We start from the raw sequence: 115,343 nt of genomic DNA on the forward strand, positions 1-115,343 counted from the left end.
TGAAGTTCAAAATTTAATACCAGAAGCATATCAAAATATTTCGGTCGAATCATTTTTAGGTCAGTTAAATGTTCTCGATGAATCATTTCAAAAGATAAAAGATAATCAAGAAGAAGGGCACGTATTAAGATATGTTGGTGATTTGTCAGGAGATTTATCGAAAGATAAAGGGAATTTAGAAGTAAGGCTAGTGTCTATTCCAGAAGATAGTACGTTGGGTCATGTAAAAGGATCAGACGCTATTTTTGAAATATTTACAGAATCATATGGAGAGCAACCTATTGTAATTCAGGGAGCAGGAGCAGGGGCAGAAGTAACAGCTAGAGGCGTTTTTGGAGATATTTTGAGATTGTCAAAACATATCAATTAGTAGCGTTGTCCCCTCGAGCGCAGTCGAGAGGTTATTTATTTTAAAAAACTAAGAGGCCTCGACTGCGCTCGACCAAACAAATTTTAGAATTAAAGCTTTTAACAAGCTTAGAGAATATGACAATGAATAAAAAACAATTTGAGACAGAAGCTATTCGTACACAAATAAATCGTACAGAATTTTTAGAACATACCAGTCCGTTATACTTAACATCAAGTTTTGTTTTTGAAGACGCTGAGGATATGCGAGCATCTTTTAGCGAAGAAAAGGAACGTAATATTTATAGTAGGTTCTCAAACCCGAATACTTCAGAGTTTGTAGATAAAATTTGTAAAATGGAAGGCGCAGAAAGTGGTTACGCTTTTGCTACAGGAATGGCAGCTGTGTTTTCAACCTTTGCTGCGTTGCTAAATAGTGGTGATCATATTGTGTCAGCCCGCTCTGTTTTTGGTTCAACGCATTCATTGTTTACAAAGTATTTACCAAAATGGAATATTGAAACCAGTTATTTCAATATTAACGAGCCAGAAACTATTGAAGGTTTTATTACGCCAAAAACTAAAATTTTATTTGCAGAATCGCCAACAAATCCAGCTGTAGATATTATCGATTTAGAGCTCTTAGGTAGCATAGCGAAAAAACATAATTTAATTTTAGTCATAGATAATTGTTTTGCAACACCATATTTGCAGCAACCCATAAAATATGGAGCGCATTTGGTAATCCATAGTGCCACCAAATTAATTGATGGACAAGGGCGAGTTTTAGGAGGTGTTACTGTTGGAAATGAAGATTTAATTCGAGAAATTTATTTGTTTGCAAGAAATACAGGTCCAGCCTTATCACCATTTAATGCGTGGACGTTATCTAAAAGTTTAGAAACTCTTTCAGTAAGAGTTGATAAACATTGTGAAAACGCTTTAAAAGTAGCTGAATTTTTAGAAGCACATCCGCAAGTAAACTGGGTAAAGTATCCGTTTTTAAAATCTCACCCGCAATACAAAGTGGCCAAAAAGCAAATGAAACTAGGAGGTAATATTGTTGCTTTTGAAATAAAAGGTGGTATCGAAGCTGGCCGCAACTTTTTAAACGCAATCAAAATGTGTTCGTTATCTGCTAACTTAGGAGATACCAGAACTATTGTAACACACCCAGCCTCAACCACACACAGTGGTTTGGCTGAAGCCGATAGACTTGTAGTTAATATAACTGACGGTTTAGTACGTGTATCAGTTGGCTTAGAACATGTGTATGATGTTATTGGAGATTTAAAGCAGGCATTACATACTTAAGCATACTTTGATATTGCTTATAAATATCTTTTATATTACAATTTACTTTTTCCATTTGAAATTTAGTGAAGCGAAGTTTTGAATAGTTATATTTAACTCATTCTAAATGGGAAATATACTTTTCAATAAAAAAGGGGAAAAGGTTTTAGCTTTAATACCTATTTCAAAACAAACCATTGCTTCGTTATTTGAAGTACCTAACTTTTATGCTGTTTTTTTCTTTGAAAAAGCAGCAGGTAATATTATAATGGATGGACAGGAGATAATAATTAAAGAGCACTTTATTTTATTTTATTATCCTTATCAAAAACTGAGCTTAAAAGGCGACTTTGAAGGTGTTTGTATTCAGTTTCATCCCGACTTTTTTTGCATAGATATTCATGCTAAAGATATTGGTTGTCAGGGTGTTTTGTTTAATAATTTTTTTGGTGACGGTTTGTTGAGGTGCTCGGCAAAGGAATATAAAAAATTATCAGAATTCTATTCAAATCTAAATAAGGAACTGTTAGTTAAAGAAATGGGACAATTGGATATGGTGTCTAGTCAACTTAAAATATTTTTAATAAATGCAGTTCGAGTTAAAGCAAAAAGGAATCAAGATGCTTTACCAGATAAAGATAATTTACACTATCAAATAAAGTTACTTATTGATACAAATTTCTTTGTAGAATCTTCTCCTAAGTTTTACGCCAATGCCTTAGAAGTTTCGCTAACAACTTTTAATAGATTGTGTCATAAATATTTTCAGAATAGCTTTATTAATATTCTGAATTTAAAACGGATTGCAACAGCCAAAAACAAATTATTCTTGACTAATTTTCCTATTAAAAATATAGCATATGAAGTTGGTTATAATGATCCTCTATACTTTACAAGGGTTTTTAAAAAGTATACAGGAATATCTCCAAAGGACTTCAGGAAGCAATTGAAAAATAATAGATTGGTTTAATTATCCATGTGATAATTAAATGCTCCTTGTACATTGCTTACCTAGTAGTATAATTTTGTCTTAGTAATTTAAAACAATATAATTATGGAACAAAAAGAATTATGGCTAACAAGCTTAATAGTAGACAATCCACAAGAAGGATTTGAATTAGCAATAAAGCTTTCAAGAATGGGAGTAAAATCGACACAACCAGATATTGAGGTGTTGAAAAAATTACGAAAAGATTATTCTAATAGTGCATCAGGGCTCACAGCAGCGTCTCATGTTATTGCAGTTAATTTTCAAACTATTTCTGCTGCCAATGAGTATTGGAAAAAGTAGTTTTTCTGTTTTTTGTTTACTCTTATTGTCATAGTCACAGACGAGTGCTAGTTGGAGCTAAAATTTTTCTTAAATTTAAAAGTAGTTATAAAAAGTATTAAAATCGACTGAATAAAAGTATTTAGCAGCACCAATGCAATAGAAAATTTGTTTTTCTCAAATAGCCCAATTGGAAAATTCAAAACATTATTAATAGTTTTATTTAAAGAAATGTTAATCTCATGTGCATCATCTGTCATAGAAAAAAAATTCATGATTAAAGTTATAACAAACCTAAATAGTAGGATTATAAAAAAAAATCATTAAAAATTTTAATATTGTTAATTTCATTGGTAGCTCATTTAAAGTTAATCTTTATTGTTTCGAGTTGTTGTTGTACATTTCATTTTGCAAGACCCAAAATACAAAAGCTACCCTAATTTCATAGAATAGCTTTTGTATTTTACTTACTCTTACCTCCACTAGTTTTTAAAACTAGCGGTAGCGGGGGAAGCCCAAGGATAAAGAACACGTTTTTGCGATGCTCGATGCTTTTATAAAGCAGACTAAACTGCAAAACGTATTGCAATAAAAAACCACCTCGTTAGAAGTGGTTTTGACTTATATTTTTTATTTCATAGTTTTTCATGCCCCTTGATTAACTGCACTACTTTTATTGTGTAGAAGTAATCTCAATAGGAAAAGTAATGAAAATAAGGAAGTGATTTCAATTAATTTCATGTTATATATTATACTTCCTTTATAACCTATTCCATCAACCAAATAATATAAAAATAATAACAAGAAGATTGAGTTAATAAAAATGGCTATATAAAAAGCCTTTCGTTTTAGTTTAAGAATAAATAAATATGCAATAATGATAATGAATATCATCAACCATTTAATTGCAATAAGATATTTGGGTTCATACGGAAACTGAAATACACCATCATAATTTTTTCTATCATTAAAGAAGAAAAAAACATCTATTACAAAAGAAATTAAATAGATAATTCCTAATGAGTAAATAATTCTTATTGCTGTTTTAGTTATTCTCATCTTCCTCTTTTTGTTTTTTCTGGTATTCATTTATTCTTTTTACAGCAGCATTATACTCCTTTTGATCGGTAAATTTTCTATAAGTAAAAGTGCCATCTTCTGTTTTTACAGATATTATGTATTCTGTAGAAGTTTCACCTCCTTCAGTTTTCTCATAACTAAATCCTGCAAAGGTGTTTTCTCCTGCTTCAACACTTAAAGTCTCTGTAAAATCTGTTATACCTTCACCTTTACGGTTATATGAATTTTCATTATCACTAAATTTCAACCCTAAACCAAAGTACGATGTTCGTAAATCATCACCGTCTCCATAAACAGACCTTAAATAATTTGCGAACCTTACAGATGTTCTTTCTTCTGTTTTTCTATCATAATTAGTTCCATTGTAATCATGATTATATGCATGGTTGATTTCATGACCAGTATAATATAAGCTATTGTTATCTCCGTTTGTATGTGGCCACCATACGGAAGAAGGATAATAGATTGTTCTTGCTGTACCAATTGTTCCTCTTTCATCATATGCAGCATTAGAAGTCCAAAAAACTTTATTCATTCTATATTTATATCTCGAATTAATTAGCCTATCTAATCTTTTTTGACCTTTAGTTGTTGCTGCAATTTGTGCCAACTTCGTTAACGCATCTTTAGTATTACCGCTAATTATTATTTCTTTACCATCAGGGTCAAGGTATAGAATAGGGTTGTTTGCAGTGTAATTATAAGGTGATAGAGGATGATATTTTTCAGCAAGTGGGTCAAGGTTCATCCAACGTCCTAACGCAGGATCATAATTACGAGCAGTAATATCATACCAATCTAAACCTAACTCATCCTGATATTCCTTCCCACCGAACTTATACTTCAACGCAGGATTATAGAATGCTGTACCACCATCATTATACCCTTTATGTTTAAGTCCAAAGGGATAGTAGTTGTTTTCTTCTAGAATCTCTGCGGAGGCAGAGATCTGTCCGTTACCATCAGAATCCTTATAACTTAACCTTACATTCCCTAAATGGTCTTTGTATTGGTATACGTAGCTATAGCTGCTACCATTAACATCTACATAGCCTTCAGGGTGGTTAAAGAATTTCAAAGAACCGCCTTCATACACATAATTGCCTGCATACTCGGTTGTTGTTCCACTATTGCTTACCGTTTTTTTAAGTTTTACTCCAGTGGCATCGTAAATGTAAGAAATATTTCCATTATGTAGGCTATTATTTATAGTTACTAGTGTTGGTAAATTTAAGTGGTTATAGCTAATGGCTGTAATGCCTTTATTATCGTCTTTATTCATATTTCCATTAGAATCGTAACTATATTCCTTAGCTGTTTCGGCACCGTCAATAAAACCTGTTACTGCACTACCCAACACATCATCGTTTACAGATTCCAATTGGTTTCCGTTATAGGCATAGGTTAAATTATCCATAATACCAAAAGTACTAGCATTGGTATCTCTATGGCCATAACGCTTTAAATGCATAATATTTCCGTTTTTATCGTAGTCAATATCACTTAAATCGTAATTTGTATTAAGGTTATATTTACCATCAGTAATTCTATTAAGGGCATCATAACTATACCCATAAGCTCTTTTAGTATTATCGTTGGCTGTTTTCCAAACGGTTTCACTTATATTACCATTAAATAAAGCGGCAGCGCCCAAACTTTCGGTAGTTGTATTATAATTAATTTTAAACCCAAATAAATCTATGCTTCCCAAATTATTAACATCGTTAATACCTTTAAGCCATCCTCTAATATTATAATTGTAATCTACCACTTGCAACTCTGAAGCTGTTGCAAGACCTCCTACTTTTTTTCTGGTAAGTTGTCCTAATTCGTCATATACGTTTACTGCTATAGATTGTTCTGCACCACTATTAATTTTATTAGTTTGTGTTAGCAGTTTCCCAGCATGATCGTAAGTAAACTTATCTATTGTTGTTACAGTATTTCCAGATTTACTATGTCTGGTTTTAGTTTCTGTTACCCAGCCAATAATATCATCTAAGTTGCTTTCGACATAATCTGTTGTGCTTAAAAAATCATTTTGAGACCCCATCCAAATAGGGCGTTTATGCTCATCATATCCCGTAATACTAATAATCCAGTTATTAGTAGTTAACACAAGTACTTTGCTACCTGTAGGCAGCCCTTTTGTTAATATTTTATTGGTGTTATTATAATTAATAATAGGTTTGCTATAAATGTTAGAACTGGGTAAACTTAAGCCATCTTTATCAAAACTATAATCATCATAATAATTGATGGTATGTAGGGCAATGTTTGTATTAGGAAAGTTAGCATTGGTGTAATAAGAGTTATTGTAACCTGTGCCCGATGTTACTTTGGTTTCGTATTGTTCTGTAGCCAAATTATTTTCTGCTAAAAATTGTGATTGTATGGCTAACCTTGTTGTTTGTATGGTATTGGTATAAAGCCCTGTATAAGTTACTCTACCAAAAACATCATACTTTGTAAAAAGCCATTGGTTTTGAAGCCTTAGGTTGGCATCTTGGGTTAGTACAGGACGATCCAAAATATCGTATACAATATACTCCCAGCCTTTCCCCGGGATTTTCTTTTCTATTAGTCTGTTTTTATCATCATATATATACTGATAGCATAACGCATCAAGTTCGGTTTGGTAACTATGTATGGACGCTGTAAATGTGCTTCCTGATACTGCATTAAATCCATCTGATAATATTATAGAATTAGTAGCATCAAGCGATAAGCTGTTGCCTGTTGTAACAACATCAGAAGAAATAATATTACCCTGAAAGCTACTAGGATTGACTAAGTTTATTGATTTGGGAGGTAAAACGTAGCTTAAATTACCATAGTTATCATAAACATAATAAGTGTCATGCGCTTCTATAACACCAGGCGAACCAACTTTTGCGTAAGTACGTTTTAATACAACCCGCCCTTGCTTGTCTTTAAACTCCTCGGTGGTGTGTGCTTTTGTTGTACTACCATCATGGTTTTCATCTTTGGTTACCATTTTATAAAGTTCGTTAGCCTCATAGTAACCGCCATTTAAAGCACTTAATATTAAAGCATTATTAGCAGCGTCAACTTCATAGTTTTTTACTTCGCTACCTGTATTGCTTTGGTAATCAAAACGGATTTCATGGCCATTGCCTAATTTCCAGGCTTCTCCAGGGGCAGCTTGTTTTAAAACTCTATTAAGCGGAGAAGCTTCAAGGCTTTTTTCTGAAAAAGGATTGCTGTTGGTGGCATTTAAAGTAGGGAAGTCCACATTAAAATTAGTATGATAATAATTTTGAATATCTGTAATGGGATCATCATAATACTTACCATCATTTGCATTAGTAGATAAAGGTAAATAATCTTTTACTTGTCTGCCATAGGCATCATATACAGAGGGAGTAATAATATCGGTATCATCTCCATTACCATTTTTACCACCTTGACGCACCAATACACTTTGTAAAGGTCTACCTAAGCCATCAAAATAATTAATAGTTTCTATTTTGTCGTTATCGGCAACCGAACCTAATGCCGATTCTTGAACGCCTGTTTTATACGTAATGGTATGAATATAGTTTTTTGTTGCAGTTCCGCTTACTTGAGCAAAGCTTCCTAGTGTAATTAACAAACCAGCTATAAGAAATATTGTATTTTTCATTGTTGTAGTTTTAAATTCTTTTTAATTGAAACATCCAGATCCGGCAAACATCAATCTTGTTTTAGTAATAATTTCGTTTGTGGTAAGGTCTGTTACTTTGCATCTTATAGTAAACTCGTCGCAGTCAGAAGAGACAATACTTTTTGTTAGTGAACTTGTATTATTTGTATAGTTGTAAGTATTTTGATCATTGGTTTTACTCCATTCATACTTGTAATTTCCAGAACCGCCTGTAACTACTATAGAATATGCAATGGATTTACCAACATAGTTTGCCCCACCAGGCGAAAATGTAATATTGTTAACAACTAAAGCTGGATAACTAACACTTACATTTACTTGAGTGGTAGTAGTCATGGTTTCGTTAGTTTGGGTGTCCTTTACTTCGCAGGTAATTGTAAAGCTGGGGGCATGATTAGCTGTTGTTGTAATATTTAATGTTCCAGAGGATGTATTAAACACTTGATTTAGATTGCTGTTAGATACAGTCCATTTATATGTAAAATTGCCTGTGCCCCCGCTAGCGACTGTTGTTAAAGTAATGCTTTGCCCGCTATTAACGGAATATGATGTGCTCGTTGTAGAAGCCAAAATATCTTCAACTTTATAATGGTATTTATTTTCTGATAAAACTTCCCCATCTTTATTTTTTACATAACGTAATCTATTAAACTGGTTATAAACATAGTATGAGGTATAACCCCCAGGGTCTGTTGTGCTTGTTACACCTATTAAAGGGTCGTAGGTGTAGCTAGTTACCATAGCATTGGTAAGTAAAGTATTATTTCTTATTACATCAAGGGCAGTTCGCAAAGTGCCTTCTGTTCCTGAAGCACCAATGGTTCTATCAACATCTGCATTTGAAGCATTAATTGCCGAAGTTATTTGCGTTTGAATTGAGGCTGCTTGTGCAGATGTGAAATTATCTATCTTGGCTATAGGGTATTGTTCATTATAGCCCCAGATATAATAACTATGAGTTCCATCAGATTTTGAAACCCCTTCCAAGTTTCCGTTATTATAATAATCTTGAAATTGTATTCTATCATTAAATGATACATCATTCTTTGAAGTTTGAACATATTCTGGTAAAATAATATCTGTGAACCATTCTTTATAAATTGTTCGTTGTCTATTTATTAATTCAGCAGATTCAGTATTACCATCATTATTCAAGTCTTTATATGTCTCAACTTGAATGGGCATAGCAATATGATGTAAACTTCCTTTTTTAAGTTTATCAATAGCTAATTTTTCTTGTGTACTTAATACATCATTACCAAGGGATGAAGTAGACCCTACATCATCTGGGTAAAATGTTTTTGTTATAATAGGCTTAGCATCACTAACTACAGAGTGTGTTCGTGTAACTTGTAAATGGTCAGGATTATCATAAAAATAATTGGTTATTGTTTCAACAGGGTTCTGTCCATTTAAATCATATTGTTTTTCTATAGATGAAGATAAGTAATGCCATTCGGTATCAATATTAGATTGATTGATGTAAAAAGATGTTGCGTAGTACTGATCTGTTACATTTCCACAAGGGAGGCCAGAAGAAGCAGTACATTTCTTTCTAACATCATAAACTTTCATGGTATTATCTAAAGCTGAGTTATGTGAATAAAAATTCTCTTTACTGCTTAGGGTTACGTATGCTGAACCATTTTTCCGAAATGCTGTTTTCTGTTTTTCTCTCCCAATTCCAAAAATATTGGTATAAGGTGTACCTGGAACTTCGCTTATTTCATCTATCGAAATAATTATAATAGGAGGAGGAGGTAATACGGCATGAAATTTTGTTTCAATACCGCCACCTTCAAAGTTTTCGCCTATACTTTCTACTACGGACTCATAACCTATATGGTAGCCTTGCATAGCATAAAGTGGATGCAATGTGTTTGACGATAATGAGTAGTTATCTCTTCTAGTAGCTGATGGTTGATCTATAAGATCATAACTATGAAAATACTGAGGTCGTGGTTTTTCTCCTATACCTGAAGATTTAGTCAAATCTGTTAGTGAAGCATAATGATATTTTTTTATTTCAGTATTTCCTAAATCATCCTTAATTTGTGTTTTTGCAACTCTTACTCCTCCAACTTCAATATTCGTGTTTATGGTTTGTGAACTTAAAGTGCGATTAAACGAAAACCCTGCTGATAAACATGGTTTAGTTACTGTAATTTTAAACTCATAATCGCGACCAGCTGCTAATTTGACATAAGGTACTGGAGGAGGATTAGAAGCATTAAAAACTGGAACCGACCAAGAAGTTGTAGTTGGGGTAACATTAGGATCAGTCCAAAAAAGTAATGCTGAAGGGCTAGATGGATTAGTAATATCTATAACTTGCATTGTTGCTACTATCCAATGACTAGGATAGTTAGCTTGATCAAATTCATTACAATACTCATATCTTACCGATGAATAAATATCAACATCTTCTGTAACATTGTTATTAAGTGTAAAACTTTCTGTCTGTGAGCCGTATTGATCCCCAGATTCAACCGTAACAGATTCAGATACAGTTGTACCGTTAACTACATCAATACCATAGCGAGAGTGCGGCTCATAAAAAATCTCATTTGTTCCTCTTGTTGGATATGTTATTTTTTTAAGCATTCCTTTCTCACCATAAGTACCATTCGGGTCTCTATTAGATATGAAATTATGATTGTCAAAAGCATGAGTGTCATCTATATCGTTAATAAGATGTGTATTTGTTGATGCACCGTTAAAATATCCCCAATAATCTTGTGCAAAAGATAATCGTGGAGGGAGCTGTTCTGGGTTTATATAGTCAAATATATAAGGAGGGTTGGCTTCACCATTACTACCTTTTTCAATAACCTTATTTAAAAAAAGACGCTTTTTATCTGAAGCTTCAGTCACTACATTTGGATTTGGATTTAAATATGTCAAATTTGAATTCACAACAGTGTATTCAAAATCATAAGATTTTATTAACTTATTATTGGCATCATAAACTGTAACAGTATCTACTTTTTTATTTTCACTACCAGTAATACCAACAGTGTGTGAAAAGACTACCTTTCCTGAAGTGGCTGAGTTTATTTCTTTAAGTATTGGGGTGCTTGTATAAACTTTTGAAATGCATGTGCTTTCGGAGGCAGAAACGGCAGGGTTAATTCCTACTGTAGCATTTACAATAGTTTGTGAAATACCAGAGTCGTATATATTGTTATAGTTTTCATATACTAAATTTATTTCATCACCTAAAGGGTGTACAATTTTTGTTAAATACCATGCTGTGTCCGTTCTTTCACTAGGTACTCCATGGTTACCGCAATTATATGATTGATTATGAGATTCTTCAGTAGCATTTCCTCCTCCAAATAAATAAACAATACCACTTGGATCAGTTATTTTCACATCAGGATTTGCATCTAAGACATCGTTTAAGAACTCTATTTTTACAGGAGAAGGGCTTAATAATACTGGTGTTAGTGTTTGATCTAAATAAAATTTTCCTGAGTATCCATTAAAACTAAACGAAAACAAATCTGGTTGAGTATCTAAAGCTCCAGAACCATCAGTAGTAGCTGCATTTAAAAACGTACCCATAGTTTGAGAATATAAAGCTGCTGATGGGACAAATAACCGAGTTGCATCTTCGTCTGCATCGTCCCTACGCGTCCTTGATACAGCTCCACCAGAGTTCAAACTCCAACCTAAGCCTACATGAGAAGCTAATTCATCAACTCTAATTCCATTTGAGCTATAATTTAATGATATAGGTATTGACAAGTTTTTAGTTTTGTAAGTGCTTAAAGGGATATTTATATTTGGGGTTCCTGTAAATAAACCAACAGGTATTTGTCCATACTTAGCTAATGATGCTGTATTAGGTGATGGGGGAATAATTTCAGGTAAATCTTGGGATAGAACATTCTTTGAGATTAATAAAAGAAATGCTAGGACTAAAAATCGTATATTCATAAGTACATTATTTACGGTTTGTAATGAGCTTATAAAATTATAAAGGACTTTTGGATTCGGAGTAAGCTAAAACCTTACTTTTAGTAAGCTTTTGGTATTTTTTTTAAGTTTTTTTAAAAAATGTATGGTGAATCTCTATATTAAAATAAGTATTTTAGCATCATGCTATCTAAAAAAACAAAATACGGATTAAAAGCACTAACTTATATTGCAAGAAAAGAAGGGGAATCTCCTGTTCGAGTTAGTGAAATAGCCGAAAGTGAAAACATACCACAGAAATTTTTAGAAAGTATTTTACTTACTCTCAGAAAGTCAGGCGTTTTAGGCTCAAAGAAAGGGAAACATGGTGGTTATTATTTAAGGCATGAACCATCGGAAATTAAAATGACCGATGTAATGCGCGTTCTTGAAGGACCTATTGCCATGGTGCCTTGTGTAAGCTTAAATTTTTATGAAAAGTGCGACGATTGCCCTGATGAAGAAAAATGTAGTGTTAATAAACTCATGATACAGGTACGAGATAATACACTTCAAGTATTCAGAAATACTACTTTAGCAGATCTCTCTAGTATATAGTGTTGAGAATTTCATAAAATATTCAAATTTTCTTGCTTTTTTCTCCCACTTACTCTTAAAATAGTTCATTATTCTAAAAAGTTGTTAAATATATTTTATATGTAAAAATATGTTTTACATTTGTATTCCCTATTAAATCGATAGGATTAATATAAAAATGAATTTAAAATGATTATTGACGCTGTTTTAAATAGAAATAATAAGGATGTAAAAGTGATTGATATTAATAATCCTTCGGGAGATAAAATATCAAAAACCGAAGAACAACCCGCTGAAAAAGTAAAACGAAGTTTGGCAAAAACCATTAGTTGGAGAATTATAGGAACTCTAGATACTTTGATTTTATCTTGGATTATAATAGGAGAAGTTTCAACGGCAGCAGCTATTGCTTCGGTGGAATTTGTCTCAAAAATGATATTATATTTCTTTCATGAACGCGCTTGGAATAAAATAAAATGGGGAAAATGATTACGATAGATCAAATAGAAACTCTAAACGAGTCATATAAAAACGCAACGCCTTCTGAAATTATAAAAAAAGCTTTTGAGCTTAATGCTGAGGCTGTAGTAACTACTAATTTTAGACCATATGAAGCTGCAATTTTACATGCAGTAAATAAAGTAGTGCCTAAAACTACCGTGGTTTGGTGCGATACAGGATATAATACACCACAAACATACAGGCATGCGGAAAAGGTTATTTCTGATTTAGATTTAAACATACATTTATATGTGCCTAAGCAAACATCAGCTCACAGGGATGTAGTTTTGGGAATACCAAGTGTTGATGCTCCAGAGCATGCTCTATTTACAGAGCAAGTAAAGTTAGAGCCTTTTAAACGCGCCATGGAAGAGCACAAGCCGAAAGTGTGGTTTACAAACTTGCGCCACGGACAAACAGCATTTAGAAATAGTATTGGGATTTTTAGTTTGAGTAAAGATGGTATTTTAAAAGTAAGTCCATTTTACTATTGGTCTGATGAGAAATTAGACGCCTATCTAAGTGACAATAACTTGCCTAACGAATTTAAATATTTCGACCCAACAAAAGCATTAGAAAATAGAGAGTGTGGTTTACACGCTTAATATAAAAGATAAAATGAATACGATGAACAAAGATACATCACATATAAATTCGCTTGAAAACGAAGCTATATATATTATGAGAGAAGTGGCAGCACAATTTGAAAAACCAGTGTTGTTATTTTCTGGAGGAAAAGATTCTATCACTTTGGTAAGACTTGCTGTAAAAGCATTCTATCCTGCCAAAATTCCATTTCCTTTAATGCATATAGATACGGGACATAATTTTCCTGAAACTATCGAATTTAGAGATAGACTGGTAAAAGAACTAGGCTTAGACTTAATAATTAGAAATGTTCAAGATTCTATCGACCAAGGTAAGGTAAAAGAAGAATCAGGCAAATATGCCAGTAGAAATCAATTGCAAACTACAACGCTTTTAGATGCTATCGAAGAGTTTAAATTTGATGCTTGCATTGGTGGCGCCCGTCGTGACGAAGAAAAAGCAAGAGCTAAAGAACGCATTTTTTCAGTGCGTGATGATTTTGGACAATGGGATGAGAAAAATCAACGCCCAGAATTATTTGATATGTTAAATGGCGATATTGAGCATGGACAAAATGTACGTGTATTTCCAATATCAAACTGGACAGAATTAGATGTTTGGTCTTATATAGAAAAAGAGAATATTGAAATCCCTTCAATATATTTTGCACATAAACGTAAAGTATTCTTAAGAGATGGAATGATCTGGTCTGCAGATGATGGCATTGTTTACAGAGATGAGAATGAAGAAGTTATTGAAGAATTAGTACGTTTTAGAACCGTTGGTGATATGAGTTGTACCGCAGCTGTATTATCCGATGCGGTATCTATTTCTAAGGTCGTACAAGAAATTAGAGAGTCAACAATTTCTGAACGTGGTGCACGTATAGATGATAAACGCTCAGAAGCTGCCATGGAAAAACGTAAACAACAAGGGTATTTTTAAAATGCCAATTTTTGTCATTTCCGCGAAGACGGAAATCTTTTAAAAACGAATATTAAATAGGCCAGCAGCAAAAGCTAAAAGCCAACAGCAAATAAAAATGGAAGTATTAAAAATAGCAACAGCAGGAAGTGTAGATGATGGAAAAAGTACCTTAATAGGGCGAATTCTTTATGATACAAAATCATTAACTACAGATAAATTAGAAGCTATTGAAAAAACAAGTAAGCAACGTGGTTATGATTACCTAGATTTTTCGTTAGCGACTGATGGTTTGGTTGCCGAAAGAGAGCAAGGTATTACAATTGATGTTGCCCATATTTATTTTTCAACTAAAAAGAAAAGTTACATTATTGCAGATACTCCTGGCCATGTGGAATACACACGTAATATGGTTACAGGAGCTTCAACATCACAAGCTTCGATCATTTTAATTGATGCGAGGAAAGGTGTTATAGAACAAACCAATCGTCACTTCTTTATTAATAATTTATTAAGAATTAAAGACGTAGTTGTTGCCATTAATAAAATGGATTTAGTTGATTATTCTGAAGAGATTTACAATAAAATCAAAGCTGATTTTGAAGAATTAATGAGTAAACGTGATTACCAAGATCAAAAAATAACATTCATTCCAGTAAGTGCTTTAAAAGGAGATAATGTTGTTAATAAATCTGAAAAAATGCCTTGGTATAAAGGCGAAGCTTTATTAGAACATTTAGAAGAAATAGATAAAGCAGATATTTTTAATATTGGTACACCACGCTTCCCTGTGCAATACGTAATTCGCCCTAAGACTGAAGATTTTCATGATTATAGAGGTTATGCAGGTAAAGTTTATGGCGGTAATTTAAGTGTTGGAGATGATATTGTAGTATTACCATCGCAAACTAAATCAAAGATTAAGGACATTTACTTTTATGATGAAAAGTATGAAACTGCATCTAGACGTTCTTCAGTAACAATTACTTTAGAAAACGACATTAATGTTAGTCGTGGTGATATGATTGTTAAAGCTGGTGATTTACCAACTATTGAAAAACAATTCACTGCGAACGTGTGCTGGATGGATTCAACTCAATTAATTCCTGGAGGAAAATATGTGGTACAGCACGGTATAAATAAAGTGTTAGCAAAAGTTGATAAAATTAATCACAAAATAAATCCGGATTATTCTGGGATAGACTCAGATGTTTCTGGATTAGGAGTAAATGATATTGCTTCAGTTAGTTTCAAGTTAAATAAGCCCATTTTTTACGATCAATTTAAAAATCATAGAACCAATGGTTCATTCATTTTAATTGACCCACAATCAAATAATACGGTTGGAGCGGGCTTCATTCAATAAAAAAAGAAGATGCAAAGTTTTAGAACAGAAATAGAGAATCCAGTTGTAGAAAACGACATTATAGAATTAGCTAATAAGATTGAGTTATTTCATAATGGAAAGATTGATGAAGAAAAATTTAGAAGCCTTCGTTTAGCACGTGGTGTTTATGGTCAGCGTCAAGAAGGGGTACAAATGATTCGTATAAAATTACCTTATGGTAAAGTTAAGAGTAATCAATTACATAGAATTTCTGATGTGTCAGATGAATATTCTAGAGGAAGATTACACATTACAACACGTCAAGATATTCAAATTCATTACGTAGATTTAAATAGAACTCCAGAACTTTGGGCAGAATTAGAACGTGATGATGTTACTTTGCGTGAAGCCTGCGGTAATACTGTAAGAAACGTAACAGCTTCTGAAACTGCAGGAATTGATCCAAACGAACCGTTTGATGTATCGCCATATGCAGATGCACTTTTTAAATTCTTTTTAAGAAACCCTATTTGTCAAGAAATGGGACGTAAATTTAAAGTCTCATTTTCATCTTCAGATGAAGATACAGGCTTGTCTTACATGCACGATTTAGGATTTATTGCTAAGATTAAAAACGGAGAGCGTGGATTTAAAGTGATGATAGGTGGTGGATTAGGTTCTCAGCCGAGGCACGCAGATGTGTTATACGATTTCTTGTCTACTGATAAAATTATTCCAGTAATGGAAGGTGTTTTAAGAATTTTTGATCGTCATGGTGAACGTAAAAGTAGAGCCAAAGCACGTATGAAGTTTCTTTTAAAGGATATTGGGTTGGATGCATTTAAGGAATTGATTGAAGCTGAACAAAATGCTGTTGAATTTAAAACAGTAGCCATTGATGCAGATACATATGAAGCTTCAGTTCCAGTTGAGGTAAATAAAACCCCTAAAGTAATTATTAAAGATCAAAAAGCTTTTGAAACATGGAAGTCTACTAACTTAATTCCTCAAAAGCAGCAAGGTTATGTTGCCATTGGAATAAAAGTGCTTTTAGGAGATTTTTATACAGATAAAGCAAGGTTATTAGCTGATTTAGTAGAAAACTATGCTGCTAGCGAAATTCGTCTGTCTCTACGCCAAAATATTGTAATTCCTTTTGTTAAAGAAGAATTAGTGCCATTTTTCTATACAGAATTAGAAAAATTAGGATTTGTTGAAGCGGGGTATAATAAAGCAGTTGATATTACAGCTTGCCCAGGAACCGATACTTGTAATTTAGGAATAGCAAGTAGTACTGGAATTGCTGATGAGTTAGAGCGTGTTATTAAAGCTGAGTATCCACAATATTTAAATAATGAAGATTTAGTTATTAAAATTAGTGGATGTATGAATGCTTGTGGGCAACATAATATGGCTAATATAGGTTTCCAAGGGATGTCAGTTCGTACACCAGATAAATTAGTAGCCCCAGCATTACAGGTATTACTTGGTGGAGGAAACTTAGGTGATGGAAATGCATATTTTGCAGATAAAGTAGTAAAAGTACCAAGCAAAAGAGGACCAGAAGCATTACGTAGAATTTTAAATGATTTTGAGGCAAATGCCAATGGTGCACCCTTTGTAGAATATTATAAAGAAAAAGGCGAAAAGTATTTTTACGATTTTTTAAATGATTTACAAGATGTTACGAATTTAACTCAAGATGATTTTATCGATTGGGGAGAAGAAGAAAAATATGTTAAAGAAATAGGTATAGGCGAGTGTGCTGGTGTAGTAATCGATTTAATAGCGACTTTATTTTTAGAAAGCGAAGAAAAAATTGATAATGCTAAAAAAGCATTAAGCGATAAAGTATACTCTAGTGCTATATATTATGCTTATAGTTCTTTAGTTAATTCAGCGAAAGCGTTACTATTAGCTGAAAACAAAAAAACAAATACTCATGCTGGTATTATTAGTCAGTTTGATGAATTGTTTGTTGCTAATGATAGAATAGACTTAGGGGTTGATTTTTCAGAATTGATTTATCAAATTAAAAAGTATGCGCCAACAAAAGAGTTTGCTACTAAATATATTGAAAATGCAAATCAGTTTTTAGATAAAGTAAGAGCTTTCAGAGAAACTGAAACCGAAATAAATAAGCTTCAAAGGAAAGCAGTTTAAAAACAAATGAATATAAAAACTCCAAAGCTAACAGTTGTAGGTGCTGGACCAGGAGATATAGATTTAATAACGCTTAAGGCAATTAAAGCTATTGAATCTGCTGATGTTATTTTGTATGATGCACTTATAAATGAAGCACTTCTTAAGTATGCTTCTAAAAAAGCAGAGCTTATTTTTGTTGGTAAACGAAAAGGGTGTTATAGTTTTCAGCAAGACCAAATTAATGAACTTATTGTTAGTAGAGCAAATTCTCACGGACACGTTGTACGTTTAAAAGGAGGTGATCCTTTTATTTTTGGACGTGGAGCAGAAGAGATAGATTATGCCAAACAATTTGGTTTAGAAACATATGTTGTACCAGGAATTACATCGGCTATAGCCGTTCCTGCATATCAAGGAATTCCACTAACTAAGCGAGGAGCTTCAGAAAGTTTTTGGGTGATTACTGGAACTACAAAAGCACATAAATTATCTAACGATGTGGTACTGGCTGCAAAATCTACAGCAACTGTTGTAATTTTAATGGGAATGAGTAAGCTTAATGAAATAGTTAAGGTGTTCTCAACAGAAAATAAGAAAGATACTGCTGTAGCAATCATTCAAAATGGAACCACTCAAAACGAAAAATTTGGAGTAGGTACTATTAGTACAATTAGCAAAGTGGTTGAAGAAAAGCAACTGTCATCACCAGCTATTATAGTTATAGGAGACGTAGTTAAAGAGCGTGTAGTTTTAAATTCTATTTATAAAGATTTTGCAATAGCATAGTTATGGAAAGAAATAATTTGTACCCTATTTTTTTAAAGGCACAAAATTTAAATGTGCTTATTGTAGGTGGTGGTTATGTTGCGGAAGAAAAATTGAGATTTTTATTAAAATCGAGTCCAGATGCTTGTGTAACATTAGTGTCTCCCATGTTTAGAGAAGATACTATATCTTTGACTAAGAAAGGAAATGTTACGCTAATAAAAGATAAATATGATAAACGTTATTTAAAAGGAAAGCATATTGTTGTTGCAACGACTGATGTTCCTAAAGTAAACATAAAAGTTTATAAACATTGTAGAAAAAGAAGTATTTTAGTAAATGTTGCCGATAACCCACCATATTGTGATTTCTATATGGGTGGAATTGTAACTAAAGGTAATGTAAAAGTGGCGATTTCAACTAATGGAAAATCACCAACAACAGCTAAACGATTACGACAATTTTTTGAGGATGTTATCCCAGAAGATGTTGACGATTTAGTTAAAAATTTAAATGAATATAGAAAAACAATAAAAGGAGATTTCGAGCAGAAAGTAGAAACGCTTAATGAATTCACCAAAGGATTAATTGCAAAATAGAATCGTAGAAATGATTAAAACAGATATACTCATAATAGGAGCAGGACCAACTGGATTATTTACAGTTTTTGAAGCAGGTTTATTAAAGCTTAAATGCCATTTAATTGATGCATTACCACAACCAGGTGGTCAATGTTCTGAAATTTATCCAAAGAAGCCAATTTATGATATTCCTGGATTTCCAGAGATATTGGCAGGAGATTTAACTAAAAATTTGTTAGAGCAAGGAAAGCAATTTGAGCCTGGTTTTACTTTAGGTGAACGAGCAGAAACTATAGAAAAACAAGACGATGGGTCTTTTATTGTAACAACGAATAAAGGTACAAAACATCATGCTCCAGTAGTAGCAATTGCCGGTGGTTTAGGATCATTTGAACCTAGAAAACCAGCCATAGAAGGTATTGCTGGTTATGAAGATAAAGGTGTTGAATATATTATTAAAGATCCAGAGTTTTATCGTGATAAGAAAGTCGTTATTTCTGGTGGTGGTGATTCAGCTTTAGACTGGAGTATCTTTTTAACTGATGTAGCTTCAGAAGTGACTCTAATTCATAGAAGAAATGAGTTTAGAGGGGCATTAGATTCTGTAGAAAAAGTAAGAGAGTTAACACTTTTAAATAAAATTAATTTAATTACGCCAGCAGAAGTAAAAGGACTTCATGGTGATGGAAAAATTGAAGCTATTACTTATGTTAAAGACGGCGAAGAAACTAAGATAGAAACAGACCATTTTATTCCTTTATTTGGTTTATCACCAAAATTAGGCCCTATAGGAAATTGGGGATTAGATATTGAAAAGAATGCCATTAAAGTAGATAACTCTTTAAACTATCAAACTAATATACCAGGAGTTTTTGCCATTGGAGATGTAAATACATATCCTGAGAAATTAAAATTAATTCTTTGTGGATTCCATGAAGCCACATTAATGTGCCAAGCGGCTTACAGAATTATTAATCCAGGTAAAAAGTATGTTTTAAAATATACAACTGTTAGTGGTATAGATGGTTTTGATGGAACACGCAAGGAAGCACCAAAGGCGGTAGTTCAGGCTATTAATTAAACATCTCAATCACATAAATAAAGTTTCTGTGAAAAAAAGTTATAATGTTTGCCTTAAAGATTCGGTTAAAACCTTCACTAAACGCTTGTTTTATGCCTTATTTGATGAGCAACAGGAAAAAGCCCATGCAGAATATTTAGAAACAACATTCTTGAAGATTCTTTTAAAACTTTCTGTTGAAAACGGACAAGAAAAGTGGGAAAAGTTTAAAGAGCAATTACCAGAGATTAGAAAGGCGTTAGATAAAGATGCCATTGCTTTTGAGTGTAATGACCCCGCATCATCTTGTTTAGAAGAAGTCTATTTAGCATACCCAGGTTTTCATGCTATTTCAATTTATAGATTAAGTCATACACTTTATAAGTTGAATGTTCGTATTCTGCCAAGAATGATGAGTGAATACATTCATGGTATCACAGGAATTGATATTCACCCAGGAGCAACTATAGGAAAATCCTTTTATATAGATCATGGTACAGGTATCGTAATAGGAGAGACATCTATCATAAAAGATTATGTTAAGATATATCAAGGTGTTACGTTAGGAGGTATTCAAGTAAGCAAAGATTTAGCTAAAACAAAGCGCCATCCTACCATTGAGGATAATGTAACAATTTATGCCAATGCAACTATTTTAGGCGGTGATATTGTTATTGGAGCAAACACAACAATAGGTGCGAATGTTTGGATTACACAATCGGTTCCAGAAGATTCATTAGTTACTTATCAAACTGAAATTAAAATCAGACCTAAAAAAAATGGCATACGGTAGTACTATTTTAGACCAAATTGGAAATACACCATTAGTTGAAGCGACACATCTTATTTCTAAAGAGGGTGTACGACTATTTCTTAAATTAGAAGGAAATAACCCTGGTGGAAGTGTAAAAGATAGGCCAGCGTTTAATATGATTAATGAAGCTTTAAAGCGTGGAGATATAAAAAAAGGAGAGACCTTAGTTGAGGCAACTAGTGGCAATACAGGAATTGCTTTGGCTTTTATTTCGAAGCTTTTAGGGCTGAATATGATTTTAATCATGCCTGAAAACTCAACAGAAGAACGCGTAAAAACGATGCGCGCCTATGGTGCAGAGGTTATTTTGACACCATCAGATATTGGTATTGAAGGGTCAAGAGATTTGGCTTTTAAGCTTAGAGATGAAAAGGGGTATGTGCTATTAAATCAATTTGAAAATGATGATAACTGGAAAGCTCATTATAAAGCCACTGGGCCAGAAATATGGAGAGATACAGAACATGAAATTACTCATTTTGTGTCGGCCATGGGAACAACAGGAACTATAACAGGTGTTTCTACATTTTTAAAAGAGAAAAATAAGAATGTTACTATAGTTGGCGCGCAACCAGCTGACGGATCAAGAATCCCAGGTATTAGAAAATGGTCACCAGATTATGTGCCCAAGTTTTTTGATAGAAATAAAGTAGATCAAGTTGTTGAAGTAACTGAAAATGAAGCTAAAGCAATGACGAAACGTTTAGCAAATGAAGAAGGTGTTTTTGCTGGGATGAGCAGTGGCGGCTCTGTATTTTGTGCTTTAAAAGTTGCCGAGTCAATTGATAAAGGTGTTTTGGTAGCTATTATTTGCGATAGAGGAGATAGATATTTGTCTTCCAGTTTATTTGAGTAAATTTACAATGGAGCCAGTCTAGCCCTTAAGTAAATTTATATCCTTTAATGAAAAAAATATTCTTCTTTGCTATTATCTTAATAGCTTGTAAACCGAATAAAGAAACTAATAAATCAACAGATTTTGAAATAGGAATTATTGCAGACTGTCAATACTGTAATTGTGAAACACAAGGCAAGCGATTTTATAAACAATCACCAGATAAATTTAAGTCTGCAATAAAAGAGTTAAATACTAAGAACTTAGATTACACAATTCATTTAGGCGATTTTATTGATCGTAATTTTGAAAGTTTTGATACAGTATTACCAATTTGGAACCGTTTAAAATCTAAAAAATATCATGTTCTTGGTAATCATGATTTTAGTGTTCAAGATTCTTTAAAGCCTTTGGTGGCTTCTAAAATGGGATTAAAGAATCGTTACTATAGTTTTATCAAAAACAATTGGCGTTTTATTGTTTTAGATGGTAATGATCTTAGTTACCATGGAGCACTAACTTATGAAAAGGAAAAAGAAACAGATTCTCTTTTTAATCTTTTAAAAATAAATAATGAACCTAATTTACAAACTTGGAACGGAGGCTTAAGTTCAAGCCAATTACAATGGATTGAAAAAGAACTAAAGGATGCAAAAAAAAACGATGAGTATGTTGGATTTTATTGTCATTTTCCTGCTGGGAGAGTTGGTGAAGCTCATAATTTATGGAATTACAAACAATTTCTTCAGCTAATAAATAGTTACAATAACGTAAAATTTTATTTCAATGGACATAATCATAATGGTGATTATCTAGAAAAAAATAAGGTCCACCACATAACATTTAAAGGGATGCTAGATACTAAAAAAGCATCAGCATTTGCTATTGCAAAATTCACTAAAGATTCAATTTTTATACAAGGTTATGGTAGAGAAACATCAAGAAGATTAAAAATTAACTAGGATAGTCTAAATTTTTAAATAAAAAAGGAACAAATAAAGTTAATTGTATTACTTTTGCTAATCAGTTCATTAATGTACTAATATTGTTATCAAGAAAGGTAGAGGGAATAGACCCTTTGAAGCCTTGGCAACCCTTTAACTTTTAAAGAAGGTGCTACATTCTACTAATATTTTAAAATGTTAGAAAGATAACGAAAAGTGTTTCTTTTACTTTTCTTGATGACAATAGATATAAATAATATCAAATGTCAAACATACAACAAGCTTTAAAACAACGTATTCTTGTACTAGATGGTGCCATGGGAACTATGTTGCAAGCCTATAAATTTACCGAGGAAGATTTTAGAGGTGAGCGTTTTAAAAACTATCCAACGCCATTACAAGGGAACAATGACTTATTGTCTATTACACAGCCAAAGGCTATAAAAACTATTCATGCAAAATATTTTGAAGCTGGTGCAGATATTGTTGAAACCAACACGTTTTCTGGAACAACAATAGCTATGGCAGATTATCAAATGGAAGATTTGGTATACGAGCTCAATTATCAGTCAGCTAAAATAGCTAAAGAAGTGGCTGAAGAATTTACAGCTAAAGAGTCACATAAACCACGTTTTGTAGCTGGTTCTATTGGACCTACAAATAGAACTGCAAGTATGTCGCCAGATGTTAATGATCCTGGTTATAGAGCTGTTACTTTTGATGAATTGCGTATAGCGTATAAACAGCAAGTGGAAGCTTTAGTTGATGGAGGTGTGGATTTATTATTAGTAGAAACGGTTTTCGATACGCTTAACGCTAAAGCAGCATTATTTGCAATTGAAGAGGTTAAAGATGAAAGAAGTATAGATATTCCAATTATGTTAAGTGGGACTATAACAGATGCTTCTGGTAGAACATTATCGGGACAAACAGCTGAAGCTTTTTTAATTTCAGTGTCACATATACCACTATTATCCATTGGTTTTAATTGTGCCTTGGGCGCTAATTTATTACAACCCCATTTGGAAGCTATTGCCAATAAAACTGATTTTGCTATTTCAGCACATCCTAACGCAGGATTACCAAATGCTTTTGGTGAATATGATGAAACTCCAGAAGAAATGGGCGAGCAAATTGAAGAATATTTAAAAAAGAATTTGATTAATATTATAGGTGGTTGTTGTGGAACATCACCAGAACATATAAGGGTTATTACAAATATAGCAGCAAAGTATAAACCACGTCATCATGCTGAATTAGTTTCAAAAGTAAACTAAATCAAGAATATGATTCTAGAAGTTGCCATATTGAATATAAAAGAAGGGTTTTCTGAGCTTTTTGAAACTAATTTTCAAAAAGCTGAAAGCGTCATTTCATCAATGAAAGGCTATATATCACATGAATTGAAGAAATGTATAGAGGAAGACGGTAAATATATATTATTAGTGAACTGGGAAACGATTGAAGATCATGAAATAGGGTTTAGAAAATCAGAACAATATCAAGAATGGAAAGCTCTGCTGCACCATTTTTATGAACCTTTTCCAGTAGTAGAACATTATAAATAATGAAGGTGAAACAAACAAAATATATGAAACTTTCAGGATTAGAACCATTAATCCTTAATGAAAACAGCAACTTTATAAATGTTGGTGAACGAACGAATGTTGCTGGATCACGAAAGTTTTTGCGCTTAATAAAAGAAGAGAAATTTGATGAAGCATTAGATATTGCACGTCACCAAGTTGATGGTGGTGCACAAATTATCGACATCAATATGGATGATGGTTTAATTGACGGAAAGGAGTCCATGGTTCGTTTTCTAAACCTTATAGCTGCCGAACCAGATATTTGTCGTGTGCCAATAATGATAGATAGCTCTAAATGGGAAATTATTGAAGCTGGACTTCAAGTAGTACAAGGTAAATGCGTAGTAAATTCTATTTCTTTAAAAGAGGGCGAAGACAAATTTATATGGGAAGCTAAACAAATTAAGCGCTATGGGGCAGCAGTTATTATAATGGCATTTGATGAGATTGGGCAAGCCGATAACTATGAAAGGCGTATAGAAATAGCTAAACGGTCGTATGATGTTTTGGTAAACAAAGTTGGGTTTCCTTCTGAAGATATTATTTTTGATTTAAATATATTTCCTGTAGCAACGGGGATGGAAGAGCATCGGAAAAATGCAATTGATTTTATTGAAGCTACAAGATGGGTTCGGAAAAACCTTGAAAATGTTAGTGTTAGTGGAGGGGTAAGTAATGTTTCATTTTCGTTTAGAGGAAATGATGGCGTTCGCGAAGCGATGCACTCGGTATTTTTGTACCATGCTATTCAAGCAGGTATGAATATGGGAATTGTAAACCCTGCTATGTTGGAAGTATATGACGATATTCCAAAAGATTTATTAGAGCATGTTGAAGATGTTATTTTAGATAGAAGAGATGATGCAACAGAGCGATTATTAGATTTTGCTGAAACCGTAAAAGGGACTAAAGCGGAAAAAACTGTAGACTTATCTTGGAGAGAAAACCCATTACAAGAGCGTATTACACATGCTTTAGTAAAAGGAATTGATGCATTTATTATTGAAGATGTAGAAGTTGCAAGGCAAGAAGCAGAAAAACCCATTGAAGTTATTGAAGGTCATTTAATGATTGGGATGAATGTTGTTGGTGATTTGTTTGGAGCAGGAAAAATGTTCTTGCCTCAAGTAGTAAAGTCAGCGCGAGTTATGAAAAAAGCAGTAGCCTATTTAAATCCATTTATAGAAGCTGAAAAGGGAGAAGAACAAAAAGCTTTAGGGAAAGTATTAATGGCAACGGTAAAAGGCGATGTGCACGATATTGGAAAGAATATTGTAAGTGTTGTTTTGGGATGTAACAACTATGAAATAGTGGATTTAGGAGTTATGGTTCCTCCTGAAAAAATTATTGAAGCGGCTATAAAAGAAGATGTGGATGTTATAGGACTGTCTGGTTTAATTACGCCATCCCTTGATGAAATGGTGTATTTAGCTAAAGAAATGGAACGCCAGAATTTTAAAGTGCCATTATTAATTGGTGGAGCTACAACCTCAAAGGCACATACTGCAGTTAAGATTGATACGCAATATAAAAATGCAGTGGTTCATGTAAATGACGCTTCAAGAGCAGTAACTGTAGTGGGAGATTTATTGAATAAAAAAACTGCACACGAATACACAACAAAGCTAAAAGAGGATTATGATGAGTTTAGAACTAAGTTTTTAAAACGAGGAAAGGAAAAGTCATATATATCAATAGAAGAAGCACGAAAAAGAAAGTTTAAAATAAATTGGAAAAATCTTGAAATTTTCAAGCCTAAAGAGTTAGGTGTTCAAGTTCTAAAACAATTGAGTTTAAAAGAATTATTACCATTTATAGATTGGAGTCCGTTTTTTAGAAGCTGGGATTTACACGGTAAATTTCCAGATATTTTAACTGATGAGGTTGTTGGCGAACAAGCCACTCAGTTGTATGATGATGCACAAGAAATGATTGAGCAAATAGTCGCTAAACAATTACTAAAACCTAAAGCGGTGTTTGGCCTATTTGAAGCTAACACAGTAAATGAAGATGATATTTCTATAAAGAAAAAAGGAAAAGAAATTGCAGTTTTTAGAACATTGCGTCAGCAATTAAAAAAACGAGAAGGTATACCCAATCACGCATTAGCAGATTTTGTTGCACCTAAAGAGACTGGTAAGATAGATTATATGGGTGCATTTTGTGTGGGCATTTTTGGTGCACAAGAATTAGCTAATTTTTATAAAGAAAAAGAAGACGATTATAATGCTATTATGGCACAAGCTATAGCTGATCGTTTTGCTGAGGCCTTTGCAGAATATTTGCATAAACAAGTAAGAATAAAGCATTGGGGTTACGCTGAAGATGAAGATTTAACAAATCAAGATTTAATTAAAGAAAGTTATAAAGGTATTCGTCCAGCTCCAGGTTATCCGGCATGCCCAGATCATTTAGAAAAAGAAACTATTTGGGAATTGTTAGATGTTGAACAGTTAATTGATGTAAAACTAACAGAAAGTTTAGCCATGTGGCCAGCGGCGGCGGTTTCGGGGTATTATTTTGGAAATCCAGAAGCCAAATATTTTGGTTTAGGAAAAATTACAGATGACCAAGTTACTGATTATGCCACAAGAAAAGGTATTACGAAAGATAAAGCAAGAAAATGGTTGCATCCTAATATAGCAAGTCGTTAGAAATGAATTTAAAATTAACAATTTCTTTCACTTCAACTAATAAATAGAGGTGATCAAAGTTAGACATTTGTAGTCTAAATAAAGTAAAAATGAAAAAGTACAGAATTGAAATTAGGTTTTTTATACAATTCTTGATGTTAGCTTTATTAGCTTTAAGTATTGCTTATTTTTTAAAATAAAACCTAGAGAAAAGAATAAATGAAATCAAAATATATTGAATTAACATTAGGAAGTCATATTATTAGTCATGGATACGATAGCAATAATAAAGAAATAACAGAGGAAGTAACTGTTAGTGGTTTCTCAAAAAAGATTGTGGCAATTTCCAGAATTAAATCAGTTAGTGAAAAATATATACTAACAGATTATGTCGATGGAAGATGGATATATTGGGAATATGAAGAAGCTTTTGACGAGCTTAAAAAGCAGCTAGTTTAGTTTGCGTTAACGATTGAAACGGCATCCTTTTTTATGAAACGAAAAAGATATAGCGAAAAGCGCGACCCTAGTGGTAACGCCAAAAAACAAAAAATAGATACTGAAATAAATTCAGCTTAAATGAAAGTAACAGATCACATTAAAAAAGCAAAAGGGAACACCTTGTTTTCGTTTGAAATTATACCACCAAAAAAAGGAAAGAACATCCAAGAGTTATACAACAATATAGACCCGCTGATGGAATTTAATCCACCATTTATTGACGTGACAACATCTAGAGAGGAGTTTGTTTACATAGAGAAAGAAGGGTTGTTTGACAGAAAGATTACCAGAATGCGCCCAGGTACTTTAGGTATTTGTGCCGCTATAAAACACAAGTATAATGTAGATACGGTGCCACATGTGTTGTGTGGAGGATTTACAAAAGAAGAAACAGAATATTTGTTAGTCGATTGTCATTATTTAGGTATTGATAATGTGATGGCGTTACGTGGTGATGCTATGAAAGGCGAACAATACTTTAAAGCAACAAAAGGAGGGCATTCATATGCCACGCAGTTAGTAGACCAAATTCAGAATTTAAATTCAGGTAAATATCTACACGGAACTTTAGACGTTGATGATAAAGCAGATTTTTGCATTGGAGTTGCTGGATATCCAGAAAAACATTTAGAATCTCCATCAATGCAAAGTGATTTAAAGCGTTTAAAAGAAAAGGTTGATGCTGGAGCCGATTATGTAGTTACTCAAATGTTTTTTGATAATAAGAAATATTTTGAATTTGTTGATGCTGCTAAAAAAGAAGGGATTAATGTACCAATTATTCCAGGTATTAAACCAATAGCTGTAAAGCGACATTTGCAATTGTTACCTCAAGTATTCAAAATAGATTTACCAGAAACATTAATTAGCGAAGTTGAAAAATGTTCAGATAACAAACAAGTGCGTCAAGTTGGTGTAGAGTGGTGTATACAGCAATCAAAAGAGCTTTTAGATGCAGGTGTTCCTGTACTCCATTACTATTCAATGGGTAAAAGTGATAATATAAAATCTATTGCATCACAGTTATTTTAAATAATCTATTACTTTTGCTACATCCTTTTTATTCAAAAATCGCCCATTTTATAATTAAAAAGGTATTATATAAGCAAATCTATTAATGAGGTTATTTTTAATCTTTCTTTTTTGTGTTGTAAGTTGTATGTTGTTTTCTCAAGAAAAAGAACATACTTCTTATTTAGATCTTAGTTATTTTAAAGGCAATATTGCATTGCATAATAATGATATTCTTCATTTAATAAAAGGACATCCCGAAGGTTATATTTTAAGTTGGAATAAAAAAACGTTTGGATATAACGATTGGGAACAGCGCTATAATTATCCAGATTATGGTATTTCGTTTGCGTATCAAAATTTAAAAAACGAGGTTTTAGGTGAAGTATCCTCATTGTATGCGCATTATAATTTTTACTTTTTAAAAAGAAACTTGATGTTTCGTATCGGGCAAGGGCTTGCTTTTACTACTAATCCATACGATAAAGATAACAACTTTAGGAACATTGCTTTTGGTTCTAAATTAATGAGTAGTACTTATGTAATGTTTAATTATAAAAAGGAACGAGTTCTAGATAACTTTGGTTTCCAAGCAGGGTTATCACTCATTCACTACTCTAATGCAAATGTTAAGGCTCCCAATACAAGTATTAATTCGTTAACATTTAATTTAGGGGTTACTTATAGTTTAGATGATGAAGATCTAGAGTTTGTTACCACATTACCTGAAACTAATGATGAAAAGTTCACACAGCCTGTAAAGTATAATTTGGCTTTTAGGAGTGGTGTAAATGAGAGTGATGTAGTTGGTAGCGGACAGTTTCCTTTTTATATTCTATCTGCTTATGCAGATAAAAGAATTAACCCTAAAAGCGCTTTGCAGTTTGGAACAGATGTGTTTTTTTCAAATTTTTTAAAAGAGCTTATTTATTATAAAAGTGTAGCTTTTCCTGAAGAAAATGTTTCTGGAAATGAGGATTATAAACGAGTAGGAGTTTTTGTAGGACATGAGTTATTTATAAATAAAACATCATTAATAACTCAATTAGGATATTATGTATATTATCCATTTGACTTTGAAGGGAAAACCTATTTTAGAGTGGGTTTAAAACGCTATATAAATGATAAATGGTTTGGCGCCTTAACATTAAAATCACATGGAGCTAAAGCTGAAGCTGTTGAATTTGGAATAGGAGTTAGGTTATGAAAAAAGCAATTTACATATTAATCTTATTAATAGTTTTTGCCTGCGATAGCGAAAATGCTGGAGATTGTTTTCAAAAAACAGGATCTATTATTCAACAAGAAACTAGTATTGATACTTTTGATAAAATATTAGTTAATCGTGATATTGAATTAATAATTAAAGAAGGAGCCACACAAAAAGTAATTATAGAAACTGGTAAAAATTTATTAAATGATATTGAAGTAAGTGTTGTAGATGGAAAACTAATTCTTACCGATAATAATAATTGCAATTATGTACGCGGTTATGGTATAACCAAAGTGTATATAACTTCACCCAATATTACTGAGATTAGAAGCTCTACACAGTATGATGTAAGATCGGATGGTGTTTTAAGTTACCCAAATTTAACCGTTCTGTCTGAAAATTTTAGTGCACCAGATACATTTACCAACGGGAGTTTTAGACTTCAAATTGATAATAATTCTCTTAGATTATTTTTTAATAATTTATCAAATTGTTTTATTTCAGGTAAAACTAATAGTTTAAATATAACATTTGCTGCAGGAACCTCGCGTTTTGAAGGTCGAGATTTAATTGCTCAAAACGTACAATTTTGGAATAGAAGTTCTAACGATATGATTGTAAATCCGCAACAAGAAATAAAAGGAAAAATTTCTGGTACAGGTAATGTAATTGCGGTAAATAAACCTCCAGTTATTGAAGTAGAGGAAGTTTATAAAGGTAGACTTATTTTTGAGTGATTAGCCAGCAGTTAACTCTCTAAACAAACTTTCTAAACTTGCGTTTTTTTGATTAAGCTGAAGAATCTTCAATTGGTTATCATGCGCAAAATCAAAAACATAAGAGCGCATATCTTCGGTAGTTTTAAAAGTGATTTCGTATACAAAACCATAAGTGTTTACAACACTTTCAACTTTTGGAAGTTTTAATAGAAAAGCATCTTCAACCCGGTAATCAAATTCAACAATAACAGTTTGTTTTTTACCTTCACGTAATTTCTTCAACTTTTTGTTGGCAACTATTTCACCTTTATTAATAATAATAACGCGGTCGCACATAGCTTCTACTTCTTGCATAATATGGGTAGAAAGGAATACTGTTTTAGTTTTGCCTATCGTTTTGATAAGGTTTCTAATATCGATTAATTGATTTGGGTCTAAGCCAGTTGTAGGTTCATCTAAAATTAAAACATCAGGATCATGCAATAAAGCATTTGCTAAACCTACACGTTGGCGATACCCTTTTGAGAGTTGACCTATTTTTTTATTTACTTCAGGTGTTAAACCAGTAAGCTCAATTACTTCGTCTACCCGCGCTTTTGCAACCTTGTATATATTCGCATTAAAAGCCAAATATTCTTTAATATACATGTCTAAATATAACGGATTGTGCTCGGGTAAATATCCAACACTTTGCTGTACGTCTTGTGTGTTTTCGTTAATGCTAAATCCATTTACTTTGGCATTGCCTTTTGTAGCATCAATATATGTAGTTAAAATTTTCATCATGGTAGATTTTCCAGCACCATTAGGTCCTAAAAAACCAACAATTTCAGGTTTATTAACCTTAAAAGATATATTGTTTAATGCTTTTTGACTTCCATAAAGCTTTAAAATTCCTTCAACTTCAATAGACATAATTTAAATAGTTTGTTCAAAAATAATAATTATATAATGTAAAGGTTGGTTTACTATAAAATCTTTAAAATTTTTAATAAAACCGAAAAAAAAATTATATAGTATTTTGATTTCTTAAAATATTATTTACTTTAGCCACGTAATTATGACAACAACAATGCATTATACATATTTTAACAACTGGTTTTATTTCTTTTTTAGCAAAAGGAACGAGGCGTTGTATGTATAATTTATAACTATAAATTTAATATGAGTCTCGATGAAAATCGAGACTTTTTTTTTGAATATGATAAAGACAGTAGCTATACAGGGTGTAAAAGGATCATTTCATCATATAGTTTCTCAACAGTTTTTTAATAAAGATGTTGAAGCTATTGAGTGTTTAACTTTTGATCGTGTAGTAGAAAGCTTAATAGGTGAAGAATGTGATGCAGCAATAATGGCTTTAGAGAATTCCATTGCAGGTTCAATTATTCCTAATTATGCATTAATAGATAGTTGTAATTTGCATGTAGTTGGTGAGCATTATGTTGATGTTCAACATAATTTAATGGCATTGCCAAAGCAAAATATTTCAGATATAAAAGAAGTGTATTCGCACCCTATGGCATTGTTGCAGTGTAAAGAATTTTTTAAAGAATACCCGCATATAAAACTTGTAGAAGATAAAGATACAGCCGAAGTAGCACAGCGTATAAATGAAAAAAAATTAATAGGTATTGGAGCCATTGCAAGTGTAAAAGCTGCTGAAATTTTTAAACTTGATATATTAAAACCTAGTATACAAACTATTAAACACAACGAAACACGTTTTGCGATTGTAAAGCGAACAAATTCTGAAGTGCCAGAAAACGAAATAAATAAAGCTTCGATAAAGTTTGAAACCGACCATAAGCGTGGAAGTTTAGCAGCAATTTTGAATGTAATGAGTGACTGTAAAATGAATTTAACAAAAATTCAATCATTACCAATTGTTGAAACGCCTTGGAAGTATGCTTTTTTTGTTGATGTAACTTTTAGTGATTATGCAGATTTTAAAAAAGCAAAAAATATAATTGATATTATGGGACAAGGATTTAAAGTTCTTGGAGAATATAAAAATGCAAAGTTATGATTGAAGTCGCTAACAGATTGCATACCGTTGAAGAATATTACTTCTCAAAAAAATTAAGAGAAGTTAATTTACTTATTGCAAGTGGTAAGCCTATTATTAATTTAGGTATTGGTAGTCCAGATTTACAACCGCCACAAAAAGTAGTTGAAGCTTTAACTGAAGGATTGTCAAACCCATTTGCGCATAAATATCAAAGTTATCAAGGGCTACCAGAGCTGCGGGATGCTATAGCAAAGTTTTATAAAGAACATTTCTTGGTTGATTTAAGTGCTAATACTGAGGTTTTACCTTTAATGGGAAGTAAAGAAGGTATTATGCACATTTCTATGGCATATTTAAATGAAGGCGATGAGGTGTTAATTCCTAACCCGGGATACCCTACTTATCAGTCGGTAACAAAATTAGTAGGAGGAAAACCTGTTTTTTATGAGTTGGATGCTGCTAATAATTGGATGCCAGATTTGAAAAGTTTAGAAAAGTCTGATTTAAGTAAGGTAAAATTAATGTGGGTTAATTATCCGCATATGCCAACAGGAGCAAAAGCTAATAAGTACTTGTTTGAAGATTTAGTTGCCTTTGCAAAGCGAAACAATATTTTAATTGTAAACGATAATCCTTATAGTTTTATTTTAAATGATAACCCAAAAAGCATATTAGAAGTAGAGGGAGCAAAAGAGGTGTGTTTAGAACTTAATTCTTTAAGTAAAACGTTTAATATGGCAGGTTGGCGTGTTGGTATGTTAGTTGGAAATGATGAGCACATAAATAATGTTTTAAAGATAAAAAGTAATATGGATTCAGGAATGTTTTATGGAATTCAAAAAGGAGCTATTGAAGCTTTAAAGTGCTCTAAAATGTGGTTTGTTACATTAAATAGTGTTTATAAACAACGACGAGATTTAGTTTGGAAATTAGCCGACGCATTAAACTGCACTTATGATAAAACAGCAAAAGGACTTTTTGTTTGGGCTAAATTACCAGCATTTGTTAAAGCAGAAGAGTTTATAGACTTAATTCTTAAAAAGAACCATGTTTTTATTACCCCTGGAACAATTTTTGGAAGCCAGGGAGAAGGTTACATAAGGTTTTCTTTATGTGCCTCAACCGAAGTTTTAGAGAAAGCATTAGCAAGATTAAAATAAGTATGAAAAATATATACATAATAGGAGTTGGTTTAATAGGCGGGAGTCTTGCTATAGATATTAAAAAAAATAATTCAAGTACGGTTATACATGGTATTAGTAGAAAAGATTCTACTTTAAATGAAGCATTATCTCTTAATTTAATTGATAAAAAAGCCACATTAGATGATATTGAAAATGCAGACTTGGTTATTGTGTCTATTCCAGTAGATGCAACCGTTAAATTATTACCAATCATTTTAGATAAAATTTCGGATAATGGATTGGTTGTAGATGCAGGATCGACAAAAGTAGACATATGTAAAGTAGTTGAGAATCATCCTAAACGAAGAAATTTTTTAGCAATGCATCCTATTGCAGGGACAGAGCATTCTGGACCAAGCGCAGCGATTCCAGATTTGTTTATAGGTAAAACAAATATTATTTGTGAGGTAGAAAAGACAACATTTAAACTTCAAGAAAAGGCATTAAAACTATTTACCGATATAGGGATGCGTATTCGATATATGAACCCAGAGGCTCACGATAAGCATATTGCTTATATGTCGCACTTATCTCATATTAGTTCATTTATGTTAGGTAAAACAGTTATTGAAAAAGAAAAAAATGAGCGCGATATTTTTGATATGGCAGGTAGTGGGTTTGAATCAACGGTTAGGTTGGCTAAAAGTTCACCAGAAATGTGGACGCCTATTTTTAAACAAAATAAAACCAATGTTATTGAAACATTAGAAGAGTATATTACGAATCTTACGCATTTTAAAGAGTTAATGAAACAAGATGATTTTGATGCCATTTTTAGCGAAATGAAAGATACCAATCATATAAAAGATATTTTAAACGGAATTAGTTAAGTAGTAAAATTATGGAAAACAAAAAAGAAATGAGAACATGGTTAGATGATTTAAAACTAGATCATCCATTAGTAATTGCTGGACCATGTAGTGCAGAAACCGAAGAGCAAGTTTTAAAAATAGCACACGAGCTTAAAGATACCGATGTTAATTATTTTAGAGCAGGAATATGGAAACCAAGAACACGTCCGGGAATGTTTGAAGGTGTTGGTGCTTTAGGATTAAAATGGTTACAGAAAGTAAAAGAAGAAACAGGAATGAAAACCTGTACAGAAGTTGCTAATGCTGCCCATGTAAAATTGGCTTTAGAACATGATATTGATTTATTATGGATTGGAGCGCGCTCAACGGTTAGCCCCTTTATTATGCAAGAAATTGCAGATGCCTTGCAAGGAACTGACAAAACAGTACTAGTAAAAAACCCAGTAAATCCAGATTTAGCTTTATGGTTAGGTGGTATTGAAAGATTACATAGTGCAGGTATTAAAAATTTAGGCGCTATTCATAGAGGGTTTTCAACATACGAAAAGTCGAAATATCGTAATATTCCAGAATGGCAATTAGCCATAGAATTTCAAAATAAATTTCCTGATTTACCATTAATAAATGACCCTTCTCATATTACAGGTAAAAGAGATATGGTTTTTGAAGTGTCTCAAGAAGCATTAGATTTAAATTTTGATGGTTTAATGATTGAAACTCATCATGATCCAGATAATGCTTGGAGTGATGCAGCACAGCAAGTGACACCAAAAGCTTTGATACAGATGATGATAGATCTTAAAATTAGAAAAACTACTGATAAAGAAGCAGATTATACTAATGCACTAAATAATTTAAGAGCACAGATAGATGTAGTAGATAATCAAATTATTGAATTACTTGGTAAACGTATGAAAGCTGCTGATGGTATTGGAGCTCTAAAAAAGAGTAAAAACGTAGCGGTATTACAATCTAAACGTTGGAATGAGATTTTAGGTAAAATGGTTTTAGAAGGAGAATCTAAAGGATTAAGTGAGGAGTTTATTTTAAAAATGTTTAAAGCTATTCACCAAGAGTCTATTAATCATCAAGAAAAGATAATTAACGGATAAAAGAAAATAATACATGTTTATAGAAAAACCTGACAATTAATTGTTAGGTTTTTCTATTTTTAACCCAATGAAAATAAGTTGTAAGAAACTCTCAGTTTTTATTTTTCTTTGCTCTATTAATTTTATTAATGGGCAAGAGGTTTTAACCCAATATATTCCTAATAATCTTGATTCTTTAAAAACTTATTTAAAGCAAATTAACTCAAAACACATTAAAAAAATAAACGGAGAATTTTCATCGAAAATCAAAAAAGTTTATAAAAATAGAGACGAAAAAGTTTTAGAGTCCATTGAAGATAGCACTTATGTTTTTAATCCTGAAATAAATAAAAATTTAGGTTTAATACTTCAACACATATATAAATCTAATCCTGATATTGATTCAAAAGATTTTTATTTTTTTATAAAAAACTCAATTGTTCCAAATGCGGCTTGTTATGGAGATGGTATGTTTGAGATCAATTTAGGCTTATTCACTAAGTTAGAATCAGAAGATGAATTAACATTTGTTATTTGTCATGAAATTGCACATAAATTATTAAATCATTCATTAAAGAATGTTTCAAAAAGTATTGCCTTAATAAATTCAAAGCAAACAAAGAAGAAGGTAAGAGACATTAAAAAAAATAAGTATGGTCAAACAAGAGCTGCTCTTTCTGTAATTGATGAATTAAACATAGATATGCTTGATTATTCTAAAGAAGTTGAAGCAGAAGCAGATTCTTTAGGTTTTATTTTGTTTTCTAAAACTAAATATGAAAAATTTAGAGCCCTTTCTTCTTTAGAAAAATTGAAAAAAGTTGACGAAATGATTTTACATCATGATGTTAAGTTAGATAGTGTTTTTAATTTTAAAAATTACCCGTTCCAGCCTTATTGGTTAAAAGAAACTACATCACTTTTTGACACAAATAAAGAAATAAATGAATTTAGTTTGCTTTCCGATACCTTAAAAACACATCCAGAAATAGAATTTAGAGTTGAAAAATTAATTAAGAGTTTTAATATAGAAAGAAAAGAGGTTGATTTTAAAAAATCTAAAGATTTGTTTTTCGATATAAAACAGATATCTCATTTGCAAAGTATACAGTTTACATTAGATTTAAAATTATTTGATGTGACCATTTACCAATTAATTGAAAAGTATAATAATAAAAAAATAGATGAAGACTATTATTATACAAAAATGATCGAGGCTTTACAATGTATATACCAAGCTAAAAAAAATCACGAATTAGGGAAACATGTGCCATTAAAAAATAGTTTTTCCGATGAAAAACAATTAAATAAAATTAGACTCTTTTTACATAATTTAGAGCTTAATGAAGTAAAAAAAATGGGATTAGCATTCTGTGATTTAATTGAATCTAAAAAAATAAATTACCCTAATCTTAACGAAATAATAGAATTTTTCAAATCAATTAATAATTAATCTTCAACAACAAAAAAATGAAAAAATTTTTAACTTTAATTTACTTGTGCTTACTTAGTTTATCCGTTAATGCTCAACAAAAATCGCTTAATGAAATTACTTCTTTTAAAATTAAAAATTTAGGAGCAATGATGGATAAAAATAATGACGTTGATGGTTATTATTTATATTATCAAGTAGATAAGCTTAAAAAAGGAAAGCGAGAGTACGCCATTAAAATACTAGACAATAATTTAAATGATATCGCAACAAAGTCATATATAGACAATAAAAATACATTTTTGCTACAAGGTAAGTTTAATAATCAAGCTTTAATGTTTGCGATGGCTAATTCTAGAGAAGAATATTATAAACTTGTAATGTTTGATAGAGAAGGTAATCAAGGAGAAAGTGTTTCAATCGATGTAGATAAAAAAGAAATAGAATGGTTGCTTCATATGCGTAAAACAGGGAATTTCAATACACTACTTCCTGTTGATAATAAAGGGTTTTTGTTTAACTATATAAAAGATAATAAAAAATTAGGTTATGGTTTAAAGTACGTATCTACAGATGGAGGGGCTTCTTGGGATTATAATTCTCCAGAAGATATTAAGAAGATAATGACCATCAACCCTATTGAAGTTAATGAAAAAGTAGTTGTAGCTATTGAAGGATCTAAAAAATCAATGCTTAGTAAGACTATTACATTTAAAGTTTTAGTAATTGACATTAAAACAGGTAAATTATTGTTTGAAAGAGAGTTTGAAAGAGAAAATAACCCTAGATTAATAAGTAATGCATTTTTAACAGATAATAAAGAAGTTGTTTTGTTAGGAGAATATTTTAAAAATGGAGATAACATCTATAAAGATGAAAGTTTGGGCCTTTTTGCACAAATAAATAGTTTAGATGGAAAAATAATATCTGATAGTAAAATAGGCTGGAAAAACGAAATTGATAACTTGATGCCTAAAAAAGATGAAGATAAAAGGGGTTATATATATTTTCATAATATAGTTCGTACTCAGAATGGCTCATATTATTTTATAGGGGAGAAATATAAAAAAACCATAAGTGTAGGAAGTGTTGCCTTAGGAGTATTGAGTAGAGGAGCTAACGGTGGAGCAAATTTCACTATCGGCAACACTGTTATTTTTGAATTTGATAAAAGTTTTAATATTAAAGGTATTAAAGAGTTTGAAAAAGGAAAATCTGTATTTTCAGGATTAGGTTTTGGAGGCCCGCAAATGCAAGCTTTAATTGCAAAAGCCTCTGGGTCTTTCGATTATGTATTTACACAAATTGATACAGATAGAGATCGTTTTTATGCAAATTTCATTGATTATGAAAGATTAAAAGGAGAAAAAAACAAATTGGCTTTTAAAACAATAATATACAATAAGGGCAAATTTTCTGAAGATAAGATTTATCTTCAAAAGGATAGTGGTAAAATCAAATTTAGAGTTTTGCAAGGAAAGCTTGGGCATGTTATGCTTATGGAATATAATAAAAAAGAAAAAACCTTAGATTTACACTTAGAAAAGCTAAATATTCAATAAGATAAAAAAAGGCCTCACAATTGTGAGGCCTTTTTTTATAAGTAAACATTCCGTTATTTATTTCTTTTGAAAAGGTAACGTGTTATAAAAATACCTTTACCATCTCCTTTTCCTCCTTCACTTTCTACAGCACTAGTAACAAAAGCTAGCTCCCATCCCTCTTCTATCATTGTGTTAATTTTAGAAGTAATTATCGCATCATTTGCAGCTATATTTTGAAAACGAATACCTCCAAGGTTATAAAAGTTTAATAATTTAGTTTCGTCAAAACCTTTAACTCTTATGTCCCCACGTTTAGATTTGTTACGTGTTTTATCCTCTTCAGTTTGCGTTGTTGTGTATTCTTTGTAGTCTTTTTGTTCGTTAGCACTAATAAGTCTAGAACGCCCTAAACCATTAGGAACAATAGATTCTACACTAGTAATAACTTTGTACTCTACTTGAGCCGTTGCATCCATAAATGCGAAAAGGCTAATAGCCAAAACAATAAATAATTTTTTCATGTTGTTGATTTTTGATTAAAATTAATAATGACAAGATTAACCAATATCTATGCCAAAAAAAATATTTTTTAGTTTTACTTTTGAAAAAGTTATGACAGGACGCGTTTATAAATCTACAGGTAGTTGGTACTCAGTTAAAACCGAATTGGGTGAAATGTACAAATGCCGTATAAAAGGGAAGTTTCGTATAAAAGGAATTAAAAGCACCAACCCCATTGCTGTGGGTGATATTGTAGATTTTGAATTAGAGACAGATAATGATCAGGAATCAGGGATTATTCATAATATTAAAGATAGATTTAATTATATTGTTAGAAAATCGGTAAACCTCTCTAAGCAAACACATATTATTTCGGCAAATATTGATCTAGTCTTTTTAATGATTACTATTAATAACCCACCAACACTAACCAGTTTTATTGATAGATTTTTAGTAACAGCTGAAGCATATTCCATAAAAACCATATTGTTGTTTAATAAGATTGATACTTATGACGAGGATACATTAAATGAGGTTAAATATTTAGCGCATGTGTATAGAAAAATTGGCTATGAATGTATAGGGGTTTCAGCTGTAACAGGAAAGAATGTAGATAAAGTAAAATCTTTAATGCGTGGTAAAGTAAGTATGTTTTCTGGACATTCTGGAGTTGGTAAATCTACACTTGTAAATGCTATCGAGCCTTCGTTAAATATTAAAACCAAAGAAATTTCAACCCAACATATGCAAGGGCAGCATACTACTACATTTGCAGAAATGTTCGATCTAAGTTTTGATGCTAAAATTATCGATACTCCAGGAATAAAAGGCTTCGGAGTTGTGGATATGGATAAAGAAGAAGTAGGCGATTATTTTCCCGAAATATTTAAATTAAAACAAGATTGCAAATTCAATAATTGTTTGCATACCAAAGAACCAAAGTGTGCAATAAAAAAAGCCTTAGATAGTGATGAGATAGCGTTTTCGCGTTACAGAAGCTATTTGCAAATTATTGAAGGTGAAGATGAGCATTATAGAACTGATAATTGGGAAAAGTAATAGTTAATTGTTTACCAAACAATTAAAATAATTTATAATATATGAAATATTTTTTTGTATCTCTTATTGCTTCATTATTGACTGTAAGCTGTTTGAATAGAAAGACTGATAATCCAGAAAATAAAGTTCTTGAAAAAACTAAAGATATTTTCAAACTAAATACCTTATTTAAGCAAGGGGAAGATGGCTATGCTTGTTATAGAATACCAGCGATTGTTACTGCTAATAACGGAGCTATTTTAGCTTTTAGTGAAGCTCGAAAATCTAGCTGCTCTGATACAGGAGATATAGATTTGGTTATGAAAAAATCTATGGATAATGGTATTACATGGAGCAATGTTAAAATAATTTGGAACGATAAAGCTAATGTTTGTGGAAACCCATCACCGGTAGTAGATGTTGAAACAGGTACTGTTCATTTGCTAGTTACTTGGAATAACGGAGAAGATCATGAATCAGAAATTATTAACGGGACAAGTATTGATGGCAGATTAGTATATCATTTAGTATCAACTGATCATGGAGAAACATGGTCAGAGCCAAAAAATATTACTGCTAGTACTAAAAAGCCCAATTGGTCATGGTATGCAACTGGACCTGTACACGGAATTCAATTAAAAAAAGGAAATTATAAAGGAAGGTTGATAATTCCGTGCGACCATATTGAAAAAGAGACCAAGAAATACTATTCACACGTTTTTTATTCAGATGATCATGGTGTTTCATGGAAGCTAGGGGGAAGTACTCCTGTTAATCAAGTAAATGAATGCACAATAGCAGAGTTAACAAATGGAGACTTACTGCTTAATATGCGCAATTATAATAGAGATGCTGTTAAATCTAGACAAATAGCGATTAGTGAAAATGGAGGTGATACATGGATTAATCAAAAATTTGATACCCAATTACCAGAGCCTAGGTGTCAAGGCGCGTTATTATCTGTTCAAAATAGTAAAAAGAACGCTTTACTATTTACAAATCCAGCAGATTCAATGGCAAGAGTAAATATGACGCTTTCAATAAGCAATGATGATGGTTTAAGTTGGGGCAAAAAAATTCCTATATATAAATCGCATTCTGCTTATTCAGACCTTACAGAATTAAAGAATGGAAATATTTTAGTTTTATATGAAGGGGGTATTGAAAATGCCTATGAAGGTATTCATTACAAAATTATTCCTAAAAACCTTATTTTTAATTAAGGCTTATTTATAATGAAAGTAGTTATACAAAGAGTTACAAAAGCTAGTGTTTCTATACAAAATAGAAAAGTGGCATCCATCAAAAATGGACTATTAGTGTTTTTAGGAATTGTAAGCGAAGATTCTAATGATGATATTAAATGGTTAATTAATAAAGTAACAAACCTTCGTGTTTTTGGAGACGAAAATGGAGTAATGAATAAATCGGTTATTGATGTAAACGGCGATGTTATTGTTGTTAGCCAATTTACTTTACATGCCTTAACAAAAAAAGGCAACAGACCAAGTTATATTAAAGCTGCAAAACCAGATACTGCAATTCCGTTATATAAAACTTTTGTAAACCAGTTAGAATTAAATTTAGGTAGGCCAATTCAAACAGGCGAGTTTGGTGCTGATATGAAAGTAGAACTAATTAATGATGGGCCAGTAACTATTATAATCGATTCTAAAAATAAAGAATAATTGGCATCAATTTTTGGGCATAGTGCAGTTGGCCTTACAATTTCAAAGCTTATAGATCAAAAGAATAGTAGATTGCTATTATTGATTGCTATTTTATCAACCATATTACCAGATTTTGATGTTATAGGTTTTAAATTTGGGATTCCATATACACACCCTTTAGGGCATAGAGGTTTTACACATTCTATAATTTTTGCAGTATTATGGGCACTTATTTTAATGTTTACAATAGGTAAAAAAAATAAGCTCATGTGGTTTCTGGTTATTTTTTTATCCACATTGTCTCATGGTATATTAGATGCTATGACATCTGGTGGTAGGGGTGTTGGGTTTTTAATTCCATTTAATAATAATCGATTTTTCTTTCCTTTTAGAAAAATAATAGTGTCGCCACTTGGAATAAAAAACTTTTTCTCAGAATGGGGTTTGCAAGTCGTTTTTAGTGAAATAAAATATGTGATTCTCCCATGTTTTTTTATATTAGCTGTAAGAATTTTAATTAAAAGGGTAAAGAAAAATTTTTAGAGAATATGATTTTTCTCATATTAGTATAGATTATATTCCTATAAATTCACCTTTTAATCTTGTTTAAAAAATAAACCATGATATTAAAGCCAATTACGAGTATTTTAATGCTATTCGTAACACTAACCATTTTTTCACAAGATAACCTATATTCCAGTTTAACGATTCCTGAAGATTTAAGGAAAAACGCCAATGCAGTAGTAAGGCTAAATAGTTTACAAGTGAGCATTAAGTCTCAAAGAGAGATTGTTGTGAATCTTAATAGAATTGTAACTGTATTTAATGAAAAAGGAAACCGTCATCTTCAGGCAGGCGTAGGCTACGATAAACATAGAAGAGTAAAAGCAATAGAAGCATTGATTTTTGATGAAAACGGAAATGAAATTAAAAAAATAAAGAAGCGGGATTTCATTGACCATAGTGCTGTTGATGGAGGAACTTTATACTCAGATTCTAGAGTGTTGTTTATGGGATATACACCAATAAAATACCCATATACAGTTAAATTTTCATATAAAGTAGAATCTGTTAACACAGCATCAATACCTTCATGGAACCCAATTGATAGCTATTATCTAAGTGTTGAAAATGATAATTATTCGTTAATAGATGATGCAAACCTAGGTTTAAGAGTCAATGAAAAAAACTTTGATGAGTTTGAAATTGAAAAATCTAGCACTGCTAGTGTCATAAATTATTCAATAACCAATGTTTCAGCTTTGAAACCAGAAAATTTAAGCCCTATTATCTCAAACTTTACTCCAAATGCATCTATTGCAGCAGAACGATTTCATTTCAACGGTGTTGATGGATATGCTCGTAACTGGTTAGAGTTCGGAAATTGGATAAAAAACTCATTGCTAGATGGTAGAAATCAAGTAACAACAGAAACTAAAGAGCATATAATAGATTTGGTTAAGGATATAGAAAGCCCTATTGAAAAGGCCAAAAAGGTGTATGAATTTGTACAGAATAATACTAGATATATAAGTGTACAAGTAGGTATTGGGGGTATTCAACCCATTCCTGCTATAGAAGTTGATCGATTAAAATATGGGGATTGTAAAGGATTAACAAATTATACTCAATCATTGTTAGAAATTGCAAGTGTACCATCGTATTATACTATTGTACAGGCGGGTAAGGAAATTGTCGATCTTGATGATGACTTCGCGTCATTACAACAAGGAAACCATATAATATTAGGAATACCAAATGAAGATAAAATGATATGGATAGATTGTACTAGTCAGCTACATCCATTTGGTTTTATAGGTGATTTTACAGATAATAGGAATGTACTTATTATAAAACAAGATTCTAGCAAAATTTTAAAAACAACATTATATCCAGATAAAGAAAATTATCAATTTACCGAAGCAAATATTAGCCTAGATATAGAAGGAAGTATTAGTTCAAAAATCAGGATAAAAACTAAAGGTATTCAATATGATAATAGATTTTATATTGAAAGAGAATCAAATAAAGACATCATAGAATATTATAAAGAGTATTGGAGTAATGTAAATAATTTAGAAGTATTAAATTATAAATTTGAAAATAATAAAACAAATGTTGAGTTTATTGAGGAAATTAATATTAAGGCAAAAAATTATGCCTCTTTAAATGGAGAAAGGCTAATTTTTACACCTAATATGTTTAACAAAAACTCATTTATACCTGACAGATATAGGAATAGAAAACTACCTGTAGAAATACAAAGAGGATATTTTGATGAAGATAGATTTAGTATTACAATACCAAAGGAATATGTAATTGAAGGACTTCCAACAAATACTTTTATAGAAAATAAATTTGGAGAATATCATATTGAATATGTAAAAGATGGAAATAAAATTTTATATAAAAGAAAATTGATGATTTTTAAAGGGAAACACTCAAATACTGAATATGAATCCTACAGAAATTTTAGAAAGAAAATTTCAAAAACAGATAACTCAAAAATAGTACTCAAAAAAATCTAAAAATCATGATAAAAAAAACCTGCCTTTTATTGTTTGTTACGTCTTTCCAAATTCTTTTATCTCAAGAAATTGAATTTGGGAAGATATCAAAAGAAGAATTGCTAGAAGAGTCTTATCCACAAGATAAGTCTGCAAATGCTGTAGTGCTTTATAAGCACCAAAACACTTATTTGTCGTCATCAGTTTCGAGCATAGAACTGATAACAGAAATTCACGAACGGATTAAAATTTATAATAAAGAAGGGTTTAATTATGCAACTCACGAAGTAAACTTATTCAAAAGTGGAAGTTCTAATGAGTCAGTAAGAAAGATAAAAGCATTTACTTATAATATTGAAGATGGTAAAGTTGTCAAAGCAGCATTAGACAAAGATCAAGTTTTTGAAAACGAAGTAAGTTATAATTATAATCAAACAAAATTTACAATGCCTAATGTGAAAGAAGGTTCTGTAATTGAATATAAATATACGATACGTTCTCCTTTTTATTTTTCTATCGACGAATTTAGATTTCAGTATGATATACCAATTAAAAAACTGGACGCAGAATTAAGAACTCCAAAAGGCTATCGGTTTAATAGAACAAACAAAGGATATCTAAGTTTTTTTCCTAAAGTAACAACAAAGAAAGATAACCGCCTAGGAATGGATGTGGTTTTAACGAAGTATTTTCTAAATAATATACCAGCACTAAAAGAAGAGAGCTATGTTGATAATATTGAAAACTATAGGGCAGGGGTAATGTTCGAGTTAGTCTCGATTGAACTACCAGGTACTTACCCTAGAAGTTATGCGAGGAGTTGGAGTGATGTTGCAAAAACAATTGGAAACTCAGACGATTATAAACATAAATTAGATAAAACAAATTCTTTTAAAAAGGAATTAGAAAACCTAATATCAGAAACTTTAGGTGATGTTGAAAAAATGAAACTAATTTTTAAATATGTAAAGGAAAATATAAAGTGGAATGGGATAGATGGCAAGTCTTTTTATTATGGTATTAAAAAAGCATTAAAAGAAAAAAAAGGAAATGTAGCAGATATAAATCTAACTCTGGTAGCAATGTTAAGGGATGCAGGTATAAAAGCAAACCCAGTAATTATAAGTACAAAAGAAAACGTGACACCTATTTTTCCAACTGTAGATAGACTAAACTATGTTTTGGCTTATGCTGAAATCTCTGGAAAAAAATATTTCATGGATGCAAGCGACGAATTTAGTGATATAAACTTACTGCCTATAAAAGATTACAATTGGAAAGGAATTTATATAGATAATAACAATTTAATATGGAAACGAATAGATATTAAAGAACCAGCACAAGCAGTTTCTCAGTATTCTATAATTGCAACTTTAAATGAAGAAGGTGAAATTAACGGTACCATGAAGTCTAGACACTCAAACCATAGTGCATTTGAATTTAGAGAAGCCTTTAAAAATGTAGATGAAGAAGGTTTTGTAGTTAACCTTGAAGAAAAATATGATAATATTGAAATATCTAATTATGAGGTAAAAAATACTGACAAATATGATGGTTTCGTTTCAGAATCTTTTGACTATTATCAAGAAACAGGTGCAGATATAATTAATGATAAAATTTATATTCAACCATTTTCATTTTTTAGAATAAAAGAAAACCCTTTTAAATTAGATGAAAGAAACTTTCCTGTAGATTTTGGTTATCCATTTAAAAAGAAGTACATGTTTAATATTTCATTACCTGAAGGATATATTTTAGAATCTAAACCTGAAGCCATAGTTCTTAAAGTACCTAATGATTTAGGAGAGTTTAAATATATTCCAAGAGTAAATGCAAATGCTATTCAATTAGTTGTTACTTTTGAAATTAAGAGCGCTAAAATAATGACAGACAATTATTTGTTTTTAAAGCAATTTTTTAATCAAATGATTATAAAAGGGAAAGAACAAATAGTTTTAACCAAAATATAATGGGTATTAAAAACGCACAAAAAATAGTAGACGATTGGATTAACCAGCACGGTGTACGTTATTTTAACGAACTTACTAATATGGCGCAACTTACTGAAGAAGTTGGTGAGGTGGCACGTATTATAGCACGCCGTTATGGAGAGCAAAGCGAAAAAGAAAGCGATAAAAACAAAGACTTAGGAGAAGAATTAGCAGATGTATTATTTGTAGTTTTATGCTTAGCTAATCAAACTGGAGTAGATTTACAAAAAGCATTTGATAAAAGAATGGATAAGAAAGCAAAACGTGATCACGATAGACACCATAATAACGAAAAATTAAAGTAAATTTGCATCTTCTTTAAATAAGAATTTATTCGAATATGCACATTACTCTTCAAAAATCTAAAACAGCTAAACAATCATCAATTCAAATTACAGGTTCTAAAAGCGAATCTAATAGGTTGTTGTTGCTAAAAGCATTATATCCTGAGATAAGTTTAGATAATGTTTCAAATTCTGATGACAGTCAACTTATGGCAAAAGCTTTGGCTTCTTCTTCCAATATTGTTGACATTAATCATGCAGGAACAGCAATGCGATTCTTAACCGCTTTTTTTGCAGTACTAGAGGGTAGAGAAGTTGTATTAACAGGCTCTAAAAGAATGAAAGAGCGACCAATTAAAATTTTGGTTAACGCCTTACAAGATTTAGGAGCAGATATTAGCTATGTTGAAAATGAAGGTTTTCCTCCAATAAAAATAAAAGGCAAAAAACTAATTAAAAATAAAGTATCACTAAAAGCAAATGTTAGCAGTCAGTATATATCTGCATTATTACTTATAGCTTCAAAGCTTGAAAATGGATTAGAATTAACGCTTGAAGGAGAAGTTACTTCTATTCCATATATAAAAATGACTTTGAGTTTACTAGATGAAATAGGCGTAGAGTCATCTTTTATAAACAACACTATTACAGTAAAACCCAATACAAAAACCCAAAAACCTAAGACGTTAACCGTAGAATCAGATTGGTCTTCAGCATCCTATTATTTTAGTATTGTGGCATTAAGCGATGTAGGTACAGAAATCACATTATCATCTTATAAAGAGAATTCGCTTCAAGGAGATTCAGCATTAATTGATATTTATAAAGCGTTTGGGGTTGAAACAGTTTCTTATAAAAATACAATCACTTTAAAAAAAGTTTCAGAAAATAAAGAACCAAAAAGTTTCAATTTAGTTAATGCACCAGATATTGCTCAAACCATTGCAGTAACTTGTTTTGCTTTAGGAATCGCTTGCGATTTAACAGGGTTGCATACTTTGAAAATAAAAGAAACAGATAGACTAGTAGCATTAAAAGTAGAGATTGAAAAATTAGGCGGTAAAGTAGATATAACAAACGATTCGTTGTATTTGCATCCATCAAATTCTATTAAAGAAATGGTTTCAATTGCAACATATCACGACCATAGAATGGCTATGGCTTTTGCGCCCTTAGCTTTAAAAACACCAATTATTATAGAAGATGCTATGGTAGTTTCTAAATCTTATCCTACGTTTTGGGATGATTTAAAATCTGTAGGATTTAAAATAACTCAATAATAATTAGCTATTTACTTGACAACCCCTATTTGCAGATTGTATATTTGCAACTTTCCAAAAAATAATAATAAAAATAATTTAGATGAAATTATCACATTTTGGCTTCGAGTTACCAGAAGAGTTATTAGCAGAATATCCAGCAGAAAATAGAGATGAGTCTCGTTTAATGGTTTTAAACAGAAAAGAACAAACCATTGAACATAAAATGTTTAAAGATATAATTGACTATTTTGATGAAGAAGATGTATTAGTACTTAACAATACTAAAGTTTTTCCTGCGAGATTATACGGGAATAAAGAAAAAACTGGAGCTAGAATAGAAGTATTTTTATTAAGAGAATTAAACGAAGAGCAACGCCTTTGGGATGTTTTAGTAGACCCTGCAAGAAAAATTAGAATTGGTAACAAACTATATTTTGGTGACGATGATACTTTGGTTGCAGAAGTTATAGATAATACCACTTCAAGAGGGCGTACGCTGCGCTTTTTGTATGATGGATCGTATAATGAGTTCCGCAGAAAATTAACAGAACTTGGAGAAACACCATTACCTAAGTATATTAAAAGAGATGTTGAGCCAGAAGATGAAAATCGTTATCAAACTATTTTTGCAAAAAATGAAGGCGCTGTAGCAGCACCAACAGCAGGGCTACACTTTTCAAGACACTTATTAAAACGTTTAGAAATTAAAGGTGTCGATTTTGCAGAGGTAACACTTCATGTAGGTTTAGGAACCTTTAATCCAGTTGAGGTAGAAGATCTTTCTAAGCACAAAATGGATAGTGAAGAATTAAGTATTAATGAAAAAGCTGTAAACATTGTTAATACAGCAAAAAATAACAAAAAACGTGTTTGTGCTGTAGGTACAACTGCAATGAGAGCTATTGAAAGTGCAGTATCATCAAACGGAGAACTAAATGAATTCGAGGGTTGGACTAATAAATTTATATTTCCACCATACGATTTTAGCATTGCTAATTGCATGATTACTAATTTTCACACGCCAAAATCTACACTGTTAATGATGGTTTCTGCATTTGCAGGCCACGATTTTATAAAACGAGCTTACGAAGAAGCTGTAAAAGAAAAATACAAGTTTTATAGTTATGGTGATGCCATGTTAATCATTTAATTTAAAAAGTATAAAAAGCCTCTTTTTTAAGAGGCTTTTTTATTGGGCATTCCCAAAAGGGTCGGGCTTTCACTACTCGCTTCCCGATAGAAAAACCGGGAGAGCTTAAACAGACCGCTCAATCCCTAATGCAAAATTTTAACACCAATTAAAAATCGTTAATAGTAATTCGTCAATCGAAATTCCTTTCACTATTTTTGCAATCAAATGGAAATCAAGAAAAAAGACATACGCGCTTTAACCAAAGAGCAATTAAGAGAATTCTTTGTCAATCAAGGGGATAAGGCTTTTAGAGGTAATCAGGTTTACGAATGGTTATGGCAAAAATCGGCACACAATTTTGAGGATATGACTAATGTTTCAAAAGAAACACGTCAAATGCTCGAAGCTAATTTTGTAATAAACCACATAAAGGTTGATACCATGCAACGCAGTAACGATGGCACAGTAAAAAATGCTGTGCGATTACATGATGGTTTAATAGTAGAGTCGGTGTTAATTCCAACCGCAACTCGAACAACAGCTTGTGTGTCAAGTCAAGTTGGCTGTAGTTTAGATTGTAAGTTTTGTGCAACAGCACGTTTAAAACGCATGCGTAATTTAAATCCAGATGAAATTTACGATCAAGTAGTTGCTATCGATAAAGAAAGCAGATTATATCATAACCGCCCGTTAAGTAATATTGTTTTTATGGGAATGGGAGAACCACTCATGAATTATAATAATGTTATTAAAGCCATCGATAAAATAACATCGCCAGAAGGTTTAGGGATGTCTCCAAAACGTATAACGGTTTCAACATCTGGTGTACCAAAAATGATTAAAAAAATGGCAGATGATGAAGTTAAATTTAATTTAGCAGTATCGTTACATTCGGCCATTGATGAAGTTCGAACTACCATTATGCCTTTTAATGAAACCTTTCCTTTAAAAGATTTAAAAGAATCTCTTGAATATTGGTATTTAAAAACCAATAGAAAGATAAGTTACGAATATGTAGTTTGGAAAGGAATAAATGATGCCCAAAAAGATATTGATGCTTTTGTTAAGTTTTGTAAATATGTACCTTGTAAAGTTAATATTATAGAATATAACCCCATTGATGATGGTGATTTTCAGCAAGCTAGTAATCTGGCTTTAGAAAATTATATCAATACCTTAGAGAAAAATAGAATAGTGGTTAATGTACGTCGAAGCAGAGGGAAAGATATTGATGCTGCTTGCGGACAATTAGCAAATAAATCTTAGAATATAATTTACTAAAACTTATATTTGATACTTCTTAATTTATAGTTTGAAAATAGTAGAACAAATAAAGCAACCAATAGCCTATGAGATGGATCTTTTCGAGCAAAAGTTCCAGCTGTCAATGTCTAGTAAAGTAGCTTTGTTAAACAGAATTACGCACTATATAGTAAACCGAAAAGGGAAACAAATGCGACCAATGTTTGTGTTTTTGGTAGCTAAAATGGTGTCAAATGGAGAAGTAAGCGAACGTACATACAGAGGAGCCTCTGTTATTGAGCTAATTCATACAGCTACTTTGGTGCATGATGATGTAGTTGACGATAGTAATCGTCGTCGAGGTTTCTTTTCAATAAATGCACTTTGGAAAAATAAAATAGCCGTTTTAATAGGTGATTATTTATTGTCGAAAGGATTATTACTTTCTATTGATAATAACGATTTTGATTTACTTAAAATCATATCGATTGCTGTACGCGAAATGAGCGAAGGCGAACTTTTGCAGATTGAAAAAGCTAGAAAATTAGATATTACAGAAGCCATTTATTACGAGATAATCCGTCAAAAAACAGCAACACTTATTGCTGCCTGTTGTAGTTTAGGTGCAGCATCCGTTAAGCCAGAATCTCAAGATGTAGAAAAGATGCGAAAGTTTGGAGAACTTATTGGCATGGCATTTCAAATTAAAGACGATTTGTTTGATTATGGCGACACGCAAATTGGTAAGCCCACAGGTATTGATATTAAGGAGCAAAAAATGACATTGCCTTTAATTTATGTGCTAAATAAAGCCAGTAAAAAAGATAAACGTTGGTTGATAAACTCTATTAAAAACCATAATAAGGATTCCAAACGTGTAAAGGAAGTTATTGCTTTTGTAAAAGTAAATGGCGGTTTAGAATATGCTATTAGTAAGATGAAAGTATTTCAAACAGAAGCTTTACAACTATTGGAAACTTACCCAGATTCAGAGTATAAAAATTCACTAAAACTTATGGTGAATTATGTTATAGAGAGAAAAAGATAATTTAATCTTTTAAAAGGTTCGTTTAATGGTTTGTGTAAGGATAGTTGCGTGGTTAAGGAACTAACTTAGCGAAAATGGAACAATACAGAAAAAAATTCGCAGGATTTTCCTAGTAGGATAGAACCAAGCAATTATTTTTACATTTTGTTACCACATGTTTTCTTTAATTCCGATTAATTTCCCCATTACCTTATTATATCGATACATTATTCTCATTTGAACTTGGCTTGGATTAAAAAAGTACTCATAGATTATATCATAAGTCTTTTTTATTCTTTTTCTTTTTTCAGTTATTTTGTCTTTAGGCCAGTCATATTGGATTAAAAGAATTTCCCTTTTATCGTCTCGAAAATTTAATTCTGCCTTTTGTTCGTTGTATTTTTTGTAAAATTCAGGCTCATCAATGGAATCTCTATGAATAGCTAACTTCTTGTCCGAAATCCAAAGTTTTAGCGTGTCTTTAATATCATTGTAACCAAATTCAAACTGTCCATTAAAAATTGGGGAATGTTCGTTTACTTTAAATCGTATCGAATCTTTTAATAAAACTTTGACTTTAAAAGTTCCAAATGAGTCTGTTTCAACTCTGGTAGTATTGTCCTTTTGAATTAATTGAATTTTGCTTATCCGTTTATTTAAATTTTTTATGTACTTGTCTTTAATATCTCTGAATAATGCAAATTCTGTTGCTTCTGATTTATAAAATTCAACTTTTCCAACAATTTCTTTTTGAGAGAAAAGACTTTGCTGGAAAACCAAAAGTGTCAATATGAATATAGTTTTTCTCAAATTGTAGCCAATGTTTTTTGCGGATATGCATCGTTTTAATGACTTATATCCGACGCTAAACGAAATTAGATAAATTTTCTGACAAAATCAAGTAAGCTAATTTTTACTCTTCTTTATATTTTTCCAATAATTTCTCGATGAATAATTTATTAATTGTAAGTTGTTACTTCGAGACTAATCTCACTCCCGCTTTAACCTCTTTTTTCCATAGTTGGAGCTTGTTTGAGAGTTTCTTAACTAAATCGGGGTTAATTAAACTAACATCATTCGTTTCTTGTAAGTCATTAGATAAATTGTAGAGTTCAATTTTATCACCATTCTTATTCTTTTTATAAACTAATTTCCAATCTCCACTTCTAACAAAGCTATTATTACCATAAGCAAAAAAAACATCTCTTTCAGGTAGATTAGTTTGATGTATTAAATTCTCTTTAATACTAATTCCATCAATGTGGGTTGAACTTGGCTTTTGGTCAATAAAATCTAAAAACGTAGGCAATAAATCCATAGTGAGAACGATTTGATTATTAATCATTCCTTTTTTTACTTTATCGGGATAACTAAAAATAGCAGGAACACGACTGCCTCCTTCATAAACACCACCTTTATGTCCCTTAAGTACACCATTACTGCCAAAACGATTAGCGCCATTGTCAGATAAGAAAACAATTATAGTATTTTCATATTGTTTAGTTTCTTTAAGTACCTGAATTATTTTACCAATCCCTTCATCCATTACTTCTACCATTTCTTTGTATACAGACGGAATACTATTCTTGCTTATAGGTTTTGTTCCCGCTTTACCAACTGTTCTTAAAATACTATCTATACGCCTTTGGTAGGGGCCATGTGGGGCTTCGTGTGGTAAATAAAGAAAAAATGGTTTAGCTGTATTTTTAGGGTTATTTTTTTCGATATATTTTACTCCATACTGTGTTATCAAATCAGTTGAATAACCCTCTTCATTTTCAATTTTAGTGCCTTTCCACCAGTCAAGGTAACCTTCTTGGTCAATATGAGCATGATAATCAATGTTTCCACTCACAAATCCAGTATAATCATCAAAACCTTGTAATGTAGGGTTATATTCTTTAGAATATCCTAAATGCCATTTCCCAAACATCCCACAATTATAACCATGTTTTTTTAATTCCTCTGCAATAGTAATTTCATTTAAATTTAAACCAACATCTCTATGGCTTTTTGCGGTAATAACACCTTCAACACCTGTGCGTTGTTGGTATTTGCCTGTCATTAATGCTGCACGGGTAGGACTGCAAACAGCTCCATTAGAATGAAAATCTGTGAACTTAATACCTTCTGAAGCTAAAAATTCTAAATTTGGTGTATGGATAGTTGTACTACCATATGGTTGAATATCTCCGTAGCCCAAATCATCAGCCATGATTAACACTATGTTAGGGGGCAAATTTGTGGCATCCTCTTTTTTAATACAAGATAGTACAAAAACAAAGCTAATAAGAAGTATTATTTTTTTCATTTTGAGATATAAGTATGTAAGTCTCTTAATAATTTAATCCAAGTTAGGTTTTACCCATGCTTTGATCCCATCTAATTCTCTTTGCTTATTATATTCTATCCAAAAAGGTTTTTCCTCTGCCAAAGGTATATTTTCGTTAACCAAGTATGGTTTAATGTTGCTCCACCAATTGTTATAAGCTGTTCTCATTTTAGAAACAATTTCAGGATTATTTGAAGCGATATCAAGAGTTTGTCCAGGATCGTTAATGACGTCATATAATTCTTTATTATTTATATAGCGATAGCGCTCATTTCTTATTGCGCAGTTTTTGTATTTAGAGTTATCAGGATTAGAGCTTTCTAGTGTTCCAACCCAGCGTTCACTTCCTTTTTGATTTGACGCGTTTTTTGGGTTTAATGCCCATCTTCCTCCATGGAAAAACCGATAGCGATCGTCAGTTTTATGAGATTCACTTTTTAAATAGGGAAGAAAACTTTGTCCGTCTATATCTGGTATATCTGAAATGTCAATTCCAGCAATATCAGCAAGTGTTGGTAAAATATCGTAATGATTTAGTAAAGCATCAACTTTTCTTCCAGAACTAAATTTATCTGGCCATCTTATAAAAAAAGGGACCCTTGTACCTCCTTCATGAGCACTACCTTTGAATCCTTTCATTCCAGCATTGTAAGTACTACCATGAACATTGTTTTGTCCACCATATGTTTTTCCGTTATCTGACATAAATATTAAAATGGTGTTGTCAGCAATTCCCCATAAATCAAGTTTTTCCATCAGTCTACCCAAATTATCATCTATATTTTCAATCATACCATAAAAACCTTGAGCCTTTTCAGGGTAACCTTGTTCAATAAACTTTTTTTTATATTTTTCTGGCGCTATAAAAGGGCCGTGTGGTGCGTTAGTTGCTATGTAAGCAAAAAAGGGTTTGCTTTCTTTAGATTTATTTTTTAACCATGATAGTGCTTGGGTGAAAAAAATATCAGTACAGTATCCTTTGGTTTTGACAAACGTACCATTATGTTTAATGGTAGGGTCAAAATATTTATTATCAGGAACATCGGCACAGGAACCAGCATAAGCTTGACCAATACCTCCAGCACCGTGAATAAAAACCTCGTCAAACCCACGATTTTCTGGTTGATAATCTGATTCATCACCTAAATGCCATTTACCAAATATACCACTAGTATACCCTCCTTTTTTTAAAACTTGTGGTAAGGTTGTTATTCCCAACGCCATACGTTCTCTTTCCAAAATAGTATGTGTAATTCCATTTTTAAAAGGATGTCTTCCTGTCATTATTGCCGACCTTGTTGGGGCACAGGTTGGACTAACTTGAAAGTCTTCTAAGCTAATACCTTGAGATTTTAGTTTGTCCATATTAGGTGTAGATACATCAGGACTTCCATGTGCGGAGATATCTGCGTAGCCTTGATCGTCTGTCATCACAATAATTACATTAGGCTTATTTAGTGATACTAATTGTTGTGATGATTTATCTTTGCATGAATACAAAGACAACAAAACGAATAATAGTGAACAATAAGAAATTATATTGATGTTATACATTTGCGATATTGATTTCATTTGGTTAAAATTTTGTTATTTTTTTACAGGTTAGAGTTAGTGACTATTGAATCATTTCTTGGATATCAAGATTTAATTATGGATGCGTCATAAGTTTATTTGAATTAGCTAATGTGTTTCTATTTTTTTTGATCCCATTTTATATTTCTGTCAAATAGTACTACATATTTTTCGTATCCATTACGTTTCACACCCTCTTTTTTCCAATGTTTCAATTGCTCATCATACAATATTCTCATTTTAGTTAGTTGAAGGTTGTAATCAGACTGTTCCACAAGGTTTACCATTTCATAAGGGTCGTCTTTAATATTGAACAATTCCTCGCTAGCAAATATTTTTTCATCCTCATTTTGAAAATACCAATAAATGTATTTGTACTCTTCATCCATTACCGTTAGACAGTGTGTTTCTTTCGGTCCCCAAACTTGAATAATAGGTAAGGATTTTCTAACCTGCTTGTTAGGTTTATTTATTATTGGAAGAAGGCTTTTACCATCATAAACAGAAGGAATTTTAATACCTGCAACATCCAATATGGTAGCACCTATATCAACATTACCAGACAAAGCATATGTTTTTTTGATTTTTTTATCATTTTTTATACGAGGATCAACAATAATAAGCGGAACACGAGAACCTTCTTCATAAGGAAGTACCTTTGAACCCAATCCATGAGAACCATTAAAGTAACCATTGTCTGAGGATAAGATAATAACTGTATTATTATCTATTTTTAACCTTTTAAGCTCTTCTAAAACCATCCCAATGGCATAATCAACACCATAAATGAGTTGATTGTATTTACGCAAGGCATTTTGATACGATTCCTCTTTGTCATAGCCCCATTGAAAAAATCGTGGATATTGCCTCCCCATTCTAGATTGTGGAGCCAGATGTTCTCCTGCTTTTCTTCCATAATTAGGAAGCTTTCTAAAATCAGTATCCTTATAAATATTATCGAATATAGGATCTGGTTTAACAGGTCTGTGAGGTGCCTTAAAAAAAACACTCATACAAAACGGTTTGTTTTTGTTTGTTGATTCCCTAATAAAGTCTATGGTGGCAGCTCCATAGGCACGTGTACTATGAGGATACTTTTCGGCGTATTTGGCTAAAGTTTTATTTTGCGAAGTAACATATGATGTTTGACCAGGGCCACCAACCCAAAAATCAAAATCGTGTCGGGCAATTTCTCCTTCCTTATTTTCAGTTTTGGAACCATCATCTGATATTGCAAAACCAAATTTTCCACCAAAACCCATACGATAACCAGCTTGTCGCAATAAAATTGGATAGGAGGTAGACCATTGCTTTGTTCCTAAAGCTCCTCGATTAAAGTTACAACCTGTTTTGTATTCATATTGGCCAGTCATAACATTTGCTCTGCTTGCCATACAGATAGCTGTAGTGTTATAATGTCTATAAAATACAGTACCCTTATCTACCAATTTATCCATGTTGGGTGTTTTGGTGTTTGGATTACCATAAGCTTTTTGTGTGTCATAAGCTTGATCATCGGTAAAGAAGAAAATAATATTGGGTGTTTTATTTTTTTGAGCCCACACAATTGCGCTTGCACTTATAATTAGAATTAGAGTTCCTATTCTTAAAGTTGATTTTTTCATTTTTTACTCTTTTATTTTAATAATTACTTATAAAGAGTATTATCTGTATTATGTTTATAAATCAGTATTTATAAATTTTGTTTGTTTCCAATCAAATGTAATCGAATCATTTTGTTGAGATTTCCCAGGTGTACTTCTACCTTCAACTATATATTTGGTAAGCAAAGTTTTTAATTCTTTAACTTTTTTGGAATTTGTTGCTATTAAATTATTAGTTTCACTTGGATCATCTTTTAAATTATAAAGTTGGTATTTTGGTAAAGAGTCTATAGCAGCTTTATTGCCAGGTCTTGGAAAGCTCCAGCCTCCAGAGCCTGCACACATAATAAGTTTCCAGTCATCTTTTCTAATAGCAAAGCTTCCGTTAATGGAATGATGTACAGTAGCTTCTCTAAACGGCTTATTAAGTTCTTTTTGATTGAGTATTGGCATTAAACTGTAGCTGTCTTCAGCTTCATTATCTAAAAGCTTGTACCCAGATATTTCGGCACAAGTTGCCATAAAATCGGTTGTGCAAATTGTTTCTTTGGATGTAATTCCTTGCTTTATCTTATTTGGCCATTTAACTATAAAAGGGACACGGTGTCCGCCTTCAAAAATATCAGCTTTATGACCGCGATATATGTAACTTGGATTATGGTTTTTTTCTTTCAAAATGTTATAGTCTGCTTGTGGAGAGCAGCCATTGTCACTTGTAAAAACAATAAGAGTATTATCTTCAATACCAGCTTGTTTTAAAGTCTCGGTAAGTTGTCCCATATATGCATCTATCATCATCATAAAATCTGCATATGGGTTTAAATTGCTTTTACCCAACCATTCCTTAGTAGGCAAAATAGGTGTGTGAGGCGACGGCAATGCTAAATATAAAAAAAATGGTTTGTCTTCTTTTGCTTTCTCGTTAATGTACTTAAATGATTTTCTAAAAAAATTAGGTGTTACATCATCATGTATAAAATCTTTAGATGTAGGACCCTTCCGCCACCACGAATATTTACCTGTATTTTCAGTAATTGAATCTGGAACTACCGTAATATTTCCATTTTCAACATATACATAAGGCGCCATATCTAAAGAGCCAGAGTGCCCGTATGCATAAGTAAACCCCAAATCGTTTGGACCATTCTTAATAGGTTTAGTAAAATCAATATTATCAAAGTCTTTTGCATTCCAACCGCTTCCGCCTAAACTGTCTATATTCTTTAAAGCCCAGTCCCAACCTAAATGCCATTTACCAATAAAGGCCGTATTGTATCCTTGTTTTTTTAACATAGAAGCTACAGTACTTCTGGAATTGGGAATTAATGCTTTAGACTTCCCCGTTAATACACTACTTTTTAGTGTACTTCTCCAATTATATCGTCCGGTTAAAATACCGTATCGTGTAGGAGTACAAACAGCAGATGATGTATGTGCATCAGTAAATTTGATACCCTGATTTGCTAATTGATCGATATTTGGAGTTTTAATCTTTCCTTTTTCATTAAAGCTAGAGATATCTCCATAGCCTAAATCGTCTGCTAATACATAAATAATATTTGGTTTTTGTTCTGCTACTGAATCATTTTTAGGTTGCTTGCAAGATAGAGAGAGGGTTAAAAAAAGGAAAATACTAAAAGCTGTTTTTAAACTTGTTTTTCCCATTGTAAGGCCTTTTTTCATAATTAAATTAGTTATTAAGTGAATCATAATCTAAGAGATTCTTTTAATTGTTGTAATTTATTTATTAAAACAGGTAATAACTACTTAATTATCTACCATTCTTGATACTTTTTTTACTTGATGTGAGTAAGGGAATAGTATAAATGACTTACAAAAAAAGGGAATTGCGTTTTATTAATTAGAAGATCTCGTCTAAAAAAGTATTTATATTTTCTTTACTTTTCTTTAAAAGCTCAGCTTTAGCATTTTCCATGTCACTTTTCTTTTTGTCTTGAGAAAGTTTGAATTTTCCTTCCCAAGATGTAATATCAATCTCGAAACCCTTAATGTAATTAATTAAACCGTGCATTCTTGGGTTATCCATTTTTAGTTTGTATTTATGGTATGGAGCTTCAAGAAAATCAGTCATGTCTACTAAACTTTGCTTTACTTTTTTTTCATCATTTACTTCAATTACTGAGCCTTTTAAGTGCACTTTTATATAATTCCAAGTTGGTAATTGTGTGGTTGTGTAAACATTTGGAGAAATATAACATTGAGGTCCAGAAAAAATAATAGTTACTGAGTTATTGTCTTTAAGTAATTCGGCTTGCGGATTGTAAATGTCGATATGTCCTATTAATTTTTTGTCGGTTTCACGATAAATTAAGGGTAAGTGTGTTATTAAAGGTTCATTGTCTTTTACCGAAATAACAGTGGCTAAAGGATACTTTTTAATCACTTTAATCATGTTATTAATGTTCGAGCCTTGATGGTGTTTTGGTGGGTAAGTCATAAGCGTTAAGCACCAAATTGAGTTAAATGATGGTCTAAATGTTTGTATTGCATTTTACCCCATTGCTCTGTTGTAAAATCTCCAAAAAGAGGATGTGTAGGCCAATTGGTTTTTTCTTTTAATTGTGAAAAGTCATTGATAACTTGTATTAATTTGTTCTTTTGACTTGCAAATTCTTGAGGATCAGTTATTCTAAATTCTCGAACAGTTCCTAAATTTTTTTGCCATGGTTTATCATTATACATAGCAGATTTAAAAAGCTTAAACATGAGTTTTTTTGCAAAGCCAATTTTTGTGTTTAAATGCAAAGTCCCGTTCGCAACTTCTAACGGTTTTTGGCAATGCGTTAGCATTTGTGCAACATCCATTTTCCCCCAATTTGCTTGAGTTTTTTCATTTAAATTTTCTATTCTTTTTAAAATGAGTTGTTGTGTTTCAGTTTCAAATAATGACTTCATAATAAATATTTTAATTGCACTTGAAATTTACAATATTTATCTTTAACCAATGCAAGAAAAACCATCATCGTTTTCAATAAAAAATTGGGCACAAGACGATCAACCTCGTGAGAAATTATTATATAAAGGGAAAAACACTTTAAGTGATGCAGAGTTAGTAGCTATTTTAATTGGATCTGGTAATAGAGAAGAAAGCGCTGTAGCCTTAAGCAAGCGTATTTTGGCAAGTGTTGATAATAATTTAACTGAACTTGGAAAGCTCTCGATTAAAGAACTAATGGGGTTTAAAGGTATTGGAGAAGCTAAAGCAATTACTATTACCGCAGCTTTAGAACTAGGGAGAAGACGAAGAAGCGAAGATGCTTTACAGAAAAGTAAAATTACTTCAAGTGGTTCAGTATTTGAGTTAATGCAACCCATTATTGGAGAATTACAACATGAAGAGTTTTGGATTATTTATTTGAATAATTCTAATAAGGTTATTCAAAAAAAGCAATTAAGTAAAGGCGGAATTACAGGTACTTTAGTAGATGTGCGTTTGGTGTTAAAAAATGCGCTGCAAGTTGGAGCAACAGGTTTAATTTTAGTTCATAATCACCCATCTGGAACTATAAAACCTAGTGAAGCAGATAAGCAAATTACTCAAAAATTAAAAATAGCAGCACAAAGTTTAGATATAAAAGTATTAGATCACTTAATTATAACAGAAAAAGCATACTTTAGTTTTGCTGATGAAACTTTATTGTAAATGCTTTTAATTTATACCCATAAAATATCACCAAGATTAAAATATATTTTCAAGCATATATGCACAAGAATATTAGATGTTAATGTTTCGTTTACCACAAAAATTGAAGAATTTATAGCTCACGATAGTTTAAAAATGTCGTATACAAGACAGCAACTAGGGAATGAGTTTTTTATTAAGAGTCATGATATTTTATTTGAGCAAGGTCTATCAGATGTAGAAATACATGTGCACGACTGGGGTGATACTAAAGGGTTCTTTTCTAATGGAGACAAAAGTGCTATACCATTTGATATCTTTGCAGCATCATTTTATTTATTGTCAAGGTATGAAGAGTATTTACCACAAGTAAGAGATGAGTTTGGACGTTTTTTAGCAACCGAAAGTGTGGCATTTAAACACGATTTTTTACACCAACCTGTTGTAGATATTTGGGCATTTAAGTTTAAAGATGCATTACAATCCCATTTCCCAGATTTTAATTTCCCAAAAAGAACATATAGTATTAAACCTGTAATAGATATACCTAGCGCATATAATTATAAATTAAAGGGAATTATTAGAACTTTTGGTGGTGCCATTAAAGATTTGTTACGATTAAGGCTTAAGAATTTGTACGACAGGTTTATGGTGATTTTTGGTTTAAAACATGACCCATTCGATACGTTTAAGTATATAATAAATAAGCAAAAACAAAGCCGTTTTAAATTTGTGTTTTTCTTTTTAATTGGTTCGTATTCTACATATGATAAAGGGATAAATGCGAATAAAAAGAAGTTTGTATCACTTATAAAACAAGTTGCAGATTACAGTATTGTTGGGTTAAAAACTTCCTTTTTTGCTATTGATAGTATAGCTGTTTTAAAGAAGGAAAAGGTACAAATGGAAGCTATTATAAATACCTCACTAACAGCTTCAAAGCAATCATATTCAAAGCTTAATTTACCAGAAACATACAGAAACCTTATAGAGCTAGAAATTGAAGAAGATTATACTATGGGATATGTAAATCATATCGGTTTTAGAGCTGGTTCGTGTACACCATTTTTATTTTATGATTTAGACTACGAAATACAAACCCCTTTAAAAGTGCATTCATACCACTTAATGGATTTTGCCTTGTTAAAAAATCATTCATTATTAGATAAAAAGATGGTTTTAAATCAAATTATGAATGAAGTAAAGCAAGTAAACGGAACGTTTATTCCTGTATTTCATAACTATACTTTTAGTAATGACCAGCGTTGGTTTGGATTTAAGGAATTGTTTAATATTATTTTAGAATCAGTAAATGAAGATTAAAAACATTACAGACATTTTTTTTGATTTAGATCATACACTTTGGGATTTTGATAAAAACTCTGCCCTTACATTCGATAAAATTTTCAAACAAAATAATATTGAAATTAATTTAAAAGAATTTTTATCTTATTATGAACCCATAAATTTAAACTATTGGAAGCTATACAGAGAAGAGAGAATAAATAAAGAATCATTACGATTTGGAAGATTAAATGATGCTTTTACTGCGATAAACTTTACAGTTGAAAAACATTTAATCAATAAGCTTTCTGAAGATTATATAATGCACTTAAGTAGTTTTAATCATTTGTTTGAAAATACTTTTGAAATTCTAGAGTATTTAAATCCCATGTATAATCTACATATTATAACAAATGGATTTAGCGAAGTTCAACATGGTAAGTTAACAAATTCTAATATTGATCATTATTTTGAAACGGTAACAAATTCAGAAATGGTAGGAGTTAAAAAACCAAATCCCAAAATTTTTAATCATGCTTTGAAAGTTGCAAATGTAAATGTAGACCAATCAATAATGATTGGAGATAATTATGAAGCAGATGTACTTGGAGCACTAAATATTGGAATGGATGCTATTTTTTTTGGTACTTATAACGATAAGCTAGAAGCAACAGTTAAGCAAATTGACAACCTAATTCACCTCAAGAAATATTTGTAGCTTCATAATATGTTTATGATATTATTCGTTTAACTTAACCTATGATAAAGAAAATTGTTAAATACTTAGCTGTAGCTGCCTTTTATGGTTTTTTTATAACTTCATGTACTGAAGAGGTAGATTTTAATCAAGCAAAGGATTTAACATTAGAACCTGTTTTAGCTTCAGATTTAATTTTTTTTAATGCACCAGCTACTAAATTTTTTATTGACGGTAGTGAATTAAGTACGATTAGAGATTCTGTTATTATTGATTTATTTAATCGCGATTTTGTTGTAGATAATGTAGTTAAGGCAGAATTTGTTTTTGAAACTACGAACTCTATTAATAGAGCATTTAGTGTTCAAATTGACTTTTTAGATGATACAGATTTGCTCAAGCATTCTTTTACAATTTCTTCCCTAGCGTCTCCAACTAATACAGATATTGTATCCACGCATACTGAAGTATTTGAAAACACATTACTTGATGCTTTAAAGGCGTCAAATAAGGTAATATTGACTGTGCAGGCACTATCTGGAGGGTCGCCTCTTAATGATAATACACCTGGAAGAATCCAATTAAAATCAAAAGGTATATTTTATTTAAAAATTGAAGAATCTGAATGAGAAAAGCTAGTTTGTTATTTGGTTTAATAACCTGCTTGTCTTTTTCGCAGAATAAGCAAATACTATATGGTTTTTCAGAAATACCACAAGCACTATTACAAAACCCTGGAGGAAAAATAAGTAACGATTGGTATTTTGGCATACCACTACTTTCTCATATTCATGTAAATGGTGGGTCGTCTGGAATATCTGTCTACGACCTTTTTGCTAAAGACGGAGTTGATTTCAATGTAAAGCTTCAAAATGCAGTAAATAAAATGAAGTCAACAGATTTTTTTACATTTAATCAGCAACTTGAAATATTTTCTGCCGGATTTGCAATGGGACCTAGTTATGAAAAAAAAGAATATTTAAGTTTTGGTTTATATCAAGAAACAGATTTTATAGCCTATTTTCCTAAAGATATTGCAGTTTTAGCTTTAGAAGGAAATGCAAATAATATTAACAGACGGTTTAACTTAAATCATGTAAATGTTAATGCCGAAGTTATTTCAGTCTTTCACGTGGGATACAACAAAAAAGTTAACTCAAGTTTTACTTATGGGGTAAGAGGCAAGATATATTCAAATATTATCAATTTAAATTCAACAAATAATAAAGGGGTATTTGTTACTATTCCAGGAGAAAACAATTTTTATAATCATATTTTTAATTTAGATTTAGAGTTAAGAACATCTGGGTTGAATAGTATAACTGAAGAGGATTCAGATTTTTCAGGAAAAGATTTAGTTAAACGTACATTATTAGGGGGGAATTTGGGTTTGGGTTTTGATATAGGTTTTACTTATAATTTAACAAAGCAGTGGTCTTTAGATGCCAGTTTATTGGATGTTGGTTTTGTTAGACACAGTAAAGACATAAAAAACTATGTAGTAGATGGTGTTTATAGTTTTGAAGGGATAAACCCGCTTTTTCCAGAAACAGATACTGGGCAAACAGCCGAAGATTATTGGAATGAAGTAGGTGAAGACTTTGAAGACCTGTTTGAATTGGATAGCACTGCAACAAAGTACACTACTTGGCGACCTGTAAAATTAAATGCATCATTAAATTATTCGTTTGGTAAGAAGCAAAGTGAAGATTGTAATTGTTTAAAAGAAGATAATGGTTATTTAAATGCAGTAGGGATGCAACTTTATGCGATTAATAGACCTAAGCAACCACAATTAGCTTTAACAGCTTATTATTACAGAAGATTATTTAATAATTTAAGAGTTAAAGCTACTTATACTATAGATTCTTATTCATTTAATAATGTAGGTTTAGGTATCTCTACCCACTTAGGAGGTTTCAATTTTTATGTAATGGCAGATAATTTTTTACAATATAAAAACATTTATGACGCACAAAGTGTATCTTTACAATTAGGTTTTAACTATATATTTAATAAAAAATGAAAACAAAATTATTCACAACACTTTTAGCTTGTTTTATTATAACAAGTGTGTTTTCTCAATCTAATTTAAATGATTATAAATACATAATAGTACCCAAAAAATTCGATTTTTTAAAACAAGAAAACCAATATCGTTTAAATGCTTTAACTAAATTCTTATTTGAAAAAAATGGATTTACAACAGTAGTTGAAGGAGAACAATATCCAGATGATTTAGCAGGGAATGTATGCATGGGACTAACTTCTGATGTAGAAAAAGGGAAGGGGATGTTTAAAACAAAATTGAGTATAGTTTTAAAAAATTGCCAAGGAGGAGTAATTTATAAATCTGAAGTTGGAGAAAGTAGAATAAAGGAATACGATAAATCTTATGCTGAAGCACTACGAAATGCTTTTAAATCGTTCGAAACTGTTGATTATAAATATACACCTAATGGTAATAATAGTGTAATTGCTTCAAATAAAGTAGAAACTAAGAAAGAAGTCTCTCAAGAGCTTCAGAAGTTAAAAGAAGAAATAAAATCTTTAAAAGAAGAGAAGAAAGAGGCTGTTAAAGTTGCAGAAAATAAGGTTTCTGAAATTGTTGAAGTGCCAGCAGAAGCTACGAAAACAGTACAGGAAAATGTTATAGAAGGCGCATCTAATATTTTATATGCTCAAGAAATGGTAAATGGTTTTCAGTTAGTAGATAGCTCCCCTAAAGTGGTTTACAGAATTAAAAAAACAAATCTAAATAACGTGTTTTTGGTGGAAAACAAGAACGCAATTATTTACAAAAAAGGAGATGATTGGGTTTTAGAGTTTTACTCAAATAACTCTTTAATACAGGAAACTTTAAATATTAAATTCTAAAGTTTTTTAAAAATCTGATGTCGCGTTAGGGATTGGAGTGGAAATCCTTTTTGAGAGGTACGAACAAAAAGATTGTATCGTAAAGCCCGACCCTTGTGGTAACGCCCTAAATTTAATAACCATATTTATCTTTCCAACGTTGTTTTAAAAATTCACGATGTGCGTTTTCTCTAGCATTATTCCCAGGATCGTAAAGCTTAGAGTTTTTTATTTCATCTGGTAAAAATTCTTGATTTGCAAAGTTTGAGTCGTAATTATGTGCGTATTTATAATTGTCGCCATAACCAAGCTCTTTCATGAGTTTTGTTGGTGCATTTCTAACTTCCAAGGGCACACTTAAATCGCCAGTTTCTTTAACCAATTGTTGTGCCTTCCCAATAGCCATGTAAGCGGCATTACTTTTTGGAGAACACGCTAAATATGTAGCACACTGGCTTAAAATAATTCTAGATTCTGGGTATCCAATTGTTGATACTGCTTGAAATGTATTGTTAGCAATAACTAAAGCTGTTGGGTTTGCGTTACCAATATCTTCGCTAGCGAGAATAAGTAAGCGGCGCGCTATAAATTTTACATCTTCACCACCTTCTACCATGCGAGCTAACCAATAAACAGCAGCATTTGGATCGCTACCACGAATAGACTTTATAAATGCTGAAATAATATCGTAATGTTGTTCGCCTGTTTTATCGTATCGTACCGTATTATTCTGGATTTTTTTTAAAACGGTCTCATCAGTAACTTCAACAGTATTGGTACTATACGAATTTACAATAAGCTCAAAAATATTAAGTAGTTTTCTAGCATCGCCACCAGATAGCTTTAAAAGAGCATTAGTTTCTTTTAAAGTAATGTTTTTTTTAGAAATTAATTCATCTTTTTCAATGGCACGTTTTAAAAGAGTTTCTAAATCTTTTTTGTTAAAAGCATTTAAAATATAAACCTGACAACGAGATAAAAGCGCAGAAATTACTTCAAAACTAGGGTTTTCGGTGGTTGCTCCAATTAATGTGATCCAACCTTTTTCAACAGCTTGTAGTAACGAATCTTGCTGAGATTTACTAAACCTATGAATTTCGTCAATAAATAAAATTGGGTTTTTGGTAGTAAACAAACCGCCACTTTGTTTAGCTTTATTAATAACATCTCGAATATCTTTAACGCCCGAGTTTATAGCACTAAGCGTATAAAATGGTCTGCCAGATTCGGTAGCTATAATGTTAGCAAGAGTTGTTTTTCCAGTACCAGGTGGCCCCCAAAAAATCATTGAAGGAATTAATCCTTGCTTAATATGCTGTGTTAAAGAACCATGTTTGCCAACCAAATGGGTTTGACTCACATAATCTTCTAAAGTTTTAGGTCTTAAACGTTCAGCTAAAGGCTCATTCATAATGTAAAATTAAAGTAATTTTTTCGTTTTGAGCATGCCCTAAAGAAAATTCGGGGTAGTGTTTTTTAGCACAATCTTTTTTTTTGGCCTCAAAAAAGGATTTTCTTTACAATCATTCATGCACACATATCTGCCATTTTAGCATTAAAATAAAACATGGTTAACTATTTGCTATATTTATTTCAATGAATAATAAAGAACATTTTAAATTTTCAACAGGGGTAGTTGCTTACCCTATATTATTTGTATTAATAATATGGATTGTGTTTTGGGCCGAGGTGCGTTTTGGGTTTAATTTCAGTAAATATGGAGTTTATCCTCAAACTTTAAAAGGGCTAAGAGGTATTGTTTTAAGTCCGTTTATTCATGGTGATATTCAGCATATTTATCATAACACCATTCCATTATTGGTTTTATCAACGTCTTTGTTTTATTTCTATAGACCAATAGCTTGGAAGGTATTGGTTTTTGGAATTTTACTTTCAGGGTTTTTTACTTGGTGTATTGGAAGACCATCATATCATATTGGCATTAGCGGATTAATTTATGTTTTAGTTAGTTTTACTTTTTTTAAAGGTGTTTTTGCTAAACATTATAGACTGATTGCTTTATCGTTATTAGTGGTATTTCTTTATGGGAGCATGATTTGGTATGCTATACCCATTGAAAAAGGGATTTCTTGGGAAGGACATCTATCTGGTTTAATTACAGGTTTATTATTTGCTTTGTTTTTTAGAAAAGAAATAGCAAAACCTAAAAAATATGTTTGGGAGCAAGAGGGTTATAATGAAGATAACGACCCTTTTTTAAAGCACTTTGATGATGATGGAAATTTTATTGAACAACTAGAATCTGATGAAAGTCAAGAATCATCAACTATAAGTTATACTTTTAAAGAAAATAAAAAATAAGATTAGTTTTTATCTATGCGTTGCCTAACAGCTTCATATAAAAAAGCACCACAAGCTACAGATACATTTAGCGATTCAATATCTCCTAATAGAGGTAATTTGGCTTTTGCATCAACCACTTTTAAAGTAGATGGATTGATACCTCGACCTTCAGAGCCCATAATAATTGCACAAGGCTCTGTAAATGAAACATCGTATAAAGTATCATTAGTTTTTTCAGTAGCTGCAATTACTTTTATACCAGATGCTTGCATGTAAAATACAGCATCTTTTATATGATCTACTTTGCAAATAGGAATTTTAAATACTGCTCCAGCACTTGTTTTAATAGTATCTCCGTTTACAGGAGCACCACCTTTTTTTTGTATTACTATACCATTAACTCCAGTACATTCTGCAGTTCTAATGATTGCTCCAAAATTTCGGACATCACTTAATTGATCTAACAACAAGAATAATGGTGTTTTTCCAGATTCAATAACACTTAAAACTAAAGTTTCAAGATTATGAAATTCAATTGGTGAAATTTGAGCAACAACACCTTGGTGGTTCTTTTTTGTTAAACGATTAAGTTTTTCAATAGGAACGTAAGATTTGTTAATAGATTTTCTATTTAATAAGGATTCTAATTCACTAAATAATTCACCTTTTAGGCCCTTTTGAAGAAAAGCTTTATCTATGTTTTTGCCAGCATTTATAGCTTCTATCACTGCTCTTATGCCAAAAATTTGAGTTTGATCTTGCATGGGGTAAATGTATAAAAAAGTTATTGGTCTAAGAAGTTTAACTTACAAAGAGTTTATTTTGCGCTCCAGAGCCTTTGTGTTAACTTTAATCGATATTTTGACCATAAAAAAGTAGAAATTAGAGGCAAAAAACCTTTAAGCCTCTTATAATCAGAGCAAATATGACTATATTTACAATAGTCAATCAAAATTAATCAAAAAATTGAAAACTAAGTTATTATTTATAATATTAGGATTTAGCGTATGCTTTGTTTTTTCTCAAAAACAATCAGCAAATTGGTATTTCGGAGAATTTGCAGGTCTTAATTTTAATACTCCAAATCCTACTCCTCTTTTAGATGGACAATTAATTACAAAAGAAGGTTGTGCTACTATTTCTGACCCTAACGGAAATTTGTTGTTTTATACAGATGGCGTTACAGTTTGGGATAGGCGTCATCAAATTATGCCTAATGGTCAAGGACTTTTAGGACACAGCTCTAGTACAGAATCTGCCTTAATAGTTCCTAAACCAGGAAGTACCTCAAAGTATTATTTGTTTACTATTGATAAACCAAGTTACTATTTAACAGAAGGAGAACCCATTGATGGGGTTAATTACTCTGAGGTTGATTTGTCATTAAATAGTAGTTTTGGAGATATTGTTCCTGGAGTTAAAAACATGCATTTAGTAACTTATGATGTTAATGATGCTACACAAAACGAATATAAATCTTCAGAAAAAATCACTGCGGTTTCGCATAGTGATGGGAGTTCTGTTTGGGTTATTACTCAATTTATGGACAAGTTTTATTCGTTTCTAATTGATGGAAATGGAGTTAATGAAACCCCAGTTATATCTACCGTGTCGCAAATGGTTCGACCAGTTTTTAATAGTGACGGTGCGAATATCAGTGCTATTGGTTATTTGAAGGCCTCACCAGATGGAAAGAAAGTTGCTATTGCACATAGTTCTACTAACATTGGTGGTGGAGGACCAAGATCTCCAAGAAGAGAGTCTGGAAGGGTTTTGTTATATGATTTTAATAACACAACAGGAATAGTTGCTAATGATAATATTATAATTGATAATACATACCCTTATGGTGTTGAGTTTTCACCAAATTCAAAATTGTTATATATTACTAATAACGTGTTTGATGATAATAACATTTTCGATCATAGTCACGTTTATCAGTATAATTTAGAAAGCTCTGACATAGTAGGATCTAGAGAAGTTATTAGTAATTCTCAAAATGTAGCAGGGGCATTGCAATTAGCAATAAACGGTAAGATATATAGAGCAGGGTTTAGGTCTTCTTCAGTTGGTTTAAGTTTATCGGTTATTAATAACCCTAATGAAATTGGGAATGCTGCAGGATATTCGGAAAATTCTGTTGATTTGGGAGGCAAAGCTGTTCAGTTAGGGCTTCCTCCATTTGTACAATCTATATTCTTGTATACTTTTGATTTTGAAGATACTTGTTTAGGTGATCAAACTCATTTTTTCGTCACTTCTGAAGAACCTTATGACAGTGTGCTTTGGGATTTTGGGGATGGACAAACATCGACACTTATAGAACCATTGCACGCCTATGCACAATCAGGTGTCTATACTGTTAGTTTAACCATGTATTTAAATGGTATTGAACAAGGTCCCTTTTTAAAACAAGTAATAATTTCTCAACCACCAGATGTATTGCAAACAACTTTTGATTTAATTCAATGTGATTCTGCTGACAATAACCCTAACGATGGAATAGCTCCATTTAATTTACAACTAGCTAATGCTCCTTTGAGCTTGTATACTCAAGAAGCGATTCAAGTTTATTATTATTACTCAATGGCAGATGCTATTAATGATTTAGATAATTCTAACTCTATTGATGAAATTTACACGAATCAATATCAAGGAGAAATATTACATGCCAAAGTATTTAAAACAAATACGGATTGTTTTAGTATGGCAACAGTAAGATTAAATACAACTCAGGCAGTAGATATTAGTACTCATGAATTGGGAGCTTGTGACCCTGATGAAGATAACTTTGCTGATTTTGACTTAGAATCAGAAGGTTTAAGAATTGCAACAGCATTAAATTTACCAACTAATGTTACAATTTCGTTTCATGATGATGAAAATGATGCAGCTATAGGTATTGATGCGCTTCCTAGTATTTATACATCATCAGATAGAACAGTATACATAAGAGTTGAAAGTGATAACGCATGTTATGGAACAGGGGTTTTAAATTTAGAAGTAAGATCATTTCCTCAATTAGAAGATCAAGTTATAAATGTATGCCTTTCAGATTTCCCGATATCGATTAATGCTGGACTTAATGCTAGCCAAGTAAATAGTTATGATTATAGTTGGAGTACAAATCAAAATTTAGATGAAATTTTGATTTCTCAAGCTGGTATTTATACGGTTAATGTTATTGATCCTTTGCTTAACTGCGAAGATTCTGTGACTATTACTGTTAACCAAAACGAAATACCTATTATACAAGATTTAGTTATAAATGATAGAAACTTAACTGTTGTTCTAGATAATAATAGCGAGAATTTTGTTTACGCAGTTAATGATGAATTTGGTGCTTACCAAGACAGTAATTCTTTTTTAAATTTACCTCATGGAAAGCATACGCTTTATATTATGGATGGTTTGAATTGTGAAAGAATTTCGAGAGATTTTTATATACTAGGATTTCCTAAGTATTTTACTCCAAATAATGATAGCTCTAATGATACATGGAACGTAGCAGGTTTAGACCCTACATTATTTGATTCACAACTGTTAACTGTAGAAATCTATAATCGTTATGGAAAGCTTTTAAAAACATTTAACCCAAACCAATCTATTGGTTGGAATGGTGAGTTTAATGGTAACCTTTTAACTGATGACGATTATTGGTATTGTTTAAAACTTCCTAATGGGGAAGAATTTAGAGGTCATTTCTCATTAAAAAGATAATAGTTTTATAAGTAGAGAATTGTTATTAATGGTAAACTAATTCTTTAAATATATCTTTAAAAGCCCATTCAGCTGCCACGTAAGACTTTGGACTGTCTAGTTTTTGACCTTGTCTATTACCCGAAACAGCATACCCAAAGGCATCCCATATATTGCCTTCATTATCTGTAAGTACATTAGGGAATTCGCTTGTATCTAATGCAGTGAATGTTAAATTACTTGGTAAATAAAATGCGTTAAAGTAAACTTTTTCTTTACTACCCACAACAATTACATTTTTACTGTTTACAGAGGTATAATCTATTTCTATTCCGTTTGCAAAATTACTATAGCTAAATAAATGTACTATGTCATCAAATACATGTTCATGCATTACACCTAACAAATTATTAAAATCTATCGGAACAGGTGTCTCATCACAATTGCAATTTGCAACATCAGGATGATTAAATACCATTGCATCAGGAAAATATGTTTTAACTCCGAGCCAGTAAGATTCAATAATGTTATAAGTATTTAACCTTATATCTTTAGTAGATTCTCTAAGACCACGTATAGCCATCTGCGACCAATAATAATTTAAATCTGCATCAGTAGCGATAAGGTTGTCTTTGTACAAAAAACCAGAGGCTTTCATTGTAATGGTTTCTCCGTTGGGCAACCTTCTGTCAAAAGATAAAGCACTTTCTGTTATTGGACAATAAGTTATAGCCAAAGGAATATCTCCAAACGTATCGTTTATAACTTCAAAATTATTTGTGTAATCATAAGGATAAGCATAAACTTGTCCATTTATTTTTAAAAGTGCAAGCCTAGAATTGTCATTTAAAAAACCAGTAGCATCAATTTCTGATATACTTTTATAATCTGGGTTTTCTTTTATTTCATATGATCCGCCTCCAGCAATATCCGTTTTTGGAACGCACCATAAATTGTCTGCGACTTCATCTGTATTATCTTTTACGCTAGTTTCTGTTGAACAATTAACTAGTAAAATGAAAGTTAATATTATGAATCGTTTCATATTTAATACATTTATATTTAAGTCGGTGTTTGTAAATGCTTCTTACAAAAAAAGCCCTATAAGTTATGTAACTTACAGGGCTTTAAATATTTATAAAGGAACTAAAACTAGTTTACATCCCAGAATAATTTTGTTTGTTGTGAATCTCCACCAATGGCAGTAGATGCAGCAGTCCAATTATCCTCATTTAAGTTTTGTTCATCAATTGGATATGTATATCTGTAAGGTAATGGATTTCCTTGATCAACTGGAAGTTGAAAAGTTGGAGTGTCATATCTTCTCCATGCAGTAAATCCTTCAAACCCTCTGTTGTACATTGCTATCCATAATTGGTTACCAATTTTTTCTTTATCAGTACCAGGAGCAGTAGCCCAAGCTACATCTGGATTAGCCATATATGTAGCTAAATCGCTTGCACCCCAATTATCAAAAGATGCCATAATTCCATTGTTATAATGCTGTTCAGCTGTACCACCAACAGACCATCCTTCTAGAGCAGCTTCAGCTAAGTAAAAAGATACTTCAGCGAAATCTAGTAATGAAGCAGGGTTAGTTGCTTCATAGATTGGATCACCAAAATGAGTATGTGAAGCAAAACTAGCTACTGTACCAAAATTTCCACCAGTATAAACACCAGCACCTAAGTTATCGTCAAAATAAACTGCTCTCCTTGGATCATCAAGATTATTCATGAAATTAACAATAGTGTTTGCAGGAATATGATCAGAACGACCAGATTGAACTATATCAACCCAAACAGGGTTGGTGTTAGGTGTTGTACCTTCGTACTGTATAGTTGCATTATCAGCATTTGATGTAAATGCACCTCCACTGTATCCAGCTAAAATTGTTGATTGAGCTAACGAAGGGTTAACATCTACAAGGCGGTTACCTATACGAATTAATAAAGAGTTTGCAAATTTCACCCAACCAGCAGAGTTACCTCCGTATAATTGGTCCGATCCACTATAACCAGATCCGCTTAATCCAGAAATTGCAGCTGTTAAACGTGTAATTAAATCTGAATAAATTGTTGCAGCATCGTCATATTTTGGTAATGCAATATCTCCTAAAGCTTCACTGTAAGGAATATCTCCCCAAGTATCAACCATTTGTTGGAATGTATATACCATTAAAACTTCAGCTTGAGAAACTCTAGCACTTTGCTCAGACCCGCTTAAAGTAGCATCAGCCATAGCAACTTCTTTAGAAGTTTGTAAATCTAGTAATACATCTCTGTACATTTCAGACCAGTGGTAACCAGGAATTGTTCTAGTTACTAAATCAAAGTTTGGTTCTTCTGTATATGTAGTTGTTGTACTATATTGTGCAAAAAATCTAAAACTATTACGGTTTACATTAATTTGCGTCATTTGATCAATTAAACTCTTAGTAGCAGAATTAAATAAAAAGTCTGCAGCAACTTGAGTTGGATTCTTTGGATCTCTGTTTAAGTTTTCGTATTGCTCATCACTTTTACAAGATGTTAACACAATAACTACAGAGAGAACAGCTGTTAATAATATTTTTTTCATTTTCTCTTTTTTTAAAATTGTAATTTAATACTTGCTCCTATTTCTTTAACAGCAGGATATGATCCTGATTGATTTCCTTGGAAATTACCAGCACTCAAACCAGCCTCTGGATCAGCATATGGTACATGTTTTTCAATTATCCATAAGTTTCTTCCAATAAGAGATACCGAAGCAGAAGTAAATGGTAATTTATCTAAAATTTTAGAATCGAATTTATAAGATAAAGTAGCTTCACGTAATTTTACATATCCTGCATCATAAACGTGATTAGCTTGTGGTTGACGGTAACCCCAAAGACCAGCAGATGTTGCTGAAGCTCTAATGTTATTAGGCGATCCATCAGCCAAAACACCTTCGAAAAGAACACCACCACTATCAGCACCATAGTTTCCTGGAGTTCCAGTTACAGGATCTCTGTAAGGATTTCCTAACTCATTGTTACCAGCTGTAAAGTCATATAAACCAGTACCAAAACCGTAGTATGTATCTAATGAGAATATGTCTCCACCTTTTTGGATGTCAATTAAGAAACTTAAATTAAAGTTTTTGTATGTAAAGCTATTAAAAATACCAGCTTTCCAATCAGGGTTAATATCTCCAATATTATTGTTACTAGTTGCAGTTCTTAAATAGCGACCATTAGTACCTATAGTTTTTTGTCCATTAGTATAAACAAAATCACGTCCTCTAATAGTTCCATAAGGCTGACCAACTACAGCGTTTATTGTAAGACCAGTTTGGAAACTAGCTAACTCTAAAGTATTAATACCATCAGCTAAAGATAAAACTTCACTTTCGTTTTTATCCCAGTTTAAAGAAAGGTTCCATTCAAAATCTTCACTTTTTAATGGTGTTGCGTTAAGTTGTAACTCAATACCCTTGTTTTGAATTGTACCTGCATTTAAAAGTAATCTTGAATATCCAGTAGATCTAGTTACAGGAACTCGTGTAATTTGATCTTCATTTTTAGTATTAAAATATGTTACATCAAAACCAAGACGGTTATTTAAAAACTTCACTTCCATACCAACTTCCCAGTTTTTTTGAGTTTCTGGTTTTAAGTTTAAGTTGTTTTTATTAGTAGGATTTGATGCACTACCTGAGCCACCAAAAGGAGGGTTAATACCATAGGTGTTAAATACTCTAAATGGAACAGTACCATTACCAACTGTACCATAATTGGCTCTTAATTTACCAAATGATAACCAATCTGCTTCAATAAGTTTAGAGAATAATAAAGTACCAGTAACAGACCAATAATTGTATGCATTTTTAGCTCTAGGTAAGCTAGAGTTACGGTCTCTTCTAAAAGTTCCTTCTATAAAAGCTGTATTATCAAAACCAAGGCTAGCACGACCAAATACACCATCTACCATTCTTGATGCTTCATATTCTGTAGGAGCATTTATTGGACTTACACTATTTGCTAAAGTATAAACACTAGCTAAGTTTAAACCGCCATTAGTAAGAGCATAAATATTACTCCAATCTTTTCTACTTAAATTCATTCCCACGGTTCCTTCTAAATTTAACTTTTCAGTCAAATCTCTATTAAAGTTAAGGAATAAATCATAGTTGTATTCAGAAACAGCATTATTAAACCTTGTGTATAAAGGAACATTAGAACTACCAACGTTAGTTCTTTCTTCTTGTAATTCAGTATACGTATCATACGTAAATCTACCCATGGCATTTAACCAATCGTTGATTTCATAATTTAAAACTACATTACCAAAAAATCTTGAACGTGTATCTGTTTCAAAGTTTTCGTAAAAAGTCCAATATGGATTATCAGAATAAATAGGTGTTCTATTTGTATATGAATTAGGGTTCCAAGTAATGTTTTCACGAGTAGCAAAATAAGCCTCTTGTTGTTCTTTAACATCAACATTAACTTGCCACCACTGTCTAAATTGTTGCATTACGTTGTTTGCATCGTAACCAGTACCGTAACGACCTCTACCATCAGTTTTAGTAAAAGTAAAAGAAGTAGATACAGATAATTTTTCACTTAAGTCTTGACTACCGTTGAAATTAATACTATTTCTTTTAATTTCACTATTAGGTAAGTTACCTTCTTGTAACATGTTTGTAAAACCTAATCTAAAAGAGCCAGTTTCGCTACCACCATCAAGAGAAACAGAGTTAACTAAAGTGCTAGATGTTTCCCATATATAGTTAGGATCGTTTACACCAGCCAACCAAGGAGTTGGTTGTAAATAACCATCTAATTGAGGGTAAATACTATTCCATTGATAAACTAATAAGTTAGGATCGAACTCACCACCGTAAGATGCATCCTCTGTAAATGGAGTTGCTAAATCAACAGTTCCATCACCATCAACATCAATATCATCAAAATATCCAGTTGATCCGTAGAATGGACCATAACCAGCACCATATTTCTTTTGATAAACTGGTAATGTAGACTTGTCTACCTCACCAACAGTAATACTAGAGTTTATTGTAACTCCTAATCCTTTTTTTCTTGCTCCTTTTTTTGTTGTAATCATAATTACACCATTAGCAGCACGAGATCCGTATAAAGCCGATGCAGCTGCACCTTTTAATACGTTGATTGATTCAATGTCGTCAGGGTTAATATCTGATGCGGCATTACCGTAATCGTAACCTCCTCTACCACTAGTCTGAGATCTCTGCTCAGAAGCAATAGCTGTTACAATTTGGTTGTTAACGCCATTATCGATAGGAACACCATCAATAACAAATAAAGCTTGATTGTTTCCAGAAATAGAAGCATTACCTCTAATAATTACTTGGGTAGAACCACCCATAGTACCTGAAGGCTTAATTTGCAGACCAGCTACTTTACCAGATAATGAGTTTACAAAGTTTTGGCTTTTTACTGCTGATACAGCTTCACCTTTAACTTCTTGAGTGGCATAACCCAAACTCTTTTTATCTCTCTTAATACCTAATGCAGTTACAACAACTTCATCTAATACAGCTGCATCCTCTTCCATTGTGACATCAAGCGTATTAGAAGCTCCAACTGTTGCTTCTTGCGTTTTTAACCCTACATAACTAAATACAAGAACATCTCCTGCATTAGCATTGATAGAATACTTTCCATCAAAATCGGTTTGTGTACCGTTAGTAGTGTTTTTTACAATAATGTTAACTCCAGGGAGCGGCATACCAGAATTATCTGAAATCGTACCTGAAATTGTTTTTTCTTGCGCAAAAGAAAATTGCACAACAAACGCTAGTAATAGCGTTAGAATTCCACTAAACTTTGTTTTCATTTTATGATTTATTTGAATTAGTCAATGCCAAAAATCATAATAAAAAGTTAATAAAACAATAAATAATGGTTAAAATTTAGTTTTTAAGGCAAAAAATTATGAAAATCATAATTTAAACTCTTAAAAACCAGCTATTAAACTAAGATGTATTTTTGAGTTGGAAAACTTAAAAGGTTGATTCTCAGTTTTACCATTAGCATAATTAAACTTAAAAAGGCCAGCTTTAGTTAAAATGCCAAATCCGAAACCATAACCAAAAAGCTTTTCTTTCTTGTTTGCGATTTTATTTTCAAAGTATGCCAAATCTGTTATAGTGTGAATGTATATGGTGTTGTTAAGCTGATATCTGTATTCGGTATTTAAAACCCCAAAAAGAGATGCGAATAAGCTATTTTCTTCAAAGCCTCGAATAGAATTTATGCCTCCAAAACGGAAAAGCTCATTTTGAAAATATGAGTTTGAATTTAAATTAGAGCCATTCATTCTTAGGTAAAAACTATTTTTGTTATTTAGATTGAAAATTTTAAAAGCATTAATGCTATAGTAAGATTGTTTCTCATTTGAATTAGTTGTTTTTCTATTGCCAAAATTTGTTTCTAGTAAAACCCTCGATTTTATAGGGAAAAGTAAATTATTAGCTTGTAACTTTAAAAATTGATAGGAGACCGAAAAAAAGTTTGAGTCATAATCGGTTATGCCTTGTAAATTGTTTGTGGATAATAAATTGTTTGAAGTGGTAGAAGTAATACCACCATATACTTTATGTTTTGAGTTTATTTGATAATGTAATTTGGCAGATTGGTTTATTGTAGTAAAAGAGGAATCTTTTTTAAAGATTTGTAAACCTAAATCTAGACCTATTGGCGACCTAAACAAATAGGGTAGAGTTAAATCTGTTCTAAATGTTTTTTGATCGTTTTCATCACTCTTGTAAAGCAAGCTAAATGACTCACCAAAATTTAAATTGTTGGTTAAGTTTAAATTTAAATAACCGTCAAACTCTAATTTATTTGTGTCTTCATTAGTGCCAAAACCCAAAAAGCCATCAAATGAATTGCTTTTAGCTTTTTCCGTGTATATATATAAGGTTGTAGAATCTTTAGAAAAAAGAACCTCTGGAGGTTTTATTTGATTAGCAAACTTTAAGTTTCCTAATAGATTCGTTTTTTGTTTAATCTTGTTTAAATTAAAAGTTTGATTTTGTTTAATTTTCAAATAATGCTTCAGATATGACTTTGGGAATTTATCATAGCCTTTTATTATTATCCTATTTATAGCTCTTTTTTGTTTTTGAGAATCAATTATTAAATCAGCTTTTAAATTACCCTTGTCAATTTGAATATTTGATAATTTTAATTTTGAAAAAGGATTTCCCGTTTCTGAAGTTTTTGAGTTAATAAAATTCAAACTGTTTTCTAAAGTGCTAAATGGAAGAATAAAATAGTCGTCAAAAACGTCATCTGAAACTAATTTTATAATTGAGGTTTCAACAACCGAATTATTATAATATATATATATGCTGTTGTATTTTTTTTTAAGATGAAATTTTGCGGTAAAAAATGAATCGTTTTTTTTGATGATATCCTTTAAATCATTTTCAATGTAACCTGTCTTATAAAGTAGATTTTGAATAGAGTCTACTTCAGCCTTAATTGATGCGTAATTTTTGTGAGATTTTTGATAGCTTAATGAGTCTATTGCTTTGGTTTCAAACTTATTATTTCCTAAAACTCTTAAGTTTAAATTTTGAGAATATAGCTTAGGAGAAAAAAGTATATATATAATAAGGAGTAAAAAAGAAGTTTTTTGCACGGGTAAAGATTACTAAAATAATTTAATAAAATGGTTTTAGGCTTCAGTTTTCAAACTTCTAGCTTCTAACTTTTCGGTATAAATCTAACGGAAAATCTACGCTTATAATATAGGTAATGATATAATTTTTGAAAACTCTTAAAAATTAATGATTTAGGGTTTGAATTATTCATTTTAATTTCTACCTTTGCAGCCCTCTTAAAAGAGGATAATAAAATTTATATATAATATATATGCCAACAATTTCGCAATTAGTAAGAAAAGGAAGAGCCAAAATAACCAAGAAGAGTAAATCGGCTGCTTTAGATTCTTGTCCGCAAAGACGTGGTGTGTGTACTCGTGTTTACACAACGACTCCTAAAAAACCTAACTCAGCAATGCGTAAGGTAGCAAGGGTTCGTTTAACAAACGGAAACGAGGTTAATGCATACATCGGTGGAGAAGGGCATAATCTACAAGAGCACTCGATAGTATTGGTTAGAGGTGGAAGGGTAAAAGATTTACCAGGAGTTAGATATCACATTGTACGTGGTGCTTTAGACACAGCAGGTGTTTCAGGTAGAACGCAACGTAGATCTAAGTATGGTGCAAAACGCCCTAAAAAGTAATTAAAACTTTAAGAAGAAGACATGAGAAAAAGAGCAGCAAAAAAGAGACCGCTTTTACCGGATCCACGTTTTAACGACCAGTTAGTAACTCGTTTCGTTAACATGATGATGTGGGATGGTAAAAAGTCTGTAGCTTTTAAAGTATTCTATGATGCTATTGACATTGTGGAAGAAAAGAAAACTGACGAAGAAAAAACAGCTTTAGAAACCTGGAAAGATGCTTTATCAAACGTTATGCCTCACGTAGAAGTACGTAGTCGTAGAGTTGGTGGTGCAACATTTCAAATTCCTATGCAAATTCGTCCAGATCGTAAAGTTTCAACAGCTATGAAATGGCTTATTAGCTATTCACGTAAAAGAAACGAAAAATCTATGGCTAATCGTTTAGCAGCAGAAATATTAGCTGCAGCTAAAGAAGAAGGAGCAGCGGTTAAGAAAAGAGTAGATACTCACAAAATGGCTGAAGCAAACAAAGCATTCTCTCACTTTAGATTTTAATACGACATGGCAAGAGATTTAAAATTCACTAGAAATATAGGTATTGCTGCACATATTGATGCAGGAAAAACTACTACTACAGAACGTATTCTTTATTATACAGGTGTATCTCATAAAATTGGAGAAGTACATGATGGTGCGGCTACAATGGATTGGATGGAGCAAGAACAGGAAAGAGGTATTACAATTACTTCTGCTGCAACAACTTGTGAGTGGAAATTTCCAATTGAAAATGGAGAGCCAACACCAGAAACTAAAGGATATCATTTTAATATAATTGATACACCGGGTCACGTAGATTTTACAGTTGAGGTAAATCGTTCATTACGTGTACTTGATGGTTTAGTGTTTTTATTTAGTGCGGTTGATGGTGTTGAGCCACAATCTGAAACTAACTGGAGGCTAGCCGATAACTATAAAGTTCCTAGAATTGGTTTCGTTAATAAAATGGACCGTCAAGGATCTGACTTTTTAGGTGTATGTCAACAAGTAAAAGATATGTTAAAGTCTAACGCGGTGCCAATCGTTTTAAATATTGGTGACGAAGAAGATTTTAAAGGAATTATCGATTTAGTAAAAAACCGTGCTATTGTATGGCATGATGAAACTCAAGGAGCAACCTTTGATGTTGTTGAAATTCCAGAAGAGTTAAAAGAAGAAGCTCGTAAATACCGAGCACTACTTATTGAAGAAGTTGCTGGTTATGATGAGAATCTTTTAGAAAAATTCATGGAAGATGAAGATTCTATTACAGAAGAAGAGGTGCATGCTGCACTTAGAGCTGCTGTAATGGATATGGCTATCATTCCAATGATTTGTGGTTCTGCATTTAAAAATAAAGGGGTACAATTCTTATTAGATGCTGTATGTCGTTACTTGCCTTCTCCAACTGATAAAGAAGGTATTGTAGGTACAGATCCAGATTCAGGAGAAGAAATTTTACGTAAGCCAGATGTAAAGGAGCCATTTGCAGCTTTAGCATTTAAAATTGCTACAGATCCTTTTGTAGGTCGTTTAGCATTCTTTAGAGCATATTCAGGTCGTTTAGATGCAGGTTCTTATGTTTTAAATAACCGTTCTGGTAAAAAAGAACGTATTTCAAGAATTTATCAAATGCATGCTAACAAGCAAAACGCAATTGATTTTATTGAAGCTGGAGATATCGGAGCTGCTGTTGGATTTAAATCTATCAAAACAGGGGATACACTTTCATCTGAAAAGCATCCAATAGTTTTGGAATCTATGGACTTTCCAGATCCAGTAATTGGTATTGCCGTTGAGCCAAAAACTAAAGCTGACGTTGATAAATTGGGTATGGGCTTAGCTAAATTAGCTGAAGAAGATCCTACATTTACAGTACGTTCAGATGAAGCTTCTGGACAAACTATTATATCTGGAATGGGTGAGCTTCACTTAGATGTAATTGTTGATCGCTTAAAACGTGAGTTTAAAGTTGAAGTAAATCAAGGTCAACCACAAGTTGAATATAAAGAAGCAATTACTCAATCTGCTGATCATAGAGAAGTTTATAAAAAACAATCTGGTGGTCGTGGTAAGTTTGCTGATATCGTATTTACTGTTGAGCCAGCAGATGAAGGAGCAGTAGGACTTCAATTTGAATCTATAATTAAAGGTGGTAATGTTCCTAAAGAATTTATTCCTTCAATTGAAAAAGGATTTAAAATGGCAATGGTAAATGGTCCATTAGCAGGTTACGAAATCGATGCTATGAAAGTTACATTAAAAGATGGATCTTACCACGATGTGGATTCGGATCAATTATCTTTCGAATTAGCAGCTAAATTAGGATTTAAAGCTTGTGCAAAAGCAGCAAAAGCTGTAATAATGGAGCCTATTATGAAGTTAGAAGTTATTACTCCTGAAGAAAACATGGGTGATATTGTAGGTGACTTAAATAGAAGAAGAGGACAAGTAAGTGATATGGGTGATAGAGCTGGAGCAAAAACTGTAAAAGCAACTGTGCCATTATCAGAAATGTTTGGATATGTTACTACATTAAGAACATTGTCTTCAGGTAGAGCAACATCAACAATGGAATTTTCACACTATGCTGAAACTCCTTCAAATATATCTGAAGAAGTAATTAAAGCAGCTAAAGGGGAGCAATCTTAAAAGTTAAGAAAATGAGTCAAAAAATCAGAATAAAATTAAAGTCTTACGATCATAACTTAGTAGATAAGTCTGCTGATAAGATTGTAAAAACAGTAAAAAGTACTGGTGCAGTTGTGACGGGACCAATCCCTTTACCAACTCACAAGAAAATTTTCACTGTATTACGTTCTCCACACGTAAACAAGAAATCAAGAGAACAATTTCAATTAAGCTCTTATAAGAGATTACTAGATATTTACTCTTCGTCATCAAAAACAATTGATGCGTTAATGAAACTTGAATTGCCAAGTGGTGTTGAAGTAGAAATCAAAGTTTAGTAATAAGCTTACATGTCCTAAGCTGCGAGCGAGGGAAAAACGGTAAAAATACAATTCAAGGCTGAAACGTATTTTCAGCCTTGAATTTTAATAACTAATAGTAATAAATTAAATTAATAAATATGTCTGGGTTAATTGGAAAAAAAATCGGTATGACCAGCATCTTTGATGAAAACGGGAAGAATGTTCCTTGTACTGTAATCGAAGCTGGACCATGTATCGTTACCCAAGTCAGAACCGAAGAGGTTGACGGCTACGAAGCTGTACAACTTGGTTTCGATGACGCGACAGAAAAAAGCGCTACAAAAGCAGACTTAGGTCATGCTAAAAAAGCGGGTACTTCTGTAAAACGCAAAGTTGTTGAATTCAAAGGTTTTGATGAGGAGTACAAATTAGGAGATGCAATCACTGTAGAGCATTTTAACGAAGGAGAATTCGTTGATGTAGCAGGAACATCTAAAGGTAAAGGATTTCAAGGTGTTGTAAAACGTCATGGTTTCGGTGGTGTAGGTCAAGCTACTCACGGTCAACATAACCGTTTAAGAGCACCAGGATCTATTGGAGCTGCATCTTATCCTGCTCGTGTTTTTAAAGGCATGAAAATGGCAGGAAGAATGGGTGGTGAAAAAGTGAAAGTTCAAAATTTAAGAGTTTTAAAAGTAGTTGCTGAAAAGAATTTACTTGTTGTTAAAGGGTGCGTACCTGGACACAAAAACGCTTATGTAATTATTAGAAAATAATGAAAGTAGCAGTTTTAGATATAAACGGAAAAGACACAGGTAGAAAGGCAGACCTTTCTAAAGATGTGTTTGCTATTGAGCCTAATAATCACGCTGTATATTTGGATGTTAAACAATATTTAGCAAACCAACGTCAAGGAACTCATAAATCGAAAGAAAGAGCTGAGATTTCTGGAAGTACACGTAAGATTAAAAAGCAAAAAGGAACTGGTACGGCAAGAGCAGGTAGTATTAAGTCTGGTGTATTTAAAGGAGGTGGACGTATGTTTGGTCCAAGACCTAGAAATTACAGCTTCAAACTTAATAAAAACTTAAAGCGTTTAGCGCGTAAATCTGCCTTAAGTATCAAAGCTGGAGAGAAGTCAATTACTGTTTTAGAAGACTTTAATTTTGACGCTCCAAAAACTAAAAATTTTACAGCAGTTTTAAAGGCTTTAGAGCTTGAAAACAAAAAATCTCTGTTTGTGTTGGGTGGGTCAAATAATAACGTATATTTGTCATCGCGCAATTTAAAAGACTCTGAAGTTATAATGGCTTCAGAATTAAGCACTTACAAGATTTTAAATGCAAATCAAGTTGTGCTTTTAGAAGGTGCTTTAGAAGGAATTGAAACAAACTTAAGTAAATAAGAAACAGATGAGTATCTTAATTAAACCTATAATCACAGAAAAAGCGACTGCAGATAGCGAGTTAAGAAACTGCTATACTTTCGCGGTGAATACAAAGGCGAACAAGGTAGAAATCAAAAAAGCGGTGGAAGCTGCTTATGGCGTTTCTGTTGAAAAAGTTCGTACTATAAATGTCCGTCCAGATAGAAGTACTAAGTTTACAAAAACTGGTATTCAACATGGTAAAACAAATGCTGTTAAAAAAGCAATTGTACAACTGGCGGAAGGTGAAATGATTGATTTATACAGTAACATGTAATTAAAGACTAATGTCAGTAAGAAAATTAAAACCAATCACACCAGGACAGCGTTTTAGAGTAGTAAACGGTTACGATGCCATTACTACTGATAAGCCGGAAAAGAGTTTACTTGTTCCGAATAAAAGGTCTGGTGGTAGAAACAATCGAGGAAAAATGACCATGCGCTATATTGGTGGAGGTCATAAGAAAAAGTATCGTATTATCGATTTTAAAAGAGACAAAGCAGGAGTTCCTGGTGAAGTAGCTTCAATTCAATACGATCCAAACAGAACAGCTTTTATCGCATTATTGAATTATCAAGATGGTGAAAAAAGATATATTATTGCTCAAAATGGACTTCAGGTTGGGCAAAATGTAGTATCTGGTAAAGAAGGTGTAGCTCCAGAAATTGGAAATGCAATGCCGCTTAGTGAAATTCCATTAGGAACTATTATTTCTTGTTTAGAGTTGCGTCCAGGGCAAGGAGCTGTTATGGCTCGTAGTGCTGGTGCATTTGCTCAGTTAATGGCAAGAGATGGTAAATTTGCTACGGTTAAATTACCTTCAGGAGAAACAAGATTAGTGCTTGCAAATTGTATGGCTACAATAGGTGTTGTTTCTAACTCAGACCATCAATTATTAGTTGGTGGTAAAGCAGGTAGAACAAGATGGTTAGGAAGAAGACCACGTACTAGACCGGTAGTTATGAATCCAGTTGATCACCCAATGGGTGGTGGTGAAGGTAAATCTTCAGGTGGACACCCACGTTCTAGAAACGGTATTCCTGCTAAAGGTTACAGAACCCGTTCTAAGACAAAAGCAAGTAATAAATATATTGTAGAACGTAGAAAGAAATAAGACATGGCAAGATCATTAAAAAAAGGACCTTACGTTCATTATAAATTAGAAAGAAAAGTAGCTGCAAATGTTGAAGCTAACAAAAAGACTGTAATTAAAACTTGGTCTAGAGCAAGTATGATTACACCTGATTTTGTTGGACAAACTATAGCAGTGCACAATGGCCGTCAATTTGTTCCAGTATATGTTACTGAAAACATGGTAGGTCATAAATTAGGAGAATTTTCACCAACACGTTCATTCCGTGGACATGCAGGTGCTAAAAATAAAGGTAAAAAGTAGTAAGCTATGGGAAGTCGTAAAAAACAAATGGCAGACGCTATTAAGGAAGCAAAAAAGCATGTTGCTTTTGCAAAACTTAATAACTGTCCTACGTCACCAAGAAAAATGCGCTTAGTAGCCGATTTAGTAAGAGGTGAAAAGGTAGAAAATGCACTTAATATCTTGAAATTCAACAATAAAGAAGCTTCTGGTCGATTAGAAAAGCTGTTATTATCAGCTATTGCTAACTGGCAATCAAAAAATGAAGACGCTGATGTTGAATCTGCAGAATTATTTGTAAAAGAGATTAGAGTTGATGGTGGATCTATGTTAAAAAGATTACGTCCAGCACCTCAAGGTCGTGCACACAGAATTAGAAAACGTTCTAACCATGTTACATTAGTGGTTGGAGCTAACAATAACACACAAGCTTAATAAGAGTATGGGACAAAAAACAAATCCAATCGGAAATCGCTTAGGAATTATCAGAGGATGGGAATCTAACTGGTACGGAGGAAACGATTATGGTGATAAACTTGCCGAAGACGATAAGATTAGAAAATACGTTCACGCGCGTTTATCTAAAGCTAGTGTAAGTAGAGTAATTATTGAGAGAACTTTAAAACTTGTAACCGTTACTATCACTACTGCAAGACCTGGTATTATTATCGGTAAAGGCGGACAAGAGGTAGACAAGTTAAAAGAAGAGCTTAAAAAGATTACTGGTAAAGAAGTTCAGATTAACATCTTTGAAATTAAGAGACCTGAACTAGATTCATTTTTAGTAGCATCAAGTATTGCTCGTCAAATTGAAAATAGAATTTCATACAGACGTGCAATAAAAATGGCTATCGCTGCTACAATGAGAATGAATGCTGAAGGAATTAAAATCCAGATTTCTGGTCGTTTAAACGGAGCTGAAATGGCACGTTCTGAACACTATAAAGAAGGACGTATTCCTTTATCAACCTTTAGAGCCGATATTGATTATGCTTTAGTTGAGGCACACACTACTTATGGTAGATTGGGTGTTAAAGTATGGATCATGAAAGGTGAAGTATATGGTAAAAGAGAACTTTCTCCGCTTGTTGGTTTATCTAAGAAGCAAGGAAAAGGTGGAGCCGGAGGACGTGGTGGAAATAAAGGACCTCGTCGTAGAAAGTAATTTTTTATAAAGTAAAGAAAAATGTTACAGCCTAAAAGAACAAAATTTCGTAAACAACAAAAAGGACGTATGAAAGGTATCTCTGGAAGAGGTCATCAACTTTCAAGCGGAACTTTTGGAATAAAATCATTAGACTCGAATTTTTTAACATCGCGTCAAATTGAAGCAGCTCGTATAGCCGCTACACGTTACATGAAAAGAGAAGGACAACTTTGGATTAAAATATTTCCAGACAAGCCTATTACAAAAAAGCCTCTTGAAGTACGTATGGGTAAAGGTAAAGGTGCTGTTGAATATTGGGTAGCTGTTGTTAAGCCAGGAAGAGTTTTATTTGAAATTGGTGGTGTGCCATTAGACGTTGCTAAAGAAGCATTGCGTTTAGCAGCACAGAAGCTACCAGTTAAAACTAAGTTTTTAATCGCTAGAGATTACGAAGCATAATTTATTTGATATTATGAAACAATCAGAAATTAAAGAATTATCTGTAGCTGAGTTACAAGAGAAACTTGGTGAAACAAAAAAGAGTTATTCAGACCTAAAATTAGCGCATGCAATATCTCCTTTAGAAAATCCAATTCAACTACGTTCAATAAGACGTACTGTAGCTAGAATTGCGACTGAATTAACTAAAAGAGAATTACAATAATTCTGCTGAAAGATGGAAACAAGAAATTTAAGAAAAGAACGTATAGGAGTTGTTACTAGTAATAAAATGCAGAAATCAATTGTGGTTTCTGAAGTTAAAAAAGTAAAACATCCTATGTATGGAAAATTCGTTTTAAAAACGAAAAAGTACGTAGCACACGACGAACAAAACGATTGCAACGAAGGTGATACTGTAAGAATCATGGAAACAAGACCTTTAAGTAAATCTAAATGTTGGAGATTAGTTGAAATTTTAGAAAGAGCTAAATAATTATGTTACAACAAGAATCAAGAATAAAAGTAGCAGACAATACTGGAGCAAAAGAAGTCTTAGTTATCCGTGTTTTAGGGGGAACTAAAAGAAGATATGCTTCTGTAGGAGATAAGATAGTTGTTTCTGTTAAAGATGCAACTCCTAATGGAAACATTAAGAAGAAGGCAGTTTCTACAGCAGTAGTTGTTCGTACTAAGAAAGAAGTAAGAAGACCAGACGGATCTTATATAAGGTTTGACGATAACGCTTGTGTTTTATTAAACCCAACGGGTGAAATGAGAGGAACACGTGTTTTTGGTCCTGTTGCTAGAGAACTTCGTGATAAACAATTCATGAAAATTGTATCATTAGCACCAGAAGTGCTTTAATACAGAATAATTAAGATGGGAAAGCTTAAAATAAAAACTGGAGATACTGTAAAAGTAATTGCTGGAGATCATAAAGGATCAGAAGGGAAAGTACAAAAAGTATTTATAGCAAAGAACAAAGCGATTATTGAAGGAGTAAACATGGTTAAGAAACATACTAAACCAAGTGCACAAAACCCTCAAGGCGGAATCGTAGAAAAAGAAGCAGCTATTCATATATCTAACTTATCATTGTTAACTTCAAAAGGAGAAACTACAAGAGTTGGTTATAGATTAGAAGGCGATAAAAAAGTAAGATTTTCATTAAAATCTAATGAAGTAATATAGTTATGGCATATTCACCAAGACTTAAAGAAGAGTATAAAAGCAGAGTAATTGCGGCTCTTACAGACGAATTTGGATATAAGAATGTAATGCAAGTTCCTAAACTTACTAAGATAGTTATATCTAAAGGTGTAGGTGCAGCGGTTGCAGACAAAAAGTTAATTGACTACGCTGTAGAAGAATTAACAACTATATCTGGACAAAAAGCTATTTCAACATTATCTAAAAAAGATGTTGCATCCTTCAAATTACGTAAAGGTATGCCAATTGGCGCTAAAGTTACTTTACGTGGTGAGCGCATGTACGAGTTTTTAGATCGTTTAGTTACTTCAGCACTTCCACGTGTTAGAGACTTTAACGGAATTAAAGCTACAGGATTTGATGGACGTGGTAACTACAATTTAGGAGTTACTGAACAAATTATATTCCCAGAAATTAACATTGATAAAGTGAATAAAATTTCTGGTATGGATATTACATTTGTAACGACTGCAGATACTGATAAAGAAGCAAAATCATTATTAACTGAACTAGGGTTACCTTTTAAAAAGAACTAAGTTATGGCTAAAGAATCAATGAAAGCCCGTGAGGTAAAAAGAGCAAAAACAGTAGCTAAATATGCTGAAAAACGTAAAGCTTTAAAAGAAGCTGGAGATTATGAAGCATTACAAAAGTTGCCAAAAAATGCTTCTCCAATTCGTATGCATAATAGATGTAAATTAACTGGAAGACCTAAAGGTTATATGAGAACATTTGGAATATCTCGTGTAACATTCAGAGAAATGGCAAACCAAGGTTTAATACCTGGTGTTAAAAAAGCAAGTTGGTAATATTATTTAAATAATCAGGTTTAAGGTTCAAAATAGTTTGAAAACCAAAACCACAAAATCAATTCATTATGTACTCAGATCCAATAGCGGATTATTTGACAAGAATTAGAAATGCAGTGCGTGCTAACCACAGAGTGGTTGAGATTCCTGCTTCTAATTTGAAAAAAGACATAACTAAAATCTTATTCGAACAAGGATATATTTTAAGTTATAAATTTGATGATTCAACTGTACAAGGAACAATTAAAATTGCTCTTAAGTATAATAAAGAAACAAAAGAACCAGTAATTAAGAAACTTCAACGCATTAGTACACCAGGTTTACGTAAGTATGCAGGGTCTAACGAGTTACCACGTATTTTAAACGGACTTGGTATTGCTATTATCTCCACTTCTCACGGAGTGATGACAGGCAAGCAAGCTAAAAGAGATAATGTTGGTGGCGAAGTTTTATGTTACGTTTACTAATTTTAATACCAGAAAGAAATGTCAAGAATAGGAAATAATCCAGTAGCCATTCCAGAAGGTGTAACAGTTGACGTTAAAGAAAACGTAGTAACTGTAAAAGGAAAATTAGGAGAATTAACACAGAATTTCGATGCTGTTGAAATTAAAGTTGAAGACGGAAATATTTTAGTTACACGTTCTTCTGATTCTAAAGAGCAAAAAGCAAAACACGGTTTATACAGATCGTTAATGAATAATATGATTGCTGGTGTATCTAAAGGATGGACTAAAGAATTAGAATTGGTAGGTGTTGGTTATAGAGCATCAAACCAAGGACAAAAATTAGATTTAGCTTTAGGTTTTTCTCATAATATTGTATTGAACTTAGCTCCAGAAGTTAAAGTAGAAACAATAAGTGAAAAAGGTAAAAACCCAATTATTAAACTTACTTCTCATGATAAACAACTTGTAGGACAAGTTGCTGCAAAGATTCGTGGTTTTAGAAAACCAGAACCTTACAAAGGAAAAGGAATTAAGTTTGTTGGCGAAGAATTAAGAAGAAAAGCAGGTAAATCAGCTTAATAATTAAGTTATGGCATTAACAAAGAACCAAAGAAGAATAAGAATAAAAAACAGAATTCGTAAGGTAGTTTCTGGTACAGAAGCTAGACCGAGATTAACTGTTTTTAGAAGTAATAAAGAAATTTATGCTCAAATAGTTGATGATGTTAATGGTAAAACCATTAGCGCTGCATCTTCAAGAGATAAAGATATTAGTTCTGCAAAAGGAAATAAATCAGAAGTAGCTACCTTAGTTGGTAAAGCTGTTGCTGAAAAGGCTTTAAAGGCAGGCGTTGAAACTATTGCTTTCGATAGAGGTGGTTATTTATACCATGGTAGAGTAAAATCATTAGCCGAAGGTGCTAGAGAAGCAGGACTTAAATTCTAAGAAATTATGTTTAAAAAATATAAAAGTGCAGAATTAGTAAAACCAGGTGGATTAGATCTTAAAGATCGTTTGGTTGGTGTACAAAGAGTTACAAAAGTAACTAAAGGTGGTAGAGCATTTGGCTTTTCAGCAATTGTTGTAGTTGGTGATGAGGCAGGTGTTGTAGGACAAGGTTTAGGAAAATCTAAAGACGTTGCTAGTGCAATTGCAAAAGCTGTTGAAGATGCTAAGAAAAACCTAGTTCGTATTCCTATTATTAAAGGAACATTGCCACATGAACAAAAAGGTAAATACGGTGGGGCAAGAGTAAACATTATTCCTGCTGCTCCTGGTACAGGAGTTATTGCTGGTGGTGCAGTTAGAACGGTTTTAGAGGCAGTTGGAGTACATGATGTATTATCAAAATCTCAAGGATCTTCAAACCCTCATAATGTAGTAAAAGCAACTTTTGATGCTTTATTACAATTAAGAGACGCTAACGCTATAGCGAAAGACAGAGGTATTTCACTTGAACAGGTTTTTAACGCTTAATAAAAGACAGAAATGGCAAAGATTAAAGTAACAAAAGTTAAAAGCGCAATCAATCGTACGCAAAGACAAAAAAGAACTTTAGAAGCTCTAGGTCTTAAAAAGATTGGTCAAGTAAAAGAGCATGAAGCTACACCAAATATACTTGGTATGGTTGCTAAAGTTTCACATTTAGTTTCTGTAGAAGAAGCTTAAAAATATAAACTGAAAATGGATTTAAGTAATTTAAAACCTGCAGAAGGTTCAGTAAAAAACCAAGGTAAAAGAATAGGTAGAGGACAAGGTTCTGGAAAAGGAGGTACGGCAACTCGTGGTCACAAAGGGGCTAAATCTCGTTCTGGTTATTCTAAGAAACTAGGATTTGAGGGTGGTCAAATGCCACTTCAAAGACGTGTGCCTAAGTTTGGTTTTACTAACATTAACCGTGTAGAGTATCAAGGTGTAAACTTAGATACATTACAACAATTGGTTGATGATAAGAAAATAAAAGAGACAGTAGATTTTGAAACATTATTTGCTAATAGATTAGTTGGGAAAAATGACCTAGTTAAAATTTTAGGAAGAGGTGAGTTAAAAGCAAAATTAAAAGTGTCTGCTCATAAGTTTACTGCTTCAGCAAAAGCTGCTATTGAAGCTGCTGGAGGAGAAGCAATAACATTATAATATTTTATTATAAGCATGAAATTTATAGAATCATTAAAAAATGTTTGGAAAATAGAAGAGCTGAGAAACAGAATCATTGTTACATTGGGTCTGTTATTAGTTTATCGTTTTGGTGCACAAGTTACATTACCTGGTATTGACGCAGGTCAACTTGCTGAATACGAAGGTAATTTTGGCGGCGGCGGTTTAGGAGCTATTCTTAATATGTTTACTGGAGGAGCCTTAGCAAGAGCATCTGTATTTGCACTAGGTATTATGCCATACATTTCTGCTTCTATTGTTGTGCAATTAATGGGTATAGCTATACCTTACCTTCAAAAATTACAAAAAGAAGGGGCTAGCGGACAAAAGAAAATAACTCAGATTACACGATGGTTAACCATAGCAATCTGTTTATTACAAGCGCCAGGGTACTTAGCAAGCTTACCAAGTTTAGGTGTTCCACAAAGTGCATTTTTGTTAGGAACAGGTCCATTGTTTTATTTCTCATCAGTTACTATATTAGTTACAGGGTGTATTTTTGCAATGTGGTTAGGTGAAAAAATTACTGATAAAGGTATTGGTAACGGTATTTCATTATTAATTATGGTAGGTATTATAGCTACTTTACCACAGTCATTTATTCAAAATGCGGCAACTAGATTAGAAGGTAATAATGTAATGTTAATTCTTTTTGAACTAGTGGTTTGGTTTGTAATTATACTAGCTTCAATAATGTTAGTAATGGGTGTCAGAAAAATAGCTGTCCAATATGCTAGAAGAACTGCTTCTGGTGGTTATGAGAAAAGTGCTATGGCTGGGTCAAGACAATACATTCCTTTAAAGCTTAATGCTTCAGGAGTAATGCCAATTATATTTGCGCAAGCTATAATGTTTGTGCCTAGTTTAATAGGAGGGTCATCTTTTTTGAAAGACACTACTGTTGGAGCATGGATGCAGACTAACTATTCTGATGTTTTTGGATTTTGGTATAATGTAACTTTTGCTTTATTAATTATAGTTTTTACATACTTTTATACAGCTATCACTGTACCTACCAATAAAATGGCAGACGACTTAAAGCGTAGTGGCGGTTTTATTCCTGGTATTCGTCCAGGTTCTGAAACCTCTGAGTATCTTGATAAAATAATGTCTCAAATAACCTTACCAGGTTCTATATTTTTAGCACTTATTGCTGTGTTCCCAGCATTTATTGTTAAGCTTATGGGAGTAGGTCAAGGATGGGCTTTGTTTTTCGGAGGGACATCACTATTAATTATGGTTGGAGTTGCAATCGATACTATGCAACAGATAAATTCTTATCTGTTAAATAGACATTATGATGGCTTGATGAAAACGGGTAAAAATAGAAAGGCAGTAGCTTAATATTATAAACTATGGCAAAACAAGCAGCAATAGAACAAGACGGAACCATCATAGAAGCATTATCAAATGCTATGTTTCGTGTTGAATTAGAAAATGGTCATATTGTGACTGCACACATCTCAGGTAAAATGCGTATGCATTATATTAAACTATTACCAGGAGATAAAGTTAAATTAGAAATGAGTCCTTATGATTTATCAAAGGCTCGAATAACTTATAGATATTAAATTAATTTGCTGGTGGCGCTTAGTCGACACTAATAAATTGATAAAACTTAATTAAGATGAAAGTAAGAGCATCAGTTAAAAAAAGAAGTGCAGATTGTAAAATCGTGCGCAGAAAAGGTAGACTTTACGTAATAAACAAAAAGAATCCTAGATTCAAACAAAGACAAGGATAAGCTATGGCAAGAATTGCAGGTGTAGACATACCAAAACAAAAAAGAGGAGTTATCTCTTTAACTTATATCTACGGAGTAGGTAGAAGTAGAGCAAAAGAAATTTTAGCTTCAGCTAAAGTTGATGAAAGTATTAAAGTTCAAGATTGGACAGATGATCAAATAGCTGGTATTCGTGAAGCTGTTGGTACATTTACAATTGAAGGTGAATTACGTTCTGAAACACAATTAAACATTAAGAGATTAATGGATATTGGATGTTACAGAGGTATTCGTCATAGAGCGAGTCTTCCATTAAGAGGGCAACGTACTAAAAACAACTCTAGAACAAGAAAAGGTAGAAGAAAAACAGTTGCTAACAAGAAAAAAGCAACTAAATAATTAATTAGTCTTTAGTATTTAGACGTTGGAAGGAATCTGTTTGAAATTATTAAGGTTTAGGATTCTAGCGACTATCAACTAAAACTAAGAACTAAAAGAATATGGCAAAAACAAGCACAAAAAAACGCAAAGTTATTGTAGACGCTGTTGGAGAAGCTCATGTTACAGCATCTTTTAACAACATTATTATTTCATTAACCAATAAAAAAGGCGATGTAATTTCATGGTCTTCAGCTGGTAAAATGGGATTTAGAGGTTCAAAGAAAAACACACCTTATGCTGCTCAATTAGCTGCTGAAGATGCAGCAGGAGTAGCTCAAGAAGCTGGGTTAAAGAAAGTAAAGGTTTATGTTAAAGGACCAGGAAATGGTAGAGAGTCTGCTATTCGTTCAATTCATAATGCAGGTATTGAAGTAACAGAAATTATCGATGTTACTCCATTACCACACAATGGTTGTCGCCCTCCAAAACGTAGAAGAGTTTAATAAAATGCGATGATAGATTTATGTTTTTTTTAGATTGTTTTAAATCATAAACCATAAATCAAAATCGTCAATAAAATTAATATCATCTGTTTGTCAGATGGTATTAATTTTTTGCATAAATTTGCAAACTGAAAAATAATAAATTAACAAGTATCAACAAGAGATAAAATGGTTATCGAAGGATAAGATTAAGACCTTAATTCATAATCACTCTTAAAAACAATTTAAAATGGCAAGATATACTGGTCCTAAAACTAAAATAGCTCGAAAATTTGGTGAAGCTATTTTTGGAGATGATAAATCTTTTGAAAAAAGAAATTACCCTCCAGGTCAACACGGAAATGCAAGAAGGCGTGGAAAAAAATCTGAATACGCAATCCAGTTAATGGAGAAACAAAAAGCTAAATATACATATGGTATTTTAGAGCGTCAATTTAGAGGTTTGTTTAAAAAAGCAAGAGCAGCACAAGGTATTACAGGTGAAGTTTTATTACAACTTTGCGAGTCTAGATTAGACAACGTAGTTTTCAGAATGGGAATTTCTCCTTCTAGAAGTGGTGCTAGACAATTAGTATCTCACAGACACATTACAGTAAATGGAGAGTTGGTAAACATACCATCTTACCAATTAAAAGCTGGAGATGTAGTTGCAGTAAGAGAAAAATCAAAATCACTTGAAGCAATTGAAAGATCGCTTTCAAATTCAAGTCACGTTTACGAATGGATTACTTGGAATAACGATACTAAATCTGGAACATACGTTTCTGTTCCTGCTAGAATTCAAATCCCAGAAAACATAAACGAACAATTCATAGTAGAATTATATTCTAAATAATATATTAATCATATTGGTATTTAGCCAAAGGGTTTGTTGGTCTTCTTCAAACTTATAAACCGCGCAACTAAATAACAATTAAAACGAAGAAAATATGGCAGTATTTAATTTTCAAAAGCCCGACAAAGTAATCATGATTGATTCTACTGATTTCGAAGGAAAGTTCGAATTCAGACCGTTAGAACCTGGTTACGGATTAACTGTAGGTAACGCATTAAGAAGAGTTTTACTTTCTTCTTTAGAAGGATTCGCAATCACTTCTGTTAGAATAGAAGGTGTAGATCACGAGTTTTCTGCAATTGCTGGTGTAGTTGAAGATGTTACAGAAATCATTTTAAATTTAAAACAAATACGTTTTAAAAGACAAATTGAAGATATCGATAACGAATCAATTTCAATTTCAATTTCTGGACAAGAACAAATTACAGCGGGAGATTTTCAAAAATTCATCTCAGGATTTCAAGTATTAAATACAGAATTAGTAATCTGTAACTTAGATCCTAAGGTTAATTTTAACATGGAAATTACAATTGAAAAGGGTAGAGGTTATGTACCAGCAGAGGAAAATAAAAAGACAGCTGCACCAATAGGTACAATTTTTACAGATTCAATTTACACACCAATAAAAAATGTAAAATATAGCATTGAGAATTATCGTGTTGAGCAAAAAACTGATTACGAAAAATTAGTTTTCGAAATCATTACAGATGGTTCAATTACACCTCAAGATGCTTTAACAGAAGCTGCTAAAACGTTAATTCACCACTTCATGTTATTCTCAGATGAGCGTATTACATTAGAAGCTGATGAAATTGCTCAAACTGAAACTTATGATGAAGAATCGCTTCATATGCGTCAGTTACTTAAAACGAAATTAATTGACATGGACTTATCTGTACGTGCATTAAATTGTTTAAAAGCAGCAGAAGTTGATACTTTAGGAGACTTAGTATCATTCAATAAAAATGATTTAATGAAATTCAGAAACTTTGGTAAGAAATCTTTAACAGAGCTTGAAGAGCTTGTTAACGTTAAGGGATTAAATTTCGGAATGGATTTAAGTAAATATAAATTAGATAAAGATTAATTAATCATATTTTGCTCCTCGCAGGTCGAGTTTGGTAGCAAGATGATAAAACAAATGTCATGAGACACGGAAAAAAATTCAATCACTTAGGCAGAAAAACTGCTCACAGAAAATCAATGTTGGCAAATATGGCTTGTTCGTTAATAGAACACAAGCGTATTAATACAACTGTTGCTAAAGCAAAAGCATTAAAGCAATTTGTTGAACCAATGATTACAAAGTCTAAAACTGATACAACTCATAACAGACGTATTGTTATGGCTAAGTTAAGGCAAAAAGATGCTGTAACAGAATTATTTAGAGATGTAGCAACTAAGATTGGAGATAGACCAGGAGGTTATACAAGAATTATTAAGCTTGGTAACCGTTTAGGTGATAATGCAGATATGGCAATGATAGAGCTTGTTGATTACAACGAGATTTATAATGCTGGCAAGAAAGAGAAGAAAACAACAAGAAGAAGTAGAAGAGGTGGAAGTAAACCTGCTGCTGCTCCAGTTGAAACTCAAGCATCAAACGAAGAAGAATAAATGTTAATAAGCATTTAAATATAAAGGATAAACTATTTTAGTTTATCCTTTTTTTTATGCAATTTTGTAAAACTTTTTTAGGAAAAATATGAAATATCAAAAACGACAAAAAGCCATTGTACTTTTAGCAGATGGTACTATTTTTTACGGAAAAGCAGTTGGTAATAAACAAGGAACTGCATTTGGCGAAGTATGTTTTAATACGGGAATGACTGGTTACCAAGAAATTTTTACTGACCCTTCGTACTATGGACAACTTATGGTTGCCACCAATGCACATATTGGTAATTATGGAACTAATAAAGATGAAGTAGAGTCGGATTCAATTAAAATTTCAGGCCTTATAGTAAAAAACTTTAGCTATGAGTATTCTAGAGAAATTGCAGATAAATCATTAGAAGAATTTTTAGAAGACAATAACCTACTAGCAATTTCAGATGTTGATACTCGAGCTCTAGTTAGTTATATAAGAGATCATGGTGCTATGAATGCTGTTATTTCTACTGATGTTGATAATATTGAAGCTTTAAAAAAACAATTGAGTGAGGTGCCAGAAATGAATGGATTAGAATTGGCATCAAAAGTATCAACTAAAGAGCCATATTATTTTGGTAATGAAAATGCTACTTATAAAGTAGCTGCTTTAGATATAGGAATTAAAAAGAACATCCTTAGAAATATTGCTCAAAGAGATGCTTATATAAAAGTATTTCCATATAATTCAAAGTTCGAAGATTTAGAAGCTTTTAACCCAGACGGGTATTTCTTATCCAATGGACCTGGAGATCCAGAACCTCTTATAGAAGCTCAAGAAGTTGCAAAAGAAATTATTAAAAGAGACTTGCCATTATTTGGGATTTGTTTAGGGCACCAAGTTATTGCATTAGCTAATGGGGTGTCAACTTATAAAATGCATAATGGGCATAGAGGTATTAATCATCCTGTTAAAAATCTAAAAACAGGAAAGGGAGAAATTACTTCACAAAACCATGGTTTTGCTGTTAACAGAGAAGAGTCAGAATCTCATCCTGATTTAGAGATTACGCACGTGCATTTAAATGATCATACCGTAGCTGGTTTAGCCATGAAGAATAAGAATTGCTTTTCGGTACAATACCATCCAGAAGCAAGTCCTGGTCCACACGATTCATCGTATCTTTTCGATCAGTTTATAGAAAATATAAAAAAATAAAACTAAAATAAACCCAAAAATAAATTTCTGTTTTTGGGTTTATTTTTACTAAAACGTTGTAGGTGTCATTTAATAAAATTCTACAATAACATTTAACATAAAACGATATTTAGCCGTAAATTTGAAATAATTAAAAAGATTAAAAACAAACCAATTATGAGTATTATAATTAATATCCACGCAAGACAAATTCTAGATTCTAGAGGGAACCCAACAGTAGAAGTTGATGTAATTACCGAAAACAATGTTTTAGGAAGAGCCGCAGTCCCTTCTGGAGCTTCAACAGGAGAACATGAAGCAGTAGAATTACGAGATGGAGGTAACACATATATGGGAAAAGGAGTTTTAAAAGCGGTAGAAAATGTTAATACTCTTATTGCTGAAGATTTATTGGGTGTTTCAGTTTTTGAGCAAAATTTAATTGATCAAATGATGATTGATTTAGATGGAACACCAAACAAATCAAAATTAGGAGCTAATGCCATTTTAGGTGTTTCTTTGGCTGTTGCTAAAGCCGCTGCAAACGAACTTGGATTGCCATTATATCGTTATGTTGGTGGTGTGTCTGGAAACACGTTGCCATTACCAATGATGAACATAATTAATGGGGGCTCTCATAGTGATGCTCCAATTGCATTTCAAGAGTTTATGATTATGCCAGTGAAGGCCAAAAACTTTACACACGCAATGCAAATGGGAACTGAGATTTTTCACAACCTTAAAAAGGTTTTGCACGATAGAAATTTAAGTACTGCTGTAGGTGATGAAGGTGGATTTGCTCCAAACTTAGCTGGAGGAACAGAAGATGCTTTAGAAACGATTGCTCAGGCAGTTGAAAATGCAGGTTATAAATTTGGTGATGAAGTGAAGATTGCGTTAGATTGTGCATCTGCTGAATTTTATGAAAATGGACAATACGATTATAAAAAGTTTGAAGGCGATACAGGAAAAGTAAGAACAAGTAAAGAGCAAGCTGATTATTTAGCAGAACTTGTTGCAAAATATCCAATTATTTCAATTGAAGACGGAATGGATGAAAACGATTGGGATGGCTGGAAATATTTAACTGAATTGGTTGGAGATAAAGTACAATTAGTAGGAGATGACTTATTTGTAACCAATGTAGAGCGTTTGTCTCGTGGGATTGAAAACGGGATTGCTAATTCTATTTTAATCAAGGTAAACCAAATAGGGACATTAACTGAAACTATAGCTGCAGTTAATATGGCTCACAATGCGGGATATACATCTGTAATGTCTCATCGTTCTGGAGAAACTGAAGATAATACTATTGCTGATCTAGCTGTAGCTTTAAATACTGGCCAAATTAAAACTGGGTCAGCATCTCGAAGTGATCGTATGGCAAAATACAATCAATTACTTCGTATAGAAGAAGAGCTAGGAGAAGTGGCATATTTTCCCCAAGAAAAAGCTTTTAAAATAAAATAAGTAGTTTTTAAAAAATTTATAAAAAGAGCGGTTATTATTTTAATAATCGCTCTTTTTTGTACTATCAATTTTTTTAATATTTAAATTAGCTAAATCATTAGCTATAAGCTTTAGAAATAGTAAGATATTTTGTAAATTCGTAAGGTCAATTTCGACAAAAAATCAAACATGAAAATTTTACTATATGTCAGATAAAGCTACGTTAGAAATTAACGGTAACAAGCATGAGTTTCCATTAATTGTTGGAACAGAAAATGAAGTTGCAATAGATATTAAAACATTAAGAGGTGTTACTGGAGGTGTTACAACTATTGATGCTGGTTATAAAAACACAGGTTCTTGTGAAAGCGAAATTACATTTTTAGATGGTGAAAAAGGAATTTTAAGATATAGAGGGTATAGCATTGAAGAATTAGCAGAAGAAGCAGATTTTTTAGAAGTTGCTTATTTATTAATATTTGGAGAATTACCTACAAAAGAACAACACGATAAATTTCATGCAGACATTAAATCAAAATCTATAGTAGATGATGATGTAAGAAAGATTATTGATGCATTTCCTAAGTCGGCTCACCCTATGGGAGTTTTGTCGTCACTTACAAGTGCCTTAACTGCTTTTAACCCTTCTTCAGTAAATGTTGACTCTGAAGAAGATATGTATAATTCTGTTGTAAAAATACTTGGAAAGTTTCCTGTGTTAGTTGCTTGGACTATGCGCAAAAAACAAGGACTCCCTCTAGATTATGGATCTAATACTCTAGGTTATGTTGAAAATGTCTTAAAAATGATGTTTAAACAACCTAATGAGAAGTATGTTCAAAATAAAATAATAGTAGATGCTTTAGATAAGTTATTGATTCTTCACGCAGACCATGAGCAAAACTGCTCTACTTCCACAGTTAGAATTGTAGGATCGTCTCATGCTGGATTATTTGCTTCGTTATCTGCTGGAATCTCAGCATTATGGGGGCCACTTCACGGTGGTGCAAATCAGGCTGTATTGGAAATGCTTGAGGCTATTAAAGAAGATGGAGGAGATACTAAAAAGTATATGGCAAAAGCTAAAGATAAAAACGACCCGTTTAGATTAATGGGCTTTGGTCATCGTGTATATAAAAACTTCGACCCTCGTGCAAGAATTATTAAAAAAGCTGCCGATGAAGTATTAGCCGATTTAGGAGTAGAAGACCCAATTTTAGAAATTGCTAAAGGACTTGAACAAGAAGCATTAAACGATGATTATTTTGTGAAACGTAAATTATACCCTAACGTAGATTTTTATTCAGGAATAATTTATAGAGCTATGGGTATTCCTACCGATATGTTTACTGTAATGTTTGCATTGGGACGATTACCAGGTTGGATAGCACAGTGGCGCGAAATGCGATTAAGAAAAGAGCCAATTGGAAGACCAAGGCAGTTATATGTTGGAGAAACGTTAAGACCTTTTAAAAAGTTAGAAAAAAGATAGTAAGTATTTAATTATCTAAGAAATCAAAGCTTCATATTTTATGAAGCTTTTTTATTTTATATTTGCTCGTTTTTAATGAATTAATGGAAATTGAATATTATTAATAATAATTTCTAAAAAAAAGAATATAATTTTTACGTTTGTCGCATGTTAGAGTTAAATATTAAAAATGAAACCTCTCGCTTAAGAGCGGTTGTTTTAGGCACAGCAGAAAGTAATGGTCCAACGCCTAAGGTAGAAGATTGTTACGATCCTAAAAGTATTGAACATGTTATAGCAGGGACATATCCTAAAGAAGAAGACATGATACAAGAAATGGAAGCTGTTGCAGCAGTTTTTAAAAAGTATGGTGTTAAGGTATATAGACCAGAAGTTATAAAAGATTGTAATCAGATATTTTCGCGCGATATAGCTTTTGTTATTGATAATAAAATGATTAGAGCCAACATTCTTCCCAACAGAGAAGAAGAAGTTGAGGCTATAGATTATATTTGGAACCAAGTAGAAACTAATAATAGAATCATTCTACCTGAAGAATGTCATGTTGAAGGAGGCGATGTTATGCCTTGGAACGATTATATTTTTATTGGGACTTATTCAGGAGATGATTATCCAGATTATATAACAGCTCGTACTAACACGGATGCGGTAATTGCTATACAAGAATTGTTTCCAGAAAAAACTGTTAAAGCATTCGAGTTAAGAAAATCTAATACAAATGCTAAAGATAATGCTCTACATTTAGACTGTTGTTTTCAGCCTATGGGTAAAGATAAAGCTATACTTCATAAAAACGGATTTTTAGTAGAAAGTGAATACGAATGGTTGCTTAATTTTTTTGGAAAAGATAATGTATTTGAAATCACAAAAGATGAAATGTATAATATGAATAGTAATGTATTTTCAATTTCCGAAGATGTTATTATTTCAGAACAAAATTTTACACGCTTAAATACGTGGTTGCGAGAACAAGGTTTTACGGTTGAAGAAGTGCCTTATGCAGAAATAGCAAAACAGGAAGGATTATTAAGATGCTCAACTATGCCTTTAATTAGAGATTAATTATAATCCGCTCCAGTATTACTATTTTCAACCGATTTTTGCCACATTTTTAAATCTGTTTTTAGTTTGTTTACTAGCTGAGGGTTATTTTTACTTATATCCTTTTTTTCTGATTTGTCATTTATTAAGTCATAAAGTTCAAAATTTCCATCTTTTTTATCGCCAATCAATTTGTATTGATTAGTTACCCAAGATATTTTTGGGTTACATATAAATCCAATAGGTTTTGTTCTTTCTTTATCAATTCCTTTAATAGCGTTAAATAAGCTAGTACCATCAATAGGTCTATTGTCAGAGTATTCAATATTTAAAATGTCTAGTATAGTGGGAAGGTAATCACTTGTAACAGCTGGAAAATCTATTCTTTTACCACCTATAAGATTGTTTTTCCATATTACAAATGCAGGTACTCTTACTCCACCTTCATAAAGGCTTCTTTTTCGATTTCTAAATATTCCAGCACTTCCAGGAGTTTTATTCTCGGGACCATTATCACTACAGAAAAATATGATAGTCTCATCATCGATACCAGAATTTTCTAGTGTTTTCCACAACCTTCCAATTTGCTCATCTAAAGCAGTAAGTGTTCCATAATAAATTTGTTTAGTTAAATCCATGCCATCGTAATAAGAACGATGAATGCTATCGCTAACTACAGGTAAGTGAGGCGTATGAAACCAAATTGTTGTAAAAAACGGTTGTTTTTTTTGATCAGCTTTTTCAATAAAAGGAATAACCCGGTCCATTATAATACGGGAATCATCACCTTTTAAATTGGCAGTTTCTTTTTGTCCAGAATTTTTCCAATATGAAGTACCATATACGCTTGCTGAATCAGTATTTTTTATAGCTCTCCATCCATAGTGTTTGCTTTCTCCATTTATAAATGAAGTTGGATAAAGCATAGGATCAAACGTAGGGACTTTAGATTCGGTACAAAAGAAATTATCATAACCGTGTTCAGATGGGAGGGTATAATCACTTAAGAATTTTTCTTTTCCTCCTCTGTTAGCATCTAGCTCATCTTTTGTTAATGTTCCTAGATGCCATTTGCCAAAATGACCTGTAGTATATCCTTGATCTTTTAAAATTTCTGGTATTGTAATTTCTTCACTTTTCATGTGACCAGAGTTAGCATATGGGATATTCATTCTTAAAGGGTTTCTTCCTGTAATTAAACTGGCCCTAGTTGGAGAACAGACTGCCGAAGCTGAATAAAACCTATCAAAAATAACTCCATTTGAGGCTAATGAATCTAACCAAGGTGTTTTAATTATGGTATTTCCATTAAACCCTACATCATACCAACCTTGATCATCCGTCATAATTAATATAATATTAGGCTTTTTAGAAGTCTTGTTGCAAGAAGTTAACACAGTAATTAGAAACAAAGTAAATGTGATTCTAATTAAATTGGTCATGGTGTTTGTTTTAAAATGAAATGAGAAGCCTTTTGACATAATGTGCTACGTATTAGTAATATTGATTCAGAAGCGAAGTTACTTTTTTTTAAAGAAAAGACTTTTGTAGTAATATGTTTAAAAGCCAAAAGGGAGCTTATGTATTTGTAGTAAAGTGCTTTGAATATTACATCTTTTTTGATTGTTGTACTTCAGTAGTTTCAAATTCCAGTAAGTCTATACTGTATGTTTGAGAAGATGGTGTTTTGGAATATTCATTTTCAATATACCCTCCTATTATATATAATTTGTTTTTATAATAATGAATTTTTGAAGCTTTTAAATTCAGGTGTATATTATATTCATTTAAAATTTTAGTGGAAATGTTATATGTTAAAATTTTTGAATCATTAAAAATATATATAGTATCATTAAAATAGGTTAGTGAAGGGTTTGCAATTCCGTTAAATAAATGCCCCTCATTTTTCCACTCCCCACTATTTATACTATAAGACTCTATTTCTGATAACGGTTTTCCATTAAAACCGCCAATTAAGTAAATGGTATTATTAATCAAAACACCTTTTACTTCTTTGGCTTTAGTCATTTTTTTTAATTCGTACCAATAGCCAGATTCTAAATTAAAAAGGTGAGATTTGTTTGTATAAGTTTTTTCCCCTTTTTTGTTTATTTTGGTAGAACCTCCCATAATAATTAGATTTTTATTGTAATTAAAAGAGGCAAAATTAACTGCTTGATGAGGGTTTGTTTTGTCTAAAATTATACTATCTTTTTTTAAGTTATAAACTTCAATAGTTTCATCTAAATACTCTTTTTTTTGGTTTACAGATATTCTTTTTCCTCCTAATACATATATATTGTCATCAACTAGATTTATATTATGATATGCTCGTTTTCTGAAACCTAAGTCAGATTTAGACCATTCGTTATTTTCAATATTATATACAAAAAGATTATCTCTATAATTGTTCCATGTAGGGTTTATAATTAATCTTTTTAGCAAATCACTTAATGTTGGGTTAGCAAAGCTTTGTACTTCAAGTAAGGCTTTTTTGCCTGTGTCTTCAATATAGGAACCATCACCACTAATTAGGTATATATAATCGCCAATTAAGACAGAACCAAAGGAATGAACTCCATTTTTAATGGGTTTTAATTTTCTAAAAGAGATTTCTTTTTTTAACCCTTGATTTGAATGAACAGTTATTTCCCTAAGCTGTTCAGTTTTTTTAGAAAGATTAACTATAAAATTTTGCTTTTTTAATTTTGATAAGGTTATTTTTTTTGAATAATAACCAATAATTGAAAAAGTAATACTGTCAGACACATTATGATTGAAATTACTTTTTAAATGAAACAACCCTTTTTTATTTGTCGTTGTTCCTTTTTTTAAGTTTTCGAGGTATACAGATACATTTTCTATAGGTACTTTAGTGTCTATATCAATAACTTTACCTTTTATGCTTTGGCCTAATAAAGAAAAAGTTGATAATAAAAAGAGTATAAAAAGTTTCATGGGTTGGTTTTTGATTACTTTTTTATTACCACAAAAAATACGCCAAGACTAATTTCTTTTAAAATATTTCTAATGAAAGTAAAGTTTAGTATATCATTATTGTTTAATAATTAATTATATTTTTGCGAAACAAATTTTCAATCATGCAACAAACAACCAATACTATATTAATGATTCGCCCTGTTAATTTTAGGATGAATGAGCAAACAGCTGTAAACAATTATTACCAAAAAGTAATTGATAATTTATTACCAGAAACGGTTAATACAAAAGCACAACAAGAGTTTGATGCGTATGTTGAAAAACTCAAAACAATTGGTGTAAATGTGGTTGTTGTAAATGACACTAAAGAGTTTGATACACCAGATTCAATTTTTCCTAATAACTGGGTATCGTTTCATGAAAACGGCAACGTAGGGTTATATCCTATGTTTGCTAAAAATAGGCGTTTAGAACGGAGAGAAGATGTTTTAATTCGGTTAGAAGAAGAAGGTTTTACAATTAACCAAATAGTAGATTATACGAGCGCAGAAGATGAAGAAGTGTTTCTAGAAGGTACCGGTAGCGTTATTTTAGATAGAGTAAATAGAAAAGCATATTGTGCCTTATCACCTCGAGCTGATGAAGATTTATTTATTGAGTTTTGTGAAGATTTTGAATATACTCCAGTAATTTTTACAGCGAATCAAACAGTAAATGCTGATCGTATGGCAATTTATCATACTAACGTTATGATGTGCTTAGGTGAAACCTTTGCAGTTATTTGTTTAGATAGCATTGATGATAAAAAAGAACGCAAAAACCTTATTAATCATTTAAAAGAAAACGATAAAGAAATTATAGACATTACCGAAGCACAGGTTAACAATTTTGCTGGTAATATGTTACAGGTAAAAGGGGTAAATGATGAATTATATTTAATAATGAGTCAGGCTGCTTACAATTCGTTGACTGCATCTCAAATTGAAAGATTAGAAAAGCATACTAAAATCATGTCTAGCTCTTTAGATACTATTGAAGCTTGTGGTGGTGGCAGTGCACGTTGCATGATGGCGGAAGTGTTTTTACCTAAAAATTAGTTTGAAAAAGGACTGCGTTAGGGATTGCAGCGGCATCCTTTTTTGAGGTACGAAAAAAAGATATAGCGTAAAGCCCGACCTTTAGGTAACGCCAAAATATATAAATTATTAGTTTGAAACTCTAAGCTGATGGTTTAGATTTTGGTAATTGTACATAAAACGTACTACCAACATTTTGAGTGCTTTCTACCCAAATTTTACCATTGTTAAGTTCAATTAACTCTTTACAAATAGAAAGACCCAAACCTGTTCCTTTCTCATTATTTGTGCCCATAGTAGTAAAAGTGTTGCTTTTAAATAGTTTTTCTATGTTCTGTCTAGAAATGCCTACTCCAGTATCAGCAATACTAATGATACAACTTCCATTGCTAATATGATTTGAAATGGTAATAGTATCACCACTATTACTAAATTTTAGAGCATTAGCAAGCAAATTTTGAATAACAATTTCAAACATACTTCTATCGGCATATGCAAAATCGCGTAACGAACGGTCTACGAGCGTGATGCCTTTGTTTTCCATGCGTTGTTCAATTAGCTTTACTTTATCTTCAAAAACTTCTTGAACATCAAATAAGCTTGGTTTAGGCTCAAGCGAATGCATTTGAGATTTAGACCAGTTTAGTAAATTAAATAAAAGTAGAGAGGCGCTATTAGCATTTTCACTTAATTCAGGAATTAAATTATCAAATTCCTCTCGAGAGAGAGAGCCATCTTTTAGTAAATCTATAAAACCATTAATTGATGATAACGAGTCTTTTAAATCATGAGATACAATTGAGAATAATTTGTCCTTGACATTATTAACGTTTTCAAGATGTTTTGTTTGTTCTTGAAATGCCTCATTTTGTAATTGAATTTTTATATTTTTCTCTTCAAGCTCTTGAGTGTATTTTATACTACTGTTGCGTTTTAAATAAATCATTATTAAAAAAGTAGATACTATAGCTAATGCAGCTAGCAATGCATAAAAAATCAGCTTAAGTCTATCAAACTTTTGCTGATTTTCAGTAACAGTTATACTATTTGTAGTATCCGTTTTAGTATCATTAGGTATTAGAACTTCTTTATCAAAATTTGGATCTAATTCAAGTTTAGTAGTTTCACTGGAGCTTAAGTCAACATTAATACTGTTTTTGCTTAGCTCATTTTTTAATTTAAAATATTCGCGTTGCCAAATAAATGCTCTATCAAACCTTCTTTTAGTTGAATCTAAAGCTTTCATTAATTTGTAATGCCTTAATAGTTCGTTTTTATTATTAAGGTCTTTGGCAATAGCTCCAGCTTCTAGTAGTTGTTTTTCTGCTAAAATTAATCTTCGTTGTTGTAAATTTAGATCTCCAAGGTTGTTTAAAACGGTCAATAAACTTGATTTATCCTTACTTCTTACATTTATGTTATAACCTTGTATTAAATATTTAGTGGCCTGTTCGTAATCATTAAACTTTAAATACTCTCCACCTAATTTAGGAAAAACACTTCCGCGAATGGAATCATTGTCGGTACCAACGCTAGTTAGTACTTTTTCATAATATTCGATAGCCTTTCTATGTTCTTTTTTTATAGAGTATAGTTCAGCCAAATAATTATTAGATTCATTTATACCAACGGTATCATTTAATTGTTCTTGTATTTCTAAGGCTTTTAGATAATACTCAATTGCTTTGTCAAAAGCATTGATGTTATAATAAGCTTTGGCTAAGTTGCTGTATGAAAGTTTAAGCTCGTATGTAAAGTTACGTTTTTCTAACTCCTCTATAGCAGATAAAGAGTATTGTAACCCTTTAGCATAATTACCACGTTTAATTTCTAATAAGCCAATACTATTGTTAACTTTTGCTACGCCTAGAGCATCGTTTAATTGACGAAATAAAGCTTTCGATTTTTCATACCCACTAACGGCATTTATATAATCATTTTTTTGAGCGTAAATTAAAGCTTTGTAATACGCAACTTCTGCAATACCTTTATGGTAATTGAGGTCAGTTGATAGTTTTTCACTTAATATGATATACTTTATAGCTTTATCGTAATCATTTAACTCATAAAGAGATTTTATAAGTTTGAGTGAAGTGTCTACTTTTAAGCTATCTTGATTCTCGTAAGCTAACTGTATGGAAAGACTGTCTATCTCTTCAGTTTGAGCAAACCCAGAGTACACAGATAAAAATATAATTAACGTAATTATTTTCCTCATACAATACCTAAATTACACCAATAACAAAGCAATGATATAAAGAAGCCTTATTTGAGGGAAATAAAGATTACTCTATTAAGCTGTAATATTTGTTAGTTTTTAATAGTCTTCAAATGTTGAATACTAATAGCTTTACCAAACAAAAGTTGTAAAAAGACAAGCATAAAGCTAATTTCTGCGTTTTAATGCCAAAAAATTAGATAAAAAGAACACTAAATATTTGTTAAAAAATCGACGAATAGATTAACGGCAAAAAACATAGAAAAACGACACTTTTATCGACGAAATGCACTTTTTGTTTTTTATTTTTTTTAGCTCAATTAAATAGGTGGTAAAAAGTTGAATTTACACTATAATAGAATATTTATTATCTTAATAAAAAATTAAACTATTCTATTATGAACAAAAATGTAAAAATAATTCTTTTAGTTGTAGGTGTTATACTGGTAGGTTACGGAATTTACACTTTGGTTGCTCCTGAAGCTGCTGTTAGTATTGGAGGTTTGAGTGTTGAGGCTCAAGATAACACTAACTCGTATATTACAATTGCTTTAGGTTTAGTAGCAATAGCTCTAAATTTTTTAGGAGGGAAAAAGTAAAAATTGTTGTAAATGATTAGATTTAAGTTTAGTTGCTTTATGAGTAGTTAGACTTTTTGAATATTGAAATTAATTAAACTTTAAAAATTAATAAATATCCTATCTTTGCTCACTTAAAATGTTAAAGTAAATGAGCCTTCAGGAGATATTATCTGTCCATGTAAAACAAGCTATACAAACTTCGTATAATTTAGAAATTGATACTGTAGAATTTCAGGCAACCAGAAAAGAGTTTGCAGGAGATATTACCGTAGTGATTTTTCCAATGCTGCGTTTTATTAAAGGGAATCCAGTTCAGATTGGAGAGAATATAGGAAATCATTTAGTTAAGCATGTAGAAAATGTTAAGGCATTTAATGTTGTAAAGGGCTTTTTAAATATCGAAATAAGCGATGTTTATTTTACACATTTTTTTAATGAAACTCTTGAAGATGATACCTACGGATTTTCAAATGTAAATAATGATGGTAAAGCTGTAATGGTAGAGTATTCTTCACCAAATACGAACAAACCATTGCATTTAGGCCATGTAAGAAACAATTTGTTAGGTTATAGTGTTGCCGAGATTTTAAAAGCTTCAGGAAAAAAAGTTTATAAAACTCAAATTATAAACGATAGAGGCATTCATATTTGCAAAAGTATGTTGGCATGGGAGCGTTTTGGTAATGGAGAAACTCCAGAAAGTACAGGTTTAAAAGGCGATAAACTGGTAGGGAATTATTATGTAAAGTTCGATCAAGAATATAAGAGAGAAGTAGCTGATTTAATTGCCGAAGGAAAAACTGAAGATGAAGCTAAAAAACAAGCTCCTATTTTGTTGGAAGCACAAAATATGCTTTTAAAATGGGAAGCTGGTGATGAAGAGACTGTAGCCCTTTGGGAAAAAATGAACAGCTGGGTTTACAAAGGGTTTGATATTACTTATAAAAACTTAGGAGTCGATTTTGATACCCTGTATTACGAAAGTAAAACCTATTTATTAGGGAAGGAATTTGTGGATCAAGGGTTGAAAACAGGCGTTTTTGTTAAAGAGAAAGATGGTTCAGTTTGGTGTGATTTAACAGATGAAGGATTAGATAAAAAAATAGTGCAACGTGCAGATGGTACTGCAGTTTACATGACCCAGGATATTGGTACAGCTATACAGCGTATTAAAGATTTTCCAGATGTTGGTGGTATGGTTTATACAGTTGGTAACGAGCAAGATTATCATTTTAAAGTACTATTCTTAATACTAAAAAAATTAGGATTCGATTGGGCTAAAAATTTGTATCATTTAAGTTATGGAATGGTTGATTTACCTAGTGGGAAAATGAAAAGTAGAGAAGGGACCGTTGTTGATGCTGATGATTTAATTGGCGAAATGGCTAAAACTGCTGGCGAGATTTCTGAGGAACTAGGAAAGCTTGATGGTTATTCTGAAACAGAAAAGCAAGAGTTATATAAAACTATTGGTTTAGGTGCTTTAAAATATTTTATCTTGAAAGTTGATCCTAAAAAGCGCATTTTATTTGATCCAAAAGAATCTATAGATTTTCAAGGTAATACGGGGCCTTTCATTCAATATACCTATGCAAGAATCCAATCCATAATAAGAAAAGCGAATTTTGATTATTCAAAACCAGTAAAAAACCTAGTAAGATCATTACATAGCAAAGAAAAAGAGTTAATAAAACAACTTCAATTATTTCCAGAAGTTATTCAAAATGCAGCGGTACAACATAGCCCAGCTTTAATTGCCAATTATACTTACGACTTGGTTAAAGAGTTTAATTCATTTTATCAAAACGTGTCAATTTTAGGAGCAGATAATGATTTGGATAAAGTATTTAGAGTTCAGCTTTCTAATAAAGTTGCTTTAACTATTAAAAATGCATTTCATGTTTTAGGAATTCAAGTTCCAGAGAGAATGTAAATTTGTTTTAAAGATTTACATTATTTTTACCTCATGCAAAATCTGTTACAAGATTATATTCCGCAAGAGGCAATACCGCGAGTTTTAAAACTTTTAGAGCACGATAATCTAACAGTTAAAATAAAAAACGAGCGTAAAACTCGCCACGGCGATTATAAACAACTACCAAATAAAAAACATCAAATTACTATAAATGCTAATTTGAATGAATACCGATTTTTAATTACGCTAATACATGAAATCGCACATTTTGAGGCCTTCAGTACTTATGGTAAATATATTAAACCACACGGTTTAGAGTGGAAACGTAGTTTTCAGCACTTAATGTTACCGTTTTTAAACCCAAATATTTTTCCAGATAATTTATTACCACTTTTAGCAAATCATTTTAAAAACCCTAAAGCATCAAGCGATACCGATGTTAAATTAGCTTTAGCTTTAAAACAGTTTGACGCACCTAATAACAAAACCTATATCTTTCAAGTACCAATAGGGAAAGATTTTAAATTATACAATGGTAAAATATTTAAAAAAGGAAATAAACGAGTTAAACGATACGAATGCGTTGAGCTTAAAACAGGAAAGTTGTATCTTTTCAATCCTAATGCAGAAGTAGAATTGTTGAGTTAAAATCACAAACAATAATCATTAAAAAGAAGTCTGTGTTAAAAGAGATAATATGAAAAACAAAAATTATTATGCCATATTAATGGCAGGAGGTGTTGGTTCAAGGTTTTGGCCGGTAAGTACAGAAGAATTTCCTAAACAGTTTCACGATATGTTGGGTACTGGTGATACACTTATTCAAAAAACATTCAATCGTTTAGCAGACTTAATTCCAAAAGAAAATATTTTCATATTAACAAATGAGCGATATAATGATTTGGTTTTCGAACAGATTCCTGAAGTAACTAAACGTCAAGTGGTTTTAGAACCAGCTATGAGAAATACAGCTCCATGTATTTTGTATGCATCGTTAAAAATTCAAAAAGAGAATCCTGATGCAGTAATGATTGTAGCACCAAGTGATCATTGGATTGAAGATGAAAAAGCATTTTCTAAAAATGTACAAAAAGCGTTTGATTTTTGTGCAGAAAATAATGCTTTAATGACACTTGGCATTACGCCAACATTCCCAAATACAGGTTACGGATATATTGAATTTGACAAGACATCCGAGAAAGTAATTAAATCGGTAAATCAATTTAGAGAAAAACCAGATTATGAAACTGCAAAAACATTTATTAACCAAGGGAATTTTTTATGGAATGCAGGTATTTTTATGTGGAGTGTTAAAAGTGTTGTGCAAGCATTTAAAGATAATCAACCTACTTTATATGCCTTATTTGAAACAGGAATAGACTCATATAATACAGATTTTGAAGACGATTTTATTCGAGATAATTATGACAAATCTGAAAACATTTCGGTTGATTATGCCATTATGGAAAAATCTAAGAATGTATTTGTAATTGCTGCTGAATTTGATTGGAATGATTTAGGAACATGGGGAAGCTTATATGATAAATTAGATAAAGATCACTCTGGAAATGCCGTAGTAAACTCTAGAACTTTAACCGAAGATGCTTCGGGAAATATGATACGAACCAAAAACGATAAAGTTGTAGTAATCGACGGTTTACAAGATTATATTGTAGTTGATAAAGATGAAGTTTTACTTATCTATCCAAAATCAAAAGAGCAAGATATAAAAAAAGTGCTTCAAAAAGTAAAAACCACTTATGGTGACCATTTAGGGTAAAATGTTCTAAATAGTGTCGTTTACAATGATTATAAAAAATAATGACCTCAAATTTATTTTTTATATTCGTGTATTAGTGGCTAAAATTATATAAATGGAAGAAAATAAATTTAATTTTTCAGAAGAAGAAAATATTAAAGACAAAGCTGTAGAGCAATCTAAAGAAGCTTTAAAGAAAGACGCTCAAGGTTTATTTCAGAGTATAAAAACCTTTATGGTTGAGCTGCTTGATTTTCGTGATGATACAGATAGAGATGCTACTATTAATGCCATAAAAGGAGATATATCCTTTAAAGGAGCTACGGCATGGATTTTAATTTGTTCCATATTTGTTGCATCGGTTGGATTAAATGCTAACTCAACAGCTGTAGTAATAGGAGCCATGTTAATTTCTCCACTAATGGGACCAATTTTAGGCGTTGGAATGTCTATAGCCATAAATGATATAGATACACTTAAAAAGTCTTTAATAAATTTAGCGACGATGATTGTGCTTAGTTTATTAACGGCGTTTATGTTTTTTAAATTCTTTCCATTAGGCAGCCAAGAAACATCAGAGCTTTTAGGCCGTGTAAAACCAGACATTCGAGATGTGTTAATTGCTTTTTTTGGTGGTTTAGCTTTAATTATTGCACGTACTAAAAAAGGTACTATTGCTTCTGTTATTTTTGGAGTAGCAATTGCAACAGCATTAATGCCACCGTTGTGTACAGCCGGTTATGGGCTCGCTATTGGTAATTGGAATTTCTTTGGAGGTGCTATGTATTTGTTTACTATTAACACAATTTTTATAGCACTTGCTACATTTTTAGTGTTAAAGTTGTTACGCTTCCCGATGCTAAAATATGTTAATTCTAAAAAGAGAAAACGTATTGCTCAATTAGCTTCTTTATTAGCAATAATTGTTATGTTTAGAGCAGGTTGGACATTTTGGGAGGTTTATCAGTATAGCGGAATAGAAAACGACTATAATAAATTTAAGAAAGTTGAAATAGAAAACAATCGTGAATTGTGGTTTCAAAATGGAACTTTTGATGAAGAAACAAAAATAATCAAACTATATTTTAACGGTGAAATTAACAATGCTACTGAAGCAGATTTAAGAAACGAAGTTAAACAGTATGAAAAAATTAAAGATTTCGAATTAGAAATTTATGGAAATAAAAACAGAAGTTTTGATAAAATATCTGATGCTTACGATAGGGCTATTACTGATTTAGATAAAAAGGATAATATAATTTCTGGTCTCCAAAAACAGATTGCTGGGTTGCAAGTTGAGATTACAGATTTAAATAAAATAATAGAAAGCAATAACAATCAAAACACAGCAGTTTCTTTTACTAATTTGTCTCGAGATGCCAAAGTAAGGTTTAGTGATCTACAATACTTCGGATATGCTAAAATGCTTGAATCAAATGATTTTATAAAAGTTGATACTATAACAGTAGCAAATATAAAATGGAGGTCTTCTTTGAAAGATAGCATGAAGGTTGTTAAAGAAAAGGAACTAAAAACCTGGTTAAAGCAAAGATTAAAGCTTGATACTTTAGTTGTTAAACGAGCTAATTAGAGATTGTTAGTGTTATTAAGATTAACTCATTTTGATTAAATTATTGAAGTTTGTTTTGCTTACGCATTAAAAATAAAAAGCATTAGGCAACTATTTAATAAGTTTGAACGTCTTAATAAATAGAGACCAACTTATTAAGTTTTTAAATCAATTTATTATGAAAAATAGCACCTTCTTAATATTAATTATTTTTTTAATCTTTAGCTGTAGTAAAAAACAAGAAAAAAAGCAGACAGAACTTATTGTAGCTCCAAAAAAGAAAGAAGCTTTATTGATAGGGACATTTCATTATAATAACCCTGGAGCTGATGTTATAAAAACAAAATCTTTTAATATCCTTAGCGAGAAATCACAGAATGAATTGAAGGAAATAAGTTCAAGTATTAAAAAATACAATCCAACTAAAATATTTGTAGAATGGTCATATAAAGAGCAAAAAGAATTGGATTCATTATATCAACTATATCTTAATAATCAATATTTTACTAATGCTAGTCTTTCAGATTTTTATCTTAAAAATGAAATATTTCAATTAGCTTTTAGAATAGCCAAAGAAAGCAATCTAAAAAAAGTTTATGGTGTAGATTATACAGGAACAGATTTTCCGTTTGATGATGTTATGAGAGATATCGTAGAGAATAATCAATATGAACTTGAAGCAAAAATAGAAAAAGGTATTTCAAGGTTTACTCAAGAGTTTGACAGTAAAATTGAATCAGGAACATCACTTACAGAACTTACTACTTTTCTAAATAGTTCAGAAATGCGTTCTTTTTCTAATTATTTTCACAATAATTTAATGTTGTTGGCTGGTGCTCCAAATGATTTTTCAGGACCATTATTAACTTCTGAATGGTATAAAAGAAATTTGCATATGTGGTCTCTAATTCAAAAACATACTAAAGAATCTGATGAAAGAATTATGGTTTTGGTTGGAGCAAGTCATGCAGCAATGTTTGAGTTGTTTATTAAAGAAAACAAACTTTGGAAAGTGAAAGAATTAGAGGATATTTTAGTGCGATAAAGAAGATTAATAAGCTTCATTAATTTCTAAATTAATCGAATTATTTATTCTCTTCAATATACATTTTACGCACTTTTTTAAATAAGTTAGAAGAGTACACAAAGTCAGTTACCACTTCATTATCAGTTTTAAAAATAGTTTCTTTTGAGCCTTCCCATGCCTTAAGCCCCTCTTTTAAAAACACAATTTTTTCACCAATTTCCATTACCGAATTCATATCATGCGAATTTATAACTGTAGTTATTTGGTATTCGTCTGTAATTTCCTGAATTAAGTTATCAATAACGATAGCTGTTTTTGGGTCTAAACCAGAATTTGGTTCGTCACAAAATAAATATTTAGGATTATTTACTATAGCACGTGCAATAGCTACACGTTTTTGCATACCACCTGAAGCTTCGCTAGGCATTTTTCCATGAGCATCATCAAGGTTTACACGTTTTAAAACAAAATCTACACGATCTTCCATTTCACTTTTATTTAGATTAGTAAACATCTGTAACGGAAACATAACGTTTTGAGCAATTGTCATAGAATCAAATAAGGCGCTTCCTTGAAAAACCATACCGATTTCTGCACGTAAATCACGTTTTTGATCTTCAGTCAATTGCGAAAATATTTTTCCATCGTAAGCTATAGTACCTTCTTCATATTCAAATAAACCTAGTAAGCACTTTAAAAAAACTGTTTTACCAGAACCACTTTGCCCAATGATGAGGTTGGTTTTTCCTTTTTCAAAAGATGTACTAATGCCTTTTAAAACATCAACACCACTAAACGATTTATGTAAATTTTTAACCTCTATCATTG

At 31.9% G+C, this 115,343-nt stretch carries 114 protein-coding genes and 1 riboswitch (2 of these 115 only partly in view); of the genes, 91 read left to right on the plus strand and 23 right to left on the minus strand.

Annotated features, from left to right (window positions below):
• From thrA to M3P09_RS11020, 4 genes are all read left to right on the plus strand, one after another.
• Window positions 1-370: the 3' end of a bifunctional aspartate kinase/homoserine dehydrogenase I gene (gene thrA, locus M3P09_RS11005; protein WP_249973165.1), read on the plus strand. 3,032 nt of this gene lie to the left of the window's left edge; the window shows 370 of its 3,402 coding nt (coding positions 3,033-3,402); its start codon lies beyond the left edge, outside the window; the stop codon is at window positions 368-370.
• Window positions 371-492: 122 nt separating this feature from the next.
• Window positions 493-1,662 carry a trans-sulfuration enzyme family protein gene (locus M3P09_RS11010; protein WP_249973166.1) on the plus strand — a complete coding sequence of 390 codons (1,170 nt, stop codon included), beginning with the start codon at window positions 493-495 and terminating at the stop codon, window positions 1,660-1,662.
• Window positions 1,663-1,768: 106 nt separating this feature from the next.
• A complete protein-coding gene (locus M3P09_RS11015) occupies window positions 1,769-2,611 on the plus strand; it encodes a helix-turn-helix domain-containing protein (protein WP_249973167.1) in 843 nt (280 codons plus the stop codon).
• Window positions 2,612-2,695: 84 nt separating this feature from the next.
• On the plus strand, window positions 2,696-2,932 hold the full coding sequence (locus M3P09_RS11020; RefSeq protein ID WP_249973168.1) for a hexameric tyrosine-coordinated heme protein: 237 nt from the start codon (window positions 2,696-2,698) through the stop codon (window positions 2,930-2,932).
• Between the two features lie 624 nt (window positions 2,933-3,556).
• Here the strand turns inward: M3P09_RS11020 and M3P09_RS11025 are convergent.
• The 3 genes from M3P09_RS11025 to M3P09_RS11035 are packed head-to-tail and all read right to left on the minus strand — an operon-like array spanning window position 3,557 to window position 11,600.
• Complete coding sequence (locus M3P09_RS11025; protein WP_249973169.1) at window positions 3,557-3,970, minus strand: hypothetical protein; 414 nt, start codon at window positions 3,968-3,970, stop codon at window positions 3,557-3,559.
• Complete coding sequence (locus M3P09_RS11030) at window positions 3,957-7,637, minus strand: DUF6443 domain-containing protein (protein WP_249973170.1); 3,681 nt, start codon at window positions 7,635-7,637, stop codon at window positions 3,957-3,959. Before M3P09_RS11030 ends, M3P09_RS11025 begins: the two co-directional genes overlap by 14 nt.
• A gap of 21 nt (window positions 7,638-7,658) precedes the next feature.
• Window positions 7,659-11,600 (minus strand): RHS repeat domain-containing protein, encoded by a 3,942-nt coding sequence (locus M3P09_RS11035; RefSeq protein ID WP_249973171.1) that lies wholly within the window; start codon window positions 11,598-11,600, stop codon window positions 7,659-7,661.
• 162 nt (window positions 11,601-11,762) lie between these two features.
• Here M3P09_RS11035 and M3P09_RS11040 point away from each other — a divergent pair, with 162 nt between their 5' ends.
• From M3P09_RS11040 to M3P09_RS11130, 19 genes are all read left to right on the plus strand, one after another.
• The gene (locus tag M3P09_RS11040) at window positions 11,763-12,176 is read left to right on the plus strand and encodes an RrF2 family transcriptional regulator (protein WP_099563466.1); all 414 of its coding nucleotides are present in this window, start codon (window positions 11,763-11,765) and stop codon (window positions 12,174-12,176) included.
• A 168-nt stretch (window positions 12,177-12,344) separates the two neighbouring features.
• Window positions 12,345-12,644, plus strand: coding sequence for a DUF2061 domain-containing protein (locus M3P09_RS11045; RefSeq protein WP_099563467.1), 300 nt, complete (start codon window positions 12,345-12,347; stop codon window positions 12,642-12,644).
• The gene (locus M3P09_RS11050; protein WP_249973172.1) at window positions 12,641-13,261 is read left to right on the plus strand and encodes a phosphoadenosine phosphosulfate reductase domain-containing protein; all 621 of its coding nucleotides are present in this window, start codon (window positions 12,641-12,643) and stop codon (window positions 13,259-13,261) included. Before M3P09_RS11045 ends, M3P09_RS11050 begins: the two co-directional genes overlap by 4 nt.
• Window positions 13,262-13,274: 13 nt before the next feature.
• Window positions 13,275-14,189, plus strand: a complete 915-nt coding sequence (gene cysD, locus M3P09_RS11055) for a sulfate adenylyltransferase subunit CysD (RefSeq protein WP_099563468.1) — start codon at window positions 13,275-13,277, stop codon at window positions 14,187-14,189.
• A gap of 97 nt (window positions 14,190-14,286) precedes the next feature.
• Complete coding sequence (locus tag M3P09_RS11060) at window positions 14,287-15,534, plus strand: sulfate adenylyltransferase subunit 1 (RefSeq protein ID WP_099563469.1); 1,248 nt, start codon at window positions 14,287-14,289, stop codon at window positions 15,532-15,534.
• 9 nt (window positions 15,535-15,543) lie between these two features.
• Window positions 15,544-17,658: a HEPN domain-containing protein gene (locus M3P09_RS11065; RefSeq protein WP_249973173.1), complete on the plus strand. Its 2,115-nt coding sequence runs from the start codon at window positions 15,544-15,546 to the stop codon at window positions 17,656-17,658.
• 6 nt (window positions 17,659-17,664) lie between these two features.
• The gene (gene cobA / locus M3P09_RS11070) at window positions 17,665-18,426 is read left to right on the plus strand and encodes a uroporphyrinogen-III C-methyltransferase (protein WP_249973174.1); all 762 of its coding nucleotides are present in this window, start codon (window positions 17,665-17,667) and stop codon (window positions 18,424-18,426) included.
• 2 nt (window positions 18,427-18,428) lie between these two features.
• The gene (locus M3P09_RS11075) at window positions 18,429-19,004 is read left to right on the plus strand and encodes a precorrin-2 dehydrogenase/sirohydrochlorin ferrochelatase family protein (protein ID WP_099563472.1); all 576 of its coding nucleotides are present in this window, start codon (window positions 18,429-18,431) and stop codon (window positions 19,002-19,004) included.
• A 10-nt stretch (window positions 19,005-19,014) separates the two neighbouring features.
• Window positions 19,015-20,067 carry an NAD(P)/FAD-dependent oxidoreductase gene (locus M3P09_RS11080; RefSeq protein WP_249973175.1) on the plus strand — a complete coding sequence of 351 codons (1,053 nt, stop codon included), beginning with the start codon at window positions 19,015-19,017 and terminating at the stop codon, window positions 20,065-20,067.
• Between the two features lie 28 nt (window positions 20,068-20,095).
• Entirely contained in the window at window positions 20,096-20,839 is a 744-nt protein-coding gene (gene epsC / locus M3P09_RS11085) for a serine O-acetyltransferase EpsC (protein WP_233192444.1), read from the plus strand.
• Window positions 20,826-21,716 carry a cysteine synthase CysM gene (gene cysM, locus M3P09_RS11090; protein ID WP_249973176.1) on the plus strand — a complete coding sequence of 297 codons (891 nt, stop codon included), beginning with the start codon at window positions 20,826-20,828 and terminating at the stop codon, window positions 21,714-21,716. The genes epsC and cysM overlap by 14 nt, the downstream gene beginning before the upstream one ends.
• 47 nt (window positions 21,717-21,763) lie before the next feature.
• Complete coding sequence (locus M3P09_RS11095) at window positions 21,764-22,657, plus strand: metallophosphoesterase (protein ID WP_249973177.1); 894 nt, start codon at window positions 21,764-21,766, stop codon at window positions 22,655-22,657.
• A gap of 83 nt (window positions 22,658-22,740) precedes the next feature.
• A riboswitch (SAM riboswitch) is annotated at window positions 22,741-22,852 on the plus strand.
• Window positions 22,853-22,902: 50 nt separating this feature from the next.
• Window positions 22,903-23,916, plus strand: coding sequence for a homocysteine S-methyltransferase family protein (locus M3P09_RS11100; protein ID WP_249973178.1), 1,014 nt, complete (start codon window positions 22,903-22,905; stop codon window positions 23,914-23,916).
• 9 nt (window positions 23,917-23,925) lie between these two features.
• Window positions 23,926-24,207 carry an antibiotic biosynthesis monooxygenase family protein gene (locus M3P09_RS11105; protein ID WP_249973179.1) on the plus strand — a complete coding sequence of 94 codons (282 nt, stop codon included), beginning with the start codon at window positions 23,926-23,928 and terminating at the stop codon, window positions 24,205-24,207.
• Window positions 24,207-26,882, plus strand: a complete 2,676-nt coding sequence (metH, locus tag M3P09_RS11110) for a methionine synthase (protein WP_249973180.1) — start codon at window positions 24,207-24,209, stop codon at window positions 26,880-26,882. Before M3P09_RS11105 ends, metH begins: the two co-directional genes overlap by 1 nt.
• Window positions 26,883-27,080: 198 nt before the next feature.
• A complete protein-coding gene (locus M3P09_RS11115; protein ID WP_249973181.1) occupies window positions 27,081-27,320 on the plus strand; it encodes a hypothetical protein in 240 nt (79 codons plus the stop codon).
• A gap of 120 nt (window positions 27,321-27,440) precedes the next feature.
• Entirely contained in the window at window positions 27,441-28,394 is a 954-nt protein-coding gene (metF, locus tag M3P09_RS11120) for a methylenetetrahydrofolate reductase [NAD(P)H] (RefSeq protein ID WP_249973182.1), read from the plus strand.
• 85 nt (window positions 28,395-28,479) lie between these two features.
• Window positions 28,480-29,580 (plus strand): acyloxyacyl hydrolase, encoded by a 1,101-nt coding sequence (locus M3P09_RS11125; RefSeq protein ID WP_249973183.1) that lies wholly within the window; start codon window positions 28,480-28,482, stop codon window positions 29,578-29,580.
• Window positions 29,577-30,323, plus strand: coding sequence for a head GIN domain-containing protein (locus M3P09_RS11130; protein ID WP_249973184.1), 747 nt, complete (start codon window positions 29,577-29,579; stop codon window positions 30,321-30,323). The genes M3P09_RS11125 and M3P09_RS11130 overlap by 4 nt, the downstream gene beginning before the upstream one ends.
• On the opposite strand, the gene gldA is transcribed toward M3P09_RS11130, so the two are convergent.
• Entirely contained in the window at window positions 30,324-31,220 is an 897-nt protein-coding gene (gldA, locus tag M3P09_RS11135; protein ID WP_249973185.1) for a gliding motility-associated ABC transporter ATP-binding subunit GldA, read from the minus strand. It lies immediately after the preceding gene.
• A gap of 286 nt (window positions 31,221-31,506) precedes the next feature.
• Here gldA and M3P09_RS11140 point away from each other — a divergent pair, with 286 nt between their 5' ends.
• From M3P09_RS11140 to M3P09_RS11165, 6 genes are all read left to right on the plus strand, one after another.
• Window positions 31,507-32,334 carry a prephenate dehydratase gene (locus M3P09_RS11140; protein WP_249973186.1) on the plus strand — a complete coding sequence of 276 codons (828 nt, stop codon included), beginning with the start codon at window positions 31,507-31,509 and terminating at the stop codon, window positions 32,332-32,334.
• Entirely contained in the window at window positions 32,331-33,476 is a 1,146-nt protein-coding gene (locus M3P09_RS11145; RefSeq protein WP_249973187.1) for a pyridoxal phosphate-dependent aminotransferase, read from the plus strand. Before M3P09_RS11140 ends, M3P09_RS11145 begins: the two co-directional genes overlap by 4 nt.
• A 2-nt stretch (window positions 33,477-33,478) precedes the next feature.
• The gene (locus tag M3P09_RS11150; RefSeq protein ID WP_249973188.1) at window positions 33,479-34,330 is read left to right on the plus strand and encodes a prephenate dehydrogenase; all 852 of its coding nucleotides are present in this window, start codon (window positions 33,479-33,481) and stop codon (window positions 34,328-34,330) included.
• A gap of 11 nt (window positions 34,331-34,341) precedes the next feature.
• The gene (locus M3P09_RS11155) at window positions 34,342-35,424 is read left to right on the plus strand and encodes a bifunctional 3-deoxy-7-phosphoheptulonate synthase/chorismate mutase type II (RefSeq protein ID WP_099563488.1); all 1,083 of its coding nucleotides are present in this window, start codon (window positions 34,342-34,344) and stop codon (window positions 35,422-35,424) included.
• A 67-nt stretch (window positions 35,425-35,491) separates the two neighbouring features.
• Window positions 35,492-36,856, plus strand: a complete 1,365-nt coding sequence (locus M3P09_RS11160; RefSeq protein WP_249973189.1) for a M48 family metalloprotease — start codon at window positions 35,492-35,494, stop codon at window positions 36,854-36,856.
• A gap of 17 nt (window positions 36,857-36,873) precedes the next feature.
• On the plus strand, window positions 36,874-38,397 hold the full coding sequence (locus M3P09_RS11165) for a DUF6770 family protein (RefSeq protein ID WP_249973190.1): 1,524 nt from the start codon (window positions 36,874-36,876) through the stop codon (window positions 38,395-38,397).
• Between the two features lie 53 nt (window positions 38,398-38,450).
• Here the strand turns inward: M3P09_RS11165 and M3P09_RS11170 are convergent, their stop codons facing one another.
• Entirely contained in the window at window positions 38,451-38,900 is a 450-nt protein-coding gene (locus M3P09_RS11170; RefSeq protein WP_099563489.1) for a hypothetical protein, read from the minus strand.
• A 91-nt stretch (window positions 38,901-38,991) separates the two neighbouring features.
• Between M3P09_RS11170 and rsgA the strand changes: the two genes are divergently transcribed.
• The 11 genes from rsgA (at window position 38,992) to M3P09_RS11225 (ending at window position 51,054) form a co-directional block, all read left to right on the plus strand.
• Window positions 38,992-39,939: a ribosome small subunit-dependent GTPase A gene (gene rsgA, locus M3P09_RS11175; protein ID WP_099563582.1), complete on the plus strand. Its 948-nt coding sequence runs from the start codon at window positions 38,992-38,994 to the stop codon at window positions 39,937-39,939.
• A gap of 41 nt (window positions 39,940-39,980) precedes the next feature.
• On the plus strand, window positions 39,981-41,141 hold the full coding sequence (locus M3P09_RS11180; RefSeq protein WP_249973191.1) for a sialidase family protein: 1,161 nt from the start codon (window positions 39,981-39,983) through the stop codon (window positions 41,139-41,141).
• A gap of 12 nt (window positions 41,142-41,153) precedes the next feature.
• A complete protein-coding gene (dtd, locus tag M3P09_RS11185; protein ID WP_249973192.1) occupies window positions 41,154-41,606 on the plus strand; it encodes a D-aminoacyl-tRNA deacylase in 453 nt (150 codons plus the stop codon).
• Entirely contained in the window at window positions 41,607-42,131 is a 525-nt protein-coding gene (locus M3P09_RS11190; RefSeq protein ID WP_249973193.1) for a metal-dependent hydrolase, read from the plus strand.
• Window positions 42,132-42,208: 77 nt separating this feature from the next.
• The gene (locus M3P09_RS11195) at window positions 42,209-44,116 is read left to right on the plus strand and encodes a DUF3858 domain-containing protein (RefSeq protein ID WP_249973194.1); all 1,908 of its coding nucleotides are present in this window, start codon (window positions 42,209-42,211) and stop codon (window positions 44,114-44,116) included.
• 5 nt (window positions 44,117-44,121) lie between these two features.
• The gene (locus M3P09_RS11200; protein ID WP_249973195.1) at window positions 44,122-46,065 is read left to right on the plus strand and encodes a transglutaminase family protein; all 1,944 of its coding nucleotides are present in this window, start codon (window positions 44,122-44,124) and stop codon (window positions 46,063-46,065) included.
• On the plus strand, window positions 46,065-46,391 hold the full coding sequence (locus M3P09_RS11205; RefSeq protein WP_099563495.1) for a nucleotide pyrophosphohydrolase: 327 nt from the start codon (window positions 46,065-46,067) through the stop codon (window positions 46,389-46,391). The genes M3P09_RS11200 and M3P09_RS11205 overlap by 1 nt, the downstream gene beginning before the upstream one ends.
• Window positions 46,392-46,426: 35 nt before the next feature.
• Window positions 46,427-47,650 carry a 3-phosphoshikimate 1-carboxyvinyltransferase gene (locus M3P09_RS11210; protein WP_249973196.1) on the plus strand — a complete coding sequence of 408 codons (1,224 nt, stop codon included), beginning with the start codon at window positions 46,427-46,429 and terminating at the stop codon, window positions 47,648-47,650.
• Window positions 47,651-47,732: 82 nt separating this feature from the next.
• Window positions 47,733-48,782: a tRNA preQ1(34) S-adenosylmethionine ribosyltransferase-isomerase QueA gene (gene queA, locus M3P09_RS11215; protein WP_099563497.1), complete on the plus strand. Its 1,050-nt coding sequence runs from the start codon at window positions 47,733-47,735 to the stop codon at window positions 48,780-48,782.
• A gap of 207 nt (window positions 48,783-48,989) precedes the next feature.
• The gene (gene rlmN / locus M3P09_RS11220; protein WP_249973197.1) at window positions 48,990-50,030 is read left to right on the plus strand and encodes a dual-specificity RNA methyltransferase RlmN; all 1,041 of its coding nucleotides are present in this window, start codon (window positions 48,990-48,992) and stop codon (window positions 50,028-50,030) included.
• 46 nt (window positions 50,031-50,076) lie between these two features.
• Entirely contained in the window at window positions 50,077-51,054 is a 978-nt protein-coding gene (locus M3P09_RS11225) for a polyprenyl synthetase family protein (protein ID WP_249973198.1), read from the plus strand.
• A gap of 147 nt (window positions 51,055-51,201) precedes the next feature.
• On the opposite strand, the gene M3P09_RS11230 is transcribed toward M3P09_RS11225, so the two are convergent.
• The 7 genes from M3P09_RS11230 to M3P09_RS11260 all read right to left on the minus strand — a co-directional run bounded on the left by M3P09_RS11230 (window position 51,202) and on the right by M3P09_RS11260 (window position 59,457).
• Window positions 51,202-51,843 carry a hypothetical protein gene (locus M3P09_RS11230; protein WP_249973199.1) on the minus strand — a complete coding sequence of 214 codons (642 nt, stop codon included), beginning with the start codon at window positions 51,841-51,843 and terminating at the stop codon, window positions 51,202-51,204.
• A gap of 163 nt (window positions 51,844-52,006) precedes the next feature.
• Window positions 52,007-53,344 (minus strand): sulfatase-like hydrolase/transferase, encoded by a 1,338-nt coding sequence (locus M3P09_RS11235; protein ID WP_249973200.1) that lies wholly within the window; start codon window positions 53,342-53,344, stop codon window positions 52,007-52,009.
• 33 nt (window positions 53,345-53,377) lie between these two features.
• Entirely contained in the window at window positions 53,378-54,937 is a 1,560-nt protein-coding gene (locus M3P09_RS11240) for an arylsulfatase (RefSeq protein ID WP_249973201.1), read from the minus strand.
• A 119-nt stretch (window positions 54,938-55,056) separates the two neighbouring features.
• On the minus strand, window positions 55,057-56,562 hold the full coding sequence (locus M3P09_RS11245) for a sulfatase-like hydrolase/transferase (RefSeq protein WP_249973202.1): 1,506 nt from the start codon (window positions 56,560-56,562) through the stop codon (window positions 55,057-55,059).
• Between the two features lie 54 nt (window positions 56,563-56,616).
• Window positions 56,617-58,224, minus strand: a complete 1,608-nt coding sequence (locus M3P09_RS11250) for a sulfatase family protein (RefSeq protein WP_249973203.1) — start codon at window positions 58,222-58,224, stop codon at window positions 56,617-56,619.
• A 178-nt stretch (window positions 58,225-58,402) separates the two neighbouring features.
• Window positions 58,403-58,999 (minus strand): FMN-binding negative transcriptional regulator, encoded by a 597-nt coding sequence (locus M3P09_RS11255; RefSeq protein ID WP_249973204.1) that lies wholly within the window; start codon window positions 58,997-58,999, stop codon window positions 58,403-58,405.
• Window positions 59,000-59,004: 5 nt separating this feature from the next.
• Entirely contained in the window at window positions 59,005-59,457 is a 453-nt protein-coding gene (locus M3P09_RS11260; protein ID WP_249973205.1) for a DUF1569 domain-containing protein, read from the minus strand.
• A gap of 49 nt (window positions 59,458-59,506) precedes the next feature.
• Between M3P09_RS11260 and radC the strand changes: the two genes are divergently transcribed.
• Genes radC through M3P09_RS11290 form a run of 6 tightly spaced genes read left to right on the plus strand, consistent with a single transcriptional unit; the run spans window position 59,507 to window position 65,042 of the window.
• Window positions 59,507-60,205, plus strand: coding sequence for a RadC family protein (gene radC / locus M3P09_RS11265; protein WP_099563506.1), 699 nt, complete (start codon window positions 59,507-59,509; stop codon window positions 60,203-60,205).
• Window positions 60,206-61,507 carry a polysaccharide deacetylase family protein gene (locus M3P09_RS11270; protein WP_249973206.1) on the plus strand — a complete coding sequence of 434 codons (1,302 nt, stop codon included), beginning with the start codon at window positions 60,206-60,208 and terminating at the stop codon, window positions 61,505-61,507.
• Complete coding sequence (locus M3P09_RS11275) at window positions 61,497-62,186, plus strand: YjjG family noncanonical pyrimidine nucleotidase (protein ID WP_249973207.1); 690 nt, start codon at window positions 61,497-61,499, stop codon at window positions 62,184-62,186. Before M3P09_RS11270 ends, M3P09_RS11275 begins: the two co-directional genes overlap by 11 nt.
• 41 nt (window positions 62,187-62,227) lie before the next feature.
• Window positions 62,228-62,794 (plus strand): hypothetical protein, encoded by a 567-nt coding sequence (locus M3P09_RS11280; protein ID WP_099563509.1) that lies wholly within the window; start codon window positions 62,228-62,230, stop codon window positions 62,792-62,794.
• On the plus strand, window positions 62,791-64,191 hold the full coding sequence (locus M3P09_RS11285) for a DUF5723 family protein (RefSeq protein WP_249973208.1): 1,401 nt from the start codon (window positions 62,791-62,793) through the stop codon (window positions 64,189-64,191). Before M3P09_RS11280 ends, M3P09_RS11285 begins: the two co-directional genes overlap by 4 nt.
• A complete protein-coding gene (locus M3P09_RS11290) occupies window positions 64,188-65,042 on the plus strand; it encodes a hypothetical protein (protein WP_249973209.1) in 855 nt (284 codons plus the stop codon). Before M3P09_RS11285 ends, M3P09_RS11290 begins: the two co-directional genes overlap by 4 nt.
• Before the next feature lie 112 nt (window positions 65,043-65,154).
• Here M3P09_RS11290 and M3P09_RS11295 read toward each other — a convergent pair whose 3' ends face one another.
• Window positions 65,155-66,432: a replication-associated recombination protein A gene (locus tag M3P09_RS11295; RefSeq protein ID WP_099563512.1), complete on the minus strand. Its 1,278-nt coding sequence runs from the start codon at window positions 66,430-66,432 to the stop codon at window positions 65,155-65,157.
• A 185-nt stretch (window positions 66,433-66,617) separates the two neighbouring features.
• On the opposite strand from M3P09_RS11295, the gene M3P09_RS11300 reads away from it, so the two are divergent.
• The gene (locus tag M3P09_RS11300; RefSeq protein WP_099563513.1) at window positions 66,618-67,343 is read left to right on the plus strand and encodes a rhomboid family intramembrane serine protease; all 726 of its coding nucleotides are present in this window, start codon (window positions 66,618-66,620) and stop codon (window positions 67,341-67,343) included.
• A gap of 2 nt (window positions 67,344-67,345) precedes the next feature.
• Here the strand turns inward: M3P09_RS11300 and rlmB are convergent, their stop codons facing one another.
• On the minus strand, window positions 67,346-68,089 hold the full coding sequence (gene rlmB / locus M3P09_RS11305) for a 23S rRNA (guanosine(2251)-2'-O)-methyltransferase RlmB (RefSeq protein ID WP_249973210.1): 744 nt from the start codon (window positions 68,087-68,089) through the stop codon (window positions 67,346-67,348).
• Window positions 68,090-68,291: 202 nt separating this feature from the next.
• Here rlmB and M3P09_RS11310 point away from each other — a divergent pair, with 202 nt between their 5' ends.
• Window positions 68,292-71,045 carry a T9SS type B sorting domain-containing protein gene (locus M3P09_RS11310; RefSeq protein ID WP_249973211.1) on the plus strand — a complete coding sequence of 918 codons (2,754 nt, stop codon included), beginning with the start codon at window positions 68,292-68,294 and terminating at the stop codon, window positions 71,043-71,045.
• 25 nt (window positions 71,046-71,070) lie between these two features.
• Here the strand turns inward: M3P09_RS11310 and M3P09_RS11315 are convergent, their stop codons facing one another.
• The 4 genes from M3P09_RS11315 to M3P09_RS11330 all read right to left on the minus strand — a co-directional run bounded on the left by M3P09_RS11315 (window position 71,071) and on the right by M3P09_RS11330 (window position 78,682).
• Complete coding sequence (locus M3P09_RS11315; RefSeq protein ID WP_249973212.1) at window positions 71,071-72,069, minus strand: DUF3179 domain-containing (seleno)protein; 999 nt, start codon at window positions 72,067-72,069, stop codon at window positions 71,071-71,073.
• 107 nt (window positions 72,070-72,176) lie between these two features.
• Window positions 72,177-73,604, minus strand: a complete 1,428-nt coding sequence (locus M3P09_RS11320; RefSeq protein WP_249973213.1) for a SusD/RagB family nutrient-binding outer membrane lipoprotein — start codon at window positions 73,602-73,604, stop codon at window positions 72,177-72,179.
• Between the two features lie 11 nt (window positions 73,605-73,615).
• The gene (locus M3P09_RS11325) at window positions 73,616-76,870 is read right to left on the minus strand and encodes a SusC/RagA family TonB-linked outer membrane protein (protein ID WP_099563518.1); all 3,255 of its coding nucleotides are present in this window, start codon (window positions 76,868-76,870) and stop codon (window positions 73,616-73,618) included.
• A 120-nt stretch (window positions 76,871-76,990) separates the two neighbouring features.
• Window positions 76,991-78,682 carry a POTRA domain-containing protein gene (locus M3P09_RS11330; RefSeq protein WP_249973214.1) on the minus strand — a complete coding sequence of 564 codons (1,692 nt, stop codon included), beginning with the start codon at window positions 78,680-78,682 and terminating at the stop codon, window positions 76,991-76,993.
• A gap of 233 nt (window positions 78,683-78,915) precedes the next feature.
• On the opposite strand from M3P09_RS11330, the gene rpsL reads away from it, so the two are divergent.
• The 36 genes from rpsL to M3P09_RS11510 all read left to right on the plus strand — a co-directional run bounded on the left by rpsL (window position 78,916) and on the right by M3P09_RS11510 (window position 101,450).
• On the plus strand, window positions 78,916-79,290 hold the full coding sequence (gene rpsL, locus M3P09_RS11335; RefSeq protein WP_019386263.1) for a 30S ribosomal protein S12: 375 nt from the start codon (window positions 78,916-78,918) through the stop codon (window positions 79,288-79,290).
• Window positions 79,291-79,311: 21 nt separating this feature from the next.
• Window positions 79,312-79,788 carry a 30S ribosomal protein S7 gene (rpsG, locus tag M3P09_RS11340; protein WP_099563520.1) on the plus strand — a complete coding sequence of 159 codons (477 nt, stop codon included), beginning with the start codon at window positions 79,312-79,314 and terminating at the stop codon, window positions 79,786-79,788.
• Between the two features lie 6 nt (window positions 79,789-79,794).
• Entirely contained in the window at window positions 79,795-81,921 is a 2,127-nt protein-coding gene (gene fusA / locus M3P09_RS11345) for an elongation factor G (RefSeq protein ID WP_099563521.1), read from the plus strand.
• Window positions 81,922-81,932: 11 nt separating this feature from the next.
• The gene (gene rpsJ / locus M3P09_RS11350) at window positions 81,933-82,238 is read left to right on the plus strand and encodes a 30S ribosomal protein S10 (protein ID WP_007650482.1); all 306 of its coding nucleotides are present in this window, start codon (window positions 81,933-81,935) and stop codon (window positions 82,236-82,238) included.
• A gap of 122 nt (window positions 82,239-82,360) precedes the next feature.
• A complete protein-coding gene (gene rplC, locus M3P09_RS11355) occupies window positions 82,361-82,978 on the plus strand; it encodes a 50S ribosomal protein L3 (protein WP_249973215.1) in 618 nt (205 codons plus the stop codon).
• The gene (gene rplD / locus M3P09_RS11360; protein WP_249973216.1) at window positions 82,978-83,607 is read left to right on the plus strand and encodes a 50S ribosomal protein L4; all 630 of its coding nucleotides are present in this window, start codon (window positions 82,978-82,980) and stop codon (window positions 83,605-83,607) included. Before rplC ends, rplD begins: the two co-directional genes overlap by 1 nt.
• Window positions 83,608-83,614: 7 nt before the next feature.
• A complete protein-coding gene (gene rplW, locus M3P09_RS11365; protein WP_019386269.1) occupies window positions 83,615-83,905 on the plus strand; it encodes a 50S ribosomal protein L23 in 291 nt (96 codons plus the stop codon).
• 10 nt (window positions 83,906-83,915) lie between these two features.
• The gene (rplB, locus tag M3P09_RS11370; RefSeq protein WP_099563524.1) at window positions 83,916-84,743 is read left to right on the plus strand and encodes a 50S ribosomal protein L2; all 828 of its coding nucleotides are present in this window, start codon (window positions 83,916-83,918) and stop codon (window positions 84,741-84,743) included.
• Between the two features lie 3 nt (window positions 84,744-84,746).
• Window positions 84,747-85,025: a 30S ribosomal protein S19 gene (rpsS, locus tag M3P09_RS11375; RefSeq protein WP_013869040.1), complete on the plus strand. Its 279-nt coding sequence runs from the start codon at window positions 84,747-84,749 to the stop codon at window positions 85,023-85,025.
• Window positions 85,026-85,031: 6 nt separating this feature from the next.
• Window positions 85,032-85,439 (plus strand): 50S ribosomal protein L22, encoded by a 408-nt coding sequence (gene rplV, locus M3P09_RS11380; RefSeq protein ID WP_099563525.1) that lies wholly within the window; start codon window positions 85,032-85,034, stop codon window positions 85,437-85,439.
• 7 nt (window positions 85,440-85,446) lie between these two features.
• Window positions 85,447-86,169, plus strand: coding sequence for a 30S ribosomal protein S3 (gene rpsC, locus M3P09_RS11385; RefSeq protein ID WP_099563526.1), 723 nt, complete (start codon window positions 85,447-85,449; stop codon window positions 86,167-86,169).
• Window positions 86,170-86,190: 21 nt separating this feature from the next.
• Window positions 86,191-86,610 carry a 50S ribosomal protein L16 gene (gene rplP / locus M3P09_RS11390; protein WP_099563527.1) on the plus strand — a complete coding sequence of 140 codons (420 nt, stop codon included), beginning with the start codon at window positions 86,191-86,193 and terminating at the stop codon, window positions 86,608-86,610.
• A gap of 13 nt (window positions 86,611-86,623) precedes the next feature.
• On the plus strand, window positions 86,624-86,815 hold the full coding sequence (rpmC, locus tag M3P09_RS11395) for a 50S ribosomal protein L29 (RefSeq protein ID WP_034043309.1): 192 nt from the start codon (window positions 86,624-86,626) through the stop codon (window positions 86,813-86,815).
• 12 nt (window positions 86,816-86,827) lie between these two features.
• The gene (rpsQ, locus tag M3P09_RS11400) at window positions 86,828-87,085 is read left to right on the plus strand and encodes a 30S ribosomal protein S17 (protein ID WP_099563528.1); all 258 of its coding nucleotides are present in this window, start codon (window positions 86,828-86,830) and stop codon (window positions 87,083-87,085) included.
• A gap of 2 nt (window positions 87,086-87,087) precedes the next feature.
• On the plus strand, window positions 87,088-87,456 hold the full coding sequence (gene rplN, locus M3P09_RS11405) for a 50S ribosomal protein L14 (RefSeq protein WP_069831953.1): 369 nt from the start codon (window positions 87,088-87,090) through the stop codon (window positions 87,454-87,456).
• 15 nt (window positions 87,457-87,471) lie between these two features.
• Window positions 87,472-87,783 carry a 50S ribosomal protein L24 gene (gene rplX / locus M3P09_RS11410; RefSeq protein WP_099563529.1) on the plus strand — a complete coding sequence of 104 codons (312 nt, stop codon included), beginning with the start codon at window positions 87,472-87,474 and terminating at the stop codon, window positions 87,781-87,783.
• Window positions 87,784-87,785: 2 nt separating this feature from the next.
• Entirely contained in the window at window positions 87,786-88,337 is a 552-nt protein-coding gene (rplE, locus tag M3P09_RS11415; protein ID WP_099563530.1) for a 50S ribosomal protein L5, read from the plus strand.
• A 3-nt stretch (window positions 88,338-88,340) separates the two neighbouring features.
• A complete protein-coding gene (rpsN, locus tag M3P09_RS11420) occupies window positions 88,341-88,610 on the plus strand; it encodes a 30S ribosomal protein S14 (protein ID WP_099563531.1) in 270 nt (89 codons plus the stop codon).
• Between the two features lie 68 nt (window positions 88,611-88,678).
• On the plus strand, window positions 88,679-89,077 hold the full coding sequence (gene rpsH / locus M3P09_RS11425) for a 30S ribosomal protein S8 (RefSeq protein WP_099563532.1): 399 nt from the start codon (window positions 88,679-88,681) through the stop codon (window positions 89,075-89,077).
• A gap of 18 nt (window positions 89,078-89,095) precedes the next feature.
• Entirely contained in the window at window positions 89,096-89,638 is a 543-nt protein-coding gene (gene rplF / locus M3P09_RS11430) for a 50S ribosomal protein L6 (protein WP_249973217.1), read from the plus strand.
• Between the two features lie 10 nt (window positions 89,639-89,648).
• Window positions 89,649-90,005: a 50S ribosomal protein L18 gene (gene rplR, locus M3P09_RS11435; protein ID WP_099563534.1), complete on the plus strand. Its 357-nt coding sequence runs from the start codon at window positions 89,649-89,651 to the stop codon at window positions 90,003-90,005.
• Window positions 90,006-90,011: 6 nt separating this feature from the next.
• Window positions 90,012-90,536: a 30S ribosomal protein S5 gene (rpsE, locus tag M3P09_RS11440; RefSeq protein WP_099563535.1), complete on the plus strand. Its 525-nt coding sequence runs from the start codon at window positions 90,012-90,014 to the stop codon at window positions 90,534-90,536.
• Between the two features lie 12 nt (window positions 90,537-90,548).
• The gene (gene rpmD, locus M3P09_RS11445) at window positions 90,549-90,728 is read left to right on the plus strand and encodes a 50S ribosomal protein L30 (RefSeq protein WP_099563536.1); all 180 of its coding nucleotides are present in this window, start codon (window positions 90,549-90,551) and stop codon (window positions 90,726-90,728) included.
• Window positions 90,729-90,743: 15 nt separating this feature from the next.
• On the plus strand, window positions 90,744-91,196 hold the full coding sequence (gene rplO, locus M3P09_RS11450) for a 50S ribosomal protein L15 (protein ID WP_099563537.1): 453 nt from the start codon (window positions 90,744-90,746) through the stop codon (window positions 91,194-91,196).
• A 15-nt stretch (window positions 91,197-91,211) separates the two neighbouring features.
• Window positions 91,212-92,561 (plus strand): preprotein translocase subunit SecY, encoded by a 1,350-nt coding sequence (gene secY / locus M3P09_RS11455; RefSeq protein WP_099563538.1) that lies wholly within the window; start codon window positions 91,212-91,214, stop codon window positions 92,559-92,561.
• Window positions 92,562-92,572: 11 nt separating this feature from the next.
• A complete protein-coding gene (infA, locus tag M3P09_RS11460; RefSeq protein ID WP_028289261.1) occupies window positions 92,573-92,788 on the plus strand; it encodes a translation initiation factor IF-1 in 216 nt (71 codons plus the stop codon).
• Between the two features lie 56 nt (window positions 92,789-92,844).
• Window positions 92,845-92,961: a type B 50S ribosomal protein L36 gene (gene ykgO, locus M3P09_RS11465; RefSeq protein WP_013305171.1), complete on the plus strand. Its 117-nt coding sequence runs from the start codon at window positions 92,845-92,847 to the stop codon at window positions 92,959-92,961.
• Between the two features lie 3 nt (window positions 92,962-92,964).
• The gene (gene rpsM, locus M3P09_RS11470; protein WP_099563539.1) at window positions 92,965-93,339 is read left to right on the plus strand and encodes a 30S ribosomal protein S13; all 375 of its coding nucleotides are present in this window, start codon (window positions 92,965-92,967) and stop codon (window positions 93,337-93,339) included.
• A 101-nt stretch (window positions 93,340-93,440) separates the two neighbouring features.
• Entirely contained in the window at window positions 93,441-93,824 is a 384-nt protein-coding gene (gene rpsK, locus M3P09_RS11475; protein WP_034043346.1) for a 30S ribosomal protein S11, read from the plus strand.
• A 229-nt stretch (window positions 93,825-94,053) separates the two neighbouring features.
• Complete coding sequence (gene rpsD / locus M3P09_RS11480) at window positions 94,054-94,659, plus strand: 30S ribosomal protein S4 (RefSeq protein WP_099563540.1); 606 nt, start codon at window positions 94,054-94,056, stop codon at window positions 94,657-94,659.
• A 94-nt stretch (window positions 94,660-94,753) separates the two neighbouring features.
• Window positions 94,754-95,746: a DNA-directed RNA polymerase subunit alpha gene (locus M3P09_RS11485; protein WP_099563541.1), complete on the plus strand. Its 993-nt coding sequence runs from the start codon at window positions 94,754-94,756 to the stop codon at window positions 95,744-95,746.
• Between the two features lie 59 nt (window positions 95,747-95,805).
• The gene (gene rplQ / locus M3P09_RS11490) at window positions 95,806-96,276 is read left to right on the plus strand and encodes a 50S ribosomal protein L17 (protein ID WP_099563542.1); all 471 of its coding nucleotides are present in this window, start codon (window positions 95,806-95,808) and stop codon (window positions 96,274-96,276) included.
• An 88-nt stretch (window positions 96,277-96,364) separates the two neighbouring features.
• The gene (gene carA / locus M3P09_RS11495) at window positions 96,365-97,468 is read left to right on the plus strand and encodes a glutamine-hydrolyzing carbamoyl-phosphate synthase small subunit (RefSeq protein WP_099563543.1); all 1,104 of its coding nucleotides are present in this window, start codon (window positions 96,365-96,367) and stop codon (window positions 97,466-97,468) included.
• A 156-nt stretch (window positions 97,469-97,624) separates the two neighbouring features.
• Window positions 97,625-98,917: a phosphopyruvate hydratase gene (gene eno / locus M3P09_RS11500; protein WP_099563544.1), complete on the plus strand. Its 1,293-nt coding sequence runs from the start codon at window positions 97,625-97,627 to the stop codon at window positions 98,915-98,917.
• A 184-nt stretch (window positions 98,918-99,101) separates the two neighbouring features.
• Window positions 99,102-100,388 carry a citrate synthase gene (locus M3P09_RS11505; protein ID WP_099563545.1) on the plus strand — a complete coding sequence of 429 codons (1,287 nt, stop codon included), beginning with the start codon at window positions 99,102-99,104 and terminating at the stop codon, window positions 100,386-100,388.
• Window positions 100,389-100,535: 147 nt separating this feature from the next.
• Window positions 100,536-101,450: a dimethylarginine dimethylaminohydrolase family protein gene (locus M3P09_RS11510; protein ID WP_249973218.1), complete on the plus strand. Its 915-nt coding sequence runs from the start codon at window positions 100,536-100,538 to the stop codon at window positions 101,448-101,450.
• Here the strand turns inward: M3P09_RS11510 and M3P09_RS11515 are convergent.
• Window positions 101,447-102,871 (minus strand): sulfatase-like hydrolase/transferase, encoded by a 1,425-nt coding sequence (locus M3P09_RS11515; protein ID WP_249973219.1) that lies wholly within the window; start codon window positions 102,869-102,871, stop codon window positions 101,447-101,449. The two genes, M3P09_RS11510 and M3P09_RS11515, sit on opposite strands and share 4 nt — an antisense overlap.
• Before the next feature lie 166 nt (window positions 102,872-103,037).
• Window positions 103,038-104,387: a Kelch repeat-containing protein gene (locus M3P09_RS11520; RefSeq protein ID WP_249973220.1), complete on the minus strand. Its 1,350-nt coding sequence runs from the start codon at window positions 104,385-104,387 to the stop codon at window positions 103,038-103,040.
• A gap of 143 nt (window positions 104,388-104,530) precedes the next feature.
• On the opposite strand from M3P09_RS11520, the gene ctlX reads away from it, so the two are divergent.
• Entirely contained in the window at window positions 104,531-105,466 is a 936-nt protein-coding gene (gene ctlX, locus M3P09_RS11525) for a citrulline utilization hydrolase CtlX (protein ID WP_249973221.1), read from the plus strand.
• Between the two features lie 121 nt (window positions 105,467-105,587).
• Here the strand turns inward: ctlX and M3P09_RS11530 are convergent, their stop codons facing one another.
• Entirely contained in the window at window positions 105,588-107,663 is a 2,076-nt protein-coding gene (locus tag M3P09_RS11530) for a tetratricopeptide repeat-containing sensor histidine kinase (protein ID WP_099563550.1), read from the minus strand.
• Between the two features lie 398 nt (window positions 107,664-108,061).
• Here M3P09_RS11530 and M3P09_RS11535 point away from each other — a divergent pair, with 398 nt between their 5' ends.
• From M3P09_RS11535 to M3P09_RS11560, 6 genes are all read left to right on the plus strand, one after another.
• Complete coding sequence (locus M3P09_RS11535; RefSeq protein ID WP_099563551.1) at window positions 108,062-108,262, plus strand: hypothetical protein; 201 nt, start codon at window positions 108,062-108,064, stop codon at window positions 108,260-108,262.
• 130 nt (window positions 108,263-108,392) lie between these two features.
• On the plus strand, window positions 108,393-110,177 hold the full coding sequence (gene argS, locus M3P09_RS11540; protein ID WP_249973222.1) for an arginine--tRNA ligase: 1,785 nt from the start codon (window positions 108,393-108,395) through the stop codon (window positions 110,175-110,177).
• A gap of 33 nt (window positions 110,178-110,210) precedes the next feature.
• Window positions 110,211-110,807: a SprT-like domain-containing protein gene (locus M3P09_RS11545; protein ID WP_249973223.1), complete on the plus strand. Its 597-nt coding sequence runs from the start codon at window positions 110,211-110,213 to the stop codon at window positions 110,805-110,807.
• Window positions 110,808-110,856: 49 nt separating this feature from the next.
• Window positions 110,857-111,939 (plus strand): mannose-1-phosphate guanylyltransferase, encoded by a 1,083-nt coding sequence (locus M3P09_RS11550; protein ID WP_249973224.1) that lies wholly within the window; start codon window positions 110,857-110,859, stop codon window positions 111,937-111,939.
• 94 nt (window positions 111,940-112,033) lie between these two features.
• Complete coding sequence (locus M3P09_RS11555; protein WP_099563555.1) at window positions 112,034-113,509, plus strand: DUF389 domain-containing protein; 1,476 nt, start codon at window positions 112,034-112,036, stop codon at window positions 113,507-113,509.
• Between the two features lie 157 nt (window positions 113,510-113,666).
• Window positions 113,667-114,533, plus strand: a complete 867-nt coding sequence (locus M3P09_RS11560) for a DUF5694 domain-containing protein (RefSeq protein WP_249973225.1) — start codon at window positions 113,667-113,669, stop codon at window positions 114,531-114,533.
• A gap of 40 nt (window positions 114,534-114,573) precedes the next feature.
• Here the strand turns inward: M3P09_RS11560 and M3P09_RS11565 are convergent, their stop codons facing one another.
• Window positions 114,574-115,341 (minus strand): ABC transporter ATP-binding protein, encoded by a 768-nt coding sequence (locus M3P09_RS11565; RefSeq protein WP_249973226.1) that lies wholly within the window; start codon window positions 115,339-115,341, stop codon window positions 114,574-114,576.
• Window positions 115,338-115,343, minus strand: the final stretch of a protein-coding gene (locus M3P09_RS11570; RefSeq protein ID WP_099563558.1) for an MlaE family ABC transporter permease. The gene runs 735 nt beyond the window's last position; 6 of the gene's 741 nt are visible here — the last part of the coding sequence; its start codon lies off the right edge, out of view; the stop codon is at window positions 115,338-115,340. The genes M3P09_RS11565 and M3P09_RS11570 overlap by 4 nt, the downstream gene beginning before the upstream one ends.

This window comes from Jejuia spongiicola, from assembly GCF_023502325.1.
GTDB lineage: Bacteria > Bacteroidota > Bacteroidia > Flavobacteriales > Flavobacteriaceae > Wocania_A > Wocania_A spongiicola.

What these genes read in the sequence shown, in the direction of transcription:
- M3P09_RS11260 (WP_249973205.1), bottom strand. Translation starts at nt 59,457, where the DNA reads ATGAAGTCATTATTTGAAACTGAAACACAACAACTCATTTTAAAAAGA.
- M3P09_RS11050 (WP_249973172.1), top strand. Translation starts at nt 12,641, where the DNA reads ATGATTACGATAGATCAAATAGAAACTCTAAACGAGTCATATAAAAAC.
- dtd (WP_249973192.1), top strand. Translation starts at nt 41,154, where the DNA reads ATGAAAGTAGTTATACAAAGAGTTACAAAAGCTAGTGTTTCTATACAA.
- M3P09_RS11205 (WP_099563495.1), top strand. Translation starts at nt 46,065, where the DNA reads ATGGGTATTAAAAACGCACAAAAAATAGTAGACGATTGGATTAACCAG.
- M3P09_RS11545 (WP_249973223.1), top strand. Translation starts at nt 110,211, where the DNA reads ATGCAAAATCTGTTACAAGATTATATTCCGCAAGAGGCAATACCGCGA.
- M3P09_RS11555 (WP_099563555.1), top strand. Translation starts at nt 112,034, where the DNA reads ATGGAAGAAAATAAATTTAATTTTTCAGAAGAAGAAAATATTAAAGAC.
- M3P09_RS11105 (WP_249973179.1), top strand. Translation starts at nt 23,926, where the DNA reads ATGATTCTAGAAGTTGCCATATTGAATATAAAAGAAGGGTTTTCTGAG.
- M3P09_RS11290 (WP_249973209.1), top strand. Translation starts at nt 64,188, where the DNA reads ATGAAAACAAAATTATTCACAACACTTTTAGCTTGTTTTATTATAACA.
- M3P09_RS11325 (WP_099563518.1), bottom strand. Translation starts at nt 76,870, where the DNA reads ATGAAAACAAAGTTTAGTGGAATTCTAACGCTATTACTAGCGTTTGTT.
- M3P09_RS11170 (WP_099563489.1), bottom strand. Translation starts at nt 38,900, where the DNA reads ATGAAAAAATTATTTATTGTTTTGGCTATTAGCCTTTTCGCATTTATG.
- gldA (WP_249973185.1), bottom strand. Translation starts at nt 31,220, where the DNA reads ATGTCTATTGAAGTTGAAGGAATTTTAAAGCTTTATGGAAGTCAAAAA.
- M3P09_RS11285 (WP_249973208.1), top strand. Translation starts at nt 62,791, where the DNA reads ATGAGAAAAGCTAGTTTGTTATTTGGTTTAATAACCTGCTTGTCTTTT.
- rplN (WP_069831953.1), top strand. Translation starts at nt 87,088, where the DNA reads ATGTTACAACAAGAATCAAGAATAAAAGTAGCAGACAATACTGGAGCA.
- M3P09_RS11275 (WP_249973207.1), top strand. Translation starts at nt 61,497, where the DNA reads ATGAAGATTAAAAACATTACAGACATTTTTTTTGATTTAGATCATACA.
- M3P09_RS11270 (WP_249973206.1), top strand. Translation starts at nt 60,206, where the DNA reads ATGCTTTTAATTTATACCCATAAAATATCACCAAGATTAAAATATATT.
- radC (WP_099563506.1), top strand. Translation starts at nt 59,507, where the DNA reads ATGCAAGAAAAACCATCATCGTTTTCAATAAAAAATTGGGCACAAGAC.
- rlmB (WP_249973210.1), bottom strand. Translation starts at nt 68,089, where the DNA reads ATGCAAGATCAAACTCAAATTTTTGGCATAAGAGCAGTGATAGAAGCT.
- rpsN (WP_099563531.1), top strand. Translation starts at nt 88,341, where the DNA reads ATGGCTAAAGAATCAATGAAAGCCCGTGAGGTAAAAAGAGCAAAAACA.
- M3P09_RS11040 (WP_099563466.1), top strand. Translation starts at nt 11,763, where the DNA reads ATGCTATCTAAAAAAACAAAATACGGATTAAAAGCACTAACTTATATT.
- M3P09_RS11075 (WP_099563472.1), top strand. Translation starts at nt 18,429, where the DNA reads ATGGAAAGAAATAATTTGTACCCTATTTTTTTAAAGGCACAAAATTTA.
- rlmN (WP_249973197.1), top strand. Translation starts at nt 48,990, where the DNA reads ATGGAAATCAAGAAAAAAGACATACGCGCTTTAACCAAAGAGCAATTA.
- M3P09_RS11010 (WP_249973166.1), top strand. Translation starts at nt 493, where the DNA reads ATGAATAAAAAACAATTTGAGACAGAAGCTATTCGTACACAAATAAAT.
- M3P09_RS11020 (WP_249973168.1), top strand. Translation starts at nt 2,696, where the DNA reads ATGGAACAAAAAGAATTATGGCTAACAAGCTTAATAGTAGACAATCCA.
- carA (WP_099563543.1), top strand. Translation starts at nt 96,365, where the DNA reads ATGAAATATCAAAAACGACAAAAAGCCATTGTACTTTTAGCAGATGGT.
- metH (WP_249973180.1), top strand. Translation starts at nt 24,207, where the DNA reads ATGAAGGTGAAACAAACAAAATATATGAAACTTTCAGGATTAGAACCA.
- eno (WP_099563544.1), top strand. Translation starts at nt 97,625, where the DNA reads ATGAGTATTATAATTAATATCCACGCAAGACAAATTCTAGATTCTAGA.
- M3P09_RS11485 (WP_099563541.1), top strand. Translation starts at nt 94,754, where the DNA reads ATGGCAGTATTTAATTTTCAAAAGCCCGACAAAGTAATCATGATTGAT.
- M3P09_RS11015 (WP_249973167.1), top strand. Translation starts at nt 1,769, where the DNA reads ATGGGAAATATACTTTTCAATAAAAAAGGGGAAAAGGTTTTAGCTTTA.
- rplO (WP_099563537.1), top strand. Translation starts at nt 90,744, where the DNA reads ATGGATTTAAGTAATTTAAAACCTGCAGAAGGTTCAGTAAAAAACCAA.
- rplP (WP_099563527.1), top strand. Translation starts at nt 86,191, where the DNA reads ATGTTACAGCCTAAAAGAACAAAATTTCGTAAACAACAAAAAGGACGT.
- rplD (WP_249973216.1), top strand. Translation starts at nt 82,978, where the DNA reads ATGAAAGTAGCAGTTTTAGATATAAACGGAAAAGACACAGGTAGAAAG.
- M3P09_RS11315 (WP_249973212.1), bottom strand. Translation starts at nt 72,069, where the DNA reads ATGAAACGATTCATAATATTAACTTTCATTTTACTAGTTAATTGTTCA.
- rpsC (WP_099563526.1), top strand. Translation starts at nt 85,447, where the DNA reads ATGGGACAAAAAACAAATCCAATCGGAAATCGCTTAGGAATTATCAGA.
- cysD (WP_099563468.1), top strand. Translation starts at nt 13,275, where the DNA reads ATGAATACGATGAACAAAGATACATCACATATAAATTCGCTTGAAAAC.
- M3P09_RS11300 (WP_099563513.1), top strand. Translation starts at nt 66,618, where the DNA reads ATGAATAATAAAGAACATTTTAAATTTTCAACAGGGGTAGTTGCTTAC.
- metF (WP_249973182.1), top strand. Translation starts at nt 27,441, where the DNA reads ATGAAAGTAACAGATCACATTAAAAAAGCAAAAGGGAACACCTTGTTT.
- M3P09_RS11165 (WP_249973190.1), top strand. Translation starts at nt 36,874, where the DNA reads ATGAAAAAATTTTTAACTTTAATTTACTTGTGCTTACTTAGTTTATCC.
- M3P09_RS11030 (WP_249973170.1), bottom strand. Translation starts at nt 7,637, where the DNA reads ATGAAAAATACAATATTTCTTATAGCTGGTTTGTTAATTACACTAGGA.
- M3P09_RS11095 (WP_249973177.1), top strand. Translation starts at nt 21,764, where the DNA reads ATGAAAAAAATATTCTTCTTTGCTATTATCTTAATAGCTTGTAAACCG.
- ykgO (WP_013305171.1), top strand. Translation starts at nt 92,845, where the DNA reads ATGAAAGTAAGAGCATCAGTTAAAAAAAGAAGTGCAGATTGTAAAATC.
- M3P09_RS11155 (WP_099563488.1), top strand. Translation starts at nt 34,342, where the DNA reads ATGGAAAACAAAAAAGAAATGAGAACATGGTTAGATGATTTAAAACTA.
- rpsD (WP_099563540.1), top strand. Translation starts at nt 94,054, where the DNA reads ATGGCAAGATATACTGGTCCTAAAACTAAAATAGCTCGAAAATTTGGT.
- rpsH (WP_099563532.1), top strand. Translation starts at nt 88,679, where the DNA reads ATGTACTCAGATCCAATAGCGGATTATTTGACAAGAATTAGAAATGCA.
- cysM (WP_249973176.1), top strand. Translation starts at nt 20,826, where the DNA reads ATGGCATACGGTAGTACTATTTTAGACCAAATTGGAAATACACCATTA.
- M3P09_RS11180 (WP_249973191.1), top strand. Translation starts at nt 39,981, where the DNA reads ATGAAATATTTTTTTGTATCTCTTATTGCTTCATTATTGACTGTAAGC.
- rplC (WP_249973215.1), top strand. Translation starts at nt 82,361, where the DNA reads ATGTCTGGGTTAATTGGAAAAAAAATCGGTATGACCAGCATCTTTGAT.
- queA (WP_099563497.1), top strand. Translation starts at nt 47,733, where the DNA reads ATGAAATTATCACATTTTGGCTTCGAGTTACCAGAAGAGTTATTAGCA.
- M3P09_RS11065 (WP_249973173.1), top strand. Translation starts at nt 15,544, where the DNA reads ATGCAAAGTTTTAGAACAGAAATAGAGAATCCAGTTGTAGAAAACGAC.
- M3P09_RS11240 (WP_249973201.1), bottom strand. Translation starts at nt 54,937, where the DNA reads ATGAAATCAATATCGCAAATGTATAACATCAATATAATTTCTTATTGT.
- rpmD (WP_099563536.1), top strand. Translation starts at nt 90,549, where the DNA reads ATGGCAAAGATTAAAGTAACAAAAGTTAAAAGCGCAATCAATCGTACG.
- rpsG (WP_099563520.1), top strand. Translation starts at nt 79,312, where the DNA reads ATGAGAAAAAGAGCAGCAAAAAAGAGACCGCTTTTACCGGATCCACGT.
- rplB (WP_099563524.1), top strand. Translation starts at nt 83,916, where the DNA reads ATGTCAGTAAGAAAATTAAAACCAATCACACCAGGACAGCGTTTTAGA.
- M3P09_RS11140 (WP_249973186.1), top strand. Translation starts at nt 31,507, where the DNA reads ATGATAAAGACAGTAGCTATACAGGGTGTAAAAGGATCATTTCATCAT.
- M3P09_RS11160 (WP_249973189.1), top strand. Translation starts at nt 35,492, where the DNA reads ATGAAAATAAGTTGTAAGAAACTCTCAGTTTTTATTTTTCTTTGCTCT.
- M3P09_RS11235 (WP_249973200.1), bottom strand. Translation starts at nt 53,344, where the DNA reads ATGAAAAAAATAATACTTCTTATTAGCTTTGTTTTTGTACTATCTTGT.
- M3P09_RS11130 (WP_249973184.1), top strand. Translation starts at nt 29,577, where the DNA reads ATGAAAAAAGCAATTTACATATTAATCTTATTAATAGTTTTTGCCTGC.
- secY (WP_099563538.1), top strand. Translation starts at nt 91,212, where the DNA reads ATGAAATTTATAGAATCATTAAAAAATGTTTGGAAAATAGAAGAGCTG.
- M3P09_RS11560 (WP_249973225.1), top strand. Translation starts at nt 113,667, where the DNA reads ATGAAAAATAGCACCTTCTTAATATTAATTATTTTTTTAATCTTTAGC.
- rplE (WP_099563530.1), top strand. Translation starts at nt 87,786, where the DNA reads ATGGCATATTCACCAAGACTTAAAGAAGAGTATAAAAGCAGAGTAATT.
- rplX (WP_099563529.1), top strand. Translation starts at nt 87,472, where the DNA reads ATGGGAAAGCTTAAAATAAAAACTGGAGATACTGTAAAAGTAATTGCT.
- M3P09_RS11535 (WP_099563551.1), top strand. Translation starts at nt 108,062, where the DNA reads ATGAACAAAAATGTAAAAATAATTCTTTTAGTTGTAGGTGTTATACTG.
- M3P09_RS11245 (WP_249973202.1), bottom strand. Translation starts at nt 56,562, where the DNA reads ATGAAAAAATCAACTTTAAGAATAGGAACTCTAATTCTAATTATAAGT.
- M3P09_RS11060 (WP_099563469.1), top strand. Translation starts at nt 14,287, where the DNA reads ATGGAAGTATTAAAAATAGCAACAGCAGGAAGTGTAGATGATGGAAAA.
- M3P09_RS11035 (WP_249973171.1), bottom strand. Translation starts at nt 11,600, where the DNA reads ATGAATATACGATTTTTAGTCCTAGCATTTCTTTTATTAATCTCAAAG.
- M3P09_RS11250 (WP_249973203.1), bottom strand. Translation starts at nt 58,224, where the DNA reads ATGAAAAAAGGCCTTACAATGGGAAAAACAAGTTTAAAAACAGCTTTT.
- M3P09_RS11565 (WP_249973226.1), bottom strand. Translation starts at nt 115,341, where the DNA reads ATGATAGAGGTTAAAAATTTACATAAATCGTTTAGTGGTGTTGATGTT.
- M3P09_RS11125 (WP_249973183.1), top strand. Translation starts at nt 28,480, where the DNA reads ATGAGGTTATTTTTAATCTTTCTTTTTTGTGTTGTAAGTTGTATGTTG.
- ctlX (WP_249973221.1), top strand. Translation starts at nt 104,531, where the DNA reads ATGCAACAAACAACCAATACTATATTAATGATTCGCCCTGTTAATTTT.
- rplQ (WP_099563542.1), top strand. Translation starts at nt 95,806, where the DNA reads ATGAGACACGGAAAAAAATTCAATCACTTAGGCAGAAAAACTGCTCAC.
- M3P09_RS11100 (WP_249973178.1), top strand. Translation starts at nt 22,903, where the DNA reads ATGTCAAACATACAACAAGCTTTAAAACAACGTATTCTTGTACTAGAT.
- M3P09_RS11510 (WP_249973218.1), top strand. Translation starts at nt 100,536, where the DNA reads ATGTTAGAGTTAAATATTAAAAATGAAACCTCTCGCTTAAGAGCGGTT.
- M3P09_RS11080 (WP_249973175.1), top strand. Translation starts at nt 19,015, where the DNA reads ATGATTAAAACAGATATACTCATAATAGGAGCAGGACCAACTGGATTA.
- rplV (WP_099563525.1), top strand. Translation starts at nt 85,032, where the DNA reads ATGGGAAGTCGTAAAAAACAAATGGCAGACGCTATTAAGGAAGCAAAA.
- rplF (WP_249973217.1), top strand. Translation starts at nt 89,096, where the DNA reads ATGTCAAGAATAGGAAATAATCCAGTAGCCATTCCAGAAGGTGTAACA.
- rplR (WP_099563534.1), top strand. Translation starts at nt 89,649, where the DNA reads ATGGCATTAACAAAGAACCAAAGAAGAATAAGAATAAAAAACAGAATT.
- M3P09_RS11045 (WP_099563467.1), top strand. Translation starts at nt 12,345, where the DNA reads ATGATTATTGACGCTGTTTTAAATAGAAATAATAAGGATGTAAAAGTG.
- M3P09_RS11550 (WP_249973224.1), top strand. Translation starts at nt 110,857, where the DNA reads ATGAAAAACAAAAATTATTATGCCATATTAATGGCAGGAGGTGTTGGT.
- M3P09_RS11115 (WP_249973181.1), top strand. Translation starts at nt 27,081, where the DNA reads ATGAAATCAAAATATATTGAATTAACATTAGGAAGTCATATTATTAGT.
- M3P09_RS11195 (WP_249973194.1), top strand. Translation starts at nt 42,209, where the DNA reads ATGATATTAAAGCCAATTACGAGTATTTTAATGCTATTCGTAACACTA.
- M3P09_RS11025 (WP_249973169.1), bottom strand. Translation starts at nt 3,970, where the DNA reads ATGAGAATAACTAAAACAGCAATAAGAATTATTTACTCATTAGGAATT.
- fusA (WP_099563521.1), top strand. Translation starts at nt 79,795, where the DNA reads ATGGCAAGAGATTTAAAATTCACTAGAAATATAGGTATTGCTGCACAT.
- M3P09_RS11145 (WP_249973187.1), top strand. Translation starts at nt 32,331, where the DNA reads ATGATTGAAGTCGCTAACAGATTGCATACCGTTGAAGAATATTACTTC.
- infA (WP_028289261.1), top strand. Translation starts at nt 92,573, where the DNA reads ATGGCAAAACAAGCAGCAATAGAACAAGACGGAACCATCATAGAAGCA.
- M3P09_RS11255 (WP_249973204.1), bottom strand. Translation starts at nt 58,999, where the DNA reads ATGACTTACCCACCAAAACACCATCAAGGCTCGAACATTAATAACATG.
- rpsL (WP_019386263.1), top strand. Translation starts at nt 78,916, where the DNA reads ATGCCAACAATTTCGCAATTAGTAAGAAAAGGAAGAGCCAAAATAACC.
- M3P09_RS11520 (WP_249973220.1), bottom strand. Translation starts at nt 104,387, where the DNA reads ATGAAACTTTTTATACTCTTTTTATTATCAACTTTTTCTTTATTAGGC.
- rsgA (WP_099563582.1), top strand. Translation starts at nt 38,992, where the DNA reads ATGACAGGACGCGTTTATAAATCTACAGGTAGTTGGTACTCAGTTAAA.
- M3P09_RS11530 (WP_099563550.1), bottom strand. Translation starts at nt 107,663, where the DNA reads ATGAGGAAAATAATTACGTTAATTATATTTTTATCTGTGTACTCTGGG.
- rpsS (WP_013869040.1), top strand. Translation starts at nt 84,747, where the DNA reads ATGGCAAGATCATTAAAAAAAGGACCTTACGTTCATTATAAATTAGAA.
- rpsM (WP_099563539.1), top strand. Translation starts at nt 92,965, where the DNA reads ATGGCAAGAATTGCAGGTGTAGACATACCAAAACAAAAAAGAGGAGTT.
- rpmC (WP_034043309.1), top strand. Translation starts at nt 86,624, where the DNA reads ATGAAACAATCAGAAATTAAAGAATTATCTGTAGCTGAGTTACAAGAG.
- cobA (WP_249973174.1), top strand. Translation starts at nt 17,665, where the DNA reads ATGAATATAAAAACTCCAAAGCTAACAGTTGTAGGTGCTGGACCAGGA.
- rpsJ (WP_007650482.1), top strand. Translation starts at nt 81,933, where the DNA reads ATGAGTCAAAAAATCAGAATAAAATTAAAGTCTTACGATCATAACTTA.
- argS (WP_249973222.1), top strand. Translation starts at nt 108,393, where the DNA reads ATGAGCCTTCAGGAGATATTATCTGTCCATGTAAAACAAGCTATACAA.
- M3P09_RS11515 (WP_249973219.1), bottom strand. Translation starts at nt 102,871, where the DNA reads ATGACCAATTTAATTAGAATCACATTTACTTTGTTTCTAATTACTGTG.
- rpsK (WP_034043346.1), top strand. Translation starts at nt 93,441, where the DNA reads ATGGCAAAAACAAGCACAAAAAAACGCAAAGTTATTGTAGACGCTGTT.
- M3P09_RS11200 (WP_249973195.1), top strand. Translation starts at nt 44,122, where the DNA reads ATGATAAAAAAAACCTGCCTTTTATTGTTTGTTACGTCTTTCCAAATT.
- M3P09_RS11280 (WP_099563509.1), top strand. Translation starts at nt 62,228, where the DNA reads ATGATAAAGAAAATTGTTAAATACTTAGCTGTAGCTGCCTTTTATGGT.
- rpsQ (WP_099563528.1), top strand. Translation starts at nt 86,828, where the DNA reads ATGGAAACAAGAAATTTAAGAAAAGAACGTATAGGAGTTGTTACTAGT.
- M3P09_RS11150 (WP_249973188.1), top strand. Translation starts at nt 33,479, where the DNA reads ATGAAAAATATATACATAATAGGAGTTGGTTTAATAGGCGGGAGTCTT.
- M3P09_RS11210 (WP_249973196.1), top strand. Translation starts at nt 46,427, where the DNA reads ATGCACATTACTCTTCAAAAATCTAAAACAGCTAAACAATCATCAATT.
- M3P09_RS11505 (WP_099563545.1), top strand. Translation starts at nt 99,102, where the DNA reads ATGTCAGATAAAGCTACGTTAGAAATTAACGGTAACAAGCATGAGTTT.
- M3P09_RS11295 (WP_099563512.1), bottom strand. Translation starts at nt 66,432, where the DNA reads ATGAATGAGCCTTTAGCTGAACGTTTAAGACCTAAAACTTTAGAAGAT.
- M3P09_RS11320 (WP_249973213.1), bottom strand. Translation starts at nt 73,604, where the DNA reads ATGAAAAAAATATTATTAACAGCTGTTCTCTCTGTAGTTATTGTGTTA.
- rplW (WP_019386269.1), top strand. Translation starts at nt 83,615, where the DNA reads ATGAGTATCTTAATTAAACCTATAATCACAGAAAAAGCGACTGCAGAT.
- rpsE (WP_099563535.1), top strand. Translation starts at nt 90,012, where the DNA reads ATGTTTAAAAAATATAAAAGTGCAGAATTAGTAAAACCAGGTGGATTA.